At 68.3% G+C, this 111,513-nt stretch carries 104 protein-coding genes and 1 tRNA gene (2 of these 105 running past the window's edge); 59 read left to right on the forward strand and 46 right to left on the reverse strand.

All coding sequences use genetic code 11. The features are described from left to right. From AC3EGR_RS03220 to AC3EGR_RS03245, 6 genes are all read left to right on the forward strand, one after another. On the forward strand, positions 1-164 hold the end of the coding sequence (locus tag AC3EGR_RS03220) for a hybrid sensor histidine kinase/response regulator (RefSeq protein WP_488544996.1). It extends 2,308 nt beyond the left edge of the window; the window shows 164 of its 2,472 coding nt (coding positions 2,309-2,472); the start codon falls outside the window, past its left edge; it ends in the stop codon at positions 162-164. Between the two features lie 21 nt (positions 165-185). Then, the gene (locus AC3EGR_RS03225) at positions 186-2,105 is read left to right on the forward strand and encodes a putative bifunctional diguanylate cyclase/phosphodiesterase (protein ID WP_488544997.1); all 1,920 of its coding nucleotides are present in this window, start codon (positions 186-188) and stop codon (positions 2,103-2,105) included. A 117-nt stretch (positions 2,106-2,222) separates the two neighbouring features. Further along, complete coding sequence (locus AC3EGR_RS03230) at positions 2,223-4,043, forward strand: FAD-dependent oxidoreductase (RefSeq protein WP_488544998.1); 1,821 nt, start codon at positions 2,223-2,225, stop codon at positions 4,041-4,043. Positions 4,044-4,071: 28 nt separating this feature from the next. Then, complete coding sequence (locus AC3EGR_RS03235; protein WP_488544999.1) at positions 4,072-5,895, forward strand: 2-oxoacid:acceptor oxidoreductase subunit alpha; 1,824 nt, start codon at positions 4,072-4,074, stop codon at positions 5,893-5,895. After that, complete coding sequence (locus tag AC3EGR_RS03240) at positions 5,892-6,947, forward strand: 2-oxoacid:ferredoxin oxidoreductase subunit beta (protein WP_488545000.1); 1,056 nt, start codon at positions 5,892-5,894, stop codon at positions 6,945-6,947. The genes AC3EGR_RS03235 and AC3EGR_RS03240 overlap by 4 nt, the downstream gene beginning before the upstream one ends. Before the next feature lie 52 nt (positions 6,948-6,999). Then, entirely contained in the window at positions 7,000-7,440 is a 441-nt protein-coding gene (locus AC3EGR_RS03245; protein ID WP_488545001.1) for a CBS domain-containing protein, read from the forward strand. 91 nt (positions 7,441-7,531) lie between these two features. Here the strand turns inward: AC3EGR_RS03245 and rsxB are convergent, their stop codons facing one another. The 3 genes from rsxB to AC3EGR_RS03260 form a co-directional block, all read right to left on the reverse strand. Then, the gene (rsxB, locus tag AC3EGR_RS03250; RefSeq protein WP_488545002.1) at positions 7,532-8,185 is read right to left on the reverse strand and encodes an electron transport complex subunit RsxB; all 654 of its coding nucleotides are present in this window, start codon (positions 8,183-8,185) and stop codon (positions 7,532-7,534) included. After that, on the reverse strand, positions 8,182-9,549 hold the full coding sequence (locus AC3EGR_RS03255) for a polyhydroxyalkanoate depolymerase (protein WP_488545003.1): 1,368 nt from the start codon (positions 9,547-9,549) through the stop codon (positions 8,182-8,184). The genes rsxB and AC3EGR_RS03255 overlap by 4 nt, the downstream gene beginning before the upstream one ends. Positions 9,550-9,749: 200 nt before the next feature. After that, complete coding sequence (locus tag AC3EGR_RS03260) at positions 9,750-10,949, reverse strand: amino acid aminotransferase (RefSeq protein ID WP_488545004.1); 1,200 nt, start codon at positions 10,947-10,949, stop codon at positions 9,750-9,752. A gap of 94 nt (positions 10,950-11,043) precedes the next feature. Here AC3EGR_RS03260 and uvrB point away from each other — a divergent pair, with 94 nt between their 5' ends. The 9 genes from uvrB (at position 11,044) to fdx (ending at position 19,157) form a co-directional block, all read left to right on the forward strand. After that, complete coding sequence (gene uvrB / locus AC3EGR_RS03265) at positions 11,044-13,158, forward strand: excinuclease ABC subunit UvrB (protein ID WP_488545005.1); 2,115 nt, start codon at positions 11,044-11,046, stop codon at positions 13,156-13,158. A 1-nt stretch (position 13,159) separates the two neighbouring features. Continuing rightward, a complete protein-coding gene (locus AC3EGR_RS03270; protein WP_488545006.1) occupies positions 13,160-13,642 on the forward strand; it encodes a low molecular weight protein-tyrosine-phosphatase in 483 nt (160 codons plus the stop codon). Between the two features lie 220 nt (positions 13,643-13,862). Beyond that, positions 13,863-14,399: a Fe-S cluster assembly transcriptional regulator IscR gene (gene iscR, locus AC3EGR_RS03275; RefSeq protein WP_488545007.1), complete on the forward strand. Its 537-nt coding sequence runs from the start codon at positions 13,863-13,865 to the stop codon at positions 14,397-14,399. A gap of 34 nt (positions 14,400-14,433) precedes the next feature. Next, complete coding sequence (locus AC3EGR_RS03280) at positions 14,434-15,654, forward strand: IscS subfamily cysteine desulfurase (RefSeq protein WP_488545008.1); 1,221 nt, start codon at positions 14,434-14,436, stop codon at positions 15,652-15,654. 51 nt (positions 15,655-15,705) lie between these two features. Further along, entirely contained in the window at positions 15,706-16,092 is a 387-nt protein-coding gene (gene iscU, locus AC3EGR_RS03285) for a Fe-S cluster assembly scaffold IscU (protein ID WP_488545009.1), read from the forward strand. 5 nt (positions 16,093-16,097) lie between these two features. Beyond that, positions 16,098-16,421: an iron-sulfur cluster assembly protein IscA gene (gene iscA, locus AC3EGR_RS03290; protein WP_488545010.1), complete on the forward strand. Its 324-nt coding sequence runs from the start codon at positions 16,098-16,100 to the stop codon at positions 16,419-16,421. 5 nt (positions 16,422-16,426) lie between these two features. Then, entirely contained in the window at positions 16,427-16,945 is a 519-nt protein-coding gene (hscB, locus tag AC3EGR_RS03295) for a Fe-S protein assembly co-chaperone HscB (protein WP_488545011.1), read from the forward strand. A gap of 10 nt (positions 16,946-16,955) precedes the next feature. Continuing rightward, positions 16,956-18,815: a Fe-S protein assembly chaperone HscA gene (hscA, locus tag AC3EGR_RS03300; protein ID WP_488545012.1), complete on the forward strand. Its 1,860-nt coding sequence runs from the start codon at positions 16,956-16,958 to the stop codon at positions 18,813-18,815. 3 nt (positions 18,816-18,818) lie between these two features. Then, on the forward strand, positions 18,819-19,157 hold the full coding sequence (fdx, locus tag AC3EGR_RS03305; protein ID WP_488545013.1) for an ISC system 2Fe-2S type ferredoxin: 339 nt from the start codon (positions 18,819-18,821) through the stop codon (positions 19,155-19,157). 40 nt (positions 19,158-19,197) lie between these two features. Here fdx and AC3EGR_RS03310 read toward each other — a convergent pair whose 3' ends face one another. The 13 genes from AC3EGR_RS03310 to AC3EGR_RS03370 are packed head-to-tail and all read right to left on the reverse strand — an operon-like array spanning position 19,198 to position 31,800. Continuing rightward, the gene (locus AC3EGR_RS03310; protein WP_488545014.1) at positions 19,198-20,052 is read right to left on the reverse strand and encodes an isocitrate lyase/PEP mutase family protein; all 855 of its coding nucleotides are present in this window, start codon (positions 20,050-20,052) and stop codon (positions 19,198-19,200) included. A gap of 3 nt (positions 20,053-20,055) precedes the next feature. Then, positions 20,056-21,393, reverse strand: a complete 1,338-nt coding sequence (locus AC3EGR_RS03315) for an FAD-dependent oxidoreductase (RefSeq protein ID WP_488545015.1) — start codon at positions 21,391-21,393, stop codon at positions 20,056-20,058. A 4-nt stretch (positions 21,394-21,397) separates the two neighbouring features. Beyond that, a complete protein-coding gene (locus AC3EGR_RS03320) occupies positions 21,398-22,873 on the reverse strand; it encodes a dihydroorotase (RefSeq protein WP_488545016.1) in 1,476 nt (491 codons plus the stop codon). Beyond that, positions 22,870-23,382: a LeuD/DmdB family oxidoreductase small subunit gene (locus AC3EGR_RS03325; RefSeq protein WP_488545017.1), complete on the reverse strand. Its 513-nt coding sequence runs from the start codon at positions 23,380-23,382 to the stop codon at positions 22,870-22,872. Before AC3EGR_RS03325 ends, AC3EGR_RS03320 begins: the two co-directional genes overlap by 4 nt. Next, positions 23,379-24,644 (reverse strand): 3-isopropylmalate dehydratase large subunit, encoded by a 1,266-nt coding sequence (locus AC3EGR_RS03330; RefSeq protein WP_488545018.1) that lies wholly within the window; start codon positions 24,642-24,644, stop codon positions 23,379-23,381. Before AC3EGR_RS03330 ends, AC3EGR_RS03325 begins: the two co-directional genes overlap by 4 nt. Beyond that, a complete protein-coding gene (locus AC3EGR_RS03335) occupies positions 24,641-25,615 on the reverse strand; it encodes a tripartite tricarboxylate transporter substrate binding protein (RefSeq protein ID WP_488545019.1) in 975 nt (324 codons plus the stop codon). Before AC3EGR_RS03335 ends, AC3EGR_RS03330 begins: the two co-directional genes overlap by 4 nt. A 4-nt stretch (positions 25,616-25,619) precedes the next feature. Then, positions 25,620-26,333, reverse strand: coding sequence for an ABC transporter ATP-binding protein (locus tag AC3EGR_RS03340; protein ID WP_488545020.1), 714 nt, complete (start codon positions 26,331-26,333; stop codon positions 25,620-25,622). After that, positions 26,330-27,076, reverse strand: a complete 747-nt coding sequence (locus AC3EGR_RS03345; RefSeq protein ID WP_488545021.1) for an ABC transporter ATP-binding protein — start codon at positions 27,074-27,076, stop codon at positions 26,330-26,332. The genes AC3EGR_RS03340 and AC3EGR_RS03345 overlap by 4 nt, the downstream gene beginning before the upstream one ends. Further along, positions 27,069-28,067, reverse strand: coding sequence for a branched-chain amino acid ABC transporter permease (locus AC3EGR_RS03350; protein WP_488545022.1), 999 nt, complete (start codon positions 28,065-28,067; stop codon positions 27,069-27,071). The genes AC3EGR_RS03345 and AC3EGR_RS03350 overlap by 8 nt, the downstream gene beginning before the upstream one ends. Beyond that, positions 28,064-28,936 (reverse strand): branched-chain amino acid ABC transporter permease, encoded by an 873-nt coding sequence (locus AC3EGR_RS03355; protein ID WP_488545023.1) that lies wholly within the window; start codon positions 28,934-28,936, stop codon positions 28,064-28,066. Before AC3EGR_RS03355 ends, AC3EGR_RS03350 begins: the two co-directional genes overlap by 4 nt. Positions 28,937-28,958: 22 nt before the next feature. Next, positions 28,959-30,176: an ABC transporter substrate-binding protein gene (locus AC3EGR_RS03360; RefSeq protein WP_488545024.1), complete on the reverse strand. Its 1,218-nt coding sequence runs from the start codon at positions 30,174-30,176 to the stop codon at positions 28,959-28,961. 19 nt (positions 30,177-30,195) lie between these two features. Beyond that, positions 30,196-30,987 (reverse strand): GntR family transcriptional regulator, encoded by a 792-nt coding sequence (locus AC3EGR_RS03365; protein ID WP_488545025.1) that lies wholly within the window; start codon positions 30,985-30,987, stop codon positions 30,196-30,198. A gap of 57 nt (positions 30,988-31,044) precedes the next feature. Next, entirely contained in the window at positions 31,045-31,800 is a 756-nt protein-coding gene (locus AC3EGR_RS03370) for an SDR family NAD(P)-dependent oxidoreductase (RefSeq protein WP_488545026.1), read from the reverse strand. Positions 31,801-31,822: 22 nt separating this feature from the next. Here AC3EGR_RS03370 and dnaQ point away from each other — a divergent pair, with 22 nt between their 5' ends. Together dnaQ and AC3EGR_RS03380 are read left to right on the forward strand one after the other, a co-directional pair. Then, a complete protein-coding gene (gene dnaQ, locus AC3EGR_RS03375) occupies positions 31,823-32,539 on the forward strand; it encodes a DNA polymerase III subunit epsilon (protein WP_488545027.1) in 717 nt (238 codons plus the stop codon). Between the two features lie 25 nt (positions 32,540-32,564). Further along, positions 32,565-32,639 (forward strand) — tRNA-Val (locus AC3EGR_RS03380). A 220-nt stretch (positions 32,640-32,859) separates the two neighbouring features. On the opposite strand, the gene AC3EGR_RS03385 is transcribed toward AC3EGR_RS03380, so the two are convergent. Next, positions 32,860-33,195 (reverse strand): hypothetical protein, encoded by a 336-nt coding sequence (locus AC3EGR_RS03385; RefSeq protein WP_488545028.1) that lies wholly within the window; start codon positions 33,193-33,195, stop codon positions 32,860-32,862. A 125-nt stretch (positions 33,196-33,320) separates the two neighbouring features. Between AC3EGR_RS03385 and AC3EGR_RS03390 the strand changes: the two genes are divergently transcribed. Continuing rightward, the gene (locus AC3EGR_RS03390; protein WP_488545029.1) at positions 33,321-33,803 is read left to right on the forward strand and encodes a thermonuclease family protein; all 483 of its coding nucleotides are present in this window, start codon (positions 33,321-33,323) and stop codon (positions 33,801-33,803) included. A gap of 29 nt (positions 33,804-33,832) precedes the next feature. Then, positions 33,833-34,747, forward strand: a complete 915-nt coding sequence (locus tag AC3EGR_RS03395; protein WP_488545030.1) for a hypothetical protein — start codon at positions 33,833-33,835, stop codon at positions 34,745-34,747. An 88-nt stretch (positions 34,748-34,835) separates the two neighbouring features. On the opposite strand, the gene AC3EGR_RS03400 is transcribed toward AC3EGR_RS03395, so the two are convergent. Then, on the reverse strand, positions 34,836-35,621 hold the full coding sequence (locus AC3EGR_RS03400; RefSeq protein WP_488545031.1) for a hypothetical protein: 786 nt from the start codon (positions 35,619-35,621) through the stop codon (positions 34,836-34,838). 202 nt (positions 35,622-35,823) lie between these two features. Here AC3EGR_RS03400 and AC3EGR_RS03405 point away from each other — a divergent pair, with 202 nt between their 5' ends. Both AC3EGR_RS03405 and AC3EGR_RS03410 read left to right on the forward strand, forming a co-directional pair. Continuing rightward, the gene (locus AC3EGR_RS03405) at positions 35,824-36,099 is read left to right on the forward strand and encodes a PsiF family protein (protein ID WP_488545032.1); all 276 of its coding nucleotides are present in this window, start codon (positions 35,824-35,826) and stop codon (positions 36,097-36,099) included. Next, positions 36,096-37,046: a putative phage abortive infection protein gene (locus AC3EGR_RS03410; protein WP_488545033.1), complete on the forward strand. Its 951-nt coding sequence runs from the start codon at positions 36,096-36,098 to the stop codon at positions 37,044-37,046. The genes AC3EGR_RS03405 and AC3EGR_RS03410 overlap by 4 nt, the downstream gene beginning before the upstream one ends. 364 nt (positions 37,047-37,410) lie before the next feature. Here AC3EGR_RS03410 and AC3EGR_RS03415 read toward each other — a convergent pair whose 3' ends face one another. Next, positions 37,411-37,755 (reverse strand): hypothetical protein, encoded by a 345-nt coding sequence (locus AC3EGR_RS03415; protein WP_488545034.1) that lies wholly within the window; start codon positions 37,753-37,755, stop codon positions 37,411-37,413. A 435-nt stretch (positions 37,756-38,190) separates the two neighbouring features. On the opposite strand from AC3EGR_RS03415, the gene AC3EGR_RS03420 reads away from it, so the two are divergent. Beyond that, the gene (locus AC3EGR_RS03420; protein WP_488545035.1) at positions 38,191-39,156 is read left to right on the forward strand and encodes a hypothetical protein; all 966 of its coding nucleotides are present in this window, start codon (positions 38,191-38,193) and stop codon (positions 39,154-39,156) included. A gap of 239 nt (positions 39,157-39,395) precedes the next feature. Here the strand turns inward: AC3EGR_RS03420 and AC3EGR_RS03425 are convergent, their stop codons facing one another. Together AC3EGR_RS03425 and AC3EGR_RS03430 are read right to left on the reverse strand one after the other, a co-directional pair. After that, the gene (locus AC3EGR_RS03425; protein WP_488545036.1) at positions 39,396-40,067 is read right to left on the reverse strand and encodes an ATP-dependent DNA ligase; all 672 of its coding nucleotides are present in this window, start codon (positions 40,065-40,067) and stop codon (positions 39,396-39,398) included. A gap of 167 nt (positions 40,068-40,234) precedes the next feature. Then, entirely contained in the window at positions 40,235-40,678 is a 444-nt protein-coding gene (locus AC3EGR_RS03430; RefSeq protein WP_488545037.1) for a hypothetical protein, read from the reverse strand. Between the two features lie 188 nt (positions 40,679-40,866). Between AC3EGR_RS03430 and AC3EGR_RS03435 the strand changes: the two genes are divergently transcribed. Beyond that, entirely contained in the window at positions 40,867-41,460 is a 594-nt protein-coding gene (locus tag AC3EGR_RS03435) for a recombinase family protein (RefSeq protein ID WP_488545038.1), read from the forward strand. A 53-nt stretch (positions 41,461-41,513) separates the two neighbouring features. Here the strand turns inward: AC3EGR_RS03435 and AC3EGR_RS03440 are convergent, their stop codons facing one another. From AC3EGR_RS03440 to AC3EGR_RS03455, 4 genes are all read right to left on the reverse strand, one after another. After that, positions 41,514-41,888, reverse strand: a complete 375-nt coding sequence (locus AC3EGR_RS03440) for a hypothetical protein (protein ID WP_488545039.1) — start codon at positions 41,886-41,888, stop codon at positions 41,514-41,516. Further along, entirely contained in the window at positions 41,888-44,338 is a 2,451-nt protein-coding gene (locus tag AC3EGR_RS03445; protein WP_488545040.1) for a DUF3987 domain-containing protein, read from the reverse strand. The genes AC3EGR_RS03440 and AC3EGR_RS03445 overlap by 1 nt, the downstream gene beginning before the upstream one ends. Then, positions 44,338-44,529, reverse strand: coding sequence for a helix-turn-helix transcriptional regulator (locus AC3EGR_RS03450; RefSeq protein ID WP_488545041.1), 192 nt, complete (start codon positions 44,527-44,529; stop codon positions 44,338-44,340). Before AC3EGR_RS03450 ends, AC3EGR_RS03445 begins: the two co-directional genes overlap by 1 nt. Positions 44,530-44,964: 435 nt before the next feature. After that, entirely contained in the window at positions 44,965-46,134 is a 1,170-nt protein-coding gene (locus tag AC3EGR_RS03455; protein ID WP_488545042.1) for a tyrosine-type recombinase/integrase, read from the reverse strand. 584 nt (positions 46,135-46,718) lie between these two features. Between AC3EGR_RS03455 and AC3EGR_RS03460 the strand changes: the two genes are divergently transcribed. Next, positions 46,719-47,396, forward strand: a complete 678-nt coding sequence (locus tag AC3EGR_RS03460; protein WP_488545043.1) for a hypothetical protein — start codon at positions 46,719-46,721, stop codon at positions 47,394-47,396. A gap of 70 nt (positions 47,397-47,466) precedes the next feature. Here the strand turns inward: AC3EGR_RS03460 and AC3EGR_RS03465 are convergent, their stop codons facing one another. From AC3EGR_RS03465 to AC3EGR_RS03475, 3 genes are all read right to left on the reverse strand, one after another. Beyond that, the gene (locus AC3EGR_RS03465) at positions 47,467-48,609 is read right to left on the reverse strand and encodes an ATP-grasp domain-containing protein (protein ID WP_488545044.1); all 1,143 of its coding nucleotides are present in this window, start codon (positions 48,607-48,609) and stop codon (positions 47,467-47,469) included. Positions 48,610-48,829: 220 nt separating this feature from the next. Beyond that, on the reverse strand, positions 48,830-49,399 hold the full coding sequence (locus AC3EGR_RS03470; RefSeq protein ID WP_488545045.1) for a hypothetical protein: 570 nt from the start codon (positions 49,397-49,399) through the stop codon (positions 48,830-48,832). 232 nt (positions 49,400-49,631) lie between these two features. Further along, positions 49,632-50,459: a hypothetical protein gene (locus AC3EGR_RS03475; protein ID WP_488545046.1), complete on the reverse strand. Its 828-nt coding sequence runs from the start codon at positions 50,457-50,459 to the stop codon at positions 49,632-49,634. Positions 50,460-50,566: 107 nt separating this feature from the next. Between AC3EGR_RS03475 and AC3EGR_RS03480 the strand changes: the two genes are divergently transcribed. From AC3EGR_RS03480 to AC3EGR_RS03490, 3 genes are all read left to right on the forward strand, one after another. Next, a complete protein-coding gene (locus AC3EGR_RS03480; protein WP_488545047.1) occupies positions 50,567-51,226 on the forward strand; it encodes a response regulator in 660 nt (219 codons plus the stop codon). 1 nt (position 51,227) lies between these two features. Next, positions 51,228-52,541 carry an ATP-binding protein gene (locus AC3EGR_RS03485; protein WP_488545048.1) on the forward strand — a complete coding sequence of 438 codons (1,314 nt, stop codon included), beginning with the start codon at positions 51,228-51,230 and terminating at the stop codon, positions 52,539-52,541. 77 nt (positions 52,542-52,618) lie between these two features. Next, on the forward strand, positions 52,619-54,076 hold the full coding sequence (locus AC3EGR_RS03490) for a DegQ family serine endoprotease (protein ID WP_488545324.1): 1,458 nt from the start codon (positions 52,619-52,621) through the stop codon (positions 54,074-54,076). Between the two features lie 7 nt (positions 54,077-54,083). Here AC3EGR_RS03490 and AC3EGR_RS03495 read toward each other — a convergent pair whose 3' ends face one another. Next, entirely contained in the window at positions 54,084-54,305 is a 222-nt protein-coding gene (locus AC3EGR_RS03495; protein WP_488545049.1) for a hypothetical protein, read from the reverse strand. A gap of 131 nt (positions 54,306-54,436) precedes the next feature. After that, positions 54,437-55,822: a D-alanyl-D-alanine carboxypeptidase family protein gene (locus AC3EGR_RS03500; RefSeq protein ID WP_488545050.1), complete on the reverse strand. Its 1,386-nt coding sequence runs from the start codon at positions 55,820-55,822 to the stop codon at positions 54,437-54,439. Between the two features lie 136 nt (positions 55,823-55,958). On the opposite strand from AC3EGR_RS03500, the gene AC3EGR_RS03505 reads away from it, so the two are divergent. The 4 genes from AC3EGR_RS03505 to AC3EGR_RS03520 all read left to right on the forward strand — a co-directional run bounded on the left by AC3EGR_RS03505 (position 55,959) and on the right by AC3EGR_RS03520 (position 60,222). Next, on the forward strand, positions 55,959-57,125 hold the full coding sequence (locus AC3EGR_RS03505) for an MFS transporter (protein WP_488545051.1): 1,167 nt from the start codon (positions 55,959-55,961) through the stop codon (positions 57,123-57,125). Between the two features lie 66 nt (positions 57,126-57,191). Beyond that, the gene (locus tag AC3EGR_RS03510) at positions 57,192-58,220 is read left to right on the forward strand and encodes a uroporphyrinogen decarboxylase family protein (protein WP_488545052.1); all 1,029 of its coding nucleotides are present in this window, start codon (positions 57,192-57,194) and stop codon (positions 58,218-58,220) included. Positions 58,221-58,258: 38 nt separating this feature from the next. Then, the gene (locus AC3EGR_RS03515) at positions 58,259-59,110 is read left to right on the forward strand and encodes an N-formylglutamate amidohydrolase (RefSeq protein ID WP_488545053.1); all 852 of its coding nucleotides are present in this window, start codon (positions 58,259-58,261) and stop codon (positions 59,108-59,110) included. Next, positions 59,110-60,222, forward strand: coding sequence for an NAD(P)/FAD-dependent oxidoreductase (locus tag AC3EGR_RS03520; RefSeq protein WP_488545054.1), 1,113 nt, complete (start codon positions 59,110-59,112; stop codon positions 60,220-60,222). The genes AC3EGR_RS03515 and AC3EGR_RS03520 overlap by 1 nt, the downstream gene beginning before the upstream one ends. 33 nt (positions 60,223-60,255) lie before the next feature. Here the strand turns inward: AC3EGR_RS03520 and AC3EGR_RS03525 are convergent, their stop codons facing one another. Further along, complete coding sequence (locus AC3EGR_RS03525; RefSeq protein WP_488545055.1) at positions 60,256-61,302, reverse strand: quinone-dependent dihydroorotate dehydrogenase; 1,047 nt, start codon at positions 61,300-61,302, stop codon at positions 60,256-60,258. Between the two features lie 39 nt (positions 61,303-61,341). On the opposite strand from AC3EGR_RS03525, the gene rpiA reads away from it, so the two are divergent. Further along, positions 61,342-62,013, forward strand: coding sequence for a ribose-5-phosphate isomerase RpiA (rpiA, locus tag AC3EGR_RS03530; RefSeq protein ID WP_488545056.1), 672 nt, complete (start codon positions 61,342-61,344; stop codon positions 62,011-62,013). On the opposite strand, the gene AC3EGR_RS03535 is transcribed toward rpiA, so the two are convergent. The 6 genes from AC3EGR_RS03535 to AC3EGR_RS03560 form a co-directional block, all read right to left on the reverse strand. Further along, positions 62,010-62,660, reverse strand: coding sequence for a glutaredoxin domain-containing protein (locus tag AC3EGR_RS03535; RefSeq protein ID WP_488545057.1), 651 nt, complete (start codon positions 62,658-62,660; stop codon positions 62,010-62,012). The two genes, rpiA and AC3EGR_RS03535, sit on opposite strands and share 4 nt — an antisense overlap. Positions 62,661-62,694: 34 nt before the next feature. After that, positions 62,695-64,716: a M3 family metallopeptidase gene (locus AC3EGR_RS03540; RefSeq protein ID WP_488545058.1), complete on the reverse strand. Its 2,022-nt coding sequence runs from the start codon at positions 64,714-64,716 to the stop codon at positions 62,695-62,697. Between the two features lie 78 nt (positions 64,717-64,794). Beyond that, positions 64,795-65,493: an ABC transporter ATP-binding protein gene (locus AC3EGR_RS03545; protein ID WP_488545059.1), complete on the reverse strand. Its 699-nt coding sequence runs from the start codon at positions 65,491-65,493 to the stop codon at positions 64,795-64,797. Continuing rightward, on the reverse strand, positions 65,490-67,334 hold the full coding sequence (locus AC3EGR_RS03550; protein WP_488545060.1) for a branched-chain amino acid ABC transporter ATP-binding protein/permease: 1,845 nt from the start codon (positions 67,332-67,334) through the stop codon (positions 65,490-65,492). Before AC3EGR_RS03550 ends, AC3EGR_RS03545 begins: the two co-directional genes overlap by 4 nt. Before the next feature lie 13 nt (positions 67,335-67,347). Next, positions 67,348-68,223 carry a branched-chain amino acid ABC transporter permease gene (locus AC3EGR_RS03555; RefSeq protein WP_488545061.1) on the reverse strand — a complete coding sequence of 292 codons (876 nt, stop codon included), beginning with the start codon at positions 68,221-68,223 and terminating at the stop codon, positions 67,348-67,350. Between the two features lie 63 nt (positions 68,224-68,286). Then, the gene (locus AC3EGR_RS03560; RefSeq protein WP_488545062.1) at positions 68,287-69,636 is read right to left on the reverse strand and encodes a substrate-binding protein; all 1,350 of its coding nucleotides are present in this window, start codon (positions 69,634-69,636) and stop codon (positions 68,287-68,289) included. 142 nt (positions 69,637-69,778) lie between these two features. On the opposite strand from AC3EGR_RS03560, the gene AC3EGR_RS03565 reads away from it, so the two are divergent. Beyond that, complete coding sequence (locus AC3EGR_RS03565) at positions 69,779-70,261, forward strand: MarR family winged helix-turn-helix transcriptional regulator (RefSeq protein ID WP_488545063.1); 483 nt, start codon at positions 69,779-69,781, stop codon at positions 70,259-70,261. A gap of 87 nt (positions 70,262-70,348) precedes the next feature. Then, positions 70,349-70,585, forward strand: coding sequence for a hypothetical protein (locus AC3EGR_RS03570; RefSeq protein WP_488545064.1), 237 nt, complete (start codon positions 70,349-70,351; stop codon positions 70,583-70,585). A 9-nt stretch (positions 70,586-70,594) separates the two neighbouring features. Here AC3EGR_RS03570 and folD read toward each other — a convergent pair whose 3' ends face one another. The 3 genes from folD to AC3EGR_RS03585 are packed head-to-tail and all read right to left on the reverse strand — an operon-like array spanning position 70,595 to position 74,726. Continuing rightward, positions 70,595-71,446 (reverse strand): bifunctional methylenetetrahydrofolate dehydrogenase/methenyltetrahydrofolate cyclohydrolase FolD, encoded by an 852-nt coding sequence (gene folD, locus AC3EGR_RS03575; protein ID WP_488545065.1) that lies wholly within the window; start codon positions 71,444-71,446, stop codon positions 70,595-70,597. Between the two features lie 57 nt (positions 71,447-71,503). Continuing rightward, complete coding sequence (locus tag AC3EGR_RS03580) at positions 71,504-72,130, reverse strand: response regulator transcription factor (protein ID WP_488545066.1); 627 nt, start codon at positions 72,128-72,130, stop codon at positions 71,504-71,506. 58 nt (positions 72,131-72,188) lie between these two features. Continuing rightward, positions 72,189-74,726: a PAS domain-containing sensor histidine kinase gene (locus tag AC3EGR_RS03585; RefSeq protein ID WP_488545067.1), complete on the reverse strand. Its 2,538-nt coding sequence runs from the start codon at positions 74,724-74,726 to the stop codon at positions 72,189-72,191. Between the two features lie 185 nt (positions 74,727-74,911). Here AC3EGR_RS03585 and aceE point away from each other — a divergent pair, with 185 nt between their 5' ends. The 4 genes from aceE to lpdA (AC3EGR_RS03605) are packed head-to-tail and all read left to right on the forward strand — an operon-like array spanning position 74,912 to position 81,742. Beyond that, positions 74,912-77,617, forward strand: a complete 2,706-nt coding sequence (gene aceE, locus AC3EGR_RS03590; protein WP_488545068.1) for a pyruvate dehydrogenase (acetyl-transferring), homodimeric type — start codon at positions 74,912-74,914, stop codon at positions 77,615-77,617. A 55-nt stretch (positions 77,618-77,672) separates the two neighbouring features. Beyond that, complete coding sequence (aceF, locus tag AC3EGR_RS03595; RefSeq protein ID WP_488545069.1) at positions 77,673-79,337, forward strand: dihydrolipoyllysine-residue acetyltransferase; 1,665 nt, start codon at positions 77,673-77,675, stop codon at positions 79,335-79,337. Positions 79,338-79,352: 15 nt separating this feature from the next. Then, entirely contained in the window at positions 79,353-79,943 is a 591-nt protein-coding gene (locus AC3EGR_RS03600; protein WP_488545070.1) for an MFS transporter, read from the forward strand. Next, the gene (lpdA, locus tag AC3EGR_RS03605; protein WP_488545071.1) at positions 79,943-81,742 is read left to right on the forward strand and encodes a dihydrolipoyl dehydrogenase; all 1,800 of its coding nucleotides are present in this window, start codon (positions 79,943-79,945) and stop codon (positions 81,740-81,742) included. The genes AC3EGR_RS03600 and lpdA (AC3EGR_RS03605) overlap by 1 nt, the downstream gene beginning before the upstream one ends. 69 nt (positions 81,743-81,811) lie before the next feature. On the opposite strand, the gene AC3EGR_RS03610 is transcribed toward lpdA (AC3EGR_RS03605), so the two are convergent. Then, a complete protein-coding gene (locus AC3EGR_RS03610; RefSeq protein ID WP_488545072.1) occupies positions 81,812-82,390 on the reverse strand; it encodes a C40 family peptidase in 579 nt (192 codons plus the stop codon). 135 nt (positions 82,391-82,525) lie between these two features. Here AC3EGR_RS03610 and AC3EGR_RS03615 point away from each other — a divergent pair, with 135 nt between their 5' ends. Further along, positions 82,526-83,668, forward strand: a complete 1,143-nt coding sequence (locus AC3EGR_RS03615; RefSeq protein WP_488545073.1) for a PQQ-dependent sugar dehydrogenase — start codon at positions 82,526-82,528, stop codon at positions 83,666-83,668. Here the strand turns inward: AC3EGR_RS03615 and AC3EGR_RS03620 are convergent. From AC3EGR_RS03620 to AC3EGR_RS03630, 3 genes are all read right to left on the reverse strand, one after another. Then, entirely contained in the window at positions 83,658-84,311 is a 654-nt protein-coding gene (locus AC3EGR_RS03620) for a response regulator (RefSeq protein WP_488545074.1), read from the reverse strand. The genes AC3EGR_RS03615 and AC3EGR_RS03620 overlap by 11 nt on opposite strands. Positions 84,312-84,328: 17 nt before the next feature. Continuing rightward, positions 84,329-85,423 carry a sensor histidine kinase gene (locus AC3EGR_RS03625; RefSeq protein ID WP_488545075.1) on the reverse strand — a complete coding sequence of 365 codons (1,095 nt, stop codon included), beginning with the start codon at positions 85,421-85,423 and terminating at the stop codon, positions 84,329-84,331. A gap of 71 nt (positions 85,424-85,494) precedes the next feature. Then, positions 85,495-86,463: an ATP-grasp domain-containing protein gene (locus tag AC3EGR_RS03630; RefSeq protein WP_488545076.1), complete on the reverse strand. Its 969-nt coding sequence runs from the start codon at positions 86,461-86,463 to the stop codon at positions 85,495-85,497. Between the two features lie 47 nt (positions 86,464-86,510). Here AC3EGR_RS03630 and AC3EGR_RS03635 point away from each other — a divergent pair, with 47 nt between their 5' ends. From AC3EGR_RS03635 to AC3EGR_RS03665, 7 genes are all read left to right on the forward strand, one after another. Continuing rightward, positions 86,511-87,116, forward strand: coding sequence for an isochorismatase family protein (locus AC3EGR_RS03635; protein ID WP_488545077.1), 606 nt, complete (start codon positions 86,511-86,513; stop codon positions 87,114-87,116). Between the two features lie 70 nt (positions 87,117-87,186). After that, on the forward strand, positions 87,187-89,079 hold the full coding sequence (locus AC3EGR_RS03640; protein WP_488545078.1) for a propionate--CoA ligase: 1,893 nt from the start codon (positions 87,187-87,189) through the stop codon (positions 89,077-89,079). A 188-nt stretch (positions 89,080-89,267) separates the two neighbouring features. Beyond that, positions 89,268-92,138, forward strand: a complete 2,871-nt coding sequence (locus tag AC3EGR_RS03645) for a 2-oxoglutarate dehydrogenase E1 component (protein WP_488545079.1) — start codon at positions 89,268-89,270, stop codon at positions 92,136-92,138. A 145-nt stretch (positions 92,139-92,283) separates the two neighbouring features. Continuing rightward, positions 92,284-93,549, forward strand: coding sequence for a 2-oxoglutarate dehydrogenase complex dihydrolipoyllysine-residue succinyltransferase (gene odhB, locus AC3EGR_RS03650; RefSeq protein ID WP_488545080.1), 1,266 nt, complete (start codon positions 92,284-92,286; stop codon positions 93,547-93,549). A 10-nt stretch (positions 93,550-93,559) separates the two neighbouring features. Continuing rightward, entirely contained in the window at positions 93,560-94,978 is a 1,419-nt protein-coding gene (gene lpdA, locus AC3EGR_RS03655) for a dihydrolipoyl dehydrogenase (protein WP_488545081.1), read from the forward strand. Between the two features lie 109 nt (positions 94,979-95,087). Continuing rightward, a complete protein-coding gene (zapE, locus tag AC3EGR_RS03660; protein ID WP_488545082.1) occupies positions 95,088-96,185 on the forward strand; it encodes a cell division protein ZapE in 1,098 nt (365 codons plus the stop codon). After that, positions 96,182-96,832: a hypothetical protein gene (locus AC3EGR_RS03665; RefSeq protein WP_488545083.1), complete on the forward strand. Its 651-nt coding sequence runs from the start codon at positions 96,182-96,184 to the stop codon at positions 96,830-96,832. Before zapE ends, AC3EGR_RS03665 begins: the two co-directional genes overlap by 4 nt. 10 nt (positions 96,833-96,842) lie before the next feature. Here the strand turns inward: AC3EGR_RS03665 and AC3EGR_RS03670 are convergent, their stop codons facing one another. After that, entirely contained in the window at positions 96,843-97,616 is a 774-nt protein-coding gene (locus AC3EGR_RS03670) for a PP2C family protein-serine/threonine phosphatase (protein ID WP_488545084.1), read from the reverse strand. Positions 97,617-97,712: 96 nt separating this feature from the next. Between AC3EGR_RS03670 and AC3EGR_RS03675 the strand changes: the two genes are divergently transcribed. Then, a complete protein-coding gene (locus tag AC3EGR_RS03675; protein WP_488545085.1) occupies positions 97,713-97,916 on the forward strand; it encodes a YdcH family protein in 204 nt (67 codons plus the stop codon). Continuing rightward, positions 97,916-99,979 (forward strand): DNA repair helicase YoaA, encoded by a 2,064-nt coding sequence (yoaA, locus tag AC3EGR_RS03680; RefSeq protein ID WP_488545086.1) that lies wholly within the window; start codon positions 97,916-97,918, stop codon positions 99,977-99,979. Before AC3EGR_RS03675 ends, yoaA begins: the two co-directional genes overlap by 1 nt. A gap of 95 nt (positions 99,980-100,074) precedes the next feature. Here yoaA and AC3EGR_RS03685 read toward each other — a convergent pair whose 3' ends face one another. After that, complete coding sequence (locus AC3EGR_RS03685) at positions 100,075-100,878, reverse strand: outer membrane protein assembly factor BamD (RefSeq protein WP_488545087.1); 804 nt, start codon at positions 100,876-100,878, stop codon at positions 100,075-100,077. A 67-nt stretch (positions 100,879-100,945) separates the two neighbouring features. Here AC3EGR_RS03685 and AC3EGR_RS03690 point away from each other — a divergent pair, with 67 nt between their 5' ends. The 11 genes from AC3EGR_RS03690 to bamB form a co-directional block, all read left to right on the forward strand. Next, the gene (locus tag AC3EGR_RS03690; RefSeq protein WP_488545325.1) at positions 100,946-101,965 is read left to right on the forward strand and encodes an RluA family pseudouridine synthase; all 1,020 of its coding nucleotides are present in this window, start codon (positions 100,946-100,948) and stop codon (positions 101,963-101,965) included. Positions 101,966-102,058: 93 nt separating this feature from the next. Next, on the forward strand, positions 102,059-102,718 hold the full coding sequence (gene scpB / locus AC3EGR_RS03695) for an SMC-Scp complex subunit ScpB (protein ID WP_488545088.1): 660 nt from the start codon (positions 102,059-102,061) through the stop codon (positions 102,716-102,718). Between the two features lie 31 nt (positions 102,719-102,749). Beyond that, complete coding sequence (locus AC3EGR_RS03700; protein WP_488545089.1) at positions 102,750-104,258, forward strand: pseudouridine synthase; 1,509 nt, start codon at positions 102,750-102,752, stop codon at positions 104,256-104,258. Between the two features lie 191 nt (positions 104,259-104,449). Beyond that, positions 104,450-104,875 carry a nucleoside-diphosphate kinase gene (gene ndk / locus AC3EGR_RS03705; RefSeq protein WP_488545090.1) on the forward strand — a complete coding sequence of 142 codons (426 nt, stop codon included), beginning with the start codon at positions 104,450-104,452 and terminating at the stop codon, positions 104,873-104,875. A gap of 83 nt (positions 104,876-104,958) precedes the next feature. Next, positions 104,959-106,104: a dual-specificity RNA methyltransferase RlmN gene (gene rlmN, locus AC3EGR_RS03710; protein ID WP_488545091.1), complete on the forward strand. Its 1,146-nt coding sequence runs from the start codon at positions 104,959-104,961 to the stop codon at positions 106,102-106,104. Between the two features lie 6 nt (positions 106,105-106,110). Further along, entirely contained in the window at positions 106,111-106,938 is an 828-nt protein-coding gene (gene pilW, locus AC3EGR_RS03715) for a type IV pilus biogenesis/stability protein PilW (protein WP_488545092.1), read from the forward strand. Next, positions 106,931-107,848: a helix-turn-helix domain-containing protein gene (locus AC3EGR_RS03720; RefSeq protein WP_488545093.1), complete on the forward strand. Its 918-nt coding sequence runs from the start codon at positions 106,931-106,933 to the stop codon at positions 107,846-107,848. The genes pilW and AC3EGR_RS03720 overlap by 8 nt, the downstream gene beginning before the upstream one ends. Then, a complete protein-coding gene (gene ispG, locus AC3EGR_RS03725; protein WP_488545094.1) occupies positions 107,848-109,125 on the forward strand; it encodes a flavodoxin-dependent (E)-4-hydroxy-3-methylbut-2-enyl-diphosphate synthase in 1,278 nt (425 codons plus the stop codon). The genes AC3EGR_RS03720 and ispG overlap by 1 nt, the downstream gene beginning before the upstream one ends. Before the next feature lie 3 nt (positions 109,126-109,128). Next, positions 109,129-110,478 carry a histidine--tRNA ligase gene (gene hisS, locus AC3EGR_RS03730; RefSeq protein ID WP_488545095.1) on the forward strand — a complete coding sequence of 450 codons (1,350 nt, stop codon included), beginning with the start codon at positions 109,129-109,131 and terminating at the stop codon, positions 110,476-110,478. Positions 110,479-110,508: 30 nt separating this feature from the next. Next, positions 110,509-111,186, forward strand: a complete 678-nt coding sequence (locus AC3EGR_RS03735) for a YfgM family protein (protein ID WP_488545096.1) — start codon at positions 110,509-110,511, stop codon at positions 111,184-111,186. A gap of 14 nt (positions 111,187-111,200) precedes the next feature. Next, a protein-coding gene (gene bamB, locus AC3EGR_RS03740) for an outer membrane protein assembly factor BamB (protein ID WP_488545097.1) crosses the window boundary here: on the forward strand, positions 111,201-111,513 show its 5' end (the start). It continues 821 nt past the right edge of the window; 313 of the gene's 1,134 nt are visible here — the first part of the coding sequence; its start codon is at positions 111,201-111,203; its stop codon lies off the right edge, out of view.

A 111,513-nucleotide genomic window follows, 5' to 3' on the forward strand; every position in this document is an offset into this window, starting at 1 on the left:
TCGCCGGCGCGGCGGGAACCGTGGGCTACGACGCGTTCACCGCGCCGGCCAAGGAGATGGAAGCGGCGGCGAAGGCCGGCGACGCGGCGGGAGTTGAGGTGTTGCTGCAACGCTTGTCGCAGATGGCGGCGCAACTCGAGGTTCCGGAAGTGGCAGTTGGCTGAGCAAGGGGCACAATCGCGATGATGGAAAAGTATTCAGGGGGAGCGGGGTACCGCCAGAGCGGCGGTGATTCCGACCGGGACGCCGCCGCGACGCAGCCGACCATCTTCGCCCCCGGCGAAGAGCGGCTCACCGAGCAGGCGCTCAAGGCCTTGTCGCCGCAGGACGGGATGGAGCGCCGCTCCGTGAACGGCCTCTCGGACGCGTTGATCATGATGGTCGACGACGAGATGCTGAACATCGAGATGACGCAGGCCTTCCTGCAGGACGCGGGCTACCGGCAGTTCGTCTACACCGACCAGCCCGAGTTCGCCATCGCCATGATGCGCAAGGAGCTGCCCGGCGTGCTGCTGCTGGACCTGAGCATGCCCAAGGTCAGCGGCCTGGACATCCTGGCCGCCATGCGGCAGGACCCCGTGCTGCGCCACGTGCCCGTGATCGTGCTGACCATCAGCACCGACCCGCACGTGAAGCTGAAGGCCCTGGCGACGGGCGCGATGGACTTCCTGTCCAAGCCGGTGGATCCCAGCGAGCTGGGGCTGCGCATCCGCAACACGCTCGCCGCGAGCGCCTACCGCGAGTACCTGAGCCAGCACGACAGCCTGACGGCGCTGCCGAACAAGGCCTCCTACCGCCGCCACGTGTCCGAGGTGCTGGCCGCGGCCAGCGCGCAAGGCAACAGCGGCGCGCTGCTGCACGTGGGCGTCGATGAACTGGGTCGCATCAACGACGCCCTCGGCCGGCCCGTGGGCGACCAGCTGCTGCAACGCATCGCCAAGCGCCTGGCCAGCTGCGTGCAGACCGAGGCGGGCGGCGAGCTGAGCTCGGAACAGCACCAACCCAGCCTCTACCGCTTCGACGGCGACGAGTTCGCGGTGGTGGTCCCCTACATGGAAGGCGTGCACAGTGCCGCCGCCTTCATCAGCAAGCTGCTGGAGGATGCAACGGTCAGCTTCCACCGCCAGGGCGCTCCCGAGGTGTTCGTCACCTGCAGCGTCGGCGTTTCGGTGTTCCCCTCCGACGGCATGGAGCCGGACCTGCTGATGCGCAACGCCGGCCTGGCCTTGCGCCACGCCAAGCAGGCGGGACCGCACCGCTACGAATTCTTCTCGCCGCGCTTCAACGAGATCGCGCAGAGCCGGCTCGACCTGAGCGCGGAACTGCGCCATGCGATCAGCCGCGATGAAATCGAGCTGATGTACGAGCCGCGCGTGGAGCTCGCCACCGGCCGCGTGGTCGCGGCGCAGTCGCTGGTGCGCTGGAAGCACCGCTCTGGCCGCGTGATCGAGGGCGACGAGCTGCTGGACCTGGCCGGCAGCTCCGAGATGGACGTGGCGCTGACCGAGTGGTCCTTCGAGCAGATGCGCGCGCACATGAAGAACTGGCGCGGCGCCGGCCTGCTGCCGGTTCCCACCGGCATCAAGATCTCGCTGGCCAACATGCGGCCCAGCGACCTGAGCTACCTGGTGAACGCGGCCACCGCCGGCGGCATGGAGCCGCGGACGATCTCACTGGAACTGCAGCACGTGGGCGTCCTGGACAGCCTGCCCGCCAAGGAAGCCGCCGCTTTCGCCGCGCTGCGCAAGAAGGGCGTGCGCCTGGCGATGGACCGCTTCGGCAGCGTGGCCTCGGTCGTTCACCTGCGCAAGCTCATGTGCGACGAGATCAAGGTGGATGCATCCTTCGTCCGCGACCTGGAAACGGACGCGACGGAACAGGCCATGCTGCTGGGCATGGGCGACCTGGCGCGCCGGCTGCGCATGGACTGCGTCGCCTGCGGCGTCGATACGCAGGCCCAGCTCGCCTTCCTGCGCGGCAACGGCTGGGACCAGGGCCAGGGCAAGCTGTTCGGCGAGCCCACGAGCGGCCTCGCCTTCGCGGCCAAATGGCTCACGCGCAGCGGCAAGCCCCAGCGCGTGGTGCTGCCAGGCGCGAGCGTCTGAAGGGGCGGGCCCCGCCCGCATCCTAGTGGAATCCACCGAGAGGCGTCCGCTCCAGCGGCGGCGTAGACTGGCCGCCGGTCCGGGGGTCCCCCGGGCCATCCGCGTGAGGAGGCCTTCTTGCAGCCGACGAACATCGCGAACCCGGCGTACTTCCACAAGGTCGTGGACTGCCAGTGGGCGTGCCCCGCCCACACGCCGGTACCCGAATACATCCGCCTGATCGCCCAGCGCCGCTACGGCGACGCCTACATGGTGAACTGGGTTTCCAACGTGTTCCCGGGGATCCTCGGGCGTACTTGCGACCGGCCGTGCGAGCCGGCCTGCCGGCGCGGCCGCGTCGAGCAGAGCAACACCGGCGATCCGGAACCCGTGGCGATCTGCCGCCTGAAGCGGGTCGCCGCGGACATGAAGGGCGACGTGCGCCAGCGCATGCCGCAGAGCGCGCCGCGCAACGGGCTGCGCGTGGCCTGCGTGGGCGGGGGACCCGCATCGCTCACGGTGGCGCGCGACCTGGCGCCGCTGGGCTACGAGGTGACGGTGTTCGAAGGCGAGGCGCGGCCGGGCGGCTTCATGCGCACGCAGGTGCCGCGCTTCCGCCTGCCCGAGGAGGTGATCGACGAGGAGTGCGGCTACATCCTCGACCTCGGCGTGGAGTTCGTGCCCGGCCGGCACATCGAGTCCATGAAGGCACTGATGTCGGAAGGCTTCGACGCGATCTTCGTCGGCTGCGGCGCCCCGCGCGGACGCGACCTGGAGCTGCCGGGCCGGCGCGAGGCCGCGGAGCAGATCCACATCGGCATCGACTGGCTCGCCTCGGTCTCCTTCGGGCACGTCACCAAGGTGGGCAGGCGCGTGATCGTGCTCGGGGGCGGTAACACCGCCATGGACTGCTGCCGCTCGGCCCGCCGCCTGGGCGGCGAGGAGGTGAAGGTCATCGTGCGCAGCGGTTTCGAGGAAATGAAGGCTTCCCCCTGGGAGAAGGAGGATGCCATGCACGAAGGCATCCCCATCATCAACTACCACGTGCCCAAGGCCTTCGTGCACGAAGGCGGGCGGCTGGTGGGCATGAGCTTCGAGGTCGTGCGCGCCGAATACGACGCGCAGGGCCGCCGCGCGCTGGTGCCCACGGGGGAGCCCGATCCCTTCTTCCCGTGCGACGAGGTGCTGATCGCGGTCGGCCAGGAGAATTCTTTCCCCTGGATCGAGCGCGATTGCGGGATCGCCTTCGATCGCTGGGGACTGCCGCAGCTGGACAAGGCGACCTTCCAGTCCACGGTGCCGCGCGTTTTCTTCGGCGGCGATGCGGCGCTCGGGCCCAAGAACATCATTACCGCGGTGGCGCACGGCCACGATGCGGCGATCTCCATCGACCGGCTGCTGCACGGCGAGGACCCGCGCATGCGGCCCGCGCCCACGGTGAACCTGATGTCGCAGAAGATGGGCATCCACGAGTGGAGCTACCACAACGAGACCTCGCTGGACGCGCGCTTCCGCGTGCCCTGGGCGCAGGCCGAGAAGGCGCTGGCCAGCATCCGCGTGGAGGTGGAACTGGGGTTCGATGAGGCCACCGCCTTCCGCGAGGCGCAACGCTGCCTCAACTGCGACGTGCAGACGGTGTTCCACCAAGCGGCTTGCATCGAGTGCGACGCCTGCGTGGACATCTGCCCCATGGACTGCATCAGCTTCACGGCGGACGGCGAGGAGGCCGAGTTGCGGCAGCGCCTGAAGGCGCCCGCCCTGAACCTGGCGCAGGACCTCTACGTGTCGGGCGGCCTCAAGACCAACCGGGTCATGGTGAAGGACGAGGACGTCTGCCTGCACTGCGGACTGTGCGCCGAGCGCTGCCCCACCGGCGCCTGGGACATGCAGAAGTTCCTGTTCAAGAGCGCGGTCGCGGGGATGCGGGTGCAGGGTCCCGCGGCGGAGGTGCACGGATGAGCGCCGGGACAAGCCCGGGGGAGGTTGCATGAAAGCGATCGAAGCGGTCAACGATTTCGTCGTCAAGTTCGCCAACGTGAACGGGTCCGGTTCGGCCTCCGCCAACGAGCTGTTCGCCAAATCGATCCTGCGCATGGGCGTGCCGGTCAGCCCGCGCAACATCTTTCCCAGCAACATCCAGGGGCTGCCCACGTGGTACGAGGTCCGCGTGACGGAGCAGGGCTGGCTGGGCCGGCGTGGCGGCGTCGACATGATGGTGGCCATGAATCCGCAGACCTGGGACGCCGACGTGGCGGAACTCTCGCCGGGTGGCTACCTCTTCTACGACAACACGCGCCCGCTGCCGCCCGCAGCGTTCCGCGAGGACATCCACGTGATCGGCATGCCGCTCACGGAGATCTGCAACGCCGTCTACAGCGACCCGCGCCAGCGCCAGCTGTTCAAGAACATCGTCTACGTGGGCGCGCTCTCGGTGCTGCTGGAGATCGATCCGGCGGAGATCGAGAAGCTGTTCGGCGAGCAATACAGGGGCAAGGAGAAGCTGCTCGCGTCCAATGTGCAGGCCCTGCAGCTCGGGCGCGAATTCGCGCAGGAGCACCTGCGCTGGCCGCTGGGCATCCGCGTGCGCCGGGCGGACCGCGTGGGCGACCGGATCTTCGTGGACGGCAACAGCGCGGCGGCCCTGGGCTGCGTGTACGGCGGCGCCACCGTGGCGGCCTGGTATCCGATCACGCCTTCGTCCTCGGTGGCCGAGGCCTTCCAGCGTTATTGCGGCAAGCTGCGCGTGGACCGCGAAACCGGCCAGAACCGCCATGCCATCGTGCAGGCCGAGGACGAGATCGCCTCCATCGGCATGGTGGTGGGCGCGGGCTGGAACGGTGCCCGGGCCTTCACGGCCACTTCCGGGCCGGGCGTCTCCCTCATGACAGAGTTCATCGGCCTGGCCTATTTCGCCGAGATCCCGGTCACGATCATCAACGTGCAGCGTGGCGGACCGTCCACCGGCATGCCCACACGCACGCAACAGGCCGACATCCTGGCGTGCGCCTACGCCTCGCACGGGGACACCAAGCACGTGCTGCTGTTCCCCGAGGACCCGCACGAATGCTTCGAGCACGCCGCGCGCGCGCTGGACCTCGCGGATCGCCTGCAGACGCCGGTCTTCGTCATGACCGACCTCGACATCGGGATGAACCAGCGCCTGTGCAGGCCCTTCGCCTGGGAAGAGGGCGCTGGCTACGACCGCGGCAAGGTGATGAGCGCCGAGGAGCTGGAAGCCGGGCGCGACTTCGGCCGCTACAAGGACGTGGACGGCGACGGCGTCCCCTGGCGCACGCTGCCGGGAACGCACCCGACCAAGGGCTCCTACTTCACGCGCGGCACGACCCGGGATCCTTATGCGCGCTACTCGGAGCGCGGGCCCGACTACGTCTACAACATGGAGCGCCTGCTGCGCAAGATCCGCACCGCGGCCACGCTGGTCCCGCCGCCCGTGCTGCAGCGCGCGGCGGGCGACACCAGGCTCGGTGTCATCTATTTCGGCTCGACCAGCCCGGCGATGCAGGAGGCGCTCGACGTGCTGGCCAGCGAGGGCGTCCACCTGGACGCCCTGCGGCTGCGCGCCTTCCCCTTCGACGACAGCGTGGCGGATTTCATCGCGCGCCACGAACGTGTTTTCGTCGTGGAGCAGAACCGCGACGCGCAGATGCGCACGCTGCTGGTCAACGAGCTGGAGATCGATCCCGCGCGCCTGGTCAAGGTGCTGCACTACGACGGCACGCCGATCACCGCCCGCTTCATCATGGACGCCATCACCTCGCACGTGCAGGCCGCCGCGGAGAACCTTGCATGACCTACATCACCAAACCGCCGCTGCGCCACCCGACGCTGGAGAAGAACAAGGTCGGCTACACCCGGCGCGACTATGAAGGCAAGGTCTCGACGCTCTGTGCCGGCTGCGGCCACGACTCCATTTCGGCGGCCATCATCCAGGCCTGCTGGGAGCTGGACATCCAGCCGCACCGGGTGGCCAAGCTCAGCGGCATCGGTTGCAGCTCCAAGACGCCGGACTACTTCCTGGGCGCTTCGCACGGCTTCAACACGGTGCATGGGCGCATGCCTTCGGTGCTCACGGGCGCCAACCTCGCCAACCGCGACCTGCTGTACCTGGGCGTGTCGGGCGACGGCGACTCCGCCTCCATCGGCCTGGGCCAGTTCGCCCACGCCATGCGCCGCGGCGTGCGCATGGCCTACATCGTGGAGAACAACGGGGTCTACGGCCTCACCAAGGGGCAGTTCTCGGCCACTGCGGACAGCGGCAGCAAGAGCAAGAAGGGGGTGATCAACAGCGACAGCCCCGTCGACCTGGTGGGCATGGCGCTGCAGCTCGGCGCGACCTACGTGGCGCGCAGTTTCTCGGGCAACAAGGAGCAGCTGGTGCCCCTGATCAAGGGCGCGATGACCCATGGCGGTGCGGCCTTCATCGACGTGATCAGCCCCTGCGTGGCCTTCAACAACCACCCGGGCAGCACGAAGAGTTACGACTACGTGCGCGAGCACAACGAAGCCGTCAGCCGCATCGACTTCATCACGGAGCGCGAGGAGCTCACCGCCAGCGCCGCCCCGGGCGAAGTCGTGGACGTGCGCCAGCACGACGGCACGCTGCTGCGCCTGCGCAGCCTGCATCCCGAGTACGACCCGACCGACCGCTACGCCGCGATGGCCTTCATGCAGGAGCACCAGGCCCGGGGCGAGGTGCTGACCGGGCTCCTCTACGTCGATCCGCTCGCCACCGACCTGCACACCGCGCTGAACACCACGGCCCGCCCGCTCAACTCGCTGGATGCCCCCGAACTTTGTCCCGGTACTGGCGTCCTCGCGAAGATCAACGCATCATTGCGGTAGTTCCTGACCGGCGAGGGAGGCCGGCCGCTGCAGTCCACCCGAGGAGCCTGCCATGGCCGAAAGAACCGTCTTCCAGTCCATCACCAAGCGGCACGTGCTGAGCCTCGGCCCGCAAGCCAACGTGTGGGAGGCTGCCTGCGCCATGACGCGCGCCAACTGCGGCAGCATCCTGGTGATGGAGCCGCCGGACCGCCTGCTAGGCATTGTCACCGAGCGCGACCTCATGACGCGCGTGCTGGCCAAGGCGCTGGAGCCGAAGCACACGACGCTGGCGCAGATCATGACGCCGCAACCGCACTGCGTGCCGCCGGAGACCCCCGTGTCCGATGCGGTGGTGACCATGCTGGAACGCGGCTTCCGGCACCTGCCCATCGTCGCTCCCGATCGCAAGGTGCTGGGCGTGTTCTCGATCCGCGACGCGCTGCCGCTGGAACTGGGCGCGGCCTTGAGCCAGGCCGAGTTCAACGAGCAGGTGAACGACGCGCTGGGCTAGACGGTGCCATCCCGGCCGCGGGCCGGGATCCGGGCAGCGGCTGATGGGGCGCCCCTTCGATTGCGGCGCCATCCCGCAATGACATGCAGCGTCACTCGCCCCGCTTCGCGCGGGCACGCGCCAGTGCCGCCTCGATCACCGACTTCTTGCGCGCCAGCTCCTCGCCTTCGGCGCCGTGCGTCTGCGCCGGCAGGTCTGCCAGCTTCGCCCGGGCCTTCTGCTCCAGGAGATGCGCGTGCTCGGCGGCTTCTTGCTGCTTGCGCGCCTTGCGCGCCTCGTAGCGGGCCAGCGCCAGATCCGCCTGTGGCTGCGACCAGGCCTGCCAGCCGGTGCGCTCGCCACTGGCGTTTTCCAGGGAGATGCAGTCGACGGGGCAGACGGGAACGCACAGCTCGCAGCCGGTGCAATAGGGCTCGATCACCGTGTGCATGCGCTTGTTGCCGCCGACGATCGCGTCCGTGGGGCAGGCGTCCAGGCACAGGGTGCAGCCTATGCACCAGTTCTCGTCGATCACCGCCAGCATGCGCGGGCCTTCGACACCGACTTCGGGGTCCAGCGCGACAGGCGTGCGGGCGGCGATCTCCGCCAGGCGCACGATGCCTTGCGCACCACCGGGCGGGCAGCGGTTGATCTCCGCTTCACCGCCTGCGATGGCTTCGGCATAGCCGGCGCAATCCGGATAGCCGCAGCGCGTGCACTGCGTCTGGGGCAGGGCGGCGTGCAGGCGCGCCGCCTGCGCGTTCACCTGCGCCGGGCGCGCGCCGGGCTGGAGGCGCGCGCCGCCTCGGGAGCGCGCCGTGCGGCCGCGACCGCCTTGCGCGCGGGGCGCTTGCTTTCGGCGGCGGGCTGGTCGAATTGCCTGATGAAGTCGCGCACCTGCGGGTACACGATCTCGCGCCAGCGGCGGCCGCTGAAGATGCCGTAATGGCCCGCGCCCTTGACCTCGATGTGCTTCTGTCGCGCCTTCGGCACGTTGAAGCAGAGATCGTGCGCCGCAGCGGTCTGGCCCGCGCCGGAGATGTCGTCCAGTTCGCCCTCGATGGTGAGGTGCGCCGTGGTCTTGATGTCCTCGGGGCGCACCCGCTCCACCTTGCCCGCCGGGTTCTTCACGTCCCAGGTGCCGTGGACCAGGTTGAACTCCTGGAACACCACCCGGATCGTGTCGAGGTAGTAGTCCGCGTCCATGTCGAGGACGGCGTTGTACTCGTCGTAGAACTGGCGGTGCGCTTCGGCGGACGCATCGTCGCCGGCCACCAGGTGCTTGAAGTAGTCGTAGTGGCTGGAAAGGTGGCGGTCGGGGTTCATGCCCACGAAGCCCGAGTACTGCAGGAAGCCGGGATACACCCGCCGGCCCGCACCCGGGAAGCTGGTGGGGACGCGGTAGATCACGTTGTTCTCGAACCACTGGTGGCTCTTGTTCATCGCGAGGTTGTTGACCGCGGTGGGCGACTTGCGCGCATCGATGGGGCCGCCCATCATCGTCATGGTCAGCGGCGTGGGCTCGCCGCGGCTGGCCATCAGCGACACCGCCGCCAGCACCGGAACGGTGGGCTGGCAGACGCTCATCACGTGGCAGTTGCCGTACTCGCGCTGCAGGTGGCGGATGAACTCCTGCACGTAGTTGACGTAGTCGTCGAGATGGAAGGCACCTTGTTCCAGCGGTACGGTGCGCGCGTTCTTCCAGTCGGTGATATAGACCTTGTGGTCGCGCAGCAGCGTGCGCACCGTGTCACGCAACAGCGTGGCGTAGTGCCCGGACAGCGGCGCCACGACCAGCACGGTCGGCTGCTCCTTGAGCGTCTTCAGCGTGGCGTCGTCGTCCGTGAAGCGCTTGAAGCGACGCAGCTCGCAGAACGGTTTGTCGATCTCGATGATCTCGTGAATGATGACGTCGGTGCCGTCGACGTCGACGGTCTTGATGCCGAACTCGGGCTTCTCGTAGTCCTTGCCGAGGCGGTACAGCAGGTCATACGCGGCCGAAATGCGCTGGGCGAGCGGCACCTGGCCGAAGGGGGACAGGGGATTGCTGTACAGCTTGGAAGCCGCTTGCGCGAAATCGGCGAACGGCTCCATGAGGGTTCGCTGCGCTTCGTAGATCTGATAGAGCATGGGGTTCCGGGACTGTTGTTGCAGTGCAATATACCAGTGGTAAAGCTAGGCTGCACGAGGTAGAACTACGGATGAGCAGTCCCCCTACCACGAGGGGGGCGATGCTGTCCGGTGTGCGACAGCAAGAGGAAAGCGGCCCGCAGGCCGCGTTTTTCGTGGAATCCGCGTCCCGCCTGCACCCGGGACGCCGATCGCTTCGCTTAGCCGACCACCTTGGCGATCGACTCGACCACGTAGTCGATGTTCTTGCTGTTGAGCGCCGCCACGCAGATGCGGCCGCTGTCGATGCCGTAGACACCGAATTCGTTGCGCAGACGCAGCATCTGCTCCTTGCTCAAGCCCGAGTAGCTGAACATGCCGACCTGCTGGGCGATGAAGCTGAAGTCCCCTTTCACGCCCCTGGCCTTGAGCTTGTCGACGATGGCCAGGCGCATCTGCTTGATGCGGCTGCGCATGCCGGCGAGTTCCTGTTCCCACAAGGCGCGCAGCTCGGGCGTGTTCAGGATGGTGGCCGCGATCTGGCCGCCGTGCGTGGGCGGGTTGCTGTAGTTGGTCCGGATGACGATCTTCAGCTGCGACAGCACGCGCGTGGCTTCCTCCTTGTCGCCGCACAGCACGGACAGGGCACCGACGCGCTCGCCGTACAGGCTCAGGCTCTTGGAGAAGGAGGTCGAGACGAAGAAGTTCTCGCCGGAAGCCAGGAATTTCTGCACGGCCAACCCGTCTTCGACGATGCCCTGGGCGAAGCCCTGGTAAGCCATGTCCAGGAAGGCGACCAGCTTGCGCGCCTTGACGGCGGCGACCACCTGGTCCCATTGGGCCGGGGTGAGGTCGTACCCCGTGGGGTTGTGGCAGCAGGCGTGCAGGACCACGACGGTGCCGGCCGGCGCGGTGTTCAGCGCGGTGAGCATGCCGTCGAAGTTGATGCCCCGGCGGGCGGCGTCGTAATAGGGATAGGTGTCCACCTCGAAACCCGCGTCGCGGAAGATGCCGCGGTGGTTCTCCCAGCTCGGGTCGCTGATGAGGACCCTGGCCTTCGGGTCGAGCTTGAACAGGAAGTCGGCGCCGATCTTCAGTCCGCCCGTCCCGCCCAGCGCCTGCACCGCGGCGACGCGGCCGCTCTTGACCGGCTCGGAATCGGCCCCAAATACCAGGCTCTTGATGGCAGCGTCGTACGCGGCGATGCCGTCGATGGGCAGATAACCACGCGCCGCGTGGGCCGCCATCATCTTCTCCTCCGCCTTCTGCACGCATTCGAGCAGCGGCAGCTTGCCGTTGTCGTCGTAATAGACCCCGACGCCGAGGTTCACCTTCTTCGGGTTGGTGTCGGCGACGAATTGCTCGGTGAGGCCCAGGATCGGGTCGCGGGGCGCCATTTCGACGGCGGAGAAGAGGGACATGGGGTTCCTTGGGATGCGGTGGCAAGAACGCCCGGCCTGTTGTACGCTGGCCGGCTGCCCGCAATTTTAATGGGTCGATTCAGTACTTACCCGAATGAGCGCAATACCCCAGGCCGACGAGGCCCAGCAGCAGGCCAAGGACGGCGAATTCGTCACCTTTCCCGACTCGCCCTTCGAACTCTTCATGCCCTACCCCCCTGCGGGCGACCAGCCGCAGGCGATCGAGAAACTGGTGGAAGGCGTCCAGGACGGCGAGGTCTTCCAGACGCTCCTGGGCGTGACGGGCTCCGGCAAGACCTTCACCATGGCCAACGTCATCGCGCGCCTGGGGCGTCCGGCGATCGTGTTCGCGCCCAACAAGACGCTGGCCGCGCAGCTGTACTCCGAGTTCCGCGAGTTCTTCCCGAAGAACGCGGTGGAGTACTTCGTGAGCTACTACGACTACTACCAGCCCGAAGCCTACGTTCCGCAGCGCGACCTGTTCATCGAGAAGGACAGCTCGATCAACGAGCACATCGAGCAGATGCGGCTGTCGGCGACCAAGAGCGTGCTGGAGCGGCGCGACACGGTGATCGTGGCCACAGTGAGCGCGATCTACGGCATCGGCGCCCCCGAGGACTACACGCAGATGCGCTTCATCATGCGGGTGGGCGACAAGATCGGCCAGCGGGACGTGATCGGCCAGCTCATTCGCATGCAGTACAACCGCAACGAGCAGGACTTCGCCCGCGGAACGTTCAGGGTCCGGGGCGACACGATCGACATCTTCCCGGCGGAACACAGCGAGCTGGCGATCCGCATCGAGCTGTTCGACGACGAGATCGAGACGCTGCAGCTGTTCGACCCGCTCACCGGCCGCATCCGCCAGAAGGTGCCACGCTTCACGGTCTATCCGTCCAGCCACTACGTGACGCCGCGCGAGAAGGTGGTTTCCGCCGTGGAGTCCATCAAAATGGAGCTCAAGGAGCGGCTGGCCTTCTTTGTCAAGGAAGGCAAGCTGGTCGAGGCCCAGAGGCTGGAGCAGCGCACCCGCTTCGACCTGGAGATGCTGGCCGAGCTGGGCCACTGCAAGGGCATCGAGAACTACACGCGCCACCTCTCGGGCGCGCCTCCGGGCGCACCGCCGTCCACGCTGACGGACTACCTGCCCAAGGACGCGCTGATGTTCCTGGACGAGAGCCACCAGATGATCGGGCAGCTCAATGGGATGTACGCCGGCGACCGCGCGCGCAAGGAGACCCTGGTCGCCTACGGATTCCGGCTGCCCTCGGCGATGGACAACCGGCCGCTGAAGTTCGAGGAGTTCGAGACCCGCATGCGGCAGGTCGTCTTCGTGTCCGCCACCCCGGCCGACTACGAGAAGACCCATTCCGGCCAGGTCGTGGAGCAGCTGGTGCGTCCCACCGGCCTGATCGACCCGGTGGTGGAAGTCCGTCCGGCCACCCACCAGGTCGACGACGTACTGCAGGAGATCCGCATCCGGGTGGAAAAGAGCGAGCGCGTCCTGATCACGACGCTGACCAAGCGCATGGCCGAACAGCTGACCGACTACCTCAGCGACAACGGCGTGAAGGTGCGCTACCTGCACAGCGACGTGGACACCGTGGAGCGCGTGGAGATCATCCGCGACCTGCGCCTGGGGCAGTTCGACGTGCTGGTGGGCATCAACCTGCTGCGCGAGGGCCTCGACATCCCCGAGGTGTCGCTGGTGGCCATCCTCGATGCGGACAAGGAAGGCTTCCTGCGCGCGGAGCGTTCGCTGATCCAGACCATAGGCCGGGCGGCGCGCAACCTGAACGGCCGCGCGATCCTGTACGCCGACAAGATGACCGACTCCATGAAGAAGGCCATCGACGAGACCGAACGCCGGCGCGAGAAGCAGGTCGCGCACAACCTGGCGCACGGCATCACGCCGCGCAGCATCCAGAAGAAGGTCCGTGACCTCATCGACGGCGTCTACAGCGAGAAGGCCAGCAAGGAGCAGGAGAAGCAGGAACTCCAGCGCGCGATGGTCGAGGACATGTCCGAGAAGGACATCTCCAGGAAGATCAAGCAGATGGAAAAGCAGATGCTCGAACACGCGCGCAACCTGGAGTTCGAGAAGGCCGCCCGGGTGCGGGACCAGCTCGCGCTGCTCAAGGAGCAGGCTTTCGGCGCATCGGTGCACGACAACGTCGTGCCGATCGATCAGGGCAAGAAGAAGGGCTGAGATGCCAGAGTTCGCCGTCCTCTTCATCTGCATGGGCAACATCTGCCGCAGCCCGACGGCCGAGGGCGTGTTCCGGCACCTGGTGCGGCACGCGGGGCTGCAGGACCGCATCGAGATCGATTCGGCCGGCACCCACGGCTACCACGTGGGCTCGCCGCCCGACGAGCGCAGCCAGCACCATGCGAAGCTGCGTGGCTACGATCTGTCGGCATTGCGCGCACGGCAGGTGGGCTTCGCCGATTTCGAGCGCTTCGACCTCATCCTTGCCATGGACCACGAGAACCTGGCGATGCTCGAGGACGACTGCCCGCCGGAGCACGTCGGCAAGTTGCGCCGCCTGATGGAGTTCGCGCCCACGGATCTCGGCGAAGTGGTGGCCGATCCCTACTATGGCGGCAAGCAGGGCTTCGAGACCGTGCTGGACCACGTCGAAGCCGCATGTGAAGGGCTGCTGGCGCACGTGCGCGCGCGGCTGGAGGCCTGAGCCATCCTTGGTGCACTGCAGAAAAACCCGAGTACCCGAGAGCGGCAGCGGGGTTTTCTGGTATACTTGACCGAAATAGTCAGGAAACCCACCAGCAAGTCATAACAGGCCGGCGCCAAAGCACGGCCGTGAGGGTCCGGCACCAGCCGGAGCAGGGGTGGAGACGGCTTGGCGCGGGGGTTCCGCGCAGGCAGAAAAGCAAGCAGCAAAGGAGCTAGCGATGCGTCTCACGACCAAAGGCCGCTTTGCGGTCACCGCAATGATCGATCTGGCACTGCGCCAGAACAATGGTCCCGTCACGCTGGCGGCGATCAGCCAGCGCCAGCACATTTCGCTGTCCTACCTGGAGCAGTTGTTCGGCAAGTTGCGCCGGCACGAGCTCGTCGAATCCACCCGTGGCCCGGGCGGCGGGTACACGCTCGGCCGCAAGGCGGCCGAGATCACCGTGGCGGACATCATCGTGTCCGTGGACGAACCGATCGACGCCACCCAGTGCGGCGGCAAGGAAAACTGCAACGGCGAGGGCGGCCAGTGCATGACGCACGAGCTGTGGTCCGCGCTGAACCAGCGCATGGTGGAGTTCCTCGATTCCATCAGCCTGCAGAAGCTCGTCGAGGACCAGCTCGCCAAGGGCGTGCAGATCGAAGACAAGCCGACGCCCAAGCGCGCGATCTCGAGCGCGCCGGTGGTCAAGCCCATCCGCGTGAACGCGCCGAACTCGGTGTTCGCGCTGGGCAGCCAGCTCGTCAAGCAATAAGCATTTCGTACCCGCCAGCAGAAGAACGCCAGCAATGGACATGACGCCTCATTTCCCGATCTACATGGACTACGGCGCGACGACGCCGGTCGACCCGCGCGTGGTCGACGCCATGATCCCGTGGTTGCGCGAGCACTTCGGCAACCCCGCTTCGCGCTCGCACGCGTGGGGCTGGGAAGCCGAGGAGGCCGTGGAGAAGGCGCGCCAGCAGGTGGCCGACCTGATCGGGGCCGACCCGCGCGAGATCGTCTGGACCTCTGGCGCCACCGAGTCCAACAACCTCGCGCTCAAGGGCGCAGCGCACTTCTACCAGGGCAAGGGCAAGCACCTCATCACGGTGAAGACCGAGCACAAGGCGGTGCTGGACACGACGCGCGAGCTCGAGCGCCAGGGCTTCGAGGTGACCTACCTCGACGTTCAGGAAGACGGCATGCTGGACCTGGAGCAGTTCAAGGCGGCGATCCGTCCGGACACCATCCTGGCCTCGGTCATGTACGTGAACAACGAGATCGGCGTCATCCAGGACATCCCCACGCTGGGCGCGATCTGCCGCGAGAAGGGCGTGATCTTCCACGTCGACGCCGCCCAGGCCACGGGCAAGGTCGACATCGACCTGAAGAAGCTGCCGGTCGACCTGATGAGCCTGGCTTCGCACAAGACCTATGGCCCCAAGGGCATAGGCGCGCTGTATGTCCGGCGCAAGCCGCGCATCCGCCTGGAAGCGCAGATGCACGGCGGTGGCCACGAGCGTGGCATGCGGTCCGGCACGCTGCCCACCCACCAGATCGTGGGCATGGGCGAGGCCTTCCGCATCGCCAAGGAAGAGATGCACGAGGACCTGGAGCACGCCCGCAAGCTGCAGCAGCGCTTGCTGGTCGGCTTGAAGGACGTGGAGCAGGTCTTCATCAACGGCAACCTGGAGCACCGGGTGCCGCACAACCTGAACATGAGCTTCAACTTCGTCGAAGGCGAGTCGCTGATCATGGGCATCAAGGGGCTGGCGGTGTCCTCCGGCTCGGCGTGCACCTCGGCCTCGCTGGAACCCAGCTACGTGCTGCGTGCCCTGGGCCGCAGCGACGAACTCGCGCACAGCAGCCTGCGCATGACGATCGGGCGCTTCACGACCGAGGAAGAGATCGATTACGCGGTGACGACGATCAAGCAGAACGTCGCCAAGCTGCGCGAGCTGAGCCCCTTGTGGGAGATGTACCAGGACGGCATCGACATCAGCACCATCCAGTGGACCGCGCATTGAAGGTTTTTGCCATCCCGGGACTGGCCCGGGGGCATAGCAGGAGAACACAACATGGCCTATTCGCAAAAAGTCGTTGAGCACTACGAGAACCCGCGCAACGTCGGCTCCTTCGAAAAGGGCGACGAGAGCGTCGGCACCGGCATGGTGGGCGCGCCCGCCTGCGGCGACGTGATGAAGCTGCAGATCAAGGTGAACCCGTCCACCGGCGTCATCGAGGATGCGCGCTTCAAGACCTACGGCTGCGGCTCGGCGATCGCCTCCAGCTCGCTCGTGACCGAGTGGGTCAAGGGCAAGACGCTGGACCAGGCCGCCTCGATCAAGAACGCGCAGATCGCCGAGGAACTGGCGCTGCCGCCGGTGAAGATCCACTGCTCGATCCTCGCCGAAGACGCCATCAAGGCCGCCGTCGCGGACTACAAGAAGAAACACGCGAACTGAAGGCGATGGCAGTGACACTGACCGAAGCCGCGGCCCGGCACGTCACCCGGTATCTCGCCAAGCGCGGGAAGGGGGTCGGCGTGCGCCTCGGCGTCAAGACCACCGGCTGTTCGGGGCTGGCGTACAAGCTCGAGTACGTCGACGAGGTGGCGCCGGAAGACATCGTGTTCGAGAACCACGGCGTGAAGCTGCTCGTGGACCCCAAGTCGCTGGCCTACATCGAGGGCACGGAGCTCGACTTCGTGCGCGAAGGCCTGAACGAAGGCTTCCGGTTCAACAACCCGAACGAGCGCGACCGCTGCGGCTGCGGAGAGAGCTTCCGCGTCTGACGACGGTGAACCTGCACTACAGCGATTTCGAACTCTTCGGCCTGCCGCAGCGCTTCGCGCAGGAGCGTTCCGAGATCGATGCGCGCTGGAAGGAACTCCAGCGCGAAGCCCACCCCGACCGCTTCGCCGCCCAGGGCGCGAGCGCCCAGCGCGCCGCGCTGCAGTGGTCGGTGCGCATCAACGAGGCCTACCAGCGCCTGAAGGATCCGCTCAAGCGGGCGGCCTACCTGTGCCAGTTGCTGGGCGCGCCCATCGACGCCGAGAACAACACCGCCATGCCCGCCGAGTTCCTCATGGAGCAGATGGAGTGGCGCGAGTCCCTGGATGAGGCCGCGGACGAGGAGGAGCTGGACGCCCTGTCGCAGCGCGTCGCCACGCGCCGGCGCGATGTGCTGGCCAGCATCCAGCAGCTGCTGGACCTCGAAGCCGACGCGCCGGCGGCGGCCCAGCAGGTGAGAGCCCTCATGTTCATCGAGCGCTTTGCGCACGACGTCGATTCGCGCCTCGCGCAGCTGGGACAATAGAGGGCTGACCATGTCCCTCCTGCAGATTTCCGAACCGGGCGCCTCGCCCGATCCCCACCAGCGCCGCATCGCCGTCGGCATCGACCTCGGCACGACGCATTCCCTCGTGGCCGCCGTGCGCAACGGCGTGGCCGAATGCCTGCCCGACGACGAGGGCCGGGTGCTCCTGCCCTCGGTGGTGCGCTACCTCGGACAGGGCCGCCGCCAGATCGGCTTCGATGCGCAGGCCGCGCAGGCCGAGGACCCCGAGAACACCATCGCCTCGGTCAAGCGCTTCATGGGCCGCGGCATCGCCGACATCGCCAACCGCGAGAAGCTGCCTTACCGTTTCGCCGAGCATCCCGGCATGGTCACGCTGCACACGCGCGAAGGCGAGAAGTCGCCCGTGGAAACCAGCGCGGAGATCCTGGCCACGCTGCGCCACCGCGCCGAGGACACGTTCAACGAGGACCTGTACGGCGCGGTCATCACCGTGCCGGCGTACTTCGACGAGGCGCAGCGGCAGGCCACCAAGGATGCGGCGAAGCTGGCCGGCATCAACGTCCTGCGCCTGATCAACGAGCCCACGGCCGCCGCCATCGCCTACGGGCTGGACAACGGCAGCGAAGGGCTCTACGCCGTCTACGACCTGGGCGGCGGCACCTTCGACATCTCCATCCTGCGGCTGTCGCAAGGCGTGTTCGAGGTGGTCTCCACCGGCGGCGACTCCGCCCTGGGCGGCGACGACTACGACCGCGCCCTGGCCGACTGGCTGCTGCGCCAGGCGAAGCTGGAGGCCGAGACGCCGTCCGAGAAGGCGCACATCAAGATGCTGGCGCGCCAGGTGAAGGAGCAGCTGTCGGACGCCGAGGCCGTCACGGCCAGCGTCGCGCTCGCCGGCCGCGCCGTCGACGTGCGGGTGTCGCGCAAGGACTTCGAGTTCGAAACGGGCGCGCTGACGGCGCGCACCATGGGAGCGGTGCGCAAGGCCCTGCGCGACGCCAAGCTCACGAAGGACGAGATCAAGGGCGTCGTGCTGGTGGGGGGCTCCACGCGCATGCCGCAGGTGCGCCGTGCCGTCGCGGAATTCTTCGGCCACGACCCGCTCGTCAACCTCGATCCGGACGAGGTCGTGGCCCTGGGCGCGGCGATCCAGGCCAACCAGCTCGCGGGCAACGACCCCGGCGGCGACCTGCTGCTGCTGGACGTGATCCCGCTGTCGCTGGGCATCGAGACCATGGGCGGCCTGGTCGAACGCATCGTGCCGCGCAACGAGACCATCCCGAGCGCCAAGGCGCAGGACTTCACGACCTTCAAGGACGGCCAGACCGCGATGGCGATCCACGTGGTGCAGGGCGAGCGCGACCTGGTGGCGGACTGCCGCAGCCTGGCGCGCTTCGAGCTGCGCGGCATCCCGCCCATGGTGGCCGGGGCGGCGCGCATCCGCGTGACCTTCACGGTCGATGCCGACGGCCTGCTGCACGTGTCCGCGCGCGAGCAGACCTCCGGCGTGGAGGCCAACGTGGACGTGAAGCCGTCCTACGGCCTCTCGGACGAACAGATCGCCAGGATGCTGCAGGAGAGCTTCACGACTGCGGAAGCCGACATGAAGGCGCGCGCGCTGACCGAGGCCCGCGTGGACGCCGAGCGCATGATCCTGGCCACCCAGAGCGCGCTGGCGGCCGACGGCGACCTCCTCGACGCGGCCGAACGACAACGCATCGACGCGCTGGTCGCCACGCTGCGCGAGACCCTGAAGGCCAGCGAGGATGCGGCCGTGGTCGAAGCCGCCGTGCAGGCCGTGGCCAAGGGCACCGAAGCCTTCGCCGCGCAGCGCATGAACGAAGGCATCCGCAAGGCCCTGGCCGGCAAGAACCTCGAGGCCATCTGAGCCATGCCCGTCATCAAGATCCTGCCCCATCCCGAATACGCGCCCAACGGCGCGCAGGTGGAGGCGCCCGCGGGCACCTCGATCTGCGAAGCACTGCTGGACAACGGCATCGCCATCGAGCACGCCTGCGACATGAGCTGCGCCTGCACCACCTGCCACGTGGTCGTGCGCGAGGGCTTCGCCTCGCTCAACGAGATGGACGAAAACGAGGAAGACCTGCTCGACCGCGCCTGGGGCCTGGAGCCGAACTCGCGGCTGTCCTGCCAGGCGATCCTGGACCACAAGGACGTGGTGGTGGAGATCCCGAAGTACTCCATCAACCACGCGAAGGAAAAGCACTAGGCTGCGATGTCGTTGCGGGTCCAGCCCGCAATGACATGTTTCACTCGTACTTCTTCCCCGCCGCCAGCAGCTCCGGCGTGCCGATCACGGCGTTCAGTCCGTCGAAGTCCAGCATCTGCCCGCGCAGCGCCGCCGTCGTGCCGTCCTGCTGCAGCGTTCCGTAGTAGCGCTGCAGGGTGTGCGTCACCGCCCGCGCGGTGCCGCCCGGGAAGATGACGATGCGGAACCCGACCTGGCCCAGCTCCTGTGCGCTCATGACCGGCGTCTTGCCGCCTTCGACCATGTTCGCCAGCAGCGGGACCCGTGCGGCGAAACGCCCGCAGGCCGCGCGCATCTGCTCCGGGCTGCGCAGGGCCTCGATGAAGAGCGCGTCCACGCCCGTTTCCAGGTAGCGCTCGGCGCGTTCGAGCGCGGCGTCCAGGCCCTCGATCGCGAGCGCGTCGGTGCGCGCGAGGATCAGCGTCTCGCTGCTGCGCCGCGCATCGAGCGCCGCCCGCAGCTTGCCGCACATCTCCGCCGCCGCCACCACCGTCTTGCCATCCAGGTGGCCGCAGCGCTTGGGGAAACCCTGGTCCTCCAGCTGGATCATCGCGGCGCCGGCGCGCTCGAATTCGCGCACCGTGCGCTGCACGTTCAGCGCGTTGCCGAAGCCGGTGTCGCCGTCGACGATCACCGGCAGGCGCACGCGGTCGGTGATGTGGGCCAGCGTCTGCGCCACTTCGGTGGCGGTGGTGAGGCCCACGTCGGAGCGGCCCAGGCGCGTGTAGGCGATCGAGGCGCCGGAGAGGTACAGCGCTTCGAAGCCGGCCTGTTCGGCGACGAGGGCGCTGAGCGCGTCGTAGACGCCGGGGGCCAGCAGCGGCTGCGGCCGCGCGAGGAGGGTGCGAAGGGACATGAACTACTTTCTGCCGGCAAGCTGTGCGGCCGCCGTATGCGCCGCGATCCAGCCGCCGGCCACGGCACTGAGCAGGCCGTTGCCGGAGAGATAGCCCCACACCGCGTTGCCGCTGACGCCGCGTGCGGCGCCGCCGGCAGCAAGCAGGTTGGGGAAGAGGGAGCCGTCGGGACGGCGGACGCGGCAGGCCGCATCGATGTCCAGGCCGCCCTGGGTGTGGAAGAGGGCGCCGGTCACGCGCACGGCATGGAAGGGCGGGCCCAGGCGTTCGATCTCCGGCGCGAGGGCCGCCGCCTCGCATCCGATGACCGCGGCCAGGCCGGCGCGGTCGCGGGCCGTGCGCACGGCACCGGCGGCCTCCGCATCGCGGAAATCCGGGAACTCCCGGGCCAGCGCCAGCTGCGCGTCGCCGAACACGTTCCAGGCGATGCCGCCTGGCTGCGCCAGAACGTCCACGGCCGCTTCCGAGTAGCCCTGCGTCTCGTCATGGAAGCGTTCGCCGCGGGCATTGAGCTGCACGCCGCCTTGCATCATCACCGCCCAGGTCATGAGCGCACCTTGCGGCACCACCCAGGAGCCGTGGCCCTGGTAGCCGCCCAGGTCGGCGAGCGCCGCGCCCAGGGCCTTGCCCCACAGGATGGCGCTGCCGTCGTTGCCTGCGTGTGCGGCGAAGGTCGCGTCACGCATTTGCGGCAGCAGCTCGCGCACGAGCGCCGGGTTGCCGCCGAAGCCGTTGCAGGCGAGCAGGAGGACGTCGCAGGCGATGCGCTCGCGCTCGCCGCCGGGGCGGGCGATGCCGACGCCCAGCACACGACCCGCGTCGTCGACGTACAGGTCCTCCACGCGTGCCGACGTGAGCAGGTCCGCGCCCGCCTGCACGGCGGCCCGGTGCAAGGCGGCCACCAGCGCGGCGCCCGTGCGTTCCGGCAGGCTGTGCATGCGGTGCACGCGGTGCCCGGGGTAGAGGAAGTTGCCGAGAACCTCGAAACGCAGCCCGTGCCCGGCCAGGCTGTCCAGCGCCGGCGCGCAAGCTTCGGCGTACGCCTGCACGAGGTGCGGCGCAGCCTGTCCCTTGGCCTTGGCCGTGATGTCCTCGGCAAAGCCGGCGATGCTGTCGGCGATGCCCAGCGCCTGCTGCACGCGCGTGCCCGCGGCCGGGATGAAGCCGGAGGAGAGCGCGGTGGAGCCGCTGGGCGTCGCATCGCGTTCGATCACCACGCAGTCCACGCCCGCATCGCGCAAGGCGATGGCCGCCACCAGCCCGCAGGCGCCGCCGCCCACGATCGCCACCGGCACGCGCACCGGCGCGTCCAGGCGGTCCGTGCGGACGACGCGGCTCATGCGCTCACGCCGTCGGCCGGAACAGGTATTGCCCGCGCGGCTGGCCGATCACGCCCTGGTCCTGCGCGTACACCTGCTCGCCGCGCAGATAGGTGGCCTCGACCCGCGCCGACAGCTCCAGTCCTTCGAACGGGGTGTAGCCCTGCGTCGACGGTGACTCCTTGGCATGGATGGTCCAGGTCTTGGCCGGGTCGACCAGCGCCAGGTCGGCGTCGTAGCCCTCGGCGATGTCGCCCTTGCGGTTGAGGCCGAAGCGCTGCGCCGGCGTCCAGCTCGTCACGCGCGCCATGTGGTTGTAGCCCATGCCGCGCCGCGTGCCTTCGCTCACCAGCGCTGGCAGCAGGTACTCGGTGCCGCCGAAGCCGCTCTTGGCCATCCAGATGTTGCCGAAATAGTGCTTCGGCACCTTGGTTTCGTGGCGGCAGCAGGCGTGGTCGGAGACCACCCAGTCCAGCTCGCCCGCGAGCAGCGCCTGCCAGAGGAACTCCACGTCCTCGCGCGGGCGGATGGGCGGGTTGACCTTGGCCAGTTCCGCCGCCGGCGAGTTGACGTCGAGCATGAGGTGGCCGATGGTCACTTCGCGCTTGAAGTCGATGTGCGGAAACACGTCCGCCATCATCAGCGCCGCCTGCACCGCCTTGCGTGAGCTCAGGTGCAGCAGGTTGATGTTGGGCAGGGCCGTCTCGTTGGCGAGGTAGCTGGCGATGAAGACGGCCAGGCCTTCGGAGTGCTGCGGCCGCGAGGCGCTGTAGGCGGCCAGGCCCGACAGCGACTTGTCCTTCTCCACGATCTTCGTGTACGCCGTCATGATCTCCGCGGTTTCGCAGTGCAGCGACAGCGAGATCTGGTGCGCGCGCCCGGGCATGCTCTCGCGGGCCGCCTGGATGCCGCGCATGATGAACTCGAAGTGCGCGAAGTCGTAGCGCTGGTCTTCACCGATCATGAGGAACTGGCGCTGCGAGTCGCTGGCGCCGTGCAGTCCGTGCGAGCCGTAGAACATGAAGATCTTGAAGCTGGCCACGCCGTGCTTCTCGATCAGCATCGGGATCTCCTCGATGTGGGTGCTGTCCATGGGCGCGAGGTGGTAGCCGTAGTCCACGTGGAAGCGGCCCTGGGACAGCGCCAGCACTTCGGGATAGAAGTCGGCGTAGGGGCCGCCCTTGTTCAGGTAGTACTGGCCGGTGCGGAAGTAGTTCAGGCTGCTGGTCACCCCGCCCATGGCCGCGGCCTTGGACTCGGTGACGGCGTCCTCCGCCAGCGGTGAATAGATGCCGCTGTGCATGTGCGCATCGACCACGCCGGGGAAGGCGAGCAGGCCGCGCCCGTCCTGCACCTGCCTGGCCTGGGACGGGTCGATGCCGGGAGCGATGCGCGCGAACTTGCCGTCCCGCATCGCGATGTCTGCCTCATGCACCACGTTGCCGTGCGGGCGCACCACCCGCACGTTCTTGATCAGCAGGTCGTAAAGCGGTGTGTTCACGTCGGAGTCCTCGCCTGGAAACGTCGTTGCAGTTGGGGAAGCAGCCCGCCTGCCTCGACCATGTCGAGCAGGAAGCCGGGGATGGGGTCGGCCTTCAGCACCTGGCCGTCTTCGCGCGTGACGGTGCCGGCGCGCGGGTCGAAGCGGATGCGCTCGCCTTCGGCGATGGCCTCGCAGCCCGGGCAGGTCACGAGCAGCAGGCCGAGATTGAAGGCGTTGCGGAAGAACAGGCCCGCGAACGAGGGGGCGATGACGGCGGCCACGCCCAGGTGGCGCAGGGCCGCGGCCGCCTGCTCGCGGGAGGAGCCGATGCCGAAGTCGCGGCCGGCGACCACCACGTCGCCGGGTCGCACGGTGGCGGCGAACTCGGGCCGCAGCGACTCCAGGCAGTGCTGCGCGATGACGTCCACGCCGTGCTGCATCCAGCCGCCGGGGGCCAGAGCGTCGGTGTCCACCTCCGCGCCCAGTTTCCACACGCGAGCACCATCGGGCGGCCGTGCGGTGCTCATGCCAGCACCTCACGCGGATCGACGATGCGCCCGGCCAGCGCCGACGCGGCGACCGTGTACGCGGAGGCGAGATACACCTGCGTGCTCGGCGGCCCCATGCGGCCCTTGAAGTTGCGTGCCGTGCTGGAGATGACGGTCTCGTCCGCTTCCAGGCTGTCGCCGTAGCCCGCGCAGATGCCGCAGGCGCTGGGCAGGAGCTGGGCGCCGGCGTCCTGCAAGGCCTGCAGGGTTCCCTCGCGGGCGGCTTCGTCGCGGTCCGCGTGGCTGGCCGGCGCCACCAGCAGGCGCACGCCGGCGGCGATCCGCTTGCCGCGCAGCACTTCGGCCGCGAAGCGCAGGTCTTCCAGCTTGGCGCCCGTGCACGCGCCTATGTAGGCCGCCTGGATCGCCGTGCCCGCGAAGCGGTCCGCATCGCCCGCGTTGGCCGGGCTGAAGGGAGCGGCAACCTGCGGGGCGAGCGCGGCGGCGTCGAACACGTGCTCCTCGGACGCGCTGCCCGGGTCGGAATGCCAGGGGGCCACGTCCACGCCCGGCGCCCCATGCGCCGCGAGCCAGTCGCGCGTGACCGCGTCGGGCGCGACCAGTCCCACCTGGGCGCCGAGTTCCGCGCTCATGTTGGCCAGCGTCATGCGCTCTTGCATGGGCAGCGCGCGCACCGCTTCGCCGGCGAACTCCACGGCCTGATAGGCGCCGCCGTTCATGCCGAAGCGGCCGGTCATCGCCAGCATCATGTCCTTGGCGGTCACGCGGCGTGCGAGCCGGCCGTCCCAGCGCATCAGGATCGTGCGCGGCACCTGCACCCAGATCTGGCCGGTCGTCACCACGCCCAGCATCTCCGTGCTGCCGACGCCGAACATGTAGGCCCCGAAGGCGCCGCCCGTGGGGGAATGCGAATCGCCGCCGACGCAGAACATGCCCGGCCGGATGTGGCCGTGCTGCGGTACGACCACGTGGCAGATGCCCACGGAGTCGTACACGTGCGGCAGCTGCTGCTCGCGCGCCCACTCGCGGGCGATGCGCACGATGCGCCTGGCGTCCTCGCTGCGTTCCGGCACGTAGTGGTCCATCACCAGCACCACCTTGTCCTTGTTCCAGATGTCCGCGCCCAGCTGCTCCAGCATGGGCTGCAGGCGCCGGGGCCCGGACGAATCGTGGAACATGGCGAGGTCGACGCGGCAGGTCACGATCTCGCCCACGCTCACCGCCTCGCGCCCGGCCGCGCGGGCCAGCAGCTTCTGCGCCAGGGACTGGGGCGCGGTCATTCCGGCTTCGCTCCCGAATACTTCACCACATTGGCCCAGCGCGCGATCTCCTCGTGCACGAAGCGGGCGAATTCGTCCGGTGCATTGCCCACGGGCGTGGCGCCCTCGAACTCGATGCGCTTCTTCACCTCCGGCGAGGTGACGGCATGGCGGGCCGCGTCGCTGACCTTCCTGACCAGCTCCGGCGGCATCTTCGCCGGCCCGAACAGGCCGAACCAGGCGCTGGACTGGTAGCCGGGCAGCACCTCCGCGATGGCCGGCACGTCGGGGTACTGCGGCAGCCGCTTCGCGCTGGTGACGCCCAGGGCCTTGAGCTTGCCGGCCTTGAGGTAGGCCTGGGTGTTGCCGACGTTGGCGAACATCATCTCCACCTGGCCGGCCAGCACGTCCTGGATCGCCGGCGACGTGCCCTTGTACGGGATGTTCACGATGTAGGTGCCGGACATCATCTTGAAGGCTTCGCCGGCCAGGTGCACGGAGGAGCCCAGCGAGCCGATCGCGAAGTTCAGCTTGCCCGGGCGGGCCTTGGCCAGCGCGATCAGCTCGCGCACGTCGTTCGCCGGCACCGACGGATGCGCCACCAGCACCGCGGGCGTCGTCGACACCATCGTCAGCGGCGTGAAGTCCTTCTCCGGGTCGAAGGGCAGGCTGGGATAGAGGCTGGCGTTGATCGCGTGGCTGGTGAAGCTCATGAGGAGCGTGTTGCCATCGGGCGCGGCGCGCGCGACCGCTTCCGCGGCGATGTTGCCGCCGGCGCCCGGACGGTTCTCCACGACCACCGTGCGGCCCAGCGCGCGGCCGAGTTCCAGCGCGAGCGAGCGCGCCATGGTGTCGGTGGTGCCGCCGGGAGGCGCGCCGACCAGGATGCGCACGGGCACGGACGTGGCTTGGGCGAAGGAGGTGCCGGCGGCGGCCAGCGCAAGGGCCGCGACCAGCGCGCGGCGGCAGAGGAGGGGAGAGGACTGCTTCATTCTTTCAGACACCCAGGTAAGCCTGCCGCAACCGGTCGGTCGCCAGCAGTTCGGCGCTGCTGCCGGAGAACTGCACGCAGCCGTTCTCCAGCACGTAGGCCCGATGCGCAATCTCCAGGGACTGCGCCACGTTCTGTTCCACCAGCAGGATGGCAAGGCCCTGCGCATGCAGCCGGCCGATGAGCGCGAACAGCTCCTCGACCAGCAGCGGCGACAGGCCCAGCGAAGGCTCGTCGAGGATCAGCAGGCGCGGCTCGCCCATGAGGCCGCGGCCGATCGCCAGCATCTGCTGTTCGCCGCCGCTCATGGTGCCGGCCAGCTGCGCGCTGCGCTCCTGCAGCCGCGGGAAGATGGAGTACACGCGCTGCAGGTTGTCCGCCCGCCGTGCCCGGGCGCGTGCGAAGGAGCCCAGCTCCAGGTTCTCGCGCACGGAGAGGTTGGGGAAGACCTTGCGGCCTTCCGGCACGTGCAGCAGGCCGCTTGCGACCACGTCGCGGTAGTGCGCCCGCGTGATGTCCTGCCCTTCGAAGCGGATGCTGCCGGCGCGCGCCGGGATCAGCGCACTGACGGTCTGGTTGAAGGTGGTCTTGCCGGCGCCGTTGCTGCCCAGGAGCGCCACGATCTCGCCGGGCTGCACGTCCAGGTCGATGCCGCGCAGCACTTCGACGGCGCCGTAGCCGCTGCGCAGGCCGCGGACGGAGAGCAGTGCCTCGCTCATGCGGATTCCACCAGCCGGCGCGCGGTGCCGTGGCCCAGGTAGGCCTCGATGACGCGCGGCTCGCGCGTGACCTCCCGGGGCGTGCCTTGCGCGATCAGCTCCCCCTGCGCCAGCACCCACACGTGGCCGGCGAGATGCATCACCGCCTGCATCACGTGCTCGATCATCAGCACGGTCACGCCGCCGGCCGCGATGGCGCGCACCACAGGCACCATCTCGGCGACCTCCTGCGGGTTGAGGCCGGCCAGGACCTCGTCGAGCAGCAGCAGGCGCGGACGCGTGGCGAGCGCCCGCGCGAGCTCGAGGCGCTTGCGTCCCGCCACGGTCAGGTCGCCGGCGGGTTTGTCCAGTTGGGCTGCCAGGCCGACGCGCTGCGCGACCTGTTCGGCTTCGGCCAGCGCTTCGCGGCGGCCGGCGCAGTGCAGGTGCGCGCCGACGGCGATGTTCTCGCGCACGCTCTGCGCGGCGAAAGGCTGCACGATCTGGAAGGTGCGCGTCATGCCGCGGCGCGCATTGAGGTGCGGCGGCTGTCCCGTGATGTCCGTGCCGTCCAGGACGATGCGGCCTGCGTCGGGGCGCAGGAAGCCGGACATCAGTGCGAACAGGGTCGTCTTGCCGGCGCCGTTGGGCCCGATCAGGGCCGCGAGGCTGCCGGCGTCCAGTTCCAGCGAAACGCCGCGCACGGCGGCCAGCCCGCCGAAGGACTTCGACACCCCCTCCACGCGTAGCAGCGGGCTAGCCACGCAGCACCTCCGGTGGCGGCTCGGCGGCCCGCGGCCGCGACCACAGGCTGCGCACCGACCGGCCCACGCCCAGCAGGCCGCGCGGCGCGAACATCACGATCAGCACCAGGACGGCGCCGTAGATCACCATGTTGATGCCGGGCAGGGCACCGAAGAGGCTGCGCGTGAAGTCCGCCAGCAGGTGCAGCGCCAGTGCCCCGAGCACAGGGCCCCACAAGGTGCCGAGACCCCCGACGATGGCGGCCACCAGCGCCTCCACCGACGTATGCGGGCCGTAGGCGATGCCCGGGTCGATGTACTGGAACACCTGCACGTACAGGGCACCCGCGGCGCCCATGAAGGCGCCGGACAGCGCGATGGCGCCCAGCTTGGCGCGGAAAGGATCGACGCCGATGGCCCGCGCCGCATCCTCGTTGTCGCGCACCGCCTGCAGCCGGGCGCCGAAGCGGGAATGCCGCAACCAGGCCGTGACCAGCAAGGCCAGGGTCACCAGGCCCAATGCGATCCAGACGAAACCGCTGCGGTCGGCGAACTGCATGTTCGCCGCGCCTGCCTTCAGCGGCACCATGAGGCCGACGCCGGCACCGGTGAAGGGCACGGACAGCGCGAGGATGCGGAAGACTTCGGCGAACGCCAGCGTCACGAGCGCAAAGTACGAGCCCTTGAGGCCATAGCGGAAGGAGAGTGCACCGAAGAACACGCCCACCAGCGCCGCCGCCGCCAGCGCGAGCGGCAGCGCCACCCACGGGCTCACGCCGCCTTGCAGTTGCGCGATGGCTTGCACGTAGGCGCCGGTGCCGAAGAACAGCGCATGGCCGAAGGAGAACTGCCCGCCGTAGCCTCCCAGCAGGTTCCAGGACTGCGCCATGAGGCAGCCGTAGAGCGCCATCATCGCGAAATTCAGCACCACGCCGGAACGCGCGGTGGCCGCCACGGCCGCGACCACGGCCACGAAGAGCGCGATCTGCAGCAGGTCTCGGCGGACGGTCATGCCTTCGCTCCGAACAGCCCTTGCGGCCGGAACAGCAGCACCGCGATGAACAGCAGGAAGATGCCGACCTGTCCCAGCGACTCGCCGAACCACAGGCCGCCCAGCGACTCCACCACCCCGATCAGCAGCCCGCCCACCAGCGCACCCGCGAAACTGCCCATGCCGCCGAGCACCACGATGGTGAAGGCCACCAGCACGAAGCCGTTGCCCACCAGCGGATTCACGTAGTAGGCGGGCAGCAGGAAGCAGGCGGCCGCGCCCAGGCAGGCCAGGCCGATGCCGAAGCTCATGGCATACACGTGGTCCACGTCGATGCCGACCAGGCGCGCACCCTGCTTCTCGCGCGCCACGGCGCGGATCGCGCGGCCCAGGTCCGTGCCGCGCATGATCCACAGCAGCAGGCCCGCGGCCACCAGCGCGCCCGCGAAGGCCACCAGCTTGGGCACGGCGATCATGGCCGGCCCGATCGCCACCGTCGCCAGCGTGTACGGCGTATCGATCGAGCGCGTGTCGGACTTGAAGGCGAGCAGCGCCAGGTTTTCCAGCACGATGGACAGCCCCAGCGTGACCAGCAGGATGTTCTCGTCCTTGCCGTGGCTCGCGCGGTTGATGATGCCGCGCTGCAGCGCATAGCCGGCGACGAACATGGCCGCCACCATCACCGGCAGTGCCAGGTAAGGGTCGATGCCCAGCGATGCCTTGAGGTAGTAGACGCCGTACAGCGCCATCATCAGCGCCGCGCCGTGGGCGAAGTTGATGATGTGCAGCACGCCGTAGATCAGCGTGAGCCCCAGGGCGACCAGCGCGTACACGGCGCCGGTGGTCAGGCCGTTCAGGACGGCCGGGAACAGGATGCCGAAGTCGAACATGGCCGTTCCCGTGCTCGCGTGCTCAGGCCTTCAGCGGGAAGACCGGATCGGCCTGGCGGTACTCGCGCGGCACGATCACCTTGATGTCGTTGTCCAGCACCTGCGTCATGAGCGGCTGCGCACCCGTGTTCTGGCCGTTGACGAACTTGGTCGGCCCGTAGGGCAGGAAGTGGTCGCTGAAGGTGCTGGCTTCCAGCGCGTTGACGATGGCGGCGCGGTCGGCGGACTTGCCGCGCTCCAGCGCGTCGGCCAGCAGCCGCATCGCGGTGTACGTGAGGAACACCTCGTAGCTGTAGAACATGTTCTTCGCCTCGGTGCGCTTCTTCAGGTCGAAGGCGCGCTTGTCCTTGGGATTGAACCAGTGGTTGCAGTCGATGATGCCGCGCGCGGCGTCCGGGAACTCCTTGACGAACTTGTAGCTGGAGGCGGCGCCGCCCAGCACGGAGTAGATCGCCTTGGGCATCACCTTCTGCTGCTGCATGGTGCGCACCAGCAGGGCGTACTCGTTGTAGTAGTTGGCCGGGATGACGATGTCCGGGTTGACCGCCTTCATCCGCAGCACGATGTTGTTGAAGTCGCGCGTCGGGTTGGCGTGCTTGATGACCTCTTTCACTTCGTAGCCGTAGCCGGGCAGCTCGCGCGCGAGCAGGTTGGCCGTGCCGGTGCCGAACAGCGACTCCTCGTGGATGATCATCACGCTCTTCGCGGGCTTGCCCGCCGCCGTGTTGAGCACGTGCAGGTTGGCCAGCGCGATCTGCGCGCAGGTGGTGTAGCCCGGGGCGAAGCGGAAGGTGTTCTTCAGCCCGCGCTGCACGATCTGGTCGGCGACGCCGACGTCGACGATGTGCGGCAGGTTGTACTTGGCGGCCGCCTGCGTCGTGGCCAGGCAGATGGCGGAGGCGTAGGCGCCGACGATGCAGCTCACGCCCGCCTCGTTCATCTTCTCGACTTCGGCCGTGCCCGCCGCCGGCGTCGACTGCGCGTCGCCCAGCAGGGCCTCCAGCTTCGCGCCGCCCAGCGACTTGATGCCGCCGGCCTTGTTGATGTCCTCGATGGCCATGAGCGCGCCTTCGCGACACTGCTGTCCCGAATAGGCCAGGGCGCCGGTGACGGGGTGCAGCACGCCGACCTTCACCGTCCGCGGCTGCGCGCCGCCCACGAGCGGGAAGGCCAGCGCGGACGCGGCGGCACCCGCCTGCGCGACGAAGCGGCGGCGGTTCAGGGAGGGGGCACGGGTCATCGAGGTTCTCCTTCTGGGTTCAGTGGAACTGCGCGGACAACTCGCGGCTGACCCACACCCTGGCGTCTATGTCGCCGACGCGGGACAGCTGCATCTGGTACTCGTAGCGATCGGGGCGGTACAGGCCATGCAGCCACTGCACGGGCCGGCCCGCGTCGTCGTGGATCAGGCGGCGCACCGCGAGCAAGGCGGAGCCCACGGCGACGCCCAGGTGCGTGGCGACCTGCGCATCCGCGAGCCGGGCCGAGATCGTCTGCTGGGCACCGCCCATGCGCACGCCGCCTTCCTCCAGCAGCACGAGGATGGGCTTCCTGGCGAGCTCGCGCCGGCCGAAGTGGCGCGCCAGGTCGCCCGGCACCCAGGTCGTGATGAAGGACAGCGGGCCTTCGCGGGTGGAGCGCACGCGCACCGCTTTCTGCACCGCGGCGCCGGGCGCCAGCTGCAGGGCCTGGGCGACCTCGCCCGACGCGCCCACGCAGGCCACCTCCAGCACGCGCACCGTGGTGTTCTGCGTCATGCTGATGATGTTCTCCAGCAGGCCGGTCAGGCGCGTGGTCTTCTGCCGCGCCTGGGCGACGCCCTCGGCCGAGCCCGGGCCCACGGCGCGGGTGCCGCGGCCGCGCTCGCGGGCGATCAATCCCTCGTCGGCCAGCTGCTGCAGCGCGCGCCGCACCGTGACCCGCGCCACGCCGAACTGGCGCATCAGCGCCAGCTCGCCCGGCACGCCCTGCGCGAAGCGCCCCTCGTGCAGCTGCTCGCGCAGCACGAGGTAGATCTGGTGGTACTTGGGCAGGGGCAGGGCATCCGCCATGGGCGCGGATCGTCCGCCCGTCCCAATGTCCTGTCAATGGGACATTTGATGGGACATTCAGGCGGACGAGTAGCCGCCGTCGACCGGGATCGCCGCGCCGGTGACGAAATCGCTGGCGCTGCTGGCGAGGAACACGGCGATGCCGGCAAGATCCTGCGGCACGCCCCAGCGACCCGCCGGGGTGCGGGCCAGCACCCGCTCGTTCAGTCCCGGCACCTGCCTGCGCGCGTCGACGGTGAGCTCGGTGTCTATCCACCCCGGCAGCACCGTGTTCGCCTGGATGTTGTCCTTGGCCCAGGCCAGCGCGAGCGACTTCGTCAGCTGCACGATGCCGCCCTTGCTGGCGCAGTACGCGGGCGCGTAGGGCGCGCCGAACAGCGACAGGATCGAGCCGATGTTGATCACCTTGCCGCCGCCTGCCTTCTTCATGAGCGGCCAGGCCTCCCGGGCGCAGAGGAAGGCGCCGGTCAGGTTCAGGTCCATCACCGAATTCCATTCTTCCAGCGTGAAGTCCTGCGGCTGCTTGCGCACGGTGCTGCCGGCGTTGTTCACCAGGATGTCCAGGCGGCCATGGCGGCGGTCGACCTCGGCGAAGAGCGCCTTCACGGCGGCTTCGTCCGTCACGTCGCAGGGCAGGGCGTCCGTCCGCAGGCCCAGCGACTGCAGTTCGCGCAACGCCGCCGCGGATTTTTCCGCGTTGCGGCCCACGACGATGAGGGTGGCGCCGGCCTGCCCCAGGCCCCGCGCCATCCCGAGGCCCAGCCCTCCGTTGCCCCCCGTGACGAGGGCGATCCGCCCGTTCAGGTCGAACATGCGCTCAAGCATAATGCCGGCGATGCGCCAGATCGTCCTCGACACCGAAACCACGGGTTTGTCCGCAGAAGCCGGCGACCGCATCATCGAGATCGGCTGCGTCGAGCTGGTGGCCCGCAAGCTGACGGGCAACAACAAGCACTGGTACCTGAACCCCGAACGCGACTCGCACGAGGACGCGCTGAAGGTGCACGGCATCAGCAACGAGTTCCTGCGCGACAAGCCCAGGTTCGCGGCGGTCGCCGACGAACTGATGGAGTACTGCGCGGGCGCCGAGATCATCATCCACAACGCCGCCTTCGACATCGCCTTCCTGAACAAGGAACTGGAACTGCTCGGGCGCCCGGCCTTCACGCGGCACGTCGGCAAGGTCACGGACACCCTGGCCATGGCCAAGGAGATGTACCCCGGCAAGCGCAACAGCCTCGATGCGCTGTGCGACCGCCTGGGCGTGGACAACTCCAGCCGCACGCTGCACGGCGCGCTGCTGGACGCGGAGCTGCTGGCCGACGTCTACATCAACCTCACGCGCGGCCAGGACGCGCTGCTGATCGACGAGGCGGACGCCGGCGCGATCGGCGCCATCGTCACGCGCGTGGACCTGCGCCAGTTCACCCTGCCGGTGCTGCTGGCCAACGACCAGGAAGCGGCCGCCCACGAGGAAGTCCTCAAGCAGTTGGACAAGGCCTCGGGCGGCAAGACAGTCTGGCGTCAGGTGCCTTTTTCGCCTGTGGCATAATCGCGCTCTTGCCTGAACGGGCAACGGGTGATTAGCTCAGCGGTAGAGCACTGCCTTCACACGGCAGGGGTCACATGTTCGATCCATGTATCACCCACCATACAAATCAAGCACTTACGCCACCCTCGGGTGGCGTTTTGCTTTGCGGTATGAAAAAGATATGAAAAAGGTGCTGCGCCGGAAGTTGGTTCCTGCTTCGTACGCGTGCGTACCGTGCGCGTAATGGGTTGAGGCCGTCGCCAGCGCCCCGACGACCTCGATGCCTGCTGCTCCCGGCAAGTGGTCCTGCATCGGCTGTCGCCACGGGCTGCATGACCATGTCAGGGCCGCTTGTTCGCGGGATTCCGCACGGCCTTCGTCGGCTTCGGCAGGTCTGGGCCAGGATCGGAGGCCATCGGAGTCGGCAGCTTCGCCATCCGCCTGAAGATCGCGTTGGCCTTGCTGGACGCCATCTGGGCCTTCACCAGAGCCTCAGTGGTCTCGGAGTGAGCTTCGCCCGTCACCTTGTCTTCCTCGATCTTCCTGACCAACTCGCCGATGAAGACCACCCGCTCAAGCGGAGTCATCCCCTTGGTCGCCCGATCCAGCGCCCGGAAGTCCTCGGGATGAACGATTTGCATCGGTTCTGCGTGTGGGTTCTTCTTCCTGGCCGTCATCGCTACACCTTCATCGCGGAGGTAGCTAATGCTACGGTACGGTCGTCCCTGGGTTAGCTCAATACGTTGGTGTACCTGTGCGAGTCCTGAGCCTTCTTGGTGTCTTCGTGTCGGCGGTGATTGCCATGAACACGGCCTGTGCCGAGTCCATGGTGGGCGTGGTGGTCGGCGTGACGGACGGCGACACCATCACCGTGCTGGACGACGATCTCCAGCAGCACAAGGTGCGGCTCGCAGGGATCGACGCACCCGAGAAGGCCCAGGACTTCGGCGGTCAGGCGAAGAACAACCTCGCCGCGATGACGTTCGCGCGCAGGGTAACAGTGGAGTACCACAAGGAGGACCGCTACGGGCGGCTAGTAGGCAAGGTTCTGGTCTCCGGCATGGATGTCAACTTGCAACAGATCGAGGCTGGCATGGCGTGGTTCTTCAGGGCCTACGAGCGCGAGCAGCCGCTGTCGGACAGGTTGGCCTACGCCGCCGCAGAGGACGCAGCCAAGAGGCTGAAAAGGGGCTTGTGGAGCCTCCCCGGTGCGCAGCCGCCATGGGAGTTTCGCCGTTCCGGACATGGCCCATCCAGCGCATTGCACCCTCCGGCAGTCCCGTGATCGAATGGTGACAGCACCTCGGCAATGACATGAAGAAACCCGCCTTAAAGGCCACGACTGTCACCGGCATCATTGGCGTCGCCGCCATCGTGGTCCTCACGACCGTCGCGGCCATGATCGGCGTCGCGGCGATCATCCGTGTTGCCGCCCACCCCTGGGCGAACTGGACCCTTCTGCTCGAATACCTAAAGGTTTTTTTGAGCTGGCCGCCGGTGGCAGTCATCATGTTTCTTGTTGCGGTCTGGAAATTCGGGCCTGCGATCAGGGAGAAGCTCTCGCACCTCAAGGAACTTGAAGTGCCGGGCGGGAGGGCCGGGTTTTTTGAGCAGCAGCAGGAAGTTCCAACCCCGCCTCCCGACCCTGTAGACGTGAATGGGGCCACGGCGAAAACTGGCGCTCCTGCACCTGCGGCAACACCCGCACCAGCAGAGGCGGTGGCTGCGGCACCAGCGCCAGAAACTCCCGCACCCGCACCCGCACCCGCACCTGCACCCGCACCTGCACCTGCACCTGCACCTGCACCTGCACCTGCACCTGCACCTGCACCTGCACCGGCGTCACGCCCTGACACCGTCGCGGCGGACCTCACTCAACTTAAGAAGGCTATCACTCAGCTCCGCGAGTACATCGAGTTCGAGCAGGTCTACGGCGTTCTATACGGCAGCCAATGGGAAATGCTGGAGGCCATGACGCGGCCCCCGCACAGGCTGAGCGAGTCAGACATGCATCGGTTTCTTGAGCTACACAAATCGAGGACGGGCGATGCACCGTGGAGTTTGAAAACAATTCACGACTTCCGTCTAGTGTTTTTCAAGAACGAACTGATGAAATGGAATGACGAGATGCCGTCACCGACTGTTGGACCATACGCTTCGTTGACGGAGAAGGGCAGCAGGTTTACTCAGTACATTCGGGCGACTCGCACGGCCGGGCGTCCTTGGTAGTCAACTTGGAAGGGGGGCTCGTCGCCTCCTGCTGCTCGCCCTCGCAAGGCACCAGCCCCAGTCTGCGTCACGCATCCGATGCTTGTCGTCAGAACGGCGTGAACTTCACGTACTCGCAGGTGAGCTGCCGCTCCTTGTCCTTCCAGTCGTACTCGTACTCGGCCTGGTCAAACCCACTGCACTTCGTGTCACCGAAGAAGGTGGCATTCGGGTTCGTGATGACGCGGCGGGCGAAGTACTTCCAGAAGGTGAGCTTCAGGGAGCCTGCATCAGGGGTGACGGGCTCAAACCGGCCAACGTTCACCGCACCGCACGGGCCGGACGGGGCGTCCTGGACGATCCACACAGCGCCTTCGTTCCCGCGCCGGAAGGTCTGCTTGAACGTGTTGCTGGACACCGTGCAGGTCTTCAGCTTCCGTTCGTGGTCGCTGCGGATAACAGCTAGGAAGTTTGTCTCCGTGGGGGCCTTGCAGTAGGCCAGAAGCCCCCTCGCAGCGGCGAGAGCGTCCCGGCGCTGTACTGGTGTCATGGCGGCGAGAGCCTCCGGCTTCGGAGCCTGCGCTCGACCTTCAAGCACGGCGGCCATGGTCTCGTACCCACGACATTCCTCGGCGCTGAACCTCACTCCTTTCGCAAACTCCTGCTTCGCCTGGGCGATGGCCGCGGAAAGGTCCCCCGGGCCTGCGGCTTGCCGGATGCTTGCCTGCGTGAACTCGCACTCCATCGCTGCACCTGTGGGGCGGCAGGCGTACGTGAGCGAACTGTTCTCCTTGGTGTTGTATGCGATTCCGTTTGTCGGCATATCGGCGGGTTGCGCTACCGATGTGTCCATCACGATCATGATTGAAGCAAAAAGAACTACGCGAACGTGCATGCAAACCTCCATCGCCGATTGTTGAGGCGGAGGCTTGAAAAGTCACGCGTGTCTCCAGGTGCAACCTGAGGTTCAGGGGCGGAATTACCCGGAGCGCAGACGGGTGGGAGTCGCGCCGCACCCGCACGACACGTTCCACTATGCGGATTGCGGCACCCCGTGCGCCCGTGGTGGAATCAGAGCTTCACCGCGAGACACCAACATGAAGACGATTGTCCTTGCCGTAGCCATCACCGGGATCACGCTCGCCGCCCATGCGGAGGAGAAGAAGGAGCTGACGCCGCAGCAGGCGCTAATGGCGACCTGCAACAAGGAGGCGACGGGCAAGAAGGGGGACGAGCACAAGGCATTCATGAAGACGTGCCTGTCGGACGGCAAGAAGCGCCAGCAGGAGGTGATGAAGTCCTGCAACGTCGAGGCGAAGGACAAGAAGGGAGACGAGCGCAAGAAGTTCATGTCCGACTGCCTGAAGAAGTGAAGTCTCTGATGCTAAAGGGGCTTCGACGTGCGCTGGGTGAGGTTTCCGTCGCCGTTCTCGGAACGTCTCGCTGGATTCGTTTGCGGCTGGCCGCTCATCCTGTCGCAATTGCCGTAGTCGTCACAACCATCCTTGCATCCGTTGCGTGGGTGATATGGGCCACGTACGGCGTCAGGTTTTTTCTGCGGTACTGGTTAAATGAAGTCGGCGAAAAGCAAATTTCCCTCCTTGGACAGGTGGGAGATCTGTTCGGTGGAATCAATTCATTGTTTGCAGCAGCCGCGTTCGTTGGGGTCGCAGTTGCTGGCTTTCTTCAGCATCAGTCACTGCGCCTAGGGCGACAGCAACATCTTCAGGAGGCCTTTGAGCCGCTTTTCTTTCGCTTGATCGATTTCAATAGGGGGCTGAGACCGAGGGAACTCTCCCTTTGGGGCCACACGTACGACTTTCAGGTCGCGGTGCGCCGCCTCTGCGAGGACATCGTTGACCCCGTCCATCCCGGGGCGCGCCTCGACCCGAAGGAGCAACAGGCTTACTTCGTATACCCGGGAACTGGTGAGCAGCGCAACTTCGTCATAGTCAAGTACGAAGACTGGTATGCGGAGAATGAGAGCGATCTCGGCCCTTATTTCCGCACCTTGTTCCACGTCTTCAAGCTGATCGACCGCAGCAGTCTGCCCCTCGATAAGAAAATCCAATACGCCAACATAGCTCGCGCTTCGCTGACCAGCGAGGAGGCGACGCTGCTCATGTTCAATTGCTTGACCTACCGGGCAAAGGAATTCAGACCGCTGGTAGAGGCATATGGCCTGCTAAAGCACCTGCCCACCAAGCCGCGGGACTTGAAGGTCTTTGCGAGGCGGTTCTACGCGTCCGAAGCGATACAAGCGAGCAGGGAACGTTATGGCGGCCCCATACTTGGGCCTTCGCTGTACTTTGAAGATTGAAGCCGCTACCCCGGGAATGGTGGGCCCCGACTCGCCTCTGGCTGCGCGCCCTCGCACGCCCCCAGTACCCAAGTCTGCGCGTAGTGTGTCTCGCGCCCCATCTCCTCCAGGCACTCGTAGCCGCTCAACACCAGCCGCGTGCCGTCGGCGTGGACGAGATGAGCGTCATGCAGGGGCAGGGGATCGTCCTTCCCCTTCACCTCACACTTGAGGGTCGCCGTGAAGCGCGGGCGGCCCAAGGCGGGGACGTTCTGGGCAGCCAGGAGCAGGTGACCGCGCACGATCCGCAGGAGGCCAGGCATGTGCCTGTAGACGATCTGCCCCTTCATCCGCGCGCGCATCATGTCCCAGCGCAAAATGCCTGTCACGGTCCCGCGACCTGGCCGCCGCGATCAAGATGGACCTGGAACTCCAGCTCCGGCATCGCGGCGTTCTCGCGGACTAGCATCGCCGCCTGTTGAACTGCTTGCCTCCAGCGCGAGGCGTCTGCCTCGGCCTTCTGGGCCATGTTCGCCGCCTCGCAGGCGCTCACGACTTCACGCGCACCACCGAGCAGCCCCTCAAGCTCGCGGGCGATGAGCACTTCCAGCTCGATCCTCCGACCGCAAGCCAGTCTCCCATCGTCCAGCACCTTCACCGTGTACGCCACGTTCATCGCTACCTCCGCGTACTGTATGTACATCCAGTATACGGCGGCCGCGCTCGACAAGGTGACTATCCCTTCACCAGCTTCAACGGTGCGGAGACACCCCTCCCACGCTTTGAGAGGCGACGGGTAGACGGGGAGCTGCTGGACTTGATCCCCCGTGCCGCCAGCTCCTGCCGCAGCGTCGGCCCGAACAGGTCAGCGAGGATGTGCTCGCGCTGCATGCGGTAGTCGCGGGGGCGTCTCTCTTTCATCGCATGATTTTTGTGCTTGCCCGCCGACCGCGACGGTGTCGTTGTACTCCCCGACGGGGTGATTCCGGTCACTTTCGCCAAAGTGCTTTCGCGACACCGCCCCGTCACCTTGATCTTGCAGACCGTCGTCCCGTCCCTCGGCTCCGAACCTGCCGGGCTTCGGCGACCCCGGTATCCTCTTGCCTCCGCCTGCGCGCCACCGCCGTCACGGCTGGTGGGTTCACCAAGGAAAGTGACTGGAACGATGATCACGGACCCTACTGTTTTCGTCCTCGGAGCTGGAGCGAGCAAGCCATATGGATTCCCTACAGGCGATGAACTGCGCCTGATGATCTGCCACATGGAGGATGGCGGTCGATTCGCGGCGAAGCTGGAAGAGCTCGGGTACGGAAGGGACCGTTGCCGTCGGCTGGCAAGAGCGCTGGCGTCGTCGGCCGTACCTTCAATCGATGCATTCCTCGCTCGGCGGGGCGACCAGGATGAGGTGGGAAAGGCCGCCATCGCGACGATCCTGCTCTCGAAAGAAGTCAAGGGGGACCTGCGACGGGTGGGCGGCGTCTACGGCCAGTTGGACTGGTACGGTGAGCTGTGGGCGCGGATGATCGATGGGGTGCACGACGTCCGCGAATTGGTCGAGCGCAATAACGTGCGCTTCATCACGTTCAACTACGATAGATCGCTGGTGCAGTTCCTGCACACCGCCATTGCGAGCACCTTTGGAATCGATGACGCGGCGGCGATGGCAGCTTTGAGTAATTTCCAGATCTGGCATGTGTACGGGTCACTCGGCGCGTTCCAGCCAGCCCGGAACCGTTTTTCTTACGGGTGGCCAGAGAACGAGGAGGCTCACGGAAGTGCTCTTGGCATTGCCGTGATGAGTATCCGAGTTGTCCCGGTAGACCGCGACGATCAAGAGCTTGTTCCTGCCGAACTGTTTGAATGGGCCGAGCGCGTGGTCATCCTCGGCTTCGGATTCGACAGCGTGAACTGCCACAGGCTCGGGCTTGGAAAAGTGGTGGCCCGGCGTATTGCTGAAGTGCCGGGCTCGCTGAAGCCGAAGGTGTACGCAACAACGCTGGGTTTAACCGACGCTCAGGTAGAACGCGGAATGGTGAACTTGCTTGGAGAAGCCGCGGGGGTGGAGGCGGGTCTTCATCGTCAAAATTTGACCTGCCTGGATGCACTTCGACACTGGGATACGCTTCGTTGATCACGCACTGGGCCTGTCAACGCATTTCGTCCCGCGCCTAGACCACTGGGTAGGCCCCAAGGTGCGTCAAGCGGCGCATAATGCGGAAATGCGGTGGTGGTCCCATCGCACGGCGAAAGCCTCTATGCCCGGTTGGCGGAATTGGTAGACGCAAGGGACTCGAAATCCCTGGTAGGCAACTACGTGTGGGTTCGAGTCCCACCCCGATTCAAAGGGCTGTTCTTCTGGACAGCCCTTTCTCATTGCGAGGTGCCCGTTGACGACGTCCTTCGGAACCTCTCCGGCGGCACCGCGCCCGGCACCTTGATCTTTTTCCACGCGGTGGTGCGCTCCGCCGGGATGTAGATAGAGTCCACCTTCTTCGCGACCAGGCCCTCCAGCTTCAGCATCTGCGCCATGGCGTACAGCTCGATGCCTGCCTCGGGGATCGCGTCCACCACTAGCAGGTCGTGCTTGGGCTTCGGCGTGAATCGCTTCTTCAGCCGCGCCTTCCGTTCGACCAAGGGGAGGTCCATGATCTTGGTGCCGCCCTCGATCAGCATGTCGAACATCGCGTAGACCACGGGATCGCAGTTCGGGTAGTAGCAACGTCGGGCCGCACGCTGCTGAAGCCGGTCGAAGTTGCTGCGGCCCAGGTCGTCCATCACGCAGACCTCACCATCCACGACATGCGGCCCGCCCCGGTAGCGGGCCAACGCCCGCGTGATCTCGGGGAACCATGTCGTGCAGTCATGCCCACCCCGGGTCCGCAAGGTCGCGGCTCCAGCTCCGAACTCCGCCAGCACGCGGTAGCCGTCGTTCTTGATTTCAAAGAGCCAGTCAGGCGCGTCGAACGGCAGGCAGCGCCGGTTGTCCAGCAACATCGGCTGGAGGCCATACAAGAAGCGCGGCGTCGTCGTCGTCGTCGTCACCAGTGGAGTCGGCGCTTAAAGGGGCTGATTTCTAAAAAAAATGGCGCTTCGGGTACGCCCCGGTCAGCGGCGGGGGGATCGCGCCTGAACGCCGGAGTCTCAACGAATCTATGCCCCCCGGGGCAGCCCGCTGGTCCACATGGTCACCCCCCGGGGGGGGCTCCACCTCAGCTCGCCTTATCGAATCCGCGCCGCACCCACCCTACAAGCCAGCCCACCCCGTACACCCCCCCGGCACAGAACACGAACGCGATCAACCCGACGAGAAACGTTCCGCCGACCTGCTCCGCCATCTCCCAGTGGTGACGGCGTTCCGCCTTCGCCCAAGTGAAAGGCACTTCATCAATGCGATCTACCTTCCTCGCCGTGTAGATGTGCCAGCACTTTCCCCCTTCGGGTTCGTACGATGGCTCAATCAAGCCTTGCAGCGGTCGGTCGATGTACTCCTGGCACTTGCCTGACTGATAGTCCGTTTTGAGGGCAGCCTGATAGTTTTCGTTCGCCTCCGAGGTCTGGTTGTAGAACCTCATCGGGAAGAGCACAAGAAACCAAAGACCGGCGACCACCGTCGCGATCACCCAGAGTCGCTGCCAGCCATTCAACCTTTTCATACTTCCCTCCGGCTTTAAAAGGTAGCACAGCTCAGCCATTCTGTTTTGCCGTCACCCCGAGCTGTTCAAAACCGACCGAATACGGACACGTATCGGCAGGCGTGTCCGAAACATAGCTTGACAACGTTTCGGACGCACACCATTATTCGGACTTCCTTTTCGTACACCATCTCTTAAAAGGTCTGCCCATGTCCCGCGTCTTCGCGTACTGCCGGGTGTCTACCGCCGATCAGACTACCGACAACCAGCTCCAAGAAATCACCACTGCTGGATTCGCAGTGGATGCGCGCCGCGTGGTCACGGAGACCGTGTCCGGCTCCGTTGCTGCCAGCGAGCGGCCCGGGTTCGCCAAGTTGCTCGACAAGATGGAGTCGGGAGATGTACTGGTGGTCACCAAGCTGGATCGCTTGGGGCGGAACGCCATGGACATCCGGTCCACCGTGGAAGCGCTTCAAGGGCTGGGCGTCCGCGTCCATTGCCTCGCCCTGGGCGGCATGGACCTCACCAGTGCCGCCGGAAAAATGACCATGGGGGTGATCGCCGCCGTGGCGGAGTTCGAGCGCGACCTGCTGGTCGAGCGCACTCACGCAGGACTCGCCAGGGCGAAGGCTGAGGGCAAGGCCATGGGTCGCCCCTCCAGCCTGTCGGCGAAGCAGGCGGAGGAGGTGCGTGCCAAAGTGGCGGGTGGGGAGTCCGTTGCCTCCCTCGCCCGCGAGTACAACACCAGCCGTCAAACGATCATGCGGGTGCGCGATGCTGGGGAGGTCGTGCAGACGGCTTGACGGCCGCTTGCCACCGCGTCACCTCCAGCAAGGTGCGGGCGGCGTTGACAGAGCTAGGCGGCCGATTTGAACGACGCGCCTCGCGGCTTCGGGAACTTCCAATAACGGCCTGCCACGGTGTCCCACTCGATCAAGTGATCTCGCGCGACGGTCTCGATCACGGACCAGTACAGCCCCGCATCCCGGGCGAGGGGGCGAACGCCAGCCACGGGCACGGTGTCGTCCTTGATGAACTCCCGCAGCCAGGACAGCGCCTCCTCGCGCAAGGCTTCCAAGGCAATGACCTCGGCGTGCTGGGGCGGATGCTGCGGCGGCCCCGTTTCGGAAAAAAGCTCCGGGTGGTCACCCGCAAAACCCGCAAAAGGGTCGTTCGCCGGTTCTGTGGGTTTTGCGGGGTCGAACTCCGCCGCTTTATCGGTCATCGACATCACGCTCCTCCCATCAACACCGGGTGCGCGATGAACGTCTCGCTGGGGCGTCCCTTGGTGGCTTTTACGATGCGTGTGATCCAGCCGTACTCGACGAGCACCGTGGCCGCCCGGCGCACCGCCTCCGGTTCTGCAAGCTGCGACCAGCCCTTGCCGTACACATCACGCACGCTGAACTCCGGGCCGATCTGCTTGCGCCTCAACCGTGCCAGCAGCGCCTCAGCTCCCGCGATCTGCGGTTTGCTGGCCTCGGCGTACATGCGGTTCGCGTGGCTTTCTAGGTACTCGGCCCACCGCAGCGCCCGCCGGACGCTCGCCGCCGTCACCGCATTCATTCCGGAGTCCACCAGCTCGAAGATGAGTGCCAACGCGGGCACCAGCTTCCGGTACTTGGACAGGTGCGACTGGAGGGCGGGATGCAACTCATCGCTTCGCACCTTCAGTTCCAGCGCGTGCCGCCAGTCGTTGAAGATCGTCTGCGCCTCGGGGGCGAACGTCAGCACCAGCGGGCCGTCGTCACCGGGCGCAGGCAGATTTGCGAGCCGCTGGTAGACAGCCATCGCCTGCTCGCGGGCAGCGATGTTCACGCGCCTGTCGATGTTCGTGAACGCGGGGTTGTGATCAGGCCAGACGGCGACCTGGAAGCGCTGGATGAGGCCGTCGTCGCCGCCGCCGCCGATCACGGCGGACCGGACGTATTCGGCCACGCGGCCGGGCTGGATGTTTCCGAGCATCGACAAGCACACGCACGGGATGCGGCGGTTCAACCCCCGCCCGATGCGGTCGAAGGTGTAGGGCTTGTCGCCGTCGAACGCCTGCAGGTAGAAGGCGCGAGCGCCTTCCTGCCCCTCGCGGTCCATCGCCTTCAACAGCCCGTAGATTTCGTCTCGGAAGGCCAGCAGGCCCCACGGGTTCTGTTCGAGGACCTCGCCCAACGCCTCGACCGAGGTGTCGTTCACGATGAACCGGCGGAGATGCGGCTCCTCCGCGATCTCGACCTTCGCCAGCAACTCGTTGACCTTGGCGTCCACCGATTCCTGCAACAGCTTCGCCGCTTTCCGCTCGTTGGCGGACGCGATCAGCGCAGCCTGCTTGTTGTCGATGTCCCAAGCGTCGTGGCGAGCCTGCCAATCGGCGCGCAGCTCGTCTTCCAGCCGCTGGAGCGGTCGCATCGCCTCGGCGAGCGCGGGGGACTTCATCACTCCGGGCTTGCCGATGATCAGCCCCCAGATGTTGGGTGTCACCTTCCAGTCATCGAACTCTTTCGGCTGGATGCGGACCCTGGCCCCGATCAGGCTGGAGAGCACGACGACCGCGCCGACCGCCGGGAAGTCCGGCGGGCACTGCATCCGCTCGGCGATGTCGGTGATCCATGGCCTTAGCGCCTCCGGCAGGAGGTCCGGGGAGAAGGGCAACACGGGCGGGAGCGCCGTAGGCAAGGGGATAGGGTCGGGCCACGCTTCGTTCGCCGCGAGAGTCGAACCCACAGAACCCACGGAAGGCGGCGTGTCAGGCGACCGCGCGGAGCGCAGGCACTTCATCACGGCCTCGGCTCCCTCCATCACGAACAAATCGTTGAAGTCCGTGTCCTTCTCTCCGCGCCCCTCCGCGAACTGCGGTGCGGCGAGCAGCCCGCCGCATGCCAGCGCGGCTTCGCGCCCTTTGTTGAGGCCCGGATTGCTGGCTGTCTTGTAATCGTCATCGGCGGCGATGGTGATCAGCGCCGTCGGGTGGGCGGCGCGAACCTGTTCGGCCACGGCGACAAGGTTGTTCGCGTTGAACGCGATGTGGACAGTCTCGCCGCTTACATCGGCCAGCGTGGCTCCCGTGGCGAAGCCCTCGCAGACGATGTGGCGCTCAGCGGCCCCATGCAGGATGCAACTGCATCCCTTCACCTTGCCGCCCGGCAAGAATCGCTTCTCGCCAGCACCGTTGATCATCTGGACGTTCGCCATCTCGTTGATCTCGTCGTACATGGGGATGATCAGCATGGAGCCGCTGCTGCGGCTGCTGTGCGCGGCCACGCGCTTCTTCAGTAGGTACTGGTGCTCAGCGGGCGCTCCGGCGTTGGCCCAGAACTCCTTGGCCTTCTCGGAGGCCGCTTGCTGCAGGGCGACCTTTTCCTGTTCGCGCTCGATCTTCGCGGCTGCGTTCCGCTCGAAGATGGCGCGCTTCTCGGCCTCCGTCAGCCGGTCGGCAGCCTTGCTGCACCACGCCTGCCAGAAGTCTTGCCGCCAACATCCGAAGTACCCGGCCATCGGATCGTCAGGGTGCAGGCAGTAGTAGCCCGAGTCGTCGCGGGCGCGGCCACTGCTGGAGAAGCGATGGATCGAGCCATCGGCGATCACATCATCCGGCGGCTCCAAGCCCGCGGCAGCGATGGCATCGCGGAAGGCGGCGATAGGGTCGGCGATCATCATGTCACGGCGGATGCGTTGGTACTGATGCATCACTTTCCCTCCGACAGGCCATCAACCAGGGCGTCGATGGTGGAGGCGCGCCAGAGTGCGACCTTGCGCCCAATCTTGATCGGGGCGGGGTAGATGCCGAGGCGAATGCCCCTGTACCACGCAGAGCGGGACACGGGGATGCGTTCGAGAACCTGCGCGATGCGGAGGAGGGAGTCGGTTGTGGTGCTCAAAGAAATGCTCCGGTGAACGCCACGCTCGTCATACGCAGCAGGCCGATGAGAGGCATGAAGACCATCGACATGCACATTGGTCCCCATCGGTGCGCCGAATGTATGTGGTGGCGAAGGCTGCGGAAACCGCCCCAGAACAGGGAGTCGGTACGTCGGTGTAGTGGCAGCTCGATACGTGCCGGTAGTGCCGCTCCACAGACAACATGAAGCGCGGCGCGCACTTGCGCAACTTGGCGAGCCACATGCTGATGCGAATGTGCATCTCGCGGGGCGCTGTGTTCGCGAAGGTGGCCGCTCGAGAAACAAATTGCAGCCGTATGGTCTTTGCCACGGTTGGCCGTGAGCACCCGTTCCGGGAACGGGTCATGCATGAAGCACCCCTACACGCGCTCGCCCGAGCAAAGATCCCGGCGAGCCTGCGGCTCGACCGCCGAACTACAAGGCCAGGGCGGCGAGGGCCTTCTGCGCATGTTCCTGGCGCAGGTGCCCATAGTGCTTCTCGATCATCACCACGCTGGTGCCGCTCAACTGGGCGACGGTCAGCGTGTCCAGGCCGCCGTGAACGAGGTCCGTGATCCCGCTGTGCCGCATGGAGTAGGCGACTGCATCCTCCGTCAGCTCCGCCGCGGCCGCTGCACGCTTCATTGGGTACTTCCAGGCGTCCTTGTTCCACATGCTGCCGTTGGCGCGGGAGAACAGCGGCGCGGAGGGCAGCTTGTTCGCGGCCATACGACGTATGAGGTCGGCGGTGGCCTGTGGCAGCTTGATCTTCCGGTCCTTGCCTTGCTTGTCCTTGCCGATGGTGAGCGTGTCCAAGCGCTTGTCGAAGTCGCCTACGGTCAGCGCGGCCAAGGCCCCGGGCCGCAGCGGCAGGAGGGACATGCCGCGCAGGAAGTCGGCGAAGTCGGCGTCTGCGTGCGCGATCAGCTTCCTGCGCTGGTCCCGATCCAGATAGATGTCGCGGCGCTGGTCCGCGTTCTTGATCGGCGTGAGCTTCGTTCGCCACGGGTGATCGGAGGTTGCGAGGCCGTCCGTGAGCGCCTTGTTCAGAGCGGCCCTGAAGGGTGTCATGTCACGGTTCAGGGAGCTGTCGGAGCGCGCCTTGCCAGCCTCGGTGCCGTCCTTCACGGGCTGCGCCTTCAGCTTCCTGCGCCAGCTCTCGATCTGCTCGCCGCGCAGCTTGGGCAGCTCCGTGGCCGAGAGCTTCGGGTCGCTGTAGACCCACCGCTCAAAGCGCTTCTCCGCGTCCTTGGCGGCGTCCATCGTGCTGGTCTCGCGCAGGTGCTGCACGTACCGGTCGCAGGCGGTCCTGACCGTCGCGGTCTCCTTGCTGCCGCCCTTGTGCAGGTGGGTAAACCACTCCTCCGCCGCCTTCAGCGCGGCGTCGTACCGCTCGCTGGCGGGCAGCTCGGCGAAGTCCCCGAGGGGGTGATGCACCTGCTTGTCGGTGACCTCGTCACGCACGCGGGCCAGCCAGTTTCCCTCACTTGATGCAGTCATCTTGCGGAACCCGAGCGCGCAGCCCTTGCGGACAGGCTGCCAATAGGGGTCGCGGCGAGGCTTGAGCTTGGTGCGGTCGGTGACCTTGACGAGGTAAACGGGCATGGGGGCGCGGTATGAAACAGGTATGAAAAACTATACCGCACAAAACGTGACCACCTGGGATCAATCCTCGACCTCCTCACTCTGAAGATTGGTTTCCATTGATGCCGATTTGTCCCGGTTCTCTGCCTTCACACGGCAGGGGTCACATGTTCGATCCATGTATCACCCACCAGATACCGAGACCCCTGCAAGTCGATGATTTGCGGGGGTTTTTCTTTGGCCCTGCGGTTTCCTCGGCGCCGACCGACGCCGTCACACCGGCCAACTCCGCGTGCATCCCACCGGGCGTTAGATGTTCGTGGGAGGAGGCGCAGGCCCAGCGCCTGGCACTCCTTCGAAGGCGCCGCTCGCGAAGCAGGCGCGTTGCGTTCTCGATCAACCGAGAGTCGCAACGGACGTGTTCGCCCCAGGTAACTCCCGCAGTACGGCGATTTGACACCGCACTGCCGCGGTAAACACCTGAGAACCGCGAGCCTTCGCCGAAACACCTATAGTGGGTCAGGGGCTGCGACGCAGCCTCCGACATGGTCGTCGCCCTGCCACGCTCCAGGGAGTCGGCGAGAACTTCGAGGATCCACGTCATGATGTCCAGCTTCCTGCACGAACACCGTGAAGAGTTGATCCGCCGGTGCGCCGACAAGGTCGCCAAGCGACCTCGCAGGCAGGCAACGGAGATGCAGTTGCGCAACGGGATCCCGCTTTTCCTGAGCCAGCTCCAGCGAACCCTCGAGGCCGAGGAACAGCACCACTCCGTGGAGAGTATGAAGATTTCCGGCGGATCGGGTGGGGAGGACCCCATCGTGTCCGAGATGGGCACGAGCGCCACCGTCCATGGCAAGCAGTTGCTGGATCTCGGATTCACGGTCGACCAGGTGGTCCACGACTACGGCGACCTGTGCCAGGCGATCACCGACCTGGCCTTCGAACGGAACGCCCCGTTCGCGGTGAGCGACTTCCGCACCTTGAACCGCTGCCTGGACAACGCGATCGCGAGCGCCGTGGCGTCCTTCAGCCAGGCCCGTGAAATCGACTCCGCCGCGCGGCAGATCGTCGAGTCGGACGAACGCATCGAAATGCTGAAGCACGAGCTTCGAAGCTCCCTCGCCACGGCGACCTATGCCGTGGCCGCCATCAGCGCGGGCAACCTGCCGATGTCCGGGTCCACCGGGTCGGTCCTGAAGAAGAGCCTGGAAGCCTTGCGGCAGCAGATCGGCGGACCGACGCTGGATGAACTGGAATCCGGCTCCGACGCGCGAATGTGATCCCTGTGCACCGTGACCGGGTCCGGCATCCTGGCCGTGCGCCCGAAGGCGCGCGCCGCGCTGCCCCTCGTCATTGCGGCAGCGCGCCGGGTGCGTGCTCGGCGCGCACCGCGCCCGCCGGGCCGCGCCAGGAGCGCTGCATGGCACGCCCGGCCATCGCGGGCAGGTTGGCGGCCAATTCGCCGAGCGTGTAGGGATCGAACAGCGTCGTTCGCATCAGTCGCCCCTGGCTGCCCCGGTCGGCCAGCACCCGCCACCAATCGCGCGGACGCAGCAGCGGATGGCGCCGGTTGCAGCGCGCCAGCGCCGGGCGCTGCGGCTGCGTGCCGGCAGGCCACGACGTGCGCAGGCTTTCCGCGAGGAAGTTCAGGCCGCACGCGGCCGGCATCGCGAGCGAAGCCCAGAAGCGCGGGTTCGACTCGAGCAGGAAGACGCGACCGGTCGCCTGCTCGATGCGTGCGTCCAGGTTCATCGCACCGCTGTAGCCCGTCGCGCGGCACAGTGCCGAGGCCATCTCCTCGAGCACCGGGTCGCGGGTGAACTCCATCCAGCACCCCCTGACCTCATGTGTCGTCACCGCGTGCAATTCGCCGTCGACCGCGAACAGGTCGACATCGATGTCGCGGCCCTCGATGTACCGCTGCACGACGAGCGGCCCGTCGGCATAGGTCCGATCGAGCACGACGTGGTCCAGCAGGTCCTGCTCGCTGCGGACCACCACCACGCCGAGAGAGCCCGATGCATTGGTCGGCTTCACGACAAAGGGCAACCCCAGCGTCGCGCCTAGCCTGTTGAAATCCAGCTGGTGCTTGCCGGCGGCGTACACGGTCGCCGGGACCGGCAGCGCCGATGCGTCGCACAGCAGGTGGAATCGCCACTTGTCATCGAGTGTCTCCAGCACCTGCGGGCTGGGAATGGGCGTCGTCGCGAGCGGCACGCGCGGACCCAGGCGATGCAGCAGCCGGATCGCCGGGCAATCGCACGGCACGATGACGCCCTGCGGGTGCTCGCGCGCGAGTTCCTCGAGTTGGCTCGCGCTGCGCTCCAGGTCGCCGAAGTCCGCCAGCACATGGCGGCGAACCCATGGCGACCAGCGCAGCGGACGGGTTTCCTGCGAACCGAACACGATGACGCGCGGGCTGCCCATGGCGTGCGCCGCCTGCAGCACGGGAAGGACGATGCGGATCTGGCATCCGAGCAGGATCAGGGTCATGCAGCCCTCCGTCCGCCAAGACGGCGGAGAGGGCAGTGTGCGCCACCATGTCAGCCAGAGGTTTGCATGCGACTGCACCCCGGCCCGAAAGGACTACCTCCGCCCGCTCGACAGCGTCACGGACTGACAACCGCCAGCCAGCTCGACGATGGGCTGCTTCAACCCCAAAAAAGGGACGTTTTGGTGCGTCAGAGAAAGAATGCCGTCTTGCGCCGCGGCTTCAGCGCGGGACCGTCGTGACCCCCACCGCCACCGCCTGGTTCATCGCGACCACCAGGCGGTCGCCCACGCGCAGGCCGGCCAGCGAGGCGCGGTCGTGGACCTGGAAGTCCTTGATGTCGCCTGCGGAGTCCCGCACGCGAAGCATCAGGTTCTCCTTGTCCACGACGAGCACGTCCGTGATGAAGCTGACCGGCTGCTCGTAGCTCCTGACGAGGTCGGCGGGCGGCCCGCTGCTGCGGCGGGCCTGCGCGCGCTGCGTCTCGCGCACGCTTGCACGCCGCGTGAGGATGAAGGCCGCGACGTAGTCGACCTGCACGCGCTCGCCGACCTGGATGTCGTCGGCATTCGCGACGATGGGGTCGAGGCGGAAGGTGATGCTGCCGCGCGGACTGTCGATCGCCATCAGCCGCAGCTCCGCGTCGACCTTCGTCACCGTGCCGGTGGCCGACAGGCGCATCGCGACGTTGCGCTCGTCGCCGAGGGCACCGGGATTGCCGAGGGTCTGGCCCGCGCCTATGGCCAGGGCCGCCGGCGCGGCGCAGGCGAGCGCGAGGCAGCAAATGAGCACTCGGCAGGACGACAACATGAACGGTACCTCCACGCCCCGATGATCGCTCGCGGGTGCGTTCGCGGAATGGGCCGTTGGTCCCATCTTGGGGCACGCCCGTCGCGGGTGTGTGTGCGGGTGTGTCCGCGGCCCTCATCCGCAGACGTGTTCGAGCAAGTCGAGGCGCCGCAAGTCGGGTCGCACCATGAAGAACGCCACCTTGCGGTGGCGTTCGGTAGTCGGCGAGGCCCGATCAGCCCAGGAGGTCGTCGGCGAGGTCCGAGGCCTTCTCGGCGCCCGTGCGCGTGTTGCGGATATGGCGCCGGGTCTCGAAGGGCAGCTGCGCGGTGTTCACGCCGTCCCACTTGTTGCGGCCCTTGACCGACAGGTTGTAGTAGATGGACACGCCTTCGCGGATCTTCTCGGCGCGCTGCTCCGGGGTCAGCTCCAGGTGCGCGATCTTGTCCTCGGCCCACTCGGCGCCGTGCTTCATGTTCAGCGCCGCGAAGTACACGGCCTGCACCGGGTCGTTGGGGTTCTTCAGGCCGAGGCCACGCGCGGTGCGCGGCTCGAATTGCGCCAGGCCCAGGCTGGACACGCCGTTGCGCCCCTTGCCATTGCGCGGGATCCAGGAGGTCTCCGCCCAGATGACGCCGTAGACGTCCTCGAAGCTGAGGCCGACTTCCTGCAGGCCCGCCTTCTCGGCGGCTGCCTGCGCGAGCAGCAGCCGCGAAGCCTCGTCCAGGGTCAGGGTCTTCTCGCCGGCGTAGCGCACCGGCACCCACTTCATCTGGGCGCGCAGCGCTTCGTCCGAGGCGAACTTCACGGCGACCCTGGCGACCGGGGTGGCCAGGCTGGCGGCAGGGGACGCATTCGTCACGGCGGCGACCGCGGCGGCCGCCGTGTGGGTCGTCGCGGCCGCCGTACGCGCGACGGCAGCGGCGGCAGAGCTGGTGGCCGCGGCGGCACGGGCCACGGGCTGGGGATTGGACGCGGAAGGAACCATCTGGCTCGTCAGGGCGGCCGCTGCCCCCAGGAGGGCAACGGCGGCAGTGGCGCGGAAGGTGGTGGTGTGCTGCATCTGTCTCTGTTCCCTGACGTTTCTGTAGGAGGCTTCTTATGGACTTGTAGGACGCCCGTGAGTTCGCGGCAGCACCGTGAGTTTTCCCGCATTAAGCTGTCGGGCGCATGCGAATCCTCCTGGTCGAAGACGACGCGATGATCGGCGCAGCCATCCTGGCTGTGCTGCGGGGGGAGAACTACGCCGTGGACTGGGTGCGCGATGGCGTCGCGGCGGACGCTGCCACGCTGGCTGAGCGGTACGACCTGGTGCTGCTGGACCTCGGCCTGCCCAAGGCCGATGGCCTGACGGTCCTGCGTTCCCTGCGCGCCCGGCGCGACACCGTGCCCGTGCTGGTCGCCACTGCGCGCGATGCGGTGGGGGACCGTGTCGCAGGCCTCGATGCCGGGGCGGACGACTACATCGTCAAGCCCTACGACACCGACGAACTGCTGGCGCGCGTGCGGGCGCTGCTCAGGCGCAGCGTCGCCCGGGGCGAGCCCGTGATCAGCCACAAGGGGGTCGAGCTCAATCCGGCCACGCGCGAGGCCTCGCTGAACGGGCAGCCGCTGAGCCTGACGCCCCGGGAATGGGCCTTGCTGGAGCCCATGCTGCAGCGGCCGGGCGTGGTGTTCTCCCGCCCGCAGCTCGAACAAAAGCTCTACAGCTGGAAGGACGACATCAGCAGCAACGCCGTGGAGGTCTACGTGCACGGCCTGCGCAAGAAGCTGGGCGCCGATTTCATCCGCACGGTGCGCGGGCTGGGCTACGTGGTGCCGCGCGACTGAGATGGCAGGTCGGTCCGCATCTTCCTGGTCCTTGCGCCGCCGGCTGCTCACGCTGGTGCTGGTGGCGATCGCCTTCGTCACCCTGCTGCAGGCAGCCATCGCCTACCGGTCGGCGCTGCGCGAGGCCGACCGCATGTTCGACTACCACCTGGAGGAGGTCGCGCGTTCGGTGCACGGCGGGGTGCCCTTCGCGCCGGCCGAGGGCGCCTCCGAATATTCCGTCCAGGTGTGGGGGCCGGACGGCGTCACGCTGTACCGCTCGCAGGGCATGGAACTGCCTTCGCAGGCGGTGCTGGGTTTCTCCGACTCGCGCGTGAACGGCGTGCGGCTGCGCATCTACACGCTGCAGACGCCGGAGCACACGATCCAGATCGCGCAGGACCTGGATGCGCGCGAGGCACGCGCCCGCTCGCTGGCGCTGGGTGCCGTGACACCGGTGTTGCTGCTGTCGCCGCTGCTGATGCTGGCGGTGGGCGCGGTCATCGGCGGCTCGCTGCGGCCGCTCGCGCGCATGCGGCGGCAGGTTGCGGCGCGCGCGGCGCGCGATCTCTCGCCGCTCACGGCCGAAGGCGTGCCCGAGGAGGTGCAGCCGCTCGTGCGCGAACTCAATGCGCTGTTCGCGCGCGTGCAGGCCACGCTGGAAGCGCAGACGCATTTCGTCGCCGACGCGGCCCACGAGCTGCGCTCGCCGCTCACGGCGCTCAAGCTGCAGCTGCAGGCCGCCGAACGCGCGCGCGATGACGCGGCGCGGCAGCATGCGGTCGCGCAACTGCGCTCCGGCATCGAGCGCTCGATCGCGCTGGTGGAGCAGCTGCTCGCACTGGCGCGGCTGGAAGGCCAGCCGCAGGACGCGGACGTGCAGGTGGACCTGGAAGAACTTGCGCGCGAGGTGGTGTCCGTCCTGCTGCCCACGGCGCACGCGCGCTCGATCGACCTCGGACTGGCCAGCAGCGCGCCCGTGCGGGTGGCGGGCAACCGCGATGCGCTGCACCTGATCCTGCGCAACCTGTTGGACAACGCCGTGAAGTACACACCCGCGGGCGGCCGCGTCGACCTCTCGCTGGGGCAGGACGCGCAGGGCGCCTGGCTCGCCGTGGACGACAGCGGCCCCGGCATCCCGCAGGAGGAGCGCGAGCGCGTGTTCGACCGCTTCTACCGCGTCCCGGGCAGCGAGGCCGAGGGCAGCGGCCTGGGCCTGTCCATCGTGCGGACGGTGGCCGAGCGCCTCGGGGCGCAGGTGCGCCTCGAGCACTCGCAGAGCCTGGGCGGCCTGCGCGCGGAAGTCCGCTTCCCGGCCGCGCCAGCGCCGTCTTAAGCCTGTTCTAAGGCTGCGCAGGCACATTTGGCAGGGTCCGAATGACCGGACGGCAGAGGAACCCCACGATGAACAAGATGAACAAGATGAACCTGAAATCCGCACCGCTGGTGCTCGCCCTGCTGGGCGCCGGCATCGTCGGCGGCGCGGCGGTGGAAGCCGTCCACCACGCGGCGCCCAGCGCCACCGCCGCCGTCCTGTCCCCCATCCCCGCGGCCACCGTGCAGTCGCCGGCGCCCGGCGGCGGTACCGTGGTCATGCCCGACTTCCCGCTCATCACGCAGCGCTATGGCCCGGCGGTGGTGAACATCAGCGTCAGCGGCAAGGCGCGCGCCACGCCCGAGATGGGCGATCCGCTCGAATTCTTCCGGCAGTTCCAGCGCGGGCGCGGCGTGCCGCAGCGCGAGGTGCCCGTGCGCGGCATGGGCTCGGGCTTCATCGTCGGCGCCGACGGCATCATCCTGACCAACGCGCACGTGGTGAAGGATGCGACCGAGGTCGTCGTCAAGCTGACCGACCGGCGCGAGTTCAAGGCCAAGGTCCTGGGCAGCGATCCCAAGACCGACGTGGCCGTGCTCAAGATCAATGCGAACAACCTTCCGGTGGTGACGCTGGGCAACAGCGACACGCTGCGGGTGGGCGAATGGGTGCTGGCGATCGGCGCGCCCTTCGGCTTCGAGAACACCGTGACGGCCGGCGTGGTGAGCGCCACGCGCCGCTCGTTGCCGGACGACAGCGCCGTGCCCTTCATCCAGACCGACGTGGCCGTGAACCCGGGCAACTCCGGCGGCCCGCTGTTCAACGCGCGCGGCGAGGTCGTGGGCATCAACTCGCAGATCTACAGCCAGTCGGGCGGCTACCAGGGCGTGTCCTTCGCCATCCCGATCGGCCTGGCGAGCAAGATCAAGGACGAGATCGTCGCCCATGGCAAGGTGGAACACGCGCGCCTGGGCGTCGCCGTGCAGGAGGTCAACCAGAGCCTGGCCGACTCCTTCGGCCTCGAGCGTCCGGAAGGCGCGCTGGTGGCCAACGTGGAGAAGGGCAGTGCCGCCGAGCGCGCGGGCCTCCAGCCCGGCGACGTGATCCGTGCGGCCAACGGCAAGCCCATCGTGGCTTCCGGCGACCTGCCTGCGATCGTGGGCCTGTCGCAGCCGGGCCAGCGCCTGGCGCTGGAGGTGTGGCGCGCGGGCAAGAAGCTGGAACTCACCGCCGAACTCACGCGCAGCGCCGACAAGGTCACTGCCGCCGCGGCCATCGAGAAGGAGCAGGGCGGCCGACTCGGCCTGGCCCTGCGGCCGCTGGACCCGCGGGAGCGCCAGGAATCGGGCCTGCGTGCGGGCGTGGTGGTGGAAGAGGTCGGCGGTCCCGCCGAAGCGGCCGGCGTGGAGGCGGGCGACATCCTGCTGGCCATCAACGGCACCCCGGTCACGACGGTGGAACAGGTGAAGGCCGCAGTCGAGAAATCGCAGAAGTCCGTGGCGCTGCTGATCCAGCGCGGCGACGACAAGATCTTCGTGCCCGTCCGCCTCGGCTGAACGGCCTTCAGGTCGCGGGGGGCAAGCTCCCCGGCGCCGGAATGCCTTCGATCAGCTGCAGTTCCAGCAGGCGGCGCACGTCTTCGGGCTGCACGCCCGACTGCTGGAGCACGGCGGCGATGCTGCGCTTGCCGTCGATCACGATGAGCGCGGCGCGCTGGCGCAGGGTGAGGTCCAGCGAGCGGTCCTTCAGCACCTGTTGGCCCAAGGAGGTCTTGACAGGAATCATGGGTTCTCCCGCGGCGCCTGCCTGCATGGGCAGGCGCTCGCCGACCCAGTGTCGGGCAGGCGCAGCCCGGCGGGAACCCGGGCTGTCCCTTTAAGCCGAATTCCTAGCGCCTGGCGCCTGGCGCCTGACGCCTAGCTCTTGGTGCCCTCGCGCCCCGCGGCGAAGGTCTGGCTCACGCGGCCGTTCTTCTTGTCGGCCTGCCGGGTGTCGCCGTCCTTTTCAGCCTTGGTGCGCGCCACGGCCTTGCGCTTGCCCTCGTCCTTGCCCTTGGCGACGGCCTTGTGCCTGCCGTTGTCCTTGCCCTTGGCGACGGCAGTCCCCTTCTTGGCGGCGGGTTTGCTGGCGACCTTGGGCTGGTCGTCGTCCTCGTCCTCCGCCTTGTTCTTGCCGGCCGCGGCCTTGCGCGCGGACGGTTCCTTCCTGGCCACGGTTTCCGGCAGGCCCAGCTTGGCGACCACCGCGCGCCGCATGCGCTCCGCGTCGTTGAGGCGGGTCCCGTTGCTGTCGGAGTCCAGCAGCACCAGGATCAGGTTGTGGCCGCCCATCTTGGTCAGCATCGTCAGGCAGCGCCCCGCCTCCACGATGTAGCCGGTCTTCTGCAGCTCGATGTCCCAGCCTGCGCGCTGGTTGCGAACCAGCCGGTTGGAGTTGATGTACTGGAGCGTGCGGCCCCCCAGCTTGGCCAGGTGGGCCGGCGTCGTCGAGAACTCCCGCATGACCGGGTTCTGGCCGGCGACGCGCACCAGCAGCGCGAGGTCGCGCGCGGTGGTCTGGTTGCGGTTGGACAGGCCCGTCGGGTCCACGTATGTCGTGTCCTTCATGCCCAGCTGCTTCGCCTTGGCGTTCATCGCCTCGACCAGCTTGGGCAAGCCGCCCGGGTAGCTGCGGCCCAGGGCGTGCGCGGCGCGGTTCTCGCTCGACATCAGCGCCAGGTGCAGCGCTTCCTCGCGCGTGAGTTTGCTGCCCACGCGCAGGCGGGACCGGCTGTGGCGCTCCTTGTCCACGTCTTCCTCGGTGATCGTGAGCACTTCGTCCATCGGCTGCTTCGCCTCGAGCACCAACAGCGTGGTCATCAGCTTGGTGAGCGATGCCATCGGCAGCACGGCCTGGTCGTTCTTGCGCAGCAGCACTTCGCCGCTGTCCTGGTCGACGAGCAGGGCGGCGCTGGAATTGAGCCGGAGCGGGTCCGGCGTCAGGTGCAGGCCGGCGGCGCGGCCGAAGGACAGCGCCGGGCCGGCCGGCGAGGAAGCCGCCGTGCCGCGATCACTTTCGGCTTCTTCCGGCGGGACCACTTCGGCGCCCGGAGGGGCGGCAGGGGTCGCCGTCTCCTCGCCGACCGCTGGCGCCGCTGCAGGTGCAGCCGCCGGTGCCGGTGCCGGCGCCGAGGGAGCCGTGGCGACCTGCGTGGCAGGGCGGCTCGCGAACTGGTCCTTGTAGGCCAGCGGCAGCAGCGCCGCGGCTCCCACGAGGGCCGCCAGCAGGCCGGCGAGGCGGAGGTTTCTCTTGCGTGGGCTCATGGGTTCTTGTCCTTGCGGGCAACTCTACCCATGGGCGCCAGGGGTCAACGGGAGAAAGGGACGAAGCTTGTGTAGTCCGCCGACGACTGCGCGAGGGCAGGGGTTACCATCGACGGGTCGGTCCTTCCCTTGCGGCGTGCAGCCGCTTCGCGTCATTCCAGTCTCCGTCTCTCCCCTGCGCCTGATCTTGCTGCTGGCGCTCAGCCACGCGAGCTTCGGCGGTGCCCGGCTCGCCATCTCCCTCCAGGCCCTGCAACTGCATGCCACACCGGTGACGGTGGGCTTGTTGATGAGCCTTCTCATGCTGGTGCCGACCTTCGTGGCGGTGCCGGTGGGCCGCTGGGTGGACCGCGCCGGCTGGCGGCCGGCGACGGCACTGGGGCTCGCCGGGATCGTCGTGGGCGAAGCGGCCGCGGCCGCCTTGCCGACGCTGGCCGGCCTGGCCATCGCGAGCATCGCGGTGGGCACCTCGTTCATGTTCGCGCACGTGGCCGTGAACAACGCGATCGGCCATCTCGCGGGCGCGTCGGGACGCACGCGTGCCTTCGGCCTCATGGCCGTGGGCTTCTCGCTGTCGGCGCTCGCGGGACCCATGATCGCGGGCGTCGCGATCGACCACGCGGGCTTCCGGCTCGCCTTCGTGCTGCTCGCGGTCGTTCCGGTGCTGTCCGCCCTGCTGCTGTGGCGCGCGCCGTCGGTGGCGAGGGAAGCGTCGGCGCCTGCGGGCGCGCCGTCGCGCGGCATCGCCGACCTGCTGCGGCTGCCGCCGCTGCGCGCCGTGCTCATCGTCAGCGCGATGGTCTCGGCCGGCTGGGACCTCTTCACCTTCCTCGTGCCGCTGCACGGCGCGCGCAGCGGCCTGTCGGCCACCGCGATCGGCCTGGTGGCCGGCGGCTTCGGCGTGGGCAGCGCGGTCGTGCGCGTGGCCTTGCCCTGGATCATGCGGCGCGTGCCCGAGTGGCGCCTCATCGGCGGCGCGCTGGTCCTCGCCGGCATGGGGTACATCGCATTTCCCTTCTGCACGACGGTGGCCACCATGCTGCCGCTGGCGGTCGTGCTCGGTGCGGTGCTCGGCTGCGGGCAGCCCGTCGTCATGAGCCTGCTGCACGTGACCGCGCCGCCCGAACGCACCGGGGAGGCCGTGGGGCTGCGTGCCGCGATCACGAGCCTGGGCCAGACCATCCTGCCGCTGGCCTTCGGCGCCTTCGGCACGGCGCTGGGCATGCTGCCGCTGTTCTGGGCGGCGGGGGCCCTGCTCGGGTTCGGCGGCGGCTATGCGGCGCGGCGCCGCGCCGTGCACTAGCTCCTTCCCCCTTGCCCCTGCGGGGCGCCTGTGCCAGATTGCGGCTCCACCCTCCCAGGAGCCTGCATGCTGTTTCCCACCACGATCGTCGGCAGCTACCCCCAGCCCGAGTGGCTGATCGACCGCGCCAAGCTGGCCGGGCGCTTCCCGCCCCGCGTCCGGGCGCGCGAGCTGTGGCGCATCCCCGAGCCCTTCCTCGGCGAGGCGCAGGACGACGCGACGATCGTGGCCATCCGCGCGCAGGAGGAGGCCGGCCTGGACATCGTCTCCGACGGCGAGATCCGGCGCGAGAGCTACTCCAACCGCTTCGCCACCGTGCTCGAAGGCGTGGACCTGGACAACCCCGGCACGGCGCTGGACCGCTCCGGGCACCCGAACCCGGTGCCGCGCATCGTCGGCCGCATCCGCCGCAAGCGCGCGGTGGAAGTGGACGACCTGCTGTTCCTCAAGGCGCACACCACGCACAAGACCAAGATCACGGTCCCCGGGCCCTTCACGATGCTGCAGCAGGCGCAGAACGACTTCTATGCGTCCGAGGAAGAGGCCGCGATGGACTACGCCGCGGCCGTCAACGAGGAGATCAAGGACCTGTTCGCATCGGGGGCCGATGTGGTGCAGATCGACGAGCCCTACATGCAGGCCCGGCCCGAGAAGGCGCGCCAGTACGGGCTGCAGGCGCTGAACCGCGCGCTGGAAGGGGTGGAAGGCACGACCTGCGTGCACATCTGCTTCGGGTATGCGGCCGTCATCCACGCCCGGCCCAGCGGCTACTCCTTCCTGCCCGAGCTGGCCGGCTGCAAGTGCCGCCAGGTGTCGATCGAAACGGCGCAGTCGCACCTGGACACGCGCGTGCTGCGGGACCTGGGCGACAAGCAGGTGCTCGTGGGCTGCCTGGACCTGAACGACATGCAGGTGGAGACGCCGGAGGAGGTCGCGCGCCGCATCCGCCGGGCGCTGGAACACGTGACGCCGGAGCAGGTCATCCTGGCGCCGGACTGCGGCATGAAGTACCTGCCGCGCGACGTGGCCTGGGGCAAGCTGGTGGCCATGGTGGAGGCCGCGAAGCTGCTGCGCCAGGAATACGGCAGCGCCTGAGCGCAGCCCGGCGCGGCGCGGTGCGCCACAATCCGGACATGTCTTCGCTGATCCGCTTTGTTCCGGGCAGCGCCCCGCTGGTGCTCGATTCGCCGCACAGCGGCGTTGCCTATCCCGCCGACTTCGGCCATTCCTGCGAGCTTGCCGTCCTGCGGCAGGCCGAGGACACCCACGTCGAGAAACTCTACGACTTCGCGCCCCCGCTGGGCGTCGCCTGGATCGAGGCACTTTTTCCACGCAGCTACATCGACGTCAACCGCAACACCAGCGAGATCGACGTGGAGATGATCGAGGACACCTGGTCCGACGCGGTCGAGACCACGCCGGCGGCGCTCGCCAAGGTCCGCCTGGGCAAGGGTCTCATCTGGCGCATGACCGATGACGGCATCCCGATCTACACGCGCAAGCTCGCCTCGGCCGAGGTGCGCCAGCGCATCGAGCGCTGCTGGCGCCCCTACCACGAAGCGGTGGCGCGCTCCATCGCCCAGGCGCGCGAGCGCTACGGCTACAGCATCCACCTGAACTGCCACTCCATGCCGGCCGTGGCCGCGCCCTATGCCACGGACTTCCCTGGCCTGGTGCATCCCGACTTCGTGATCGGCGACCGCGACGGCAGCACGGCGGCGCCGGCGCTGTCGCAGCTGGTGTGCGAGGTGCTGCGCGGCTTCGGCTACGACGTCGCCTACAACCACCCGTACAAGGGCGTGGAGCTGGTGCGGCGCAACGGCGACCCCGCCGCCCACAGGCACAGCATCCAGGTCGAGGTGAACCGCAAGCTGTACATGGACGAGGCGACGCTGCAGCCGCACGAGGGCTTCGCCCGCCTGCGCGGGCACCTGCAGCAGTTGGTCGAGCGGCTGCTGGTCACCGACCCGCGGACGCTCGCGTGATGGACCGCGTCGATGCGGTCGTCATCGGCGCCGGCGCCGTCGGCCTGGCCGTGGGGCGCGCGCTGGCGCAGGCCGGCCGCGAAACCATCGTCGTGGAAGCGCAGCCGGGCATCGGGCAGGGCGTGAGCTCGCGCAACAGCGAGGTGATCCACGCCGGCCTCTACTACGCGCCCGGCTCGCTCAAGGCGCGGCTGTGCGTGCGCGGCAAGGAGCTGCTCTACGCGCTGTGCGCTTCGCACGGCGTCGACCACCGCCGCTGCGGCAAGCTGACCGTGGCCAACAGCGAGCAGGAAGTGCAGGCGCTGCGCAGCCTGCAGGACCGCGCCGCGGCCAATGGCGTGCCGGTGGAATTCCTCGAAGGCGCCCGGGCGCGGGCGCTGGAACCGGCCTTGCGCTGCATCGCGGCCCTGCATTCGCCCAGCACGGGCATCGTCGACAGCCACGGCTTCATGCTGGCCCTGCAAGGCGACCTGGAGCGCGCCGGCGGAATGGTGGCGCTGGCAACGCAGGCGCAAGCCGCGCGGCTGGCGTCGCGCCCGGGCGAGCCCCACGTGCTGCGCTTCGCCGACGGCAGCGAGCTGGCCTGCGGGGTGCTCGTGAATGCCGCTTCGCTGCATGCCTGCGCGCTGGCGCGGCGCTTCGAAGGACTGGATGCGCGCTTCGTGCCGCGCGAGTGGTTCGCCAAGGGCAACTACTACGCCCTGGCCGGCCGCGCGCCCTTCACGCACCTGATCTATCCCGCGCCCGCGGAGGCGCACCTGGGCACGCACCTCACGCTGGACCTGGGCGGCCAGGCCAAGTTCGGCCCGGACATCGAGTGGCTGGATGTCGCGACGCCCGAGCAGATCGACTACCGGGTCGACCCCGCGCGCGCCGACGGCTTCTATGCCGAGGTCCGCCGCTACTGGCCGGAGCTGCCGGACGGCGCGCTGGCGCCCAGCTACAGCGGCGTGCGCCCCAAGATCCACGGGCCGCACGAGAAGGCCGCCGATTTCCGCATCGACGGCGCCGCGCTGCACGGCGTGCCGGGCCTCGTCAACCTGTTCGGCATCGAGTCGCCGGGTTTGACGAGCGCGCTGGCGATCGCGGAAGACGTGCTGCGCCTCGTTTGAGCGCGCGCGGCGCGGCGGCGGGGTTCGCCCCCTTCACCCCGCCCGCTGCGCCTTGAACGCCCGCGCGATCTCGTCGACCAGCGCCGGCCCGCGATAGATCAGCCCGGTGTAGATCTGCACCACGTCCGCCCCGGCCTGCAGCTTGGCGAGCGCGTCCTGCGCGCTGAGCACGCCACCCACGCCGATGATCGGATAGCCGGCCCCCAGCGCGGCGCGCAGCTGCGCGATCACGCGGTTGCTGGCCTCCAGCAGCGGGCCGCCGCTGAGGCCGCCTGCTTCCTGCGCGTGCTCCAGGCCTTGCACCTTGTCGCGCGCGACCGTGGTGTTGGTGGCGATCACGCCATCCATCCCATGGCGGCGCAGGGTCGCCGCGATCACGTCCACCTGCGCGGCGTCCAGGTCGGGCGCGATCTTGACGAAGATCGGAACGCGGCGGCCGTGCTGGCCGGCCAGCTCGCTGCGCCGCGCGGCGATCGCGGCGAGCAGCGCATCCAGTGCCTCGTCGCTTTGCAGCGCGCGCAGGTTCTTGGTGTTCGGGCTGGAGATGTTCACCGTCACGTAGTCGGCATGCGGATACACGCCGGCGAGGCAGGCGAGGTAGTCGTCGGTGGCGTGCTCGATGGGCGTTGCCGCGTTCTTGCCGATGTTGAGGCCCAGCAAGCGCCCCTGGCTGCGGAAGCGCGAGCGCTGCACGTTCGCGATGAAGGCGTCCAGGCCCTCGTTGTTGAAGCCCAGCCGGTTGATCAGGGCGTTGGCCTGCGGCAGGCGGAACATGCGCGGCCGCGGGTTGCCCGGCTGGCCGCGCGGCGTGACGGTTCCGACCTCCACGAAGCCGAAGCCCATGCCGCCCAGCGCATCGATGCAGCGCGCGTTCTTGTCCAGGCCGGCGGCCAGCCCCACGCGGTTGGGAAAGCGCAAGCCCGCCAGCTCGATCGGGTCCGGCACGAAGCCGTTGGCGTAGGCCCAGCGCAGCGGCGTGCCCTGCGCGCGCGCCAGCGTGCCCAGCGTCAGCTCGTGGGCGGTTTCCGGGTCCATCCCGAACAGGAAGGGGCGGGCGAGCGAGTAGGGCAGCAGCGGCATCCGATAATCCGGCTTCAGGTCAAAACCGGGGATTGTCGCGTGACGCAGGATGAACTCAAGGCATTGGTGGGCCAGGCGGCCCTGAAGTACGTCGTGCCCGGCGAGGTGGTGGGCGTGGGGACGGGGTCCACCGTGAACAAGTTCATCGAGGCGCTGGCCACGATGAAGGACCAGGTGCCCGGCGCGGTCTCCAGCTCCAGCGCGTCCACCGAGCGCCTGCGCGCGCTGGGCATCCGCGTCTTCGATGCCAACGAGGTGGGCGAGCTCGCGGTCTACATCGACGGGGCCGACGAGATCGACGGCCGCGGCTACATGGTCAAGGGCGGCGGCGCGGCGCTCACGCGCGAGAAGATCGTCGCCGCGCAGTCACGGCGCTTCGTCTGCATCGCCGACGAGTCCAAGCGCGTGCAGGTGCTGGGGCGATTCCCGCTGCCGGTGGAAGTCGTGCCCATGGCCGCGCAGCGCATCGTGCGGCAGTTCCAGGCGCTGGGCGGCACGGCCAGCGTGCGGCAGAAGGACGGCCGGCCGCTGGTGACCGACAACGGCCAGCACATCCTCGACGTCACGGGGCTGCAGATCCGGGAGCCGCTCGCCTTCGAGAAGGACGTGAAGGCCTGGCCGGGCGTGGTCGACGTCGGCGTGTTCGCGCAGCAGAAAGCCGCGGTGTGCCTGCTGGGCACCGGCCGCGGGGTCGAAACGCTGACGTTCTAGAAGCGGATGCCGGCGGGGTTCGGCACGCCGGAGGCTTCGGTCGCGGCCGGCGCCGGCTGCGGCGCCGCACGGGGGACGGGGCGCGCCTGGGGCGTGCCCTCGGCCTGCTCCGTCGCCGCGGCGGGCGGGGCTTGAACCGCCACCAGCGGCGCCGCCGGCGGGTTGCGGTAGCTCGCGGGCAGCTGGGAGGTCTTCGGATAGCCCGCCGCGTCGAGGTACTGGGACCATTCGCCGTCCGAGAAGCCGTTCAGGTGCTGCCCGCCGATGGTGGCGAAGGGCAGGCTGCTGGCGCCGGACAGGCGCTGCAAGGCCGCTGCATCCTGGCTGGTGGTCACGGTCTTCTCGGTGAACGGGATGCCGCGGCGCTGCAGCAGGGTGCGCGCGTCGTCGCAGGGCGCGCACTGGGCGCCCGAATACAGGGTCACGGGAAACTGGCCGGCCGCCTTGCGCACTTCCGCGGGGAGCGTGGAAGGGGCGCCACCGGGGATGGGCAGGGACGGCGCGGCGCTCGCCTTGCCTTCGGTGGGCGGCCGGTCCGTGAAGGTCACCTTGCCGTCCGGACCGACGATGCGAAAGACCTGCGCCTGCGCGGCCAGGGCGGTTCCAGCGAACAGCGCGGCGAGCGCCGCGGTACGGACAGCAGACATCGTGATCCCCCAATCTGGTTGTTGGGGGATTCTCTCAGGCCATTCCCTGGTGGCGCAACAAGGCGTCCAGGGTGGGTTCGCGGCCGCGAAAGGCCTTGAAGGACTCCATGGCCGGCCGGCTGCCGCCCGCTTCCAGGATTGCCTGGCGGTACTTGCGCCCGGTCTGCACGCTGGGCATGCCGTCTTCGGCCGCGGTTTCCTCGAAGGCGGCATAGGCGTCGGCGCTCAGGACCTCGGCCCACTTGTAGCTGTAGTAGCCCGCCGCGTACCCGCCCGCGAAGATGTGGCTGAAGGTGTGTGCCATGCGGTTGAACGCGGGCGGCTGCAGCACCCCGACTTCGTTGCGAACCTGTTGCAAAAGAGGCATGAAATCCGCCTCCGGATCGTGTTCGGAATGCAACAACATGTCGAACAGGGCGAATTCGATCTGGCGCAGGGTCGCCAGCCCGCTCTGGAAATTCTTCGCCGCGATCATCTTGTCGAACAGGTCGCGCGGCAGCGGCTCGCCCGTGTCCACGTGCGCCGTCATGTGCTTGAGGACGCCCCATTCCCAGCAGAAGTTCTCCATGAACTGGCTGGGCAGCTCCACCGCGTCCCATTCGACACCGCTGATTCCCGAGACGTCGCGCTCGTTGACGCGTGTCAGCATGTGGTGCAAGCCGTGTCCGGATTCGTGGAAGAGGGTGATGACGTCGTCGTGCGTGAGCAGGGCCGGCCGGCCCTCCACGCCTTCGGCGAAGTTGCACACCAGGTGGGCGATCGGGGTCTGCAGCCTGCCGTCGTCCGGGCGCAGCCAGCGGGCGCGCACGTCGTCCATCCAGGCGCCCCCGCGCTTGCCGGTGCGCGCTGACGGATCGAGGTAGAACTGGCCGACCAGCTCGCCGCCGCGTTCGATGCGGTAGAACTCCACGCCCGGGTTCCAGGCCGGTGCGTAGTCCTTGCGGATCTCCACCTCGAACAAGGTCTCGATGATCTTGAACAGGCCGGCAAGCACCTTGGGCGCGGTGAAGTACTGCTTGACCTCCTGCTCGCTGAACGAATAGCGTTCTTCCTTGAGCTTCTCGGCGATGTACGACCAGTCCCAGGCCTGCGGGTCGGCGATGGCCAGCTTCTCCGCCGCGAAACGGCGCATGTCGTCCACGTCCTTCTGGGCGTAGGGACGCGCGCGGTGCGCCAGGTCGCGCAGGAAGCCGATCACCTGTGCCGGCGATTCGGCCATCTTGGGCACCACCGAGACCTCGGCGAAGCTGCCGTAGCCCAGGAGCCTGGCCTCCTCCTGGCGCAGGGCGAGGATCTCGCGCACCAGGGGCGTGTTGTCGAACTTCGGGTCGCCCTGGTCGCTCGCCCGCGTGACGTAGGCGCGGTAGAGGCGCTCGCGCAGGGTGCGGTTGTGGCCGAACTGCATGACTGGCAGGTAGCTGGGCATCTTCAGCGTGAGCTTGTAGCCCGGCTTGCCTTCGGCTTCCGCCGCCGCGCGCGCGGCCTGCACCACGTCGGGCGGCACGCCATCGAGCTCCTCTGCGCCGGCGTAATAGGCGAAGGCATCGGTCGAATCGAGTGCGTTCTCGCTGAACTTCTGGCTCAGCTCCGCCTGGCGTTCCTGGATCTGGGCGAAACGCTCCTTGGCCGCGCCGGTGAGTTCCGCGCCGGAGAGCGTGAAATTGCGCAGCGCGTTCTTGTGCGCCTGGCGCTGCTCGGGGCTGAGCCCGGCCGGGTCGATGGTCTTGTACTTCGCGTAGAGCTTCTCGTCGGCGCCCAGGCGCGTCCAAAACTCGGTCACGCGCGGCAGCGCCTCGTTGTACGCGGCGCGCAGTTCGGGCGTGTCGGCCACCGCGTTGAGGTGCCCCACCATGCCCCAGGCGCGCCCCAGGCGTTCCGTGGCCACGTCCAGGACCCTGGCCATCGCCTTCCAGTCGGCCGGGAACTCGGCCGCGGTGACGGTGGCCAGCGCCTGGTCGGCCTGGCCCAGCAGTTCGTCGAGGGCCGGCGCGACGTGCTCCGGCCGCACCTGGTCGAACAGGGGAAGGTCCTTGAAGTCGAGGAGGGGATTGCTCATAGGCACCCATTTTGCGGCACCGGGGCACTCTTCAACCTCCGGCGGCATTGGGATTGCCGATGGCGGCGATTGCGCGCGTCAGACGCCCAGGTGGCGCTGCAGGATTTCCGGCCGCCCGCGCAAGTCGGCGGCCGAGCCTTCGTGGGCGACGTGGCCGTTGTTGATGATGTACACGCGATGCGCGAGCGCCAGCGTCGCGGCCAGGTTCTGTTCCACCAGCACGATGGTCTGGCCGGCGTCGGCCAGCGTGCGGCAGGCCTGCATCAGGTCGTGCACGATCACGGGCGCGAGCCCTTCGAAGGGCTCGTCCAGCAGCACGATCTTGGGATTGCGGATCAGGGCGCGGCCGATCGCCAGCATCTGCTGCTCGCCCCCGGACAGGTCGGTGCCGCGGCTGCCGCGGCGCTCCTTGAGCCGCGGGAACATTTCGTAGACACGCGCCAGCGGCCACTTGTGCGGCGCCGTGAGCCCGGCCAGCACCAGGTTTTCCTCGACGCTGAGGCTGCCGAAGATGCGCCGCTCCTCGTGCACCAGCTGCATGCCGGCGCGCGCGATCGCATGGCTCTTGCGCCCGGCCAGGTCGATGCCGTCCAGGACCACCGAGCCGGCGCGCGGCGTGACCACGCCCATCAGGCTCTTGAGCGTGGTGCTCTTGCCGGCGCCGTTGCGCCCCAGCAGGGCGACCACCTCGTTCTTGCGCACGTGCAGGCCCACGTCGAACAGGATGTGGGAATCGCCGTAGTAGCTGTTGAGGCCGCTGACTTCCAGGAGGTTCATGCCACGAGCTCCTCCTGCACGCCCCCGAGATACGCCTCCTGCACCAGCGCGTTGCGCTTGATCTCCTCGGGCGTTCCTTCTACCAGCAGGCGGCCTTCCTGCAGCACTGTGATGCGTTCCGCCAGCTCGAACAGGGCATCCATGTCGTGGTCGATGACGACCATGGTGCGGCCGCGGGCGATGGACTTCAGCAGTGCCACCGTCTCGACGCGCTCGCTCGGGCTCATGCCGGCCAGCGGCTCGTCCAGCAGCAGCAGGGTGGGCGAGGAGGCCAGTGCCAGCCCGATTTCCAGCCGCCGTTTCTCGCCATAGGCCAGCTGCGCCACCGGCGCCTCGGCGCGCGCCGTCAGCCGTACCAGCGCCAGCGTGTGCTCCACCTGCTCGCGCAAGCCGCGGACCTTCTCGGCGCCGCGCAGCAGGTCCAGCCTGAACTTGCCGCGCAGTTCGGCGAGGGCGGCGATGGTGACGTTCTGCCGCACCGTAAGCCGGTTGAACAGCTGGTTGACCTGGTAGCTCTTGGTCAGCCCGAGCTGGCACACGTCGGTGACCGTCATGCCGGTGATGTCGCGGCCCTCGAACACGATCCGCCCCGACGTGGGCGCGATCTCGCAGGTGAGCATCTTGAAGAAGGTCGACTTGCCGGCGCCGTTGGGCCCGATGATGCCGCGCAGCTCGCCCGCGCGCACGCTGAAGTCGATCCCTTCGTTGGCGACGACGCCGCCGAAGCGTTTGGTGAGGCCCGTGGCCTGCAGGACCGGGCCGGCGTAGTCCTTGTCGGCGTGATGAGTCGCACGCATGGGGTCTATCCGCATGGGAGGGGGGGGCGGCGCGGTGACGGGTGCGTCGGCGGGCGCAAGCTCGCCGTGCCGCGTCCGTGCGAGCAGATGCCACAGGTCGCGCACGCCGCCGATGATGCCTTGCCGCAGGAAGCACACGAGCAGCACGAACACGACGCCCAGCACCAGCTTCCAGGCTGCACCGAGGCCCAGCGAGGCCTGCAGGAAGTCCTGCAGGAACAGCCAGACGCCGGCGCCCAGCAGGGGACCCACCAGCGTGCCGCGGCCGCCGATGACCGTCTGCATGATCAGCTGGCCCGAAGTCTCGAACATGAACGCGTCCGGCGGCATGAAGGCCTGCAGCACGCCCAGCAGGCCGCCGGCCAGGCCCGCGTAGGCGGCGGCGATGACGAAGGCCGTGCGCTTGTAGGAAAGCACGTTGTGGCCGACGGCAGCGGCGCGCAAGGGGTTCTCGCGGATCGCTTCCAGCACCGCCCCCACCGGCGAGCGCACGATGCAGCGGGCGACCACGAGGCCCAGGAAGTAGCACAAGGCGAGGAAGGGATAGAGCGACCAGCCCGACGTGAAGTGCAGCGTCGTGAAGCCCAGGTTCAGCACCGGCGTGGGGACGCCGGGCAGGCCGTTCTCGCCGCCGGTCCATTCCGACAGCGGGTTGAACTCCACGAAGAAGAAGATCTCGGCGATCGCCACGGTGATCATCGCGAAGTAGATGCCCGTGCGGCGCAGGGCGAGCAGGCCGATCAGGTAGCCGACGACGGCTGCGGCCATCATGCCGATCACCAGTGCGAGCAGTACGCTGGGAAAGCCGGCCCGCGTGAGCAGGTAGGCCGCAACGAAGCCGCCGGTGCCGTAGAAGGCCGACTGGCCGAACGAGAGCAGGCCGGCGTAGCCGAACAGGATGTCGAAGCCGAGTCCGAACAGGCCCCAGACCAGGATGCGGTTGACGGTATTGGGCGCCGCGCCCAGCAGCGGCAGGACGAAGGGTGCGGCGACGAGGCACGCCGCCGCCAGTGCTTCGAGCAGGAAACGCCGCTGTCGGTTCATCCGCAACACCCGGTCACTCGCGTCCTCGCGCGCCCAGCAGGCCGTGCGGCCGCACCAGCAGCACCAGCGTCATGGCCGCGAACAGCATGACGTACGCATAGCCTGGGTTCACCATCGAGGTGAGGCTGATGATCTCGCCGGCGATCAGGCCGCCCAGCACCGCGCCGGGGAAGGAGCCTACGCCGCCGATCACCACCACCACGAAGGTCTGCACCAGGATCGTCTCGCCGACTTCGGGCGTCAGCGACACCACGGGCGCATTGACAATGCCGGCGAAGCCCGCCGCCATCGAGCCGATGCCGAAGACCACCATGAAGATGCGGTACACGTTGATGCCCAGCGAGTCGACCATCACCGCGTCGTCGATGCCGGCGCGCACGATCAGGCCGAGGCGGGTCCGGTACAGGACGAAGTACAGCGCCAGCAGCGCCACCGCCACGATGCCGACCACGGCCAGCCGGTAGGTGGGATAGAACATGACCCCCAGCGAGGTGATCCCCGTGAGCATGGGCGGCGGCTGTACGGTCTTGCTCAGGCTGGAGAAAAGCAGGCGGATGATCTCCACGAAGCAGATCGCCAGCCCGAAGGTCACCAGCAGCTGGTCTTCGCCGGGCCGGGCGTAGAAGTGGCGGATGATGACGCGCTCCATCAGCACGCCCAGCAGGCCGACGCAGAGCGTGCCGGCCAGCAGCGCGAGCAGGAAGGAGCCGCTGGCCTGCCAGGCCGCGTAGCCGGCATAGCCGCCCACCATGAACATGGCGCCATGCGCCAGGTTCAGCACGCCCAGCGTGCCGTAGATGATCGTCAGCCCGGAGGCGATCAGCGCCAGCAGGGCGCCGAGCGCGAGCCCGTTGAACAGCTGCGAGAGAAAGTTCGACCAGGTGAGCATGCTGGGCGCAAGCCTGGGCGGCGCGGCGGCCGGTGCCGCTCCCGCCGCGCCATTCGCGAAGGTTCAGGTGTAGCTGCCCAGGTTGCAGCCGAAAGCGTCGGGCTTCTGCATGAGTCCTGCGCCGGGAACGACTTCGACCACGTCCCAGTAGTCTTCCTTGTTGCGCATGGCGCTGGGCTTCTTGCCGCGCACGATCACCACGGGGCGCACCAGCTGGTGGTCCGCCGGACGCCAGCTGACCTCGCCGACCATCGACTGCAGCTTGCGCGGCGACTCATAGGCCTTGATCACATCGGGCGGATAGAAGGTGCCGGCGTGCTCGACCGCCTCGGCCCACAGCGCGAACTCCATGTACGCGTTCTCGGCGCCCCACTCGGGCTTGTAGCCGTACTTCTTCTCGAAGGTCTCGACGAACATCTTCGCCAGCGGGTACTTGTCCTCCAGCGTCCACCAGAAGTCGGTCGCGGCATAGACGCCTTCCATCACGTCCGCCCCGACCTCGCGCGCCAGGAAGGGGATCTGGTACGGGATCACCAGCTTCATCTTGGGCAGCAGGCCGAACTGCTTGGCCTGCTGCGTGGACAGCACGGCGTCGTGGCCCCAGTTCACGTTGATCAGGAACTCGGCGCCCGAGTTCGCGATGTTCGTCAGGTAGGAGCTGTAGTCGGGGGCGCCCAGCGGCGAGACCTGGTTGGTCACCATCTGCCAGCCGCCGTTCTTGGACAGGAAGTCGTTCACCGACTTGGTCACCGTGTGGCCGTAGGTGTAGTCGGGCGTCATGAACGCCGCCTTCTTGTTCTTGCCGTAGGCCTTGAGCAGGGCCGGGCCGATCGCGTTCGCGGCGGTCTCGCCGTAGAAATTCTGCCGCACGCCGTAACGCACGCAGTCCTTGCCGGTCGTGTCGTTGGAGCCCGAGATGCCGCAGACGAAGAGCACTTTTTCGCGCTGCGCCAGCTTGTTCAGCGCCACCGCCACGGCGCTGGACGTGCCGCCGGTGATCATGATCGCCTTGTTCTCGGTGATGAAGCGCTGCTGTGCCTGCACCGCGTCGTTCGGCTTGGCGGCCGAGTCGGCGACACCGTACTTCAGTTGCTTGCCCAGCACCCCCTTGCTCGTCTTCGGCGAGATCGCCTTGATCAGGGGATGGCCCTCGTTGATGTGCTCGATGGCCAGCTGGTAGCCCTTGAGTTCGTCCTCGCCCTGGACGGCATAGGTGCCGGTGCGCGGGACGCTGATGCCGATGAAGACCGAGTCGCCCGAGGCGCCCGCGGGCCAGGTCCCGATCGGCGGCTGGTCGGCGGCAAGCGCCGGCAGCACCAGCACGGAGGGCAGAGCGATGCCGCCCGCGGCGCCGAGGCCCGCGCGCAGCACGGCGCGTCGGCTGGGGAGGGAACGATGGGACCCATGCTTCATGTCGTGTCTCCAGGAATCGGCGAATCGACTGAAAATGTATCCTTCGCCGATATTTCCAAAAGTATATCGGCGTACGATATGGTCTCCATCCGCACAAGCCCTAAGCCGCAACGCAGGCCACGGACGCGCTGACAATGCGCAGGTGGAAGAGAAGATGAACCGCAACCGTTCGGCCCTGACGACGGAGGACTACGCGCGGCTGGCGGCGTTCCGGCACGCGATGCGCGCGTTCCTGCATTTCAGCGAGGCCTCGGCGGAGCAGGTGGGACTCACGGGACGCCACTACCAGGCGCTGCTGATCCTGCGGGGCTGGACCTCGGCCGAGCCCGTCACGATCAACGACCTGGCCCAGCGCCTGTTCCTGAAGCACAACAGCACCGTGGGCCTGGTGGACCGGCTGGAGGCCGAAGGCCTGCTGACGCGGCAGCCGTCCAGCCTCGACCGGCGCAAGGTGGAACTGCGGCTGACGCCGCGCGGCATGCAGTTGCTCGCGCGGCTCGCGGACCGGCACCACGCCGAGTTGCAGCGCATCGGGCCGGAGCTCGAGCAGTTCTTCCACGACCTCACGCATCCTGCCCGGCCCGCGCAGGACGCGGTCCCCCGGCGCCGGGCTTCCGTGAAGTAAGCACGGCGCGCGTGCGCCCGGTTCACGCGCCGTTCAGGCCGCGCGGCCTACGCTGGGTCCGGTGATGCAAGCTGGAAGAGGACCCGCATGAACATGATTCGCAGAGTGGCCTGGGCCGCGGTGCTCGTGGGCTCGGGCGTGCCTTCGGCGCAAGGTCCCGGGTCGCAGCCTGCGCCGCCACCGGCCGTGGAGCCGCATGCGAGCCGGCCGGCGCAGTCACCGCCCCAGGACGACAGGCAGCCGGCCACGTCCTGGCCGCTGGAACTGGACGACGACGAATTCGAGGGCGAGGGCTGGAGCTTCTGGCCCTTGTGGCGGTACTAGGCCGCGGTACTAGGCTGCGGCACGCTCGGCCGCCTCGATGGTGTTGACCAGCAGCATCGCGCGCGTCATGGGCCCGACACCGCCGGGCACCGGCGTGATCCAGCCGGCGACTTCCTTGACGCCCTCGAAGTCCACGTCCCCGCAGAGCTTGCCTTCGTCGTTGCGGTTCATGCCCACGTCGATCACCACCGCGCCGGGCTTGACCATCTCGCGGGTCAGCACGTTGCGCTTGCCGACCGCGGCAACCACCACGTCGGCCTGCCGGGTCAAGGCCGCCAGGTCCGTCGTGCGGCTGTGGCACACGGTGACGGTGGCATCGCGACCGAGCAGCATCATGGCCATGGGCTTGCCGACGATGTTGCTGCGGCCGATGACCACCGCGTGCTTGCCGCGGAGCTCGTAGCCGATCGAGTCCAGCATCTTCAGGCAACCGTAGGGCGTGCACGGCCAGAAGCCGGGCTGCCCGACCATCAGCGCTCCCGCGCTCGCGACGTGGAAGCCGTCCACGTCCTTGGCCGGCGAGATGGTCTCGATGACGCGGTGGCTGTCCATGTGTTTCGGCAGCGGCAGCTGCACGAGGATGCCGTGCACCGAAGCGTCGCCGTTGAGCGCCCGCACCCGGGCCAGCAGCTCGCTCTCGGTGGTCGTGGCGGGCAGGCGCTCCAGCGTGGCCTTCAGCCCCGTCTGCTCGCTGTCCGCGACCTTGTGCTTCACGTAGACCTGGCTGGCCGGGTCCTCGCCCACCAGGACGATGGCGAGGTGGGGCTGGATGCCGCGGGCCTTCAGGGCTTCGGTGCGGCCAGCGACTTCGGCGCGCACTTTCTTGGCCAGCGCGTTGCCATCGATGATCTGGGCGGTCATGGGGAGAGGGAAGGAAAAACGCGCCCGGGCGGGCGCGTCGTGGGTGGGATCCGGGCGTCAGGCCTTCGGCGGCGTCTGGCCGAGGGCGATCTTCAGGAGGTCGGCGACCGTGTTGGCGTTGAGCTTTTCCATGATGTTGGCGCGGTGCGCTTCCACCGTCTTGATGCTGATGCCCAGGTCGTCCGCGATCTGCTTGTTCAGGCGGCCGGCCACGATGCGTTCGAGCACCTGCGCCTCGCGCGAGGTCAGCTTGGAGAGCAGGGCGTCGCGGCTGGCGGCGCTCTGGTATTCGGCGAAGGTGTCCTTGGCGCGTTCGAGCATGCGCTCGACCAGGCTCACCAGCTCGTCTTCCTTGAAGGGCTTCTGGATGAAATCCATCGCGCCCTTCTTCATCGTGTTCACCGCCATCGGCACGTCGCCGTGCCCGGTGATGAACACCACCGGCAAGGGCGACTTGCGCTCGCCCAGGCGGTCCTGCAGTTCGAGGCCCGTCATGCCGCCCATGCGGATGTCGACGATCAGGCAGGCCACCTCGCGGGGGTCGTAGCGCGCAAGGAAGGATTCGGCGGAATCGAAGCAGCGGACCCGGTAGTCCTTGCCTTCGAGCAGCCATTGCAGGGAATCGCGGACGGCCTCGTCGTCGTCCACGACGTACACCGTCCCCTTCTTCGGAATCAAAGACATCAGGAAAACCTCCGCGCGGGGCACTGCGGTGTCGCGAGGCTCGGACCGGCCCGGCGCCTCATGCTGTCGTCACCCTCGCGCCCTTGCCCATGGTCGAACCGCCTGCGACGGAGACCGGAATCCAGAAGGAGAACCGGCACCCCGCAACTTCGCTGCCATTGTAGATGTTCTCGGCCAGCATCCTTCCCTGGTGCGACTCCACGATGGAGCGGCACAGGTTCAGGCCGATGCCCATGCCTTCGGGCTTGGTGGAGAAGAAGGCTTCGTAGAGCCGCTCCATCACCTCCGGGGCGAGGCCCTGGCCGGAGTCGGTGACCGAGAATTCCACGACCTGCTGCTCGTGCTCCAGGCGCGGGACGACGCGCAGTTCCACGCTGCGCCGGCCCGGCGGACGCTCGGCGTTCTCCACCGCTTCGGCGGCGTTGCGCAGCAGGTTCACCAGCACCTGTTCGATCAGGATCGGGTCCACCATCAGCTGCGGCAGGCGCGCGGCGACGTAATGCGACATGCGCACGTTGCGGCGGCGCAGCTCGATCTCGGCGAGCTCCAGCGCCTCGCTCACGATCACGCTCACGTCGGACGGCGAGCGGTTCGGTTCGCTGCGCTTCACGAAGCTGCGGATGCGCTGGATGATCTGGCCGGCGCGCTGCGCCTGGCGCGCGGTCTTGTCCAGCGCGGCCAGCACGTCCTCCTCGGCGATCTGCTTGCTCTTGATGCGCGAGACCAGGCCGTTGCAGTAGTTGGTGATGGCCGTCAGCGGCTGGTTCAGCTCGTGGGCGACGGAGGACGCCATCTCGCCCATGGTGATGAGGCGGCTGGACGTCTGCGCGCGCTCGGCCTGCAGCGCGGCCTGCTCCTCCGCGTTGCGGCGCGAGGTGATGTCCGTGGCGATCACCATCTGCGCGAGGCGGCCGTCCACCCAGTTCAGGTAGCGCGAACGCACTTCCAGCCACTTGCCCAGTTCGGGCACGAAGATCTCCGCGTTCTCGGAGGTCGCGGACGTCAGCGAGTTGGTGGGCAGGCCCACGAAGGCGTCGACGTCGTCGTGCGGCTCGTCGCTCGGATGGGGCGCGTCGGACATGCCGGCGGTCACGACCATCTGCAGGTGGCCCGCGGCGCGGCCGCCGAACCACAGCCGGTACAGCTTGTTGGCGAACAGCAGTTCCTCGCTGCCCAGGGGCGCCACGGAGACGGACGCGTCCAGCGCCTCCAGCACCGTCGTGAAGCGCTCGTGCGAGGCCTGCAGCTGCTCGCGGATGCGCGTGGGCTCGGTGATGTCCGTCATCGACGTCATCCAGCCGGTCTGCTGGCCCTTGGCATCCACCAGCGGCGACACATACAGGCGCGCGTCGAACAGGGTGCCGTCCTTGCGCTTGACGCGCACCTGGAAGCCGCCCTGGATGGTGCGGCCATTGAGCTCGTCCTCCAGCCGGGCGGCGAGCAGCTCGCGGTCTTCGTCGGGCCAATAAGGGAAGGGCGGCGTGCGTCCCACCAGCTCCGCCTCGCTCCAGCCGGTCATCTGGCAGAAGGCCGCGTTGACGTAGGTGATGCGGCCGTACATGTCCAGCGCCCGCATGCCGGTGAGCATGGAGTTCTCCATCGCGCGCCGGAAGCTGGTCTCGGCCATCAGCGCCTGCTGCACCTTGACGCGTCGGCGCGTGTGGCGCCAGTTGGCGATCAGCATCCACGCCGTCATCGCCGACAGCGCGCCCACCAGCCAGAACAGGCCGCTGCCGATCACGCCCAGGCCGGTGCGGTAGGCCTGCGCGCGCACCAGCAGGCCGTTGCCCACGGGCGAGACGGGAACCTCGTACTCATTGGGCTGCGCCGCCCACGGCAGAAGCTGCGTGGCGGGGTTGCGCGGCGGCACCGAGGTGCCCGCGAGCACGCGCCCCTTGCCATCGAGCAGGGCGACGGCGTACTTGGCGGAGATCTCGGCCGGAATGCCGTAGCGAAGCAGTCCGTCGATGGAGTATTCGCCCAGGATCACGCCGCCGAACTTGCCCTGCTCGGCGAGCGGCACGTGCAGCTGCAGCAGCCCCGAACTGTCGGGGCCCGCGACCGGCTGCGAGTACACCGGCTGCTGCAGGTCGCGCGCGAGGCTGTACATGGTCTCGGTCTCGCCGGGGCGCAGCACCTCGCCCTTGGTGCGGCTTTGCGCGGTGTTGAGGCTGGGCGCCGCGTAGCTCGCCGTGACGCGCCGGCGCTCGTCGATCCACGTGAGCATCAGCACCTCGGGGTACTGCGCGACCATCGACTCCGCGCGGCCCACGAACTCCTCCGCGTCCACCTCCTTGTTGGAGATGTCGCGCGCAATGCGCATCAGTTGTTCCTGCCGCTCCAGCAGGCGCAGTCGCAGGCGCTGCTGGCCGTATTCGACATCGCGCTTGACCGCTTCCTGCTCCCGGTCCATCTCTTCCATGCGGAGGTACCAGAATGCGGACACGATCGCGGCCAGGAACAGCAGCACGGCCGCGAGCGGCGCGAGCATGGCATAGCGGTCCTGGCGGGTCGGCGTCTGGCGTCGCCACCAGTGACGCCACCAGTTGGGGATGGGGACTTCGGAGGAGAGTTCCGAAGGGGGCGAGTCATGCATGAGGAGGTCAAGTCTAAGGGGCGGCCCCCTTGGTCAGAGCAACGTCCGCGGCAAAGGTGCCGCCTACTGCAATTCGCATTATGAAATGGGCACGCACCATTTGAAATAGCCCGCACTTTGTGCGACACTCCGCCCGCGCACGGCTAGCCCGTACTAAATTCACGAACGCCCCAAGGAGACAAGACATGTCCGCACAGCCCGAGCACCTGTTCGGTTCGGCCGCCAACGATTCCGACGCGCAGGAAACGCGTGAATGGCTGGACGCCTTGTCCGCCGTGATCGCCAGCGAGGGCCGGGACCGCGGGCACTTCCTGATCGAACAGCTGCTGGAGCAGGCGCGCCAGGAAGGCATCGACCTGCCTTTCTCCGCGACCACGGGCTATGTGAACACGATCGAGCCGGAGGACGAGGAGCGCTGTCCGGGCAACCTCGAAGTCGAAGAGCGCTTGCGCGCCTACATGCGCTGGAACGCGATGGCCATGGTCGTGAAGGCCAACCGCCTGCACCCCGAGGACGGCGGCGACCTCGGCGGCCACATCAGCTCCTTCGCCTCGCTCGCGACCATGCTGGGCGCCGGCTTCAACCACTTCTGGCACGCCGAGAGCGAGAACCACGGCGGCGACTGCCTCTACATCCAGGGCCACAGCGCGCCCGGCATCTATGCGCGCGCCTTCATGGAAGGCCGCATCACCGAGGAACAGCTGCTGAACTTCCGCCAGGAAGTGGACGGCAAGGGCCTCTCCAGCTATCCGCACCCGAAGCTGATGCCCGAGTTCTGGCAGTTCCCGACGGTGTCGATGGGGCTGGGGCCGCTGATGGCGATCTACCAGGCGCGCTTCCTCAAGTACCTGCACGCCCGTGGCATCGCCAACACCGAGAACCGCAAGGTCTGGGCCTTCCTCGGCGACGGCGAGATGGACGAGGTCGAATCGCTGGGCGCGATCGGCGTCGCCGCGCGCGAAGGCCTGGACAACCTGATCTTCGTCGTCAACTGCAACCTGCAGCGCCTCGACGGCCCGGTGCGCGGCAACGGCAAGATCATCCAGGAGCTCGAGGGCGAGTTCCGCGGCGCCGGCTGGAACGTGATCAAGCTGATCTGGGGCAGCTACTGGGACCCGCTGCTCGCCCGCGACAAGGAAGGCATCCTGCGCAAGGTGATGATGGAAGTCGTCGACGGCGACTACCAGGCGATGAAGGCCAACGACGGCGCCTTCGTGCGCAAGAACTTCTTCGGCCGCGACCCCAAGCTGCTGGAGATGGTCGCCAAGATGAGCGACGAGGACATCTGGCGCCTCAACCGCGGCGGCCACGACCCGCAGAAGGTGTACGCCGCGTTCCATCGCGCGGTGAACACCAAGGGCCAGCCGACCGTGCTGCTGGTCAAGACGGTCAAGGGCTTCGGCATGGGCAAGGCCGGCGAGGGCCGCAACATCGCCCACCAGGCCAAGAAGCTGGGCGACGACGACATCCGCACCTTCCGCGACCGCTTCAGCATCCCGATCCCGGACGACAAGCTGGCCGACATCCCCTTCTACAAGCCCGAGGAGCACACCCCGGAGATGCAGTACCTGCACGCGCGCCGCAAGGCGCTCGGCGGCTACCTGCCCAAGCGGCGTGCCCGGGCCGACGAGCAGCTCAAGGTGCCGGGCCTGGAGGCCTTCAAGGCCGTGACCGACCCGACCGCCGAAGGCCGCGAGATCTCCACGACGCAGGCCTATGTGCGCTTCCTGACCGCGCTGCTGCGCGACAAGGAGCTCGGACCGCGCGTGGTGCCCATCCTCGTCGACGAGGCGCGCACCTTCGGCATGGAAGGCCTGTTCCGCCAGATCGGCATCTACAACCACCAGGGCCAGAGGTACACCCCGCAGGACCGCGACCAGGTCTCCTACTACAAGGAAGACATCTCCGGCCAGATCCTGCAGGAGGGCATCAACGAAGCGGGCGGCATGGCCAGCTGGGTGGCTGCGGCGACCAGCTACAGCACCAGCAACCGCATCATGATCCCGTTCTACATCTACTACTCGATGTTCGGGCTGCAGCGCGTGGGCGACCTGTGCTGGGCGGCGGGTGACATGCAGGCGCGTGGCTTCCTGCTGGGCGGAACCTCCGGGCGCACCACGCTCAACGGCGAAGGCCTGCAGCACGAGGACGGCCACAGCCACATCATCGCGCAGACCATCCCCAACTGCGTGAGCTACGACCCGACCTTCGCGCACGAGGTCGGCGTGATCATGCAGCACGGCCTCAAGCGCATGGTGGAAAAGCAGGAGAACGTCTTCTACTACATCACCCTGCTGAACGAGAACTACCCCATGCCCGGCCTGCAGCCCGGCACCGAGGAGCAGATCGTCAAGGGCATGTACCTGTGCAAGCCCGGCGACGCCGGCAAGCTGCGCGTCCAGCTCCTGGGCAGCGGCACCATCCTGCGCGAGTCGATCGCCGCCCAGGAGCTGCTGGCCAAGGACTGGGGCGTGCACGCCGACGTGTGGAGCTGCCCCAGCTTCAACGAGCTGGCGCGCGACGGCCTGGACTGCGAGCGCCACAACATGCTGCACCCCACCGCCGCCCCCAAGGTGCCCTTCGTGGCGCAGCAGCTGGAAAAGCACGCCGGTCCCGTCGTCGCCTCGACCGACTACATCAAGCAGTACGTGGACCAGATCCGTGCCTTCATGCCCAAGGGCCGCGCCTACAAGGTGCTGGGCACCGACGGCTTCGGCCGCAGCGATTTCCGCAGCAAGCTGCGCGAGCACTTCGAGGTCAACCGCCACTACATCGTGGTCGCGGCGCTCAAGGCTCTCGCGGAAGAAGGCTCCGTGCCGGTGGCCAAGGTGGCGGAGGCCATCCACCGTTACGGCATCAAGGCCGACAAGGTGAACCCGCTGTACGCCTGACGATCCCTCCCCAACAAAGAGAAGGCCCGCGTTCGGGCCACGGAGAACAAGAAACATGGCTCTGGTCGAAGTCAAGGTCCCCGACATCGGGGACTTCAAGGACGTCGCCGTCATCGAACTGCTGGTCAAGCCCGGCGACACGATCAAGGCGGAGCAATCGCTGCTGACCGTCGAGTCCGACAAGGCCTCGATGGAGATCCCTTCTTCCACCGCCGGCGTGGTCAAGGAGCTCAAGGTCAAGATCGGCGACAAGATCTCCGAGGGCTCGGTGATCGCGATGGTGGAAGCCGCGGGTTCGGCCGCCGCCGCCGCGCCGGCACCGGCCAAGGCGTCGGCTCCTGCGCCGGCACCGGCACCGTCCGCCTCACCGCCCCCGGCCGCGGCCGCGGCCGGCGGAGGAAGCCAGCGGATCGAAGTGCGCGTGCCCGACATCGGCGACTTCAAGGATGTCGCCGTGATCGAGCTGCTCGCCAAGCCCGGCGACACGATCAAGCAGGAGCAGTCGCTGCTCACGATCGAGTCCGACAAGGCGTCGATGGAGATCCCGTCCTCGGCGGCCGGCACGCTCAAGGAGCTGAAGGTCAAGAGCGGCGACAAGGTCAACATCGGCGACCTGATCGCGATCGTCGAAGGACAGGGCGTCGCTTCGACGGCGAGCCCCGCATCCCAGCCCGCGGCCCAGGGGGGAGAGGGGGCGAGCCAGGCCGCGACAGCGGCACCCGCCCAGGGCGAGCGCCACGTGCCGCCGACGGCGGCGCTGCCGCCGCACGAGCCGGGCACGCCCAGCGGCAACCTGCCGCATGCCTCGCCCTCCGTGCGCAAGTTCGCGCGCGAGCTCGGGGTGCCGCTGGAGGAGTTGAAGGGCAGCGGTCCCAAGGGCCGCATCACGCAGGAGGACGTCCAGGCCTTCACCAAGCAGGTGATGGCCGGCGACGTGCGCACCAAGGCCGCGGCCGCCAAGGCGCCCGGCGGCGCCGGCGGCGAGGCGCTGGGCCTGCTGCCGTGGCCGAAGGTGGACTTCGCCAAGTTCGGTCCGGTCGAACGCAAGGAGCGGCCGCGCATCAAGAAGATCAGCGCGGCCAACCTGCACCGCAACTGGGTGATGATCCCGCACGTCACCAACCACGACGATGCCGACATCACGGAACTGGAAGCCTTCCGCGTCTCGACCAACAAGGAAAACGAGAAGTCCGGCGTCAAGGTCACGATGCTCGGTTTCCTCATCAAGGCCTGCGTCGCGGCGCTGAAGAAATTCCCCGAGTTCAACAGCTCGCTGGACGGCGACGAACTGGTCCTCAAGAACTACTGGCACATCGGTTTCGCGGCGGACACGCCCAACGGCCTCGTGGTGCCGGTGATCAAGGACGCGGACAAGAAAGGCGTGCTGCAGATCAGCCAGGAAATGGCCGAGCTGGCCAAGAAGGCGCGCGACGGCAAGCTCGGTCCGGCGGACATGACGGGGGCGACTTTCACGATTTCTTCACTCGGCGGTATCGGTGGTCGCTACTTCACGCCCATCATCAACGCGCCGGAAGTCGCTATCCTTGGCGTCTGCCGCAGCCAGACCGAACCGGTCTGGGACGGAAAGCAGTTCCAGCCGCGGCTGATGCTGCCGCTGTCGCTGTCCTGGGATCACCGAGTCATCGACGGCGCCGCCGCGGCGCGTTTCAATGCCTATCTGGGACAGATCCTGGCGGACTTCCGTCGCGTCCTGCTCTAAGAAAACCAAGAATCGATGACAACTGTAGTGGTGGTGAAGAAGGGCGGGCAGATCGCCATCGCGGCCGATACCCTGGTGACCTTTGGCGACACCCGCCTCGCGCACCGGTACGAGGACAACACCAAGATCTTCAAGGTCGACACGGACGAGGGGCCGAGCTACATCGGCATGGCGGGCACCGTCGCCCACTTCCCCGTGCTGCGCAAGGCCATGGGATCGATGCCGCGCGAGATCCTCAAGCTCTCCAGCAAGGACGAGGTGTTCGACACCTTCACCAAGCTGCATCCTTACCTGAAGGACAACTTCTTCCTGCAGACGAAGGAAGAGGACAGCGATCCCTACGAGTCCAGCCAGTTCAGCGTGGTGATCGCCAACGCGAGCGGCATCTATGGCCTCTACAGCTATCGCGAGGTGTTCGAGTTCAAGGAGTTCTGGGGCATAGGCTCCGGCCGCAGCTTCGCGCTCGGCGCGATGCACGCCGCCTATTCCCGTGCCAAGACCGCGCGCGAAATCGCGGAAGCGGGGATCGCGGCGGGTTGCGAGTTCGACCGCAACTCCGAGCTGCCCTGCGACATCTTCACCGTGAAAACGAAAGAGGCAAAATAATGCCCAAGACGGAAGTGAAGGTCCCCGACATCGGGGATTTCAAGGACGTGGCCGTGATCGAGCTGCTCGTGAAGCCGGGCGACACGATCAAGGTGGAACAGTCGCTCGTGACGGTGGAGAGCGACAAGGCCTCGATGGAAATTCCTTCGACCCATGCGGGCGTGGTCAAGGAAGTGAAGGTCAAGGTGGGGGACAAGGTCTCCGAAGGCAGCGTGCTGCTGACGGTCGAGGCTGCCGCGGGTGCGGCGGCTGCGAGCCCTTCACCCCAGCCCTCTCCCCAGCGGGCAGAGGGCGCGAAAGCGGCGCCTGCACCGGCGCCCGCGGCTCCCGCGGCGCCCGCGCCGGCGGGCAGCTACTCCGGCGGCGTCGACCTCGAATGCGAGATGCTGGTGCTGGGTGCGGGCCCGGGCGGCTATTCCGCAGCCTTCCGCGCCGCCGACCTCGGCATGAAGACGGTGATCGTCGAGCGCTATGCGACGCTGGGCGGCGTCTGCCTCAACGTGGGCTGCATCCCGTCCAAGGCGCTGCTGCACGTCGCGGCCGTGATGGACGAAGTGAGCCACTTCGATTCGCTGGGCGTGTCCTTCGGCAAGCCCAAGATCGACCGGCCCAAGCTCAAGGCGCACAAGGACAAGGTGGTGGGCAAGCTCACCGGCGGCCTGGCCGCGATGGCCAAGATGCGCAAGGTCACCACCGTGCGCGGCATCGGCACCTTCCTGGACCCTTACCACCTGGAAGTGCAGGAGACGAGCGGGACCGGCGCGGAAGTCACCGGCAAGAAGCAGGTGATCCGCTTCCGCAACGCGATCATCGCCGCCGGCTCGCAGGCCGTGTCGCTGCCCTTCATGCCCAAGGACCCGCGCGTGGTGGATTCCACCGGCGCGCTGGAGCTCGCCACGAACCCCAAGCGCATGCTGATCCTCGGCGGCGGCATCATCGGCCTGGAGATGGGCACGGTGTATTCCACCCTGGGCGCGCGCCTGGACGTGGTGGAGATGCTGGACGGACTGATGCAGGGCGCGGACCGCGACCTCGTGCGCGTGTGGCAGAAGATGAACACGCCGCGCTTCGACAACATCATGCTCAAGACCAAGACGGTCGGGGCGGAAGCCACCAAGGAAGGCATCCTGGTGCGCTTCGAAGGCGAGCAGGCCCCCAAGGAGCCGCAGGTCTACGACCTGGTGCTGCAGGCGGTGGGCCGCAGCCCGAACGGGAAGAAGATCGGCGCCGAGAAGGCCGGCGTGAACGTCGGCGAGCGTGGCTTCATCCCGGTGGACATCCAGATGCGCACCAACGTGCCGCACATCTTCGCGATCGGCGACATCGTGGGCCAGCCCATGCTGGCGCACAAGGCGGTGCACGAGGCCCACGTGGCCGCCGAAGCCGCTGCCGGCGAGAAGAGCACCTTCAACGCCCGCGTGATCCCCAGCGTGGCCTACACCGACCCCGAGGTCGCGTGGGTGGGCCTCACCGAGGACCAGGCCAAGGCCGAAGGCATCGCGATCAAGAAGGGCCATTTCCCCTGGACGGCGTCCGGCCGCGCCATCGCCAACACGCGCGACGAAGGCTTCACCAAGCTGCTGTTCGACGCGAACACGCACCGCATCCTGGGTGGCGGCATCGTGGGCACGCACGCGGGCGACATGATCGGCGAAGTGGCCCTGGCCATCGAGATGGGCGCCGACGAGATCGACATCGGCAAGACCATCCACCCGCACCCCACGCTGGGCGAGAGCATCGGCATGGCCGCGGAGATCGCGCACGGAACCTGCACCGACGTGCCGCCTGCGAAGAAGTAGCACCGGCGTCGTTCCCGCGCGGCGGGAACCCAGGGCAGATGTGCAAAGGGCCGCGAGAGCGGCCCTTGTTCATTGCGGCGCCTGTTGCGCCTCGCCGTCCACGACCCGCCGGGCCCCGTCGAAGCGCGCGGACCAGTAAGGCACGCCCATGTCCTCCACGCGCACCTGGGCGCCGGGCTTGGGCGAGTGGATGAACTTGTTGTCGCCGACGTAGATGCCCACGTGGCTGAAGGTGCGGCGCAAGGTGTTGAAGAACACCAGGTCGCCCGGCTGCAGGTCCTTGCGGTCGATCTTCTGCGTGGCCGCGGCCTGCTCGTTGGCGCGGCGCGGCAGGATGAGGCCCAGCGTCTGCTGGTACATGGCCTTGACGAAGCCGCTGCAGTCGAAACCGGTTTCCATCGAGTTGCCGCCGCGCCGGTAGGGCACGCCCAGCGAACCCATGGCGGTGACCACCAGCTCGGAGGTGCGGCTCTTCATGCGCGCGGCGCCATCGTGCATGCGCTCGGCCATGTTCGCCCGCACTTCCTCGAGGCGGTCGACGAAACGCTTTTCTTCCGTGAAGCGGCTCACGTCCTCTTCCGCGGATGCGGGAGCGGCCTGCGCGCCGACGGCGGCGGCCAGGAGGAGCAAGCACAACAGTTGCTTCATTGCGGCGGAGGGTAGCCCGCGGCCGCGTTGCGCGTCAAGCGATGAGTTCATGCCAAGTTCTTGAGTTGTTTCGAATTCCTGCCATCGCCTCGGGGTTGCCCCGAATGTGTGGCGGGTGCGAAACAATGCCCCACCATGCGCAGCAAGATCCGAACCCTGTGCTGCCGCCGGCTCTGGGGCCGGCTGGCAGCTTCCTGCACGGCCTGCATTGTCGCAGCCTGGCTCCCCGCGGTGGTGCACGGGCAGACGGTCCGTGCCCAGACGGTGACGAACGGCCTCGAGCACCCCTGGGCGGTGGCCTTCCTGCCCGAAGGCCGCTTCCTGGTGACGGAGCGCCCGGGGCGCATGCGGGTGCTGAGCGCGCAAGGCGCAGCGGGCCCCGCGCTCACGGGCGTGCCGGAGGTCGCCGCGCGCGGGCAGGGCGGCCTGCTCGATGTGGTGCTCGACTCCGGCTTCGCGCAGAACCGCACCCTGTACTTCTGTTTCTCCGAGCCGGGTGCCGGCGGCAACAGCACCGCGCTTGCGCGCGCGCGCCTGGCCGGCGACGAACGGGGGCTGGAGGACGTGCGGGTGATCTTCAGCCAGAAGCCCAAGGTCGCGAGCACCTTCCATTTCGGCTGCCGCATCGTGGAAGCACGGGACGGCACGCTGTTCCTCACGCTGGGCGAACGCAACGTGCGCCGGCAGGATGCGCAGACCCTGGACACGCACCACGGCAAGGTGGTGCGCGTGAACAAGGACGGCAGCGTGCCGCGGGACAACCCCTTCGTGGGCCGCGCCGGTGCCTTGCCCGAGATCTGGAGCTTCGGCCACCGCAATGGGCAGGGCGCGACGCTGGCGCCCGACGGGAGCCTGTGGATGCACGAGCACGGCCCGCAAGGCGGCGACGAGATCAACCTGCCGCAGCCCGGACGCAACTACGGCTGGCCCGTCATCACCTACGGCGAGAACTACGGCGGCGGCCCGATCGGCGAGGGGATCACCGCGAAGGCCGGCCTGGAACAGCCGCTGCACTACTGGGTGCCGTCGATCGCGCCCTCGGGCATGGCCTTCCTGAGCAGCGATCGCTACGGCGCGGCCTGGCGCGGCAACCTGTTCGTGGGCTCCCTGAAGTTCGGCTACCTGGACCGCATCGAGCTGGCCGGGGGCAAGGTCGTGCGCGAGGAGAAACTGCTCGAAGGCGTGGGCCGCGTGCGCGACGTGCGCCAGGGGCCGGACGGACTGCTTTACCTGTTGACCGACGAAGACAAGGGCAAGCTGGTGCGCGTCATGCCTTGACCAGCCCCTTGCGCACCGCATAGCGCGTGAGGCTGGCGATGTCGTTCAGGCGCAGGCGCTCCATGATGCGCGCGCGGTGCACGTCCACCGTCTTCGGGCTGAGTCCCAGCTCGAAGGCGATCTCCTTGGCGGACTTGCCTTGCGCGATCAGCGTCAGGATCTCGACCTGGCGCGTGGTGAGCTCGTCGTCCACGGTGGGTTCCGAGGGCTGCAGCAGCCGCTGGGCGACCGCGGCGCTGAAGTAGCTGCCCGTGGCCATCACGCTGCGCAGCGCCTGTTCCAGCTCGAAGGGCGGCGCGTCCTTCATCAGGTAGCCGCAGGCGCCGTTGGCGACGGCTCGCTTGACGAAATCGACGGTGTCGTACATCGACAGCACGAGCACCTTCACGTCGGGAAAACGCGAATGGATCTCCGCGATGGCCGTGATGCCGTCCATGCCGGGCATGGAGATGTCGGTCATGACGACGTCCGGCTTCACCGACTCGAGCAGCTGCACGAGCTCGTTGCCGTTGCGTGCCTCGGCGATCACCTGCACGCCTTCCACCGTGGACAGCAGGGCCTTGATGCCCGAGCGGACCAGGTCGTGGTCGTCGGCGAGCACCACCTGGATGGGCAGGGGAGCGTTGGTGTTCTTCTGGATCATGGTGCTCTCCTTCACTTTCACAATACCGCACGGATCGCGACGCCGCCACCCATGCGGGTGCGGATGTGCAGGCGTCCGCCGGCGAGTTCCGTCCTTTCGATCATCCCGTACAAACCGATATTCCTCTCGCTCTGCTGGCCATTGAGCACCGCGGGCTTGTCGAAACCCACGCCGTCGTCGGTGATCAGCAGGCTGATGCGCCCGCGCGGCAGGAAACGCAGCCGCACCCGCACGGTGGACGCATCGGCGTGGCGCACGGTGTTGGTCAGCGCCTCCTGCACCAGCCGCACGGCGACGGCGGCGTTCTCTTCCAGCCGCTGCGGCTCCTGGCCGCGCGTGCTCAGCTCGCAGCGCAAGCCGGCCGGTTCGCCGATGCGCTGCATCGCCGATTGCACCGCGGGCACCAGCCCCAGCAGGTCCAGCTGCGCCGGGCGCAGGGAGAAGGACAGCGTCTTGAGCTGCTGCAGCGCGCCGTTGGCGAGTTCCGCCGCCGTGTTCTTGTGCCGCTGGCGCGTTTCCGGGTCCGTGTTGCGGTCGGAGGCATGCAGGTGGATGACCACCGCCGTGAGCGTCTGCCCCAGCTGGTCGTGCAGCTCGCGCGAGATGTGCGAGCGTTCCCGCTCCTGCGCCAGCACGAAGCGCGCCGACAGCTCCTTCAGGCGCGCGTAGGCGCTCTGCAGTTCGGCGTCGAGCCGTTCCTTTTCCTGGGCCCGGCGCCGCTCTTCCAGCACCCGGCCGATGATCTGGGGCAGGGTGCCCAGCTTGTCCTTGGTGAGGTAGTCCTTGGCGCCGCAACGCAGCACGTGCACCGCGGCTTCCTCGCCGATGGCCCGCGTGAGCACGATCAGCGGCACGCTGCTGCGGCGGGTGACCAGGATCTGCAGCGCCGCATAGGGCGAGAACCGCGGCAGGTTGAAGTCGCACAGGATCACGTCCCACTCGCCCTCGAGGGCGGCGACGAAGCTGGCCGCGTTGTCCACGCGGTGCAGCTCGTAGCGGCGCACGGGGTCGGCCCTTTCCAGGGCGATGCCCATCAGCTCCACGTCGTCGGGGTTGTCCTCAACGCACAGCAGCCGGATGGGTTTCGAATCGGGAACTGCGCGGCTGGACATGGCGGGGTGCGGCGGGAGTTTACCGTCGGGCTGCATCCGCCCGGCTTAGGCGAGTTCCCTATGTGCGCGGATCAGCGCCGCACCTTGCGCAGTTCGCCCTGCAGGTAGTCCACCACGCGCTCGAAGGGGTCGAAGCCGAAGACCTCGGCGACCGCGGGGCGCAGGTTGGAGTTCGCGTTGATGTCGTAGAAGACGCGGCGTCCGTCCGTGGTCTCGAGATACTCGATGCCGCCCACGTCGATCCTGGCGGCCTGGATGATGCGTCTGGCGGTCGCGACGGCCTGCGCCGGCACGTCCTGGTAAGGGTAGAACTCCACGGGGGGCGCGGCCACGGGTTCGTGGGCGGGCACGGCACAGACGCCGTCGCCGTCGTCCGGGTTGCACACCGGCGAGGGGCACAGGTTGAAGCGGCCGTGCGTCACGACACGCATGGCATACAGCAGCTCGCCGCCCAGAAATTCCAGGCGGACGATGCCGCGCTCCGGGTCGTGCGGCAGGTATTCCTGCAGCAGGAACAGGTTGTCCGGCTGCCAGATGTCCGGGTCGGCGCGGAAGATGGCTTCCACCTGCGCGAGCGAATCCACCACCTGGATGCGGGCGCCGCTGCCGCCCTGGTCCGGCTTGAGCACGGCGGGCCAGGTGATGCGGTCGGCGAAGCGGTGCAGGGCGGACACGTCGTTGAAGGTGATGGACCGCGGCGTCGCGATGTCCAGCGTGCGCAGCAGCGTGGCCTGCACGCTCTTGCTCAATTCCAGCGCGAACACGTCGGCCCCGTTGAGGACGCGGGCGCCCAGCTGCTCCAGCGTGCGCATGTACGCCAGGTTGAAGGGCACGGCACGCGTGTTGCCGCGCAGGTAGGCGCTGGGACTGGCCTGGTTGAAGTACAGCGGCGCCCGCGGCGCGTCCTCGTTGCCGAAGGCGGCCTGGGTGACGTCGAAGGGCTCGAAGGCGACGCCGCGCCGGGCCAGCGCGGAGAACAGCGGCTTCTGCCACTCGGGGTGTTCGTGCAGGACGATCAGGTCGGGGTTGGAGGCGGGCATGCGCAGGATCGTACCGACAGTGAATAATCCCGTGCCAAGGAACGCCCATGCTGCTAGACGCCGAAGAATCGCAACTCGTCCTGGTCGACTACCAGGCCCGCCTCCTGCCCGCCATCCCCGAGGGCGAGTTCGTCGTGGCCAACGCCGTGCGGCTGGCGCGCATGGCGCAATTGCTGCAGGTCCCCGTCTGGGCGACCGAGGAGAACCCGCAAGGCCTGGGCGCCACCGTGGACGTGCTGCAGCCCCTGGTGGCCGGCCGCGTGCTGTCCAAGATGGAGTTCGACGGCACCAGCGTCCTGCTGCCGCGCCTGAAGCCGGCGCCTCGCCAGCAGGGCGGCAACGTGCGCAGCCTGCCCAAGCACCTGCAGAAGGCCGCGCCCGCCCAGGCGCCGGGCCGCGAGACCATCGTGCTGGCCGGCTGCGAGGCCCACGTGTGCCTGATGCAGACCGCGCTGGGCCTGCTGGAAGAAGAGCTGGAGGTCTGGGTGGTCACCGACGCCTGCGGCTCGCGCACGGAGCGCAACCGGGACGCCGCGTTCGACCGCCTGGCCGGCGCGGGCGCCGAGCTCGTCACCACCGAGATGGTCGCCTTCGAATGGCTGCGGGATGCGGGACATCCCCGGTTCAAGGAAGTCCTGGCCATCGTCAAATAGGCCGGCTGCCGCTGTCAGCCTGCGGCAAGCCCGGTGCCCACAATGCGCCGGACAGCACAGGAGACCAGGCATGGGCTACGCGGATTTCTACCGGCGTTCGATCGAGCAACGCGATGCGTTCTGGGCCGAGCAGGCCAAGCTGGTCGACTGGCAGACGCCGCCGGCCACGGTCTGCGACGCCAGCCGGCCGCCGTTCTACCGCTGGTTCGCCGGTGGCCGCACCAACCTGTGCCACAACGCGGTGGACCGGCACCTGGCGCAGCGCGCGCAGCAGCCCGCGCTGATCTACGTCTCCAGCGAGACGGGCCAGGAGCGCGTCTACAGCTTCGCCGAGCTGCACCGCGAGGTGCAGCGCATGGCCGCGGTGCTGCAGTCCCTGGGTGTGGGACGCGGCGATTGCGTCCTGGTCTACATGCCGATGGTCCCGGAAGCCGTGTTCGCGATGCTCGCCTGCGCCCGGCTGGGCGCCATCCACTCGGTGGTCTTCGGCGGTTTCGCCTCGGTGTCGCTCGCTTCGCGGATCGAGGACGCCACGCCCAAGGTCGTCGTCAGCGCCGATGCCGGCTCGCGCGGCGGCAAGGTACTCGCCTACAAGCCGCTGCTGGACGAAGCCATCCGCCTGTCCACGCACAAGCCGGACGCGGTGCTGCTCGTGGACCGCAAGCTGGCGCCCATGGAACAGGTGGCCGGCCGTGACCACGACTGGGCCACCCTGGCGGACCAGCACCGGCACACACAGGTTCCCTGCGCCTGGCTGGACGCGACCGACATCAGCTACACGCTGTACACCAGCGGCACCACGGGCCGGCCCAAGGGCGTGCAGCGCGACGTGGGCGGCTATGCCGTGGCGCTGGCCGCGAGCATGAAGCACATCTTCCTCGGCGCGCCGGGCGAGACCTTCTTCTCGGCCAGCGACATCGGCTGGGTGGTCGGGCACAGCTACATCGTCTACGGGCCGCTGCTCGCGGGGATGGCGACGATCCTGTACGAAGGCCTGCCGATCCGCCCGGACGCCGGCATCTGGTGGAGCCTGGTCGAGAAGTACAAGGTGCGCGCCATGTTCAGCGCGCCGACCGCCGTGCGCGTGCTCAAGAAGCACGATCCGGCCTTCCTGAAGAAGTACGACCTGTCCAGCCTCAAGGCGCTGTTCCTGGCCGGCGAGCCGCTGGACGAGCCCACCGCGCGCTGGATCAGCGAGGGACTGGGCGTTCCCGTCATCGACAACTACTGGCAGACCGAGAGCGGCTGGCCCATCCTGACCATCGCCAACGGCGTGGAGAAGAAGGCCAGCAAGCTGGGCAGCCCGGGCGTGCCGATGTACGGCTACGACGTGCGCCTGGTGCACGAGTCCACGGGCGAGGAACTCACGGCGGCGGACCAGAAGGGCGTGGTCGTGATCGAGGGTCCCACGCCGCCGGGCTTCATGCAGACGGTCTGGCGGGACGACGAGCGCTTCGTGCAGACCTACTGGTCCGGCATCCCCGGCCGGCAGGTCTACAGCACCTTCGACTGGGGCATCCGCGACGAGGACGGCTACTTCTACATCCTCGGCCGCACCGACGACGTGATCAACGTCGCGGGCCACCGCCTGGGCACGCGCGAGATCGAGGAGAGCATCTCCGGCCACCCGGGCATCGCCGAAGTCGCCGTGGTGGGCGTCGCCGATGCGCTCAAGGGCCAGGTGGCCATGGCCTTCGCGGTGGCCAGGGACGCCGCGGCCGTGGCCGACGACCGGGGCCGGCTGAAGCTCGAAGGCGAGGTGATGAAGGTGGTGGACGACACCCTGGGCGCGGTTGCCCGGCCGGCGCGCGTGCGCTTCGTGACCGTGCTGCCCAAGACCCGCAGCGGCAAGCTGCTGCGCCGGGCGATCCAGGCCGTCTGCGAAGGCCGCGACCCCGGCGACCTGACCACCATCGAGGACCCGGCGGCGCTGCAGCAGATCAAGGACCTCGTGGCTTCCTGACCGCACGCGGGCGAGGCCCATCCCGCCGCGTGTTGGTGGAAACCCGGGTTCGATGGCACAATCCGCGTCGCAATCAGACCCAAGGGCCTTCCCCCACAGTCGCATCCGCAATTCGGTAAAGCCGTGTCGCGGAAGGTTTTTCAACCAGCTCAGGCTTCCTGCAGGGAAGCGGAAAGTAGCGCAACAGGATGAGCGACCACAGCTCCGTGTACACCGCGTACCGCGGCAACTCCTATCTCTTCGGCGGCAATGCGCCCTACGTCGAGGAGATGTACGAAAACTACCTCGCCAACCCGGGCAGCGTGCCCGACCACTGGCGCGAGTACTTCGACGCGCTCCAGAACGTTCCCGCCGTCGACGGCAGCAACGCCAAGGACGTCCCCCACCTCCCGGTCGTCAACGCCTTCGCGCAGCGCGCCAAGCAGGGCGGCACCCGCGTGGTCGTCGCCGCCGGCGCCGACCTCGAACTCGCCCGCAAGCGCACGGCCGTCCAGCAGCTCATCGCCGCCTACCGCAACGTCGGCGCGCGCTGGGCCGACCTCGACCCGCTCAAGCGCGACGTGCGCGAGAACATCCCCGAGCTGGAGCCGTCCTTCTACGGCTTCACCGATGCCGACCAGGAAGCGGTGTTCAACACCAGCAACACCTTCTTCGGCAAGGAATCGATGTCGCTGCGCGAGCTGATGAACGCGCTGCATGAAACCTACTGCGGCACCATCGGCGCCGAGTTCATGTACATCAGCGACCAGAACCGCAAGCGCTGGTGGCAGCAGAAGCTGGAGTCCATCCGCTCCAAGCCGCAGTTCAGCGCCGAAAAGAAGAAGCACATCCTGGACCGCCTGACCGCGGCCGAGGGCCTGGAGCGCTTCCTCCACACCAAGTACGTGGGCCAGAAGCGCTTCTCGCTGGAAGGCGGCGAGAGCTTCATCGCCTCGATGGACGAGCTGATCCAGCGCGCCGGCGAGAAGGGCGTGCAGGAAGTCGTGATCGGCATGGCCCACCGGGGCCGCCTGAACGTGCTGGTCAACACCATGGGCAAGATGCCCAAGGACCTGTTCTCCGAGTTCGACCACAGCGCGCCCGAGGAACTGCCCGCCGGCGACGTGAAGTACCACCAGGGCTTCAGCTCCGACGTCACCACCCCCGGCGGCCCGGTGCACCTGTCGCTGGCCTTCAACCCCTCGCACCTGGAGATCGTGAACCCGGTGGTCGAGGGCTCCGCCCGCGCCCGCATGGACCGCCGCGGCGACACCCCCGGCAAGCAGGTGCTGCCCGTGCTGGTGCACGGCGACGCCGCCATCGCCGGCCAGGGCGTGGTGCAGGAGACGCTGGCGCTGGCCGAGACCCGTGGCTACTACACCGGCGGCACGGTGCACATCGTCATCAACAACCAGATCGGCTTCACCACCTCGGATCCGCGCGACGCGCGCTCCACGCTGTACTGCACGGACGTGGTCAAGATGATCGAGTGCCCGGTGCTGCACGTGAACGGCGACGACCCGGAGGCCGTGGTGCTGGCCACGCAGCTGGCGCTCGAGTACCGCACCGAGTTCAACAAGGACGTGGTCGTCGACATCGTCTGCTTCCGCAAGCTGGGCCACAACGAGCAGGACACCCCCGCGCTGACCCAGCCGCTGATGTACAAGAAGATCGCGGCGCACCCCGGCACGCGCAAGCTGTACGCCGACAAGCTGGCCGCGCAGGGCCTGGGCGACACGCTGGGCGACGACATGGTCAAGGCCTACCGCGCCGCCATGGACGCGGGCAAGCACACGGTCGACCCGGTGCTGTCCAACTTCAAGAGCAAGTACGCCGTCGACTGGGCGCCTTTCCTGGGCAAGAAGTGGACGGACAGCGCCGACACCGCGATCCCGCTGGCCGAGTGGAAGCGCCTGGCCGAGCGCATCACCACGGTGCCGGAGAACTTCACCGTGCACACGCTGGTCAGAAAGGTGCTGGAAGACCGCGCCGCCATGGGCCGCGGCGAGGTCAACGTGGACTGGGGCATGGGCGAGCACATGGCCTTCGCCTCGCTGGTCGCCTCCGGCTACCCGATCCGCCTCTCGGGCGAGGACGTGGGCCGCGGCACCTTCGTGCACCGCCATGCCGTGCTGCACGACCAGAACCGCGAGAAGTGGGACGTCGGCACCTACATCCCGCTGCAGAACGTGGCGGAGAACCAGGCCAGCTTCACCTGCATCGACTCCATCCTCTCGGAAGAGGCGGTGCTGGGCTTCGAGTACGGCTACGCCTCCAACGACCCGCACACCCTGGTGATCTGGGAAGCGCAGTTCGGCGACTTCGCCAACGGCGCCCAGGTGGTGATCGACCAGTTCATCGCCTCCGGCGAGGTGAAGTGGGGCCGCGTCAACGGCATCACGCTGATGCTGCCGCACGGCTACGAAGGCCAGGGCCCCGAGCACAGCTCGGCGCGCCTGGAGCGCTTCATGCAGCTGTCGGCCGACACCAACATGCAGGTGTGCCAGCCGACCACGGCCAGCCAGATCTTCCACCTGCTGCGCCGCCAGATGATCCGCTCGCTGCGCAAGCCGCTGGTGATCATGACGCCCAAGTCGCTGCTGCGGAACAAGGACGCCACCTCGCCGCTGTCGGAGTTCACCAAGGGCACGTTCCAGACCGTGATCCCGGACAGCAAGGAGCTCAAGGCCGACAAGGTCAAGCGCCTGGTGATGTGCTCGGGCAAGGTCTACTACGACCTGGCCAAGAAGCGCGAGGAGAAGGGCGCCGACGACGTGGCCATCATCCGCGTCGAGCAGCTCTATCCCTTCCCGCACAAGGCCTTCGCCGCCGAGCTGAAGAAGTACCCGAACGTCACCGACCTCGTGTGGTGCCAGGACGAGCCGCAGAACCAGGGCGCCTGGTTCTTCGTGCAGCACAACATCCACGAGAACATGCTCGAGGGCCAGAAGCTGGGTTACGCCGGCCGGGCCGCCTCCGCCTCGCCGGCGGCGGGCTACTCGCACCTGCACGTGGAGCAGCAAAAGGCGCTGGTCGACGCCGCCTTCGCCAAGCTGAAGGGCTTCGTCCTCAGCAAATGACGCAATGACCTCGCCGCCGGCGCGGCGTCGATGAGGCAGTGAGCTGTCATGGCGCGCAAGCGCCGTCATCGATGCGCGGCGGCGCGAGGTCCTGCCGCGCCCGGGCGCGGTGTCGTCGCACAGAACCCAGAGAGAAAGAATTCAAATGGCTATCGTTGACGTGAAGGTCCCGCAACTGTCCGAGTCGGTTGCCGAAGCGACCCTGCTGCAGTGGAAGAAGAAGCCCGGCGAAGCCGTGGCGATGGACGAGATCCTGATCGAGATCGAGACGGACAAGGTGGTGCTGGAAGTGCCGGCCCCCAATGGCGGCGTCCTGTCCGAGATCGTGGTGGCCGACGGTGGCACCGTCACCTCCGACCAGGTGATCGCCAGGATCGACAGCGAAGGCAAGGCCGGCGCCGCCGCCCCCGCGGCGGCTCCGGCTGCCGCGAAGCCGGCCGCTGCGACGGCCAGCGCCGCGGCTCCCGCCACCGCCGGCAGCAAGTCGGACGTGGCGATGCCCGCGGCCGCCAAGATGATGGCCGACAACAGCCTGGCCGCCGGCTCCGTGGCCGGCACCGGCCGCGATGGCCGCGTGACCAAGGGCGACGTGATCGGCGCCCTGGCCGGCGCAACGACCGCCAAGGTCTCCGCGCCCGTGCCGGCGCCTGCCGCCGCGCGTCCCGCACTGGCGCAGGTCTCCGCACCGGTGTCCGCGCCCGACCTGGGCGAGCGTCCCGAGCAGCGCGTGCCGATGTCGCGCCTGCGCGCCCGCGTCGCCGAGCGCCTGCTGCAGTCGCAGTCCACCAACGCCATCCTGACCACCTTCAACGAGGTGAACATGGCGCCCGTGATGGAGATGCGCAAGCGCTTCCAGGAGAAGTTCGAGAAGGAGCACGGCGTCAAGATCGGCTTCATGTCCTTCTTCGTGAAGGCGGCGGTGCACGCGCTCAAGAAGTACCCGGTGCTCAACGCCTCCGTCGACGGCAACGACATCGTCTACCACGGCTACTTCGACATCGGCATCGCGGTGGGCTCGCCGCGCGGCCTGGTGGTGCCCATCCTGCGCAATGCGGACCAGATGTCCTTCGCCGACATCGAGAAGAAGATCGCCGAGTACGGCCAGAAGGCGCGTGACGGCAAGCTGGGCATCGAGGAGATGACCGGCGGAACCTTCTCGATCTCCAACGGCGGCGTGTTCGGCTCGATGCTGTCCACCCCCATCATCAACCCGCCGCAGTCCGCCATCCTGGGCGTGCACGCGACCAAGGACCGCGCGGTGGTGGAGAACGGGCAGGTCGTGGTCCGCCCGATGAACTACCTGGCCATGTCCTACGACCACCGCATCATCGACGGCCGCGAGGCCGTGCTGGGCCTGGTGGCGATGAAGGAAGCGCTGGAAGACCCGGCCCGCCTGCTGTTCGATATCTGAGGAGCGGCAGATGGCAAAGCAATTCGACGTGGTCGTCATCGGCGGCGGCCCCGGCGGCTACATCGCCGCCATCCGCGCGGCGCAGCTCGGCTTCAACACCGCCTGCATCGACGAGTGGAAGAACAAGGCGGGCGGCCCGGCCCCGGGCGGCACCTGCACCAACGTGGGCTGCATCCCGTCCAAGGCGCTGCTGCAGTCGTCGGAGAACTACGAGCACGCCGCCAGGCACTTCGCCGACCACGGCATCGCCGTCCAGGGCCTGAGCATCGACATCCAGAAGATGCTGGCGCGCAAGGACGCGGTCGTGAAGCAGAACAACGACGGCATCCTGTACCTGTTCAAGAAGAACAAGGTCACGTTCTTCCACGGCCGCGGCGCCTTCGGCAAGAAGACGGATGCGGGCTACGAGATCCAGGTCGGCGAGGAAACCCTCCTCGGCAAGCACGTGATCCTGGCCACCGGTTCCAACGCCCGCGCGCTGCCCGGCGTGGCCTTCGACGAGGACAAGATCCTGTCGAACGACGGCGCGCTGCGCATCCCCGCGGCCCCGAAGAAGCTGGTGCTGATCGGCTCCGGCGTGATCGGCCTGGAGATGGGCTCGGTGTGGCGCCGGGTCGGCGCCGAAGTCACCGTGCTGGAGGCGCTGCCCACCTTCCTGGGCGCGGTCGACGAGCAGATCGCCAAGGAAGCGCACAAGGCCTTCACCAAGCAGGGCCTGAAGATCGAGCTGGGCGTGAAGGTCGGCGAGATCAGGACGGCCGGCAAGGGCGTTTCCGTGGCCTACACCACCGCCAAGGGCGAGCAGCAGACCCTGGACGCCGACCACGTGATCGTCTCCATCGGGCGCGTGCCCAACACGATCGGCCTGAAGCCGGAAGCCGTGGGCCTGAAGCTGGACGAGCGCGGCGCCATCCTCGTGGACGAGGAGTGCCGCACCAACTTGCCCAACGTGTGGGCGGTCGGTGACGTGGTGCGCGGCCCGATGCTGGCGCACAAGGCGGAAGAAGAGGGCGTCGCGGTGGCCGAGCGCATCGCCGGCCAGCACGGGCACGTCAACTTCAACACCATCCCCTGGGTGATCTACACCTCGCCCGAGATCGCCTGGGTGGGCCGCACCGAGCAGCAGCTCAAGGCGGACGGCGTGGCCTACAAGGCCGGCACCTTCCCCTTCATGGCCAACGGCCGCGCGCGGGCGCTGGGCGACACCACCGGCATGGTGAAGTTCCTGGCCGACGCCAGGACCGACGAGATCCTGGGCGTGCACATCGTGGGCCCGATGGCCAGCGAGCTGATCTCCGAGGCCGTCGTCGCCATGGAGTTCAAGGCCTCCGCCGAAGACATCGCCCGCATCTGCCACGCCCACCCGTCGCTGTCCGAAGCGACCAAGGAAGCGGCGCTGGCGGTGGACAAGCGGACGCTGAACTTCTGAAAGTCCTTCACCGCGAAGGCGCAGGGAACGCAGGGAAGAAGCAGGGAAATCCCGATGCTTTCCCTGCGGCCCTCCGCGCCTTCCGCGTCTTCGCGGTGAAGGCTGTCGCATGACCGTTCGCGACGTCTATTACGACGAACTGAAGGCGCGGGGGTATGACAGCGACCCGGCGCAGTTGCGTGGCGTCGCCGCCCTGGACCGCTGCGCGGCGGAGTGGGCGGAGTACAAGGAGCAGCGGTCCAACGCGTTCAAGAAGCTGATCAACCGGCCGGCGATTCCCCGTGGCGTGTACATGTACGGCGGGGTGGGGCGCGGCAAGAGCTTCCTGATGGACTGCTTCTTCCAGGCGGTTCCGGTGGTGCGCAAGACGCGCCTGCACTTCCACGAGTTCATGCGCGAGGTGCACCGCGAGCTCGCGGAGCTGCAGGGAACGGTCAATCCGCTCGACGAACTGGGCCGGCGCATCGCCAGGCGCTTTCGCCTCATCTGCTTCGACGAGTTCCACGTCGCCGACATCACGGACGCGATGATCCTGCACCGGCTGCTGGACGCGCTGTTCGACAACGGCGTGGGCTTCGTCACCACCTCCAACTTCCGCCCGGACGACCTCTACCCCAACGGGCTGCACCGCGACCGCATCCTGCCGGCCATCGCGCTGCTGAACGAGAAGCTGCAGGTGATCGACGTGGACAACGGCACGGACTACCGGCGCCGCACCATGGAGCAGGTGCGGCTCTACCACACGCCCCTGGGCGCGCAGGCGGACGCCGAGATGGACGAGGCCTTCACCCGGCTGGCCGAGAGCCACGACGAGGACGCCGTGCTGCACATCGAGCAGCGCGAGATCCGTGCCCGCCGCAAGGCCGGCGGCGTGGTCTGGTTCGATTTCCGCACGCTGTGCGGCGGGCCGCGCTCGCAGAACGACTACCTGGAGATCGCCACCCAGTTCCACACCGTGCTGCTGAGCGACGTGCCGCGGATGTCGGCGCGCAATGCCTCCGAAGCACGCAGGTTTACCTGGCTGGTGGATGTTCTTTACGATCGCCGTGTCAAACTGATCCTGTCGGCCGAGGTCCCCCCCGAGGCCTTGTATACCGAAGGGCCGCTGGCCCACGAGTTTCCGCGGACCGTGTCGCGCCTGAACGAGATGCAGTCCACCGAATTCCTGGCCCTCGAGCACCGCACGGTCGACACCCGCCTGACATGAAGCACCTGATCCCCGTTGCCCTCGCCTTTGCCGTTTTCGCCGCCCACGCGCAGGCGCCGAACGACGCGCCCGAGCGCGCGCGCATCAAGAGCGAGCGCGAAGCCGCCGAGGCGCGCTACGCCGAGGCCCAGAAGGCCTGCCGCGCGAAGTTCGCCGTCAACGACTGCCTGGACGAGGCCCGCCGCGAGCACAACGTGGTGGCCAACGACCTCAAGCGCCAGGAACGCGTGCTGAACGAGGCCGAGCGCAAGCGCAAGGCGGCCGAGCGCCAGAAGGACATCGACGCACGCAGCTCGCCCGAGCGCCAGAAGGAAGCGGCCGAAAAGCGGGCCAAGGCCGCGTCGGAGCAGCAGGAGCGGGATGCGCGCGCCGCCGAGAAGGCTGCGAAGAAGGCGTCGGAGCAGGCCGAGCACGAGCAGCGCAGCCCGCGCGTGAAGCAGCCGCACGGCGCCCTGGGCTCGCAGGGCAAGCCGCGCGAGCCGCAGGAGCCCGCGAGCCACGGCCCCACGCCGACGCAGGCGGCGAAGAACCGGGCCGAGCACGACGCACGGCTGAAGGAAGCGGAGCAGCACCGCGCCGAAGTCGCCGAGCGCAACGCCAAGCGCACCAAGCCGGCTTCGCCGGACCTGCCGCCGCCGGCCCGCTGAGGGCCGGGCCTCAGGCGCTGCTGGCCAGCGGCTCCAGCTTGACGATCACCAGCGACAGGTTGTCGCCGCCGCCGTGGGCGCGCGAGCGCGCCTTCTCGATCAGGAACTCGCTCGCCTCGCGCGGCGACAGCGAGGACAGCACGGAGCCCAGCTCCTCGGAGCTGAAGTAGTGCCAGACGCCGTCGCTGCAGGCCAGCAGCGTGTCGCCCGGCCGCAGCTGCGAAATCGTGTGCAGGTCCGCCGGCGGGTCTTCCTCGGCGCCCAGGCAGCCCATGAGGATGTTGGACTGCGGGTGCACGTTGGCCTCGTCCTCCGTCAGCTCGCCGCGGTCGACGAGCGTCTGCACGTAGGAATGGTCCATGGTCCGCTTCACCAGCTGGTTGCCGTGGAAGTGGTAGATGCGCGAGTCACCGGCATGCACCCAGTGGCATTCGCCGTCGGGATTGATGATGAAGGCCGCGATCGTGCTGTGCGGCTCCTGCTCCGCCGAGATGGCGGTCAGCTTGATGACCAGGTGCGACTCCTGCACCATCTGCCGCAGCACGGTGGGGGCGTCGTCCACGGTGGGCGAATAGCGGTCGAACAGCTGCTTGCACGTCATCATGACCTGGTCCGAAGCCTTGCGCCCGCCGCTGCGTCCGCCCATGCCGTCGGCCACCACGCCGAGCACGCAGCCATTGACCCGCGGGTGGGTGATCAGGTTGATCTGGTCCTGCTGGTACTCCCGGTCCCCCTTATGGATGCCGGTGGACGCGGTGAGTCGGTAACCTTTGCTGCTGCTCATGGGCGGGAAAAGTGGCGCTGCTGCGCGTGCGCTCGAATAATGACGGTCGAGGACGTATTATTGAACGATCCCGCAGCGGCGCCCCGCTTATTACCTTTGGACTCCAACCTCCACTCTCCCGAGCGGCGCCTCATCGAGCTGCGCATGGAACACGCCGACCTCGACGCCATGATCGACCGCACGTCCGAGGAGAGCCCCGTCGACGAACTGATGATGCGGCGCCTGAAGAAGCGCCGCCTGGCCCTGCGCGACCAGATCGCGCGGCTGGAACTCGTGCTCGACCCCAAAGAACCCGCGTGATGACGGAATCGGCAGTTGCGTCGCCCGGGCGCCACGACGAGCCCGGGGCGGCCTGGCCCGCGGCCGCCCAGGACCTGGAACAGCTCGCGCGCGAAGTCTTCGCCCCCGGCGGCGTGCTCTCGCGCACGGCCGAAGCGTTCCGACCGCGGGCGGGCCAGACCGAGATGGCCGCGGCCGTGGCGCGCACGATCGCGCACGGCGGCGCGCTGGTCGTGGAAGCCGGCACCGGTGTCGGCAAGACCTTCTCGTATCTCGTGCCCGCGCTCCTGAGCGGCGAGCGCGTGCTGCTGTCCACCGCCACCAAGACGCTGCAGGACCAGCTGTTCGCGCGCGACCTGCCGCGCCTGGCCGAGGCGCTGGGGCTGCCCGTGCGCATGGCGCTGCTCAAGGGCCGCGGCAGCTACCTGTGCACGCACCGGCTGGAACTGGCCCGGCGCGATGCCAACCTGCCGGACCACGGCGCGCTGCGCACGCTGGCCAAGATCGAGCAATGGGCGCAGAGCACGCGCAGCGGCGACCTGGCCGAAATGCCCGGCCTGGACGAACGCTCACCGGTGTTGCCGCTGGTCACGTCGACCCGCGAGAACTGCCTCGGCTCGCAGTGCCCCAAGTTCCGCGGCTGCCACGTCAACGCCGCGCGCCGCGAGGCGATGGCGGCCGACGTGGTGGTGATCAACCACCACCTGTTCTTCGCCGATCTCGCGGTGCGCGAATCGGGCATGGCCGAATTGCTGCCCAGCGTGCGCGTGGTGATCTTCGACGAGGCCCACCAGCTGAACGAGACCGGCGTGCAGTTCCTCGGTCGCCAGCTGGGCACCGGCCAGGTGCTGGACTTCACGCGCGACCTGCTGGGCGCCGGCCTGCAGTTCGCCCGCGGGCTGGTGGACTGGCAGCTTGCGGCCGGCACCCTGGAGCGTGCGGCGCGCGACTTGCGCCTCGTGATCGGCCGCACCCCGCCGGGCGCGCGCTTGCGCTGGACCGGTCCCGCGCCCGACGGAGTGGACGCGGCCCGCTGGAGCGAAGCGCTGGCGGCCCTCGCGTCCGCCCTGGATCTGGCCGCCGAAGGGCTGGCGACGGTCAGCGAGATCGCCCCCGACTTCGTGCGCCTGCACGAGCGCGCGGTGCTGCTGGCGCAGCGCGCGCGCGGCTTCGAGCAGCCGGCGCAGGAAGGCGCGGTGCGCTGGGTCGACGCCGGCACGCACCTGCGCCTGATCGAGTCGCCGCTGGACATCGCCGAGGCGGTGCAGCACAAGATGCTCAAGACCGACGCGGACCCCGAGGCGGAGAGCTCGCGCCGGGCCTGGGTGTTCACGTCCGCCACGCTCGGCGACGACGCGCGCCTGTCCTGGTTCACCGAGCCTTGCGGCCTCGGCCAGGCCGAGGTGCTGCGCGTGGCCAGTCCCTTCGACTATCCGGCCCAGGCCGCCCTGTACCTGCCGCGCGGCATCCCCAAGCCCAACGACCCGGCGCACAGCGACGCCGTGGCGCGCGTGGCGCAACGCGCCGCGCTGCGCATCGGCGGGCGCACCATGGTGCTCACGACCACGCTGCGGGCCCTGCGCGCGATCGGCGAGCAGCTGCAGGCGCGGTTCGCGGGTTCGGCGGAGCTCGAGGTGCTCGTCCAGGGCCAGTGGCCCAAGCGCCGGCTGATCGAGCGCTTCCGCGAAGGTGCGGCGCAGGGGCGCCCCGGCTGCATCCTCGTGGCCTCCGCTTCCTTCTGGGAAGGCGTGGACGTGCCGGGCGACGCGCTGCAGCTGGTGATCATCGACAAGCTGCCGTTCCCGCCGCCCGGCGACCCGCTGGTGGAAGCGCGCGGCCAGCGCCTGCAGGCGCAGGGACGCAATCCGTTCAACGAGTACTTCGTGCCCGAGGCCGCCGTGGCGCTGAAGCAGGGCGCCGGCCGCCTGATCCGGCGCGAGAGCGACCGCGGCCTGCTGGTGGTGTGCGACACGCGCCTGGAGCAGATGGGGTACGGCCGGCGGCTGCTGTCGGCGTTGCCGCCGATGCGCCGCATCGGCAGCGAAGAGGAGTTCGAGGAGGCGCTGGACGCGTTGCAGGAGTGAGCGGCGATCAGCCGGGATCTGCAGCGGTGGCGGTGAGGGCGCGAACGCGCGCACGCCAGCGAAAAAAAGGGCCGCATGCGCGGCCCCTTTTCATCTCACCAGACCTGCCACCAGGGCTTGCTGACCCCCGGTCCGTTGCCGCTCAGGTAGGTGCTCTGCGGATAGTTCTTCTCCAGCACCCGCCGCGTGTCGTCGCGCAGCTGCGCCATCCCGAGCGAGTCGTAGCTGCGCATCAGGATGAACAGGGCCTCTTCCAGCGCGGGCACGTCGCGGTAGTCGGCCAGCGCGTTCTGCGCGCGGTTGATCGCGGCCACGTAGGCGCCGCGGCTGTAGTAGTAGCGCGCCACGTGCACCTCGTACTTCGCCAGCGAGTTGACGATGTACGTCATGCGCGCGCGCGCATCGGGCGTGTACTTGGAGTCGGGGAAGCGGGCCACCAGCTCGCGGAAGGCCTCGAAGGATTCCTTGGCGGCCTTCTGGTCGCGCTCGGACAGGTCCTGGCGCGTCAGGAAGGAGAACATGCCCAGGTTGTCGTTGAAGTTGACGATGCCCTTGAGGTACAGGGCATAGTCCATCGCGGGGCTGGCCGGGTGCAGCTTGATGAAGCGGTCCAGCGTGGACAGGGCCTGTGCCTGCTCGTTCTGCTTGTAGTAGGCGTAGGCGCGTTCCAGCTGCGCCTGCTGCGCCAGCGGCGTGCCGGCGGCGCGGCCTTCCAGCTTCTCGTACAGCGGGATCGCCTTGTCGTAGGACCCCGAGTTCATCTCGTCCTTCGCCTCGGAGTAGATGCGGTTCGGGCTCCAGCTGGCGGTCTTGTCGTCGTCCTTCAGGCTGGAACACCCCGCGAGCACGGATGCGGCGAGGGCGAGGGGGACCACCGATAATTTGGCGCGAGCAAGCATGCAACTCTCTTGACCTGAAGGGCGAGCCATTATATCGACCGACCCCTCGCAGGATCCCTCCGAGGACCTGCTGGACGAACCCGGCGCCGAAGCGGAGACGCGGCCTTTCGTCATCGACGCCGCCGCCCATGGCGAGCGCCTGGACCGGGCGCTCGTGCACCTGGTGCCCGAGTTCTCGCGCAGCTACCTGCAGCAGCTGATCGAAGGCGGCGCCGTGCGCCTGCGCGGCGCGGCCGTGACCAAGGCGTCGCAGCGGGTGAAAGCCGGGGAGGCCGGCGAGATCGAGCTGCGTCCCACGCCCCAGAGCCAGGCCTTCGTGCCCGAGGCGATCCCGCTCACCGTGCTGCACGAGGACGAGCACCTGCTGGTGATCGACAAGCCCGCCGGCCTGGTCGTGCACCCGGCACCGGGCAACTGGCGGGGCACGCTGCTCAATGCGCTGCTGGCACGCGACGCCGGCGCCCGCATGCTGCCGCGCGCGGGCATCGTGCACCGGCTGGACAAGGACACGAGCGGCCTGATGGTGGTGGCGCGCACGCGCGCAGCGATGGACCGCCTGGTGGCGCAGATCGCCGCGCGCGAGGTGGCGCGCCAGTACCTCGCGCTGGCCCACCGGCCCTGGCAGGGCCCCGCGCAACGGCGGGTCGATGCGCCGATCGGGCGCGACCCGCGCAACCGGCTGCGCATGGCGGTGGTCGATGCGGCCCGGCATCCAGGCAAGCCGGCCGCCACGGTGTTCCAGCTGCTGGACCAGGCGGAGCAGGGCTGCGGCCTGCTCTGCACGCTGGAGACCGGCCGCACCCACCAGATCCGGGTGCACGCGGCCCACATGGGCCATCCGCTCGTGGCCGACCCCCTGTACGGCGGGGCGGCGGCTGCCGGCCTGCAGCGCCAGGCGCTGCACGCTTTTCGCCTGGCGTTCGCCCATCCCGTCACGGGCGCGCCGCTGGCCTTCCACGCAGCGCTGCCGGCCGACCTGCGCGCCGCGTGGGCGGACTGGGGCCTGCGTTACAATGAATCCGAATGGCTCACGAGCCAGCCGACCGCGGCGGCCTTCCATGGCGTGTCCGGCCCGGCACCCGCTTGAGCGTCCCACGAGGGCGCGCAGCGGCGACACGATGAAGAGCCCAGGGCCCAGAACTGCCGTGCCGCGCGAGGCACCCTTCCACACGACAACACGATGAATACGGCGGATGCCAGGCGCGTCCTCGAAACCGCGCTGATCTGCACCCAGCAGCCGCTGACCGTGCGCGAGCTGCGCGTGCTGTTCAACGACGAGCTCGGGGCCGACACGGTCAAGGAACTCCTGGGCGAGCTGCAGCACGAGTGGGCGCAGCGCGGCGTGGAGCTCGTCTGCGTGGCCAGCGGCTGGCGCTTCCAGAGCCGCCCGGAGATGCGCGAGTACCTCGACCGCCTCCATCCCGAGAAACCGCCCAAGTACAGCCGCGCCGCCCTCGAGACCCTGGCCATCATCGCCTACCGCCAGCCGGTCACGCGCGGCGACATGGAGGACATCCGCGGCGTCACGATCAACACGCAGATCCTCAAGCAGCTGGAAGACCGCGGCTGGGTCGAGGTGATCGGCCACCGCGAAGCGGTCGGCCGCCCCGGCCTGTATGCCACGACGCGCCAGTTCCTCGACGACCTCGGCCTCGCCTCCCTGGACCAGCTGCCCGAATTGCAGAGCCCGGCGCAGGAAGGCGTCTTCGAGGCGCTGGCGCGCGGCGCCGAGCCGCAGCCCGAGCTGGCCATCGATTCCCCCGAGCCCGGTCCGGACGAAACGGCGACCGCCGAAGCGGCCGCAGGCGAAGACCGGCCGCCCCAGCCCGGCGACCTCTGAACACCCCGGCCCCCGCCATCGAGACCCGAGCATGAACGATCCCACCGATTCGATGGCCCGCGCGCCGTCCGACGACAGCCCGCAGGAGCCGGGCCCGCGCGAGTCCGAAGCCGGTGCGCCCGTGCCCGCGGAAGCCGTGCCCCCCGAACCCGCGGCGCAGCAGGCGGCGGTCGCCAGGACCGAGGCGGTGGCGGACGACGCCCAGCGCGGCGAGGACGACGAGGACCGGGACGAGGACGACGACGAGGACGACGAGCGCCCGCAACGCGCGGCGCGCGCCAAGCGCGGTCCGGCACCGGCGCCGGTGCCCGCCGTCCGCTTCGAGGACGTCGTCACCGGCCGCTTCGATGCCGAGGAAGAGGCGCCCGAGGCGGGCCCGGCCAAGCGCGTGCTGGCGCCGCAGCCCGAGCAGCCCAAGCTGCACAAGGTGCTTGCGCAGGCCGGCCTGGGTTCGCGGCTCGAGATGGAGCAACTGATCCTCGAGGGCCGCATCTCGGTCAACAACGAGCCCGCGCACATCGGCCAGCGCATCCAGTTCGGCGACCAGATCAAGGTCAACGGCAAGCCGATCCGGCTGCGCATCGCGCCGCCGCCGCCGCGCGTGATCGCCTACCACAAGCCCGTCGGCGAGGTCGTCACGCATGACGACCCGCAGAACCGGCCCACGGTGTTCCGCAAGCTGCCCAGGCTGCAGCAGGGCAAGTGGCAGTCGGTCGGCCGCCTGGACCTCAACACCGAGGGCCTGCTGCTGTTCACGAGTTCCGGCGAGCTGGCCAACCGCCTCATGCACCCGCGCTTCGGGCTGGAGCGCGAGTACGCGGTGCGCGTGCTCGGCGCGCTGAGCAACGAGGAGCGGCAGAGGCTGCTCGAAGGCGTGGACCTCGATGACGGCCGCGCCCAGTTCGGCTCGATCGACGAGGGCGGCGGCGAGGGCTCCAACGTCTGGTACCGGGTGACCATCAGCGAAGGCCGCAACCGCGAGGTGCGCCGCCTGTTCGAGGCGGTGGGCCACGCGGTCAGCCGCCTGATCCGCATCCGCTACGGCGCCATGGTGCTGCCCCGGGGCCTCAAGCGCGGCGCCTGGATGGAGCTGGACGAGCCCGACATCAACGCGCTCACCCGCGCCGCCGGCGTGCCGGGGCTGGCGCGCCCCGAGCGCGGACAGCAGCACGGGGAAGGCAAGGGCGGCGGCGGGCGCAACAAGCGCCGCGGCGACAACCGGGGCGATGGCCCGCGGCCCCAGGGCGGACCGTCCTCGCGCCAGCCCAATCCGCTGGCCACGCGCCAGGGACAGCCGGGCCAGGGCCAGGGCCAGGGCCGGCGCAAGTCGGGCGGCGGCGGTGGTGGTGGCGGTGGGGGTGGGGGTGGTGGCGCAGGCAACCAGCCCGATCCGATGAAGACCTCGCTGGGCTACATAGGCGCCGACAGCTTCAACCGGCAGCGCCGCGGCGGCCCCGGCGGCGGCATGCCGGGCGGCGGCGGCGGCGGTGGCCGGGGCGGCCGCCGTGGCGGCGGTGGCGGCGGTGGACGCGGTCGCTAGGGAACGACCTTCACCGCAGGGGAAACGCAGGGAATCCTACCGGGGAAATCCCCTGTGGCCCTGCGCCCTCTGCGCCTCTGCGGTGAATGTCTCCCTGCGAGGCAACCGGCACGCCTCCCGGATAGAATTGCGGGCTTTGCCGAACTTTCTGCCTCCGGCAAAACCCTAAAACACAAGCTCAGGAAACCTACATGGCTATCGAACGCACCCTTTCCATCATCAAGCCCGACGCCGTGGCGAAGAACGTGATCGGCCAGATCTACGCCCGCTTCGAGGCTGCCGGGCTGAAGGTCGTCGCCGCCAGGATGGCGCACCTGTCGCGCCGGGAAGCGGAGCAGTTCTACGCCGTGCACAAGGAGCGTCCCTTCTTCAAGGACCTGGTGGACTTCATGATCTCCGGCCCGGTGATGATCCAGGTGCTGGAAGGCGAGGGCGCCATCCTGAAGAACCGCGACCTGATGGGCGCCACGGACCCCAAGAAGGCCGCCCCGGGCACCATCCGCGCCGACTTCGCCGACAGCATCGACGCCAACGCCGTGCACGGTTCGGACGCCGCCGAGACCGCGAAGAACGAAGTCGCCTTCTTCTTCCCGGCGATGAACATCTACGCCCGATAGATGTCGCCCCCTCGCTCCACTTCGTTCCGCATCCCCCCGGGGGGGAGCGGCACGTCTTGGGGCGGCCCGGCGACGTGCATGCGATGACGGCCAACCTGCTCGATTTCGACCTCGAGGGTCTGGCCGGCTTCTGCGCGTCGCTCGGGGAAAAGCGCTTCCGGGCGACGCAGTTGTTCCGCTGGATCCACCAGAAGGGTGCCAGCGATTTCGCGGCCATGACGGACCTGGCCAAGTCGCTGCGCGACAAGCTCCAGGGCAGCGCCCGCATCGAGGGCTTGCCGGTCATCACCCAGAACGAGAGCGCCGACGGCACCATCAAGTGGCTGTTCGACGTTGGCAACGGCGACGCCGTCGAAGCGGTCTTCATCCCCGAGGACGACCGCGGCACGCTGTGCATCTCCTCGCAGGCCGGCTGCGCCGTGGGCTGCCGCTTCTGCTCCACCGGCCACCAGGGCTTCTCGCGCAACCTCTCCACCGGCGAGATCGTCGCGCAGCTCTGGTTCGCCGAGCATTTCCTGCGCCGGCACCTGGGCACCGGCGGCGAGCGCGTCATCTCCAACGTGGTGATGATGGGCATGGGCGAGCCGCTGCAGAACTACGCGGCGCTGGTTCCGGCGCTGCGCACGATGCTGGACGACCATGGCTACGGGCTGTCCCGCCGCCGGGTCACCGTGTCGACCTCCGGCGTCGTGCCGATGATCGACCGCCTGGGCGAGGACTGCCCGGTGGCCCTGGCGGTGTCGCTGCACGCGCCGAACGACGACCTGCGCGACAAGCTCGTTCCCCTGAACAAGAAGTACCCGATCGCCGAACTGCTCGATGCGTGCAGCCGCTACCTGGTGCCCGCGCCGCGCGACTTCATCACCTTCGAGTACTGCATGCTCGATGGCGTGAACGACACGCCGGAGCACGCGCGCGAACTGGCGCGCCTGGTGCAGACGCACGGCGGACGCGGCGTGCCGTGCAAGCTGAACCTGATCCCCTTCAATCCCTTCCCCGCCTCCGGACTGGTGCGTTCGCCGCAACAGCGCGTGCAGGCTTTCGCGAAAATCCTGAGTGATGCTGGTATCGTCACGACGGTGCGGAAGACGCGCGGCGACGACATCGATGCCGCGTGCGGCCAGCTGGCCGGCGACGTCAAGGACCGCACCCGGGTCGACCGGCGCATCGCGCAGCAGCGCACGGTGATGCTCCAGCCGGTCCCCGCGGACACGACGAAGGAGGCTTAGGGGATCATGAAAAAAGCCATGGCGGCAGCAAGCCGCCTCACGGCGGGAGGACTGGCGGCCGTCGCGCTCGCCGGTGTGTTCGGCAGCATGCTCGTGGGTTGCGCCGCCCCGCACTCGCAGCAGATGACGGCGGACACGACTGCTCCGGCGGAGGAAAGCGACAACCGCAAGCGCGCGCGCATTCGCCTGGAGCTCGCCTCGAGCTACTTCGAGGAAGGCAAGACCGAGATCGCGCTCGACGAGCTCAAGCAGGTCCTGACCCTCGATCCGAACTACTCGGACGCGTACAACCTGCGCGGCCTGATCTACATGCGCCTGGGCGACGCGCGCCAGGCGGAGGAAAGCTTCCGCCGCGCCGTGGCCCTCAACCCGCGCGATTCCGACTCGCTGCACAACTACGCGTGGCTGCAGTGCCAGCAGGGCCGCTACGCCGAGGCCGAAGCCGGCTTCTACCAGGCGCTGACGAATCCGCTGTACTCGGGCCGCTCGCGCACCTTCCTCGCCATGGGCGTGTGCCAGGCGCGTGCCGGCCAGGTGGAGGCAGCCGAGCGCAGCCTCGCGCGCTCCTACGAGCTCGATGCGGGCAATCCCGTCACCGGCTACAACCTCGCCAACGTCCTGTACCGCAAGGGCGACTACCCGCGCGCGCAGTTCTACATCCGCCGCCTGAACAACAGCGAGCTGGCGAACGCGGAGTCGCTGTGGCTGGGGATCAAGGTCGAGAACCGGATGAACGACGCGCAGGCGATGAGCCAGCTCAGCGAGCAGCTGCGCAAGCGCTTCCCGCAATCGCGCGAGCGCGCGTCCCTGGACCGGAAGGCCTTCGATGAATGAGGCCGTCGCTCCCGATGACGGCGTCACGGCCGGCACGCTGCTGCGCGAGGCGCGCGAGGCGGCGGGCCTGCACGCGGCGACGCTCGCGGCCAACCTGAAGGTGCCCCTGCGCAAGCTGGAAGCCCTGGAGGAGGACCAATACGACGTGCTGGGCGACGCGGTGTTCGTGCGGGCGCTGGCCTCCAGCATCTGCCGCACGCTCAAGGTCGATGCGCAGCCGGTGCTGCAGCGCCTGCCCCAGACCGCCAGGCCCCGCCTGGTCGACGACGGCCAGCAGATCAACGCGCCGTTCCGCGCCCCCGGCGACGGCCCCAGCCCCGGGCTGCTGGACCAGGTCTCGCGCCCCGTGGCGCTGACCGTCGGCGCATTGCTGCTGGGCGCCCTGGTGATCGTCTTCCTGCCCATGCTGCAACGCGGCTACGAGGCGGTGGCGCCGGCGGACCGGCCCGAGCCCGCGGCGGCGCCGGCCGAAGTGGCCGCAACCACGGTCCCCCCGCCGGTGGTGCCGCTGGATACGTCCTTGAGCGGGACCGCGCCGCCCGCGGCGGATCCCGCGCCCCTCTCCGCTGCCGCTCCTGCGGCAACCACCAGCGTCGCACCGCCCGTGACGGGCGCAGCGAGCGCGCCGGTGGCCGCGGCGCCGCAGCTCGCCGCTTCGGGCCCGATCGACGCGCGTGGCGTCGTCACCTTCCGCACCCGCGCTCCCTCCTGGGTGCAGGTCACCGACGCCAAGGGCACGACCGTGTTCCAGAAGCTGATGGAGCCGGGCGAGAGCGCCGGCGCCACCGGAGCGCTGCCGCTGTCCGTCGTGATCGGCAGCGTCGAGGCGACCGAGGTCCAGGTGCGCGGCAAGCCCTACAACCTCGGCCCGGTGTCGCGCGACAACGTGGCCCGTTTCGAAGTGAAGTGATGAAGCCCGAAGTGTGCCTGCCGATCGAACCCGCGGCGCCGCGTGCGCGCCGCTCCGTCCAGGCCCGCGTGGCCTGGGGCGCGAACGTGGTCACGGTGGGCGGGGACGCGCCGGTGCGCGTGCAGTCGATGACCAACACCGACACGGTCGACGCCATCGGCACCGCGATCCAGGTCAAGGAACTGGCGCTCGCGGGCAGCGAGCTGGTGCGCATCACGGTCAACACGCCCGAGGCCGCGCAGCAGGTGCCCTACATCCGCGAGCAGCTCGATCGCATGGGCATCGCGGTGCCGCTGATCGGCGACTTCCACTACAACGGCCACCGGCTGCTGACCGACTATCCGGCCTGCGCCGAGGCGCTGTCCAAGTACCGCATCAACCCGGGCAACGTGGGCAAGGGCGACAAGAAGGACCGCCAGTTCGCGCAGATGGTCGAGGCGGCGCTCAGGTACGACAAGCCGGTGCGCATCGGCGTCAACTGGGGCAGCCTGGACCAGGAACTGCTCGCCCAGCTGATGGACGAGAACGCGGCCCGGGCGCAGCCCTGGGACGCGAAGCAGGTGATGTACGAGGCGCTCATCACCTCCGCGATCGAGTCCGCGCGGCTGGCCGAGGAGCTGGGCATGCGCCACGAGCAGGTGCTGCTGTCCTGCAAGGTCAGCGGCGTGCAGGACCTCATCTCCGTCTACCGCGAGCTCGCGCGCCGCTGCGACTACCCGCTGCACCTGGGCCTGACCGAGGCCGGCATGGGCACCAAGGGCACCGTCGCTTCCTCGGTGGCCATGGGCATCCTGCTGCAGGAAGGCATAGGCGACACCATCCGCGTGTCGCTCACGCCGCAGCCGGGCGAGTCCCGCACCCAGGAAGTGGTGATCGCCTCCGAGATCCTGCAGGCGCTGGGCCTGCGCAGCTTCGTGCCGAGCGTCACCGCCTGCCCGGGCTGCGGCCGCACCACCAGCACCACCTTCCAGGTCCTGGCCAAGCAGATCGACGACTACCTGCGCGCGCAGATGCCGGTCTGGCGCGCGAAGTATCCCGGCGTGGAGAAGATGAAGGTGGCCGTCATGGGCTGCATCGTCAACGGCCCCGGCGAGAGCAAGCATGCCGACATCGGCATCAGCCTGCCCGGCACCGGCGAAGCGCCCGCCGCCCCCGTGTTCATCGACGGGCAGAAGGCGATGACCTTGCGCGGCGACAACATCGCCAGCGAATTCCACCAGATCGTCGAGAACTACATCGCGAAGCGCTACGGCCACGACGTCGCCGAGACCGCCTGAGACATGACCACTGAGAACAGGAATGCCGCCGCGAAGAAGGCGGAGAAGCTCGTTGCCGTCAAGGGCATGAACGACATCCTGCCGGCCTCGGTGCCGCGCACGGAGAAGCTGCCCGATTCCGGCCTGTGGCAATGGTTCGAGTCCTGCGTGCGCACGGTGATGGGCCGCTACGGCTACCAGTACCTGCTCACGCCCATCGTGGAGCCGACGGCGCTGTTCGTGCGCGGGCTCGGCGAGGTGACCGACATCGTCGAGAAGGAGATGTATTCCTTCGTCGACGCGATGAACGACGACCGGCTCACGCTGCGCCCGGAGGCCACCGCCGGCATCGTGCGGGCCATGATCGAGCACAACGCGCTGTACAACGGCCCGCTGCGTCTGTGGACCGTGGGCCCCATGTTCCGGCACGAGCGGCCGCAGAAGGGCCGCTACCGCCAGTTCCACCAGCTCGACGTCGAGGCCCTGGGCTTTGCCGGCCCGGACGTGGACGCCGAGATGATCCTGATGGCGCGCGCGCTGTGGCGCGAGCTGGGCCTGGCCGAGGGCAAGGACGTGCGCCTGGAGATCAACAGCCTGGGCCAGCCGGACGAGCGCCAGCAGCACCGCGAGGCGCTGGTGCGCTATTTCGAGCAGCACGCCGCGGCGCTGGACGAGGATTCGCGGCGCCGCCTGCGCAGCAACCCGCTGCGCATCCTGGACAGCAAGAACCCCGCGATGCAGGCGCTGATCGAGGGCGCGCCGCAGCTGATCGCCTTCCTGGGCGAGGCGTCGCGCGCGCACTTCGAGGCGGTCAAGGCGGCGCTGGATGCCGTGGGCCTGGGCTACCGCGTCAACCCGCGCCTGGTGCGCGGCATGGACTACTACAACCTCACCGTGTTCGAGTGGGTCACGGACCAGCTCGGCTCGCAGGGCACGGTGTGCGGCGGCGGCCGCTACGACGGACTCATCGCCCAGCTCGGGGGCAAGCCGGCCCCGGCCGTGGGCTTCGGCCTGGGCATCGAGCGGCTGCTGCTGCTGCTGCAGGAGTTGCAGGTGCAGGTGCCGGACGCGTCCGCCGACGCTTATGCGATCGTCCCGCCCGGCACGCCGCTGGCGCCGGTGATTTCCACGCTCGAGGCGCTGCGGGCGGCCGGGGTGCGCGTCGTGCAGCACGCAGGCGGCGCCGATGGCCCGGGCAGCATGAAATCGCAGTTCAAGAAGGCGGACGCCAGCGGCGCCCGCCATGCGCTGGTCTTCGGCGCGGACGAGGTCGCCCAGGGCAAGGTGGCGGTCAAGTCCCTGCGCGACCGCGACGCCGCGCAGGTGCTGCAGCCGCTGGATGCGGCGCAGCAGTGGGCTGCCTCCCTCAGGTAACTACAATCTCGCCCGCACACTGGGCTTTACATGGCACATTTCGACCTCGAGGAACAGGAGAAGCTTGACGACATCAAGCACTTCTGGAAGCAATACGGCAACCTGATCACCTGGGTGCTGATCGGCGCGCTCGGCGCCTATGCCGCCTTCAACGGCTGGCAGTACTGGCAGCGCAAGCAGGCGCTGGAAGCCTCCGTGCTGTACGACGAGGTCGAGCGCGCCGCGGCCAGCGGCGACACCGGCCGGGTGGAGCAGGCGTTCAAGGACGTCCAGGACAAGTTCGGCCGCACCTCCTACGCGCAGCAGGCGGGCCTGCTCGCCGCCAAGGTGCTGGCGGAAAAGGGCAAGCCCGACGCGGCCAAGGCCGCCTTGCAATGGGTGGCGGACAAGTCCGGCGACGAGGGCTACCAGGCCCTCGCCCGCCTGCGCCTGGCCGGCCTGCTGGTGGAAACCAAGGCCTACGACGACGCGCTCAAGCAGCTCGCCGGCGCTGTCCCGGCGCAGTTCGAGCCGCTCGTGGCCGACCGCCGCGGCGACATCTACAATCTGCAGGGCAAGAAGGACCAGGCCAAGGCCGAATACACCAGGGCCTGGAAGGGCCTGGCGGCGGACACCGACTACCGCGCGCTGGTGGAGGTCAAGCTGACCGCACTCGGCGTCGACGTCGCGGCGCTGAAGGCGCAGCCGGCGGAGGCCGCCAAGTCATGAGCCGTGCAGTTGCCATGATCGGTCGCACCCTCGCAGCCGCGGCCCTCCTGTCCCTGTCCGCCTGCGCGCTGCTGCCGAACAGCTGGTTCGGCTCTTCGGAGAAGCCGAAGCCTGCGGAATTGCAGCCCGACCCGAAGCTGCTGGGCGTGCGCCAGGCCTGGTCGGCGCGCGTGCCCAACGTCGATTTCCCGCTCGTGGTGGGCGTCAGCGGCAACGCCGTCGCGGTCGCGGGCGGTGACGGCACCGTGGTCGGCTTCGACGCGACCACCGGGCGCGAGCAGTGGCGCGGCAGCGCCGGCGCGCCCATCGCCGCCGGCGTCGGCTTCG

It is taken from the genome of Ramlibacter sp. G4-7 (assembly GCF_057784995.1).

Excerpts from the sequence above, each read along its gene's own strand:
- AC3EGR_RS03610 (WP_488545072.1), bottom strand. The coding sequence starts at position 82,390 with ATGAAGCAACTGTTGTGCTTGCTCCTCCTGGCCGCCGCCGTCGGCGCG.
- AC3EGR_RS03570 (WP_488545064.1), top strand. The coding sequence starts at position 70,349 with ATGAACATGATTCGCAGAGTGGCCTGGGCCGCGGTGCTCGTGGGCTCG.
- folD (WP_488545065.1), bottom strand. The coding sequence starts at position 71,446 with ATGACCGCCCAGATCATCGATGGCAACGCGCTGGCCAAGAAAGTGCGC.
- AC3EGR_RS03315 (WP_488545015.1), bottom strand. The coding sequence starts at position 21,393 with ATGAGCCGCGTCGTCCGCACGGACCGCCTGGACGCGCCGGTGCGCGTG.
- AC3EGR_RS03555 (WP_488545061.1), bottom strand. The coding sequence starts at position 68,223 with ATGCTCACCTGGTCGAACTTTCTCTCGCAGCTGTTCAACGGGCTCGCG.
- AC3EGR_RS03545 (WP_488545059.1), bottom strand. The coding sequence starts at position 65,493 with ATGAACCTCCTGGAAGTCAGCGGCCTCAACAGCTACTACGGCGATTCC.
- AC3EGR_RS03310 (WP_488545014.1), bottom strand. The coding sequence starts at position 20,052 with ATGTCCCTTCGCACCCTCCTCGCGCGGCCGCAGCCGCTGCTGGCCCCC.
- AC3EGR_RS03480 (WP_488545047.1), top strand. The coding sequence starts at position 50,567 with ATGCGAATCCTCCTGGTCGAAGACGACGCGATGATCGGCGCAGCCATC.
- AC3EGR_RS03350 (WP_488545022.1), bottom strand. The coding sequence starts at position 28,067 with ATGACCGTCCGCCGAGACCTGCTGCAGATCGCGCTCTTCGTGGCCGTG.
- AC3EGR_RS03475 (WP_488545046.1), bottom strand. The coding sequence starts at position 50,459 with ATGCAGCACACCACCACCTTCCGCGCCACTGCCGCCGTTGCCCTCCTG.
- AC3EGR_RS03635 (WP_488545077.1), top strand. The coding sequence starts at position 86,511 with ATGCTGCTAGACGCCGAAGAATCGCAACTCGTCCTGGTCGACTACCAG.
- AC3EGR_RS03355 (WP_488545023.1), bottom strand. The coding sequence starts at position 28,936 with ATGTTCGACTTCGGCATCCTGTTCCCGGCCGTCCTGAACGGCCTGACC.
- AC3EGR_RS03260 (WP_488545004.1), bottom strand. The coding sequence starts at position 10,949 with ATGTCCCTCTTCTCCGCCGTCGAAATGGCGCCCCGCGACCCGATCCTG.
- iscA (WP_488545010.1), top strand. The coding sequence starts at position 16,098 with ATGGCAGTGACACTGACCGAAGCCGCGGCCCGGCACGTCACCCGGTAT.
- odhB (WP_488545080.1), top strand. The coding sequence starts at position 92,284 with ATGGCTATCGTTGACGTGAAGGTCCCGCAACTGTCCGAGTCGGTTGCC.
- AC3EGR_RS03550 (WP_488545060.1), bottom strand. The coding sequence starts at position 67,334 with ATGAACCGACAGCGGCGTTTCCTGCTCGAAGCACTGGCGGCGGCGTGC.
- AC3EGR_RS03700 (WP_488545089.1), top strand. The coding sequence starts at position 102,750 with ATGAACGATCCCACCGATTCGATGGCCCGCGCGCCGTCCGACGACAGC.
- AC3EGR_RS03500 (WP_488545050.1), bottom strand. The coding sequence starts at position 55,822 with ATGAGCCCACGCAAGAGAAACCTCCGCCTCGCCGGCCTGCTGGCGGCC.
- AC3EGR_RS03670 (WP_488545084.1), bottom strand. The coding sequence starts at position 97,616 with ATGAGCAGCAGCAAAGGTTACCGACTCACCGCGTCCACCGGCATCCAT.
- AC3EGR_RS03455 (WP_488545042.1), bottom strand. The coding sequence starts at position 46,134 with ATGCCCGTTTACCTCGTCAAGGTCACCGACCGCACCAAGCTCAAGCCT.
- AC3EGR_RS03225 (WP_488544997.1), top strand. The coding sequence starts at position 186 with ATGGAAAAGTATTCAGGGGGAGCGGGGTACCGCCAGAGCGGCGGTGAT.
- AC3EGR_RS03620 (WP_488545074.1), bottom strand. The coding sequence starts at position 84,311 with ATGATCCAGAAGAACACCAACGCTCCCCTGCCCATCCAGGTGGTGCTC.
- AC3EGR_RS03325 (WP_488545017.1), bottom strand. The coding sequence starts at position 23,382 with ATGAGCACCGCACGGCCGCCCGATGGTGCTCGCGTGTGGAAACTGGGC.
- AC3EGR_RS03270 (WP_488545006.1), top strand. The coding sequence starts at position 13,160 with ATGCCAGAGTTCGCCGTCCTCTTCATCTGCATGGGCAACATCTGCCGC.
- AC3EGR_RS03445 (WP_488545040.1), bottom strand. The coding sequence starts at position 44,338 with ATGCATCAGTACCAACGCATCCGCCGTGACATGATGATCGCCGACCCT.
- AC3EGR_RS03370 (WP_488545026.1), bottom strand. The coding sequence starts at position 31,800 with ATGTTCGACCTGAACGGGCGGATCGCCCTCGTCACGGGGGGCAACGGA.
- pilW (WP_488545092.1), top strand. The coding sequence starts at position 106,111 with ATGAAAAAAGCCATGGCGGCAGCAAGCCGCCTCACGGCGGGAGGACTG.
- AC3EGR_RS03435 (WP_488545038.1), top strand. The coding sequence starts at position 40,867 with ATGTCCCGCGTCTTCGCGTACTGCCGGGTGTCTACCGCCGATCAGACT.
- ndk (WP_488545090.1), top strand. The coding sequence starts at position 104,450 with ATGGCTATCGAACGCACCCTTTCCATCATCAAGCCCGACGCCGTGGCG.
- AC3EGR_RS03540 (WP_488545058.1), bottom strand. The coding sequence starts at position 64,716 with ATGAGCAATCCCCTCCTCGACTTCAAGGACCTTCCCCTGTTCGACCAG.
- AC3EGR_RS03240 (WP_488545000.1), top strand. The coding sequence starts at position 5,892 with ATGACCTACATCACCAAACCGCCGCTGCGCCACCCGACGCTGGAGAAG.
- AC3EGR_RS03490 (WP_488545324.1), top strand. The coding sequence starts at position 52,619 with ATGAACAAGATGAACCTGAAATCCGCACCGCTGGTGCTCGCCCTGCTG.
- AC3EGR_RS03625 (WP_488545075.1), bottom strand. The coding sequence starts at position 85,423 with ATGTCCAGCCGCGCAGTTCCCGATTCGAAACCCATCCGGCTGCTGTGC.
- AC3EGR_RS03645 (WP_488545079.1), top strand. The coding sequence starts at position 89,268 with ATGAGCGACCACAGCTCCGTGTACACCGCGTACCGCGGCAACTCCTAT.
- AC3EGR_RS03255 (WP_488545003.1), bottom strand. The coding sequence starts at position 9,549 with ATGCTCTATCAGATCTACGAAGCGCAGCGAACCCTCATGGAGCCGTTC.
- AC3EGR_RS03460 (WP_488545043.1), top strand. The coding sequence starts at position 46,719 with ATGTCCAGCTTCCTGCACGAACACCGTGAAGAGTTGATCCGCCGGTGC.
- AC3EGR_RS03515 (WP_488545053.1), top strand. The coding sequence starts at position 58,259 with ATGTCTTCGCTGATCCGCTTTGTTCCGGGCAGCGCCCCGCTGGTGCTC.
- AC3EGR_RS03360 (WP_488545024.1), bottom strand. The coding sequence starts at position 30,176 with ATGACCCGTGCCCCCTCCCTGAACCGCCGCCGCTTCGTCGCGCAGGCG.
- scpB (WP_488545088.1), top strand. The coding sequence starts at position 102,059 with ATGAATACGGCGGATGCCAGGCGCGTCCTCGAAACCGCGCTGATCTGC.
- AC3EGR_RS03485 (WP_488545048.1), top strand. The coding sequence starts at position 51,228 with ATGGCAGGTCGGTCCGCATCTTCCTGGTCCTTGCGCCGCCGGCTGCTC.
- AC3EGR_RS03735 (WP_488545096.1), top strand. The coding sequence starts at position 110,509 with ATGGCACATTTCGACCTCGAGGAACAGGAGAAGCTTGACGACATCAAG.
- AC3EGR_RS03400 (WP_488545031.1), bottom strand. The coding sequence starts at position 35,621 with ATGCACGTTCGCGTAGTTCTTTTTGCTTCAATCATGATCGTGATGGAC.
- AC3EGR_RS03600 (WP_488545070.1), top strand. The coding sequence starts at position 79,353 with ATGACAACTGTAGTGGTGGTGAAGAAGGGCGGGCAGATCGCCATCGCG.
- yoaA (WP_488545086.1), top strand. The coding sequence starts at position 97,916 with ATGACGGAATCGGCAGTTGCGTCGCCCGGGCGCCACGACGAGCCCGGG.
- fdx (WP_488545013.1), top strand. The coding sequence starts at position 18,819 with ATGCCCGTCATCAAGATCCTGCCCCATCCCGAATACGCGCCCAACGGC.
- AC3EGR_RS03630 (WP_488545076.1), bottom strand. The coding sequence starts at position 86,463 with ATGCCCGCCTCCAACCCCGACCTGATCGTCCTGCACGAACACCCCGAG.
- AC3EGR_RS03615 (WP_488545073.1), top strand. The coding sequence starts at position 82,526 with ATGCGCAGCAAGATCCGAACCCTGTGCTGCCGCCGGCTCTGGGGCCGG.
- AC3EGR_RS03580 (WP_488545066.1), bottom strand. The coding sequence starts at position 72,130 with ATGTCTTTGATTCCGAAGAAGGGGACGGTGTACGTCGTGGACGACGAC.
- rlmN (WP_488545091.1), top strand. The coding sequence starts at position 104,959 with ATGACGGCCAACCTGCTCGATTTCGACCTCGAGGGTCTGGCCGGCTTC.
- AC3EGR_RS03335 (WP_488545019.1), bottom strand. The coding sequence starts at position 25,615 with ATGAAGCAGTCCTCTCCCCTCCTCTGCCGCCGCGCGCTGGTCGCGGCC.
- AC3EGR_RS03365 (WP_488545025.1), bottom strand. The coding sequence starts at position 30,987 with ATGGCGGATGCCCTGCCCCTGCCCAAGTACCACCAGATCTACCTCGTG.
- hisS (WP_488545095.1), top strand. The coding sequence starts at position 109,129 with ATGACCACTGAGAACAGGAATGCCGCCGCGAAGAAGGCGGAGAAGCTC.
- iscU (WP_488545009.1), top strand. The coding sequence starts at position 15,706 with ATGGCCTATTCGCAAAAAGTCGTTGAGCACTACGAGAACCCGCGCAAC.
- aceF (WP_488545069.1), top strand. The coding sequence starts at position 77,673 with ATGGCTCTGGTCGAAGTCAAGGTCCCCGACATCGGGGACTTCAAGGAC.
- AC3EGR_RS03440 (WP_488545039.1), bottom strand. The coding sequence starts at position 41,888 with ATGTCGATGACCGATAAAGCGGCGGAGTTCGACCCCGCAAAACCCACA.
- AC3EGR_RS03640 (WP_488545078.1), top strand. The coding sequence starts at position 87,187 with ATGGGCTACGCGGATTTCTACCGGCGTTCGATCGAGCAACGCGATGCG.
- AC3EGR_RS03395 (WP_488545030.1), top strand. The coding sequence starts at position 33,833 with ATGAAGAAACCCGCCTTAAAGGCCACGACTGTCACCGGCATCATTGGC.
- AC3EGR_RS03525 (WP_488545055.1), bottom strand. The coding sequence starts at position 61,302 with ATGCCGCTGCTGCCCTACTCGCTCGCCCGCCCCTTCCTGTTCGGGATG.
- AC3EGR_RS03510 (WP_488545052.1), top strand. The coding sequence starts at position 57,192 with ATGCTGTTTCCCACCACGATCGTCGGCAGCTACCCCCAGCCCGAGTGG.
- uvrB (WP_488545005.1), top strand. The coding sequence starts at position 11,044 with ATGAGCGCAATACCCCAGGCCGACGAGGCCCAGCAGCAGGCCAAGGAC.
- AC3EGR_RS03390 (WP_488545029.1), top strand. The coding sequence starts at position 33,321 with ATGAACACGGCCTGTGCCGAGTCCATGGTGGGCGTGGTGGTCGGCGTG.
- AC3EGR_RS03720 (WP_488545093.1), top strand. The coding sequence starts at position 106,931 with ATGAATGAGGCCGTCGCTCCCGATGACGGCGTCACGGCCGGCACGCTG.
- AC3EGR_RS03405 (WP_488545032.1), top strand. The coding sequence starts at position 35,824 with ATGAAGACGATTGTCCTTGCCGTAGCCATCACCGGGATCACGCTCGCC.
- hscA (WP_488545012.1), top strand. The coding sequence starts at position 16,956 with ATGTCCCTCCTGCAGATTTCCGAACCGGGCGCCTCGCCCGATCCCCAC.
- dnaQ (WP_488545027.1), top strand. The coding sequence starts at position 31,823 with ATGCGCCAGATCGTCCTCGACACCGAAACCACGGGTTTGTCCGCAGAA.
- AC3EGR_RS03665 (WP_488545083.1), top strand. The coding sequence starts at position 96,182 with ATGAAGCACCTGATCCCCGTTGCCCTCGCCTTTGCCGTTTTCGCCGCC.
- lpdA (WP_488545071.1), top strand. The coding sequence starts at position 79,943 with ATGCCCAAGACGGAAGTGAAGGTCCCCGACATCGGGGATTTCAAGGAC.
- AC3EGR_RS03495 (WP_488545049.1), bottom strand. The coding sequence starts at position 54,305 with ATGATTCCTGTCAAGACCTCCTTGGGCCAACAGGTGCTGAAGGACCGC.
- AC3EGR_RS03420 (WP_488545035.1), top strand. The coding sequence starts at position 38,191 with ATGATCACGGACCCTACTGTTTTCGTCCTCGGAGCTGGAGCGAGCAAG.
- AC3EGR_RS03280 (WP_488545008.1), top strand. The coding sequence starts at position 14,434 with ATGGACATGACGCCTCATTTCCCGATCTACATGGACTACGGCGCGACG.
- AC3EGR_RS03685 (WP_488545087.1), bottom strand. The coding sequence starts at position 100,878 with ATGCTTGCTCGCGCCAAATTATCGGTGGTCCCCCTCGCCCTCGCCGCA.
- iscR (WP_488545007.1), top strand. The coding sequence starts at position 13,863 with ATGCGTCTCACGACCAAAGGCCGCTTTGCGGTCACCGCAATGATCGAT.
- AC3EGR_RS03245 (WP_488545001.1), top strand. The coding sequence starts at position 7,000 with ATGGCCGAAAGAACCGTCTTCCAGTCCATCACCAAGCGGCACGTGCTG.
- AC3EGR_RS03330 (WP_488545018.1), bottom strand. The coding sequence starts at position 24,644 with ATGACCGCGCCCCAGTCCCTGGCGCAGAAGCTGCTGGCCCGCGCGGCC.
- ispG (WP_488545094.1), top strand. The coding sequence starts at position 107,848 with ATGAAGCCCGAAGTGTGCCTGCCGATCGAACCCGCGGCGCCGCGTGCG.
- AC3EGR_RS03535 (WP_488545057.1), bottom strand. The coding sequence starts at position 62,660 with ATGTCTGCTGTCCGTACCGCGGCGCTCGCCGCGCTGTTCGCTGGAACC.
- zapE (WP_488545082.1), top strand. The coding sequence starts at position 95,088 with ATGACCGTTCGCGACGTCTATTACGACGAACTGAAGGCGCGGGGGTAT.
- aceE (WP_488545068.1), top strand. The coding sequence starts at position 74,912 with ATGTCCGCACAGCCCGAGCACCTGTTCGGTTCGGCCGCCAACGATTCC.
- AC3EGR_RS03465 (WP_488545044.1), bottom strand. The coding sequence starts at position 48,609 with ATGACCCTGATCCTGCTCGGATGCCAGATCCGCATCGTCCTTCCCGTG.
- lpdA (WP_488545081.1), top strand. The coding sequence starts at position 93,560 with ATGGCAAAGCAATTCGACGTGGTCGTCATCGGCGGCGGCCCCGGCGGC.
- AC3EGR_RS03520 (WP_488545054.1), top strand. The coding sequence starts at position 59,110 with ATGGACCGCGTCGATGCGGTCGTCATCGGCGCCGGCGCCGTCGGCCTG.
- AC3EGR_RS03430 (WP_488545037.1), bottom strand. The coding sequence starts at position 40,678 with ATGAAAAGGTTGAATGGCTGGCAGCGACTCTGGGTGATCGCGACGGTG.
- AC3EGR_RS03585 (WP_488545067.1), bottom strand. The coding sequence starts at position 74,726 with ATGCATGACTCGCCCCCTTCGGAACTCTCCTCCGAAGTCCCCATCCCC.
- AC3EGR_RS03340 (WP_488545020.1), bottom strand. The coding sequence starts at position 26,333 with ATGAGCGAGGCACTGCTCTCCGTCCGCGGCCTGCGCAGCGGCTACGGC.
- AC3EGR_RS03385 (WP_488545028.1), bottom strand. The coding sequence starts at position 33,195 with ATGACGGCCAGGAAGAAGAACCCACACGCAGAACCGATGCAAATCGTT.
- AC3EGR_RS03560 (WP_488545062.1), bottom strand. The coding sequence starts at position 69,636 with ATGAAGCATGGGTCCCATCGTTCCCTCCCCAGCCGACGCGCCGTGCTG.
- AC3EGR_RS03235 (WP_488544999.1), top strand. The coding sequence starts at position 4,072 with ATGAAAGCGATCGAAGCGGTCAACGATTTCGTCGTCAAGTTCGCCAAC.